At 63.7% G+C, this 115,343-nt stretch carries 100 protein-coding genes, 1 tRNA gene, 1 pseudogene and 1 riboswitch (1 of these 103 running past the window's edge); of the genes and pseudogenes, 41 read left to right on the plus strand and 61 right to left on the minus strand.

Going from position 1 to position 115,343, the window contains the following annotated elements; all coding sequences use genetic code 11:
• The first annotated feature begins 165 nt into the window (after positions 1-165).
• From FFS13_RS07800 to FFS13_RS07860, 13 genes are all read left to right on the plus strand, one after another.
• Complete coding sequence (locus tag FFS13_RS07800; protein WP_137818537.1) at positions 166-1,950, plus strand: protein-disulfide reductase DsbD; 1,785 nt, start codon at positions 166-168, stop codon at positions 1,948-1,950.
• 113 nt (positions 1,951-2,063) lie between these two features.
• Entirely contained in the window at positions 2,064-2,507 is a 444-nt protein-coding gene (gene aroQ, locus FFS13_RS07805; protein ID WP_137818538.1) for a type II 3-dehydroquinate dehydratase, read from the plus strand.
• 24 nt (positions 2,508-2,531) lie between these two features.
• Positions 2,532-2,990 carry an acetyl-CoA carboxylase biotin carboxyl carrier protein gene (gene accB / locus FFS13_RS07810; protein ID WP_137818539.1) on the plus strand — a complete coding sequence of 153 codons (459 nt, stop codon included), beginning with the start codon at positions 2,532-2,534 and terminating at the stop codon, positions 2,988-2,990.
• A gap of 17 nt (positions 2,991-3,007) precedes the next feature.
• On the plus strand, positions 3,008-4,357 hold the full coding sequence (gene accC / locus FFS13_RS07815; protein WP_137818540.1) for an acetyl-CoA carboxylase biotin carboxylase subunit: 1,350 nt from the start codon (positions 3,008-3,010) through the stop codon (positions 4,355-4,357).
• 173 nt (positions 4,358-4,530) lie between these two features.
• Positions 4,531-5,409, plus strand: a complete 879-nt coding sequence (gene prmA / locus FFS13_RS07820; protein ID WP_137818541.1) for a 50S ribosomal protein L11 methyltransferase — start codon at positions 4,531-4,533, stop codon at positions 5,407-5,409.
• Between the two features lie 121 nt (positions 5,410-5,530).
• Positions 5,531-6,751, plus strand: a complete 1,221-nt coding sequence (locus FFS13_RS07825; RefSeq protein WP_137818542.1) for a DUF3426 domain-containing protein — start codon at positions 5,531-5,533, stop codon at positions 6,749-6,751.
• 167 nt (positions 6,752-6,918) lie between these two features.
• Positions 6,919-7,917: a tRNA dihydrouridine synthase DusB gene (gene dusB / locus FFS13_RS07830; RefSeq protein WP_137818543.1), complete on the plus strand. Its 999-nt coding sequence runs from the start codon at positions 6,919-6,921 to the stop codon at positions 7,915-7,917.
• The gene (gene fis, locus FFS13_RS07835) at positions 7,914-8,234 is read left to right on the plus strand and encodes a DNA-binding transcriptional regulator Fis (RefSeq protein WP_137818544.1); all 321 of its coding nucleotides are present in this window, start codon (positions 7,914-7,916) and stop codon (positions 8,232-8,234) included. The genes dusB and fis overlap by 4 nt, the downstream gene beginning before the upstream one ends.
• A gap of 87 nt (positions 8,235-8,321) precedes the next feature.
• Positions 8,322-9,929 carry a bifunctional phosphoribosylaminoimidazolecarboxamide formyltransferase/IMP cyclohydrolase gene (gene purH / locus FFS13_RS07840; protein ID WP_137818545.1) on the plus strand — a complete coding sequence of 536 codons (1,608 nt, stop codon included), beginning with the start codon at positions 8,322-8,324 and terminating at the stop codon, positions 9,927-9,929.
• A gap of 169 nt (positions 9,930-10,098) precedes the next feature.
• A complete protein-coding gene (gene purD, locus FFS13_RS07845; RefSeq protein ID WP_137818546.1) occupies positions 10,099-11,388 on the plus strand; it encodes a phosphoribosylamine--glycine ligase in 1,290 nt (429 codons plus the stop codon).
• 113 nt (positions 11,389-11,501) lie between these two features.
• Positions 11,502-14,312, plus strand: coding sequence for a hybrid sensor histidine kinase/response regulator (locus FFS13_RS07850; protein WP_137818547.1), 2,811 nt, complete (start codon positions 11,502-11,504; stop codon positions 14,310-14,312).
• Positions 14,313-14,367: 55 nt separating this feature from the next.
• A complete protein-coding gene (locus FFS13_RS07855) occupies positions 14,368-14,964 on the plus strand; it encodes a MarC family protein (protein ID WP_137818548.1) in 597 nt (198 codons plus the stop codon).
• A 154-nt stretch (positions 14,965-15,118) separates the two neighbouring features.
• Positions 15,119-16,384 carry an Hsp70 family protein gene (locus tag FFS13_RS07860; RefSeq protein WP_137818549.1) on the plus strand — a complete coding sequence of 422 codons (1,266 nt, stop codon included), beginning with the start codon at positions 15,119-15,121 and terminating at the stop codon, positions 16,382-16,384.
• Positions 16,385-16,407: 23 nt separating this feature from the next.
• Here the strand turns inward: FFS13_RS07860 and FFS13_RS07865 are convergent, their stop codons facing one another.
• A complete protein-coding gene (locus FFS13_RS07865) occupies positions 16,408-16,890 on the minus strand; it encodes a GreA/GreB family elongation factor (protein WP_137818550.1) in 483 nt (160 codons plus the stop codon).
• Positions 16,891-17,087: 197 nt separating this feature from the next.
• Between FFS13_RS07865 and FFS13_RS19720 the strand changes: the two genes are divergently transcribed.
• The 3 genes from FFS13_RS19720 (at position 17,088) to FFS13_RS07875 (ending at position 18,567) form a co-directional block, all read left to right on the plus strand.
• Positions 17,088-17,234, plus strand: a complete 147-nt coding sequence (locus tag FFS13_RS19720) for a hypothetical protein (RefSeq protein ID WP_171006443.1) — start codon at positions 17,088-17,090, stop codon at positions 17,232-17,234.
• Between the two features lie 128 nt (positions 17,235-17,362).
• Complete coding sequence (osmE, locus tag FFS13_RS07870; RefSeq protein WP_137818551.1) at positions 17,363-17,725, plus strand: osmotically-inducible lipoprotein OsmE; 363 nt, start codon at positions 17,363-17,365, stop codon at positions 17,723-17,725.
• Between the two features lie 98 nt (positions 17,726-17,823).
• On the plus strand, positions 17,824-18,567 hold the full coding sequence (locus FFS13_RS07875; protein WP_137818552.1) for a Mut7-C RNAse domain-containing protein: 744 nt from the start codon (positions 17,824-17,826) through the stop codon (positions 18,565-18,567).
• On the opposite strand, the gene FFS13_RS07880 is transcribed toward FFS13_RS07875, so the two are convergent.
• Entirely contained in the window at positions 18,564-19,538 is a 975-nt protein-coding gene (locus FFS13_RS07880; RefSeq protein ID WP_137818553.1) for a cysteine synthase A, read from the minus strand. The two genes, FFS13_RS07875 and FFS13_RS07880, sit on opposite strands and share 4 nt — an antisense overlap.
• Positions 19,539-19,875: 337 nt before the next feature.
• Here FFS13_RS07880 and FFS13_RS07885 point away from each other — a divergent pair, with 337 nt between their 5' ends.
• Entirely contained in the window at positions 19,876-20,247 is a 372-nt protein-coding gene (locus FFS13_RS07885) for a hypothetical protein (protein ID WP_137818554.1), read from the plus strand.
• A 64-nt stretch (positions 20,248-20,311) separates the two neighbouring features.
• Here the strand turns inward: FFS13_RS07885 and FFS13_RS07890 are convergent, their stop codons facing one another.
• Together FFS13_RS07890 and FFS13_RS07895 are read right to left on the minus strand one after the other, a co-directional pair.
• Positions 20,312-21,415: a fatty acid desaturase gene (locus tag FFS13_RS07890; protein ID WP_137818555.1), complete on the minus strand. Its 1,104-nt coding sequence runs from the start codon at positions 21,413-21,415 to the stop codon at positions 20,312-20,314.
• 20 nt (positions 21,416-21,435) lie between these two features.
• Positions 21,436-22,551, minus strand: a complete 1,116-nt coding sequence (locus FFS13_RS07895) for a flavin reductase family protein (protein WP_137818556.1) — start codon at positions 22,549-22,551, stop codon at positions 21,436-21,438.
• Between the two features lie 141 nt (positions 22,552-22,692).
• Between FFS13_RS07895 and FFS13_RS07900 the strand changes: the two genes are divergently transcribed.
• Together FFS13_RS07900 and FFS13_RS07905 are read left to right on the plus strand one after the other, a co-directional pair.
• Positions 22,693-23,328 (plus strand): TetR family transcriptional regulator, encoded by a 636-nt coding sequence (locus tag FFS13_RS07900; protein ID WP_137818557.1) that lies wholly within the window; start codon positions 22,693-22,695, stop codon positions 23,326-23,328.
• Positions 23,329-23,521: 193 nt separating this feature from the next.
• Positions 23,522-24,436, plus strand: coding sequence for a glycerophosphodiester phosphodiesterase (locus FFS13_RS07905; RefSeq protein ID WP_137818558.1), 915 nt, complete (start codon positions 23,522-23,524; stop codon positions 24,434-24,436).
• Here the strand turns inward: FFS13_RS07905 and FFS13_RS07910 are convergent.
• The 10 genes from FFS13_RS07910 to FFS13_RS07955 all read right to left on the minus strand — a co-directional run bounded on the left by FFS13_RS07910 (position 24,414) and on the right by FFS13_RS07955 (position 35,681).
• Entirely contained in the window at positions 24,414-25,178 is a 765-nt protein-coding gene (locus FFS13_RS07910; RefSeq protein ID WP_137818559.1) for an SDR family oxidoreductase, read from the minus strand. The genes FFS13_RS07905 and FFS13_RS07910 overlap by 23 nt on opposite strands.
• Before the next feature lie 707 nt (positions 25,179-25,885).
• Positions 25,886-26,824: an ornithine cyclodeaminase family protein gene (locus FFS13_RS07915; RefSeq protein ID WP_137818560.1), complete on the minus strand. Its 939-nt coding sequence runs from the start codon at positions 26,822-26,824 to the stop codon at positions 25,886-25,888.
• Between the two features lie 164 nt (positions 26,825-26,988).
• The gene (locus FFS13_RS07920; protein ID WP_137818561.1) at positions 26,989-27,705 is read right to left on the minus strand and encodes an ABC transporter ATP-binding protein; all 717 of its coding nucleotides are present in this window, start codon (positions 27,703-27,705) and stop codon (positions 26,989-26,991) included.
• On the minus strand, positions 27,702-27,857 hold the full coding sequence (locus FFS13_RS07925) for a hypothetical protein (RefSeq protein ID WP_371922941.1): 156 nt from the start codon (positions 27,855-27,857) through the stop codon (positions 27,702-27,704). Before FFS13_RS07925 ends, FFS13_RS07920 begins: the two co-directional genes overlap by 4 nt.
• Entirely contained in the window at positions 27,854-28,729 is an 876-nt protein-coding gene (locus tag FFS13_RS07930; protein WP_137818562.1) for an ABC transporter ATP-binding protein, read from the minus strand. The genes FFS13_RS07925 and FFS13_RS07930 overlap by 4 nt, the downstream gene beginning before the upstream one ends.
• Positions 28,726-30,012 carry a high-affinity branched-chain amino acid ABC transporter permease LivM gene (gene livM, locus FFS13_RS07935; protein WP_137818563.1) on the minus strand — a complete coding sequence of 429 codons (1,287 nt, stop codon included), beginning with the start codon at positions 30,010-30,012 and terminating at the stop codon, positions 28,726-28,728. Before livM ends, FFS13_RS07930 begins: the two co-directional genes overlap by 4 nt.
• A gap of 2 nt (positions 30,013-30,014) precedes the next feature.
• A complete protein-coding gene (locus FFS13_RS07940) occupies positions 30,015-30,929 on the minus strand; it encodes a branched-chain amino acid ABC transporter permease LivH (RefSeq protein WP_137818564.1) in 915 nt (304 codons plus the stop codon).
• A 354-nt stretch (positions 30,930-31,283) separates the two neighbouring features.
• Positions 31,284-32,405, minus strand: a complete 1,122-nt coding sequence (locus FFS13_RS07945) for a branched-chain amino acid ABC transporter substrate-binding protein (protein ID WP_137818565.1) — start codon at positions 32,403-32,405, stop codon at positions 31,284-31,286.
• 422 nt (positions 32,406-32,827) lie between these two features.
• Entirely contained in the window at positions 32,828-34,111 is a 1,284-nt protein-coding gene (locus FFS13_RS07950) for an FAD-binding oxidoreductase (protein ID WP_137818566.1), read from the minus strand.
• A gap of 79 nt (positions 34,112-34,190) precedes the next feature.
• Positions 34,191-35,681 (minus strand): aldehyde dehydrogenase family protein, encoded by a 1,491-nt coding sequence (locus FFS13_RS07955; RefSeq protein WP_137818567.1) that lies wholly within the window; start codon positions 35,679-35,681, stop codon positions 34,191-34,193.
• A 144-nt stretch (positions 35,682-35,825) separates the two neighbouring features.
• Here FFS13_RS07955 and FFS13_RS07960 point away from each other — a divergent pair, with 144 nt between their 5' ends.
• The 3 genes from FFS13_RS07960 (at position 35,826) to FFS13_RS07970 (ending at position 39,173) form a co-directional block, all read left to right on the plus strand.
• Positions 35,826-36,728: a LysR family transcriptional regulator gene (locus tag FFS13_RS07960; protein WP_137818568.1), complete on the plus strand. Its 903-nt coding sequence runs from the start codon at positions 35,826-35,828 to the stop codon at positions 36,726-36,728.
• 163 nt (positions 36,729-36,891) lie between these two features.
• Complete coding sequence (locus FFS13_RS07965; RefSeq protein ID WP_137818569.1) at positions 36,892-37,920, plus strand: 2-oxoadipate dioxygenase/decarboxylase family protein; 1,029 nt, start codon at positions 36,892-36,894, stop codon at positions 37,918-37,920.
• 386 nt (positions 37,921-38,306) lie between these two features.
• Positions 38,307-39,173: a hypothetical protein gene (locus FFS13_RS07970; RefSeq protein WP_137818570.1), complete on the plus strand. Its 867-nt coding sequence runs from the start codon at positions 38,307-38,309 to the stop codon at positions 39,171-39,173.
• An 85-nt stretch (positions 39,174-39,258) separates the two neighbouring features.
• Here FFS13_RS07970 and FFS13_RS07975 read toward each other — a convergent pair whose 3' ends face one another.
• A complete protein-coding gene (locus tag FFS13_RS07975; protein WP_137818571.1) occupies positions 39,259-40,107 on the minus strand; it encodes a mechanosensitive ion channel family protein in 849 nt (282 codons plus the stop codon).
• A 315-nt stretch (positions 40,108-40,422) separates the two neighbouring features.
• On the opposite strand from FFS13_RS07975, the gene FFS13_RS07980 reads away from it, so the two are divergent.
• Positions 40,423-40,605 (plus strand): hypothetical protein, encoded by a 183-nt coding sequence (locus FFS13_RS07980; RefSeq protein WP_137818572.1) that lies wholly within the window; start codon positions 40,423-40,425, stop codon positions 40,603-40,605.
• Between the two features lie 150 nt (positions 40,606-40,755).
• Here FFS13_RS07980 and FFS13_RS07985 read toward each other — a convergent pair whose 3' ends face one another.
• Positions 40,756-43,053: a YgiQ family radical SAM protein gene (locus FFS13_RS07985; RefSeq protein ID WP_137818573.1), complete on the minus strand. Its 2,298-nt coding sequence runs from the start codon at positions 43,051-43,053 to the stop codon at positions 40,756-40,758.
• Positions 43,054-43,267: 214 nt separating this feature from the next.
• Between FFS13_RS07985 and FFS13_RS07990 the strand changes: the two genes are divergently transcribed.
• Entirely contained in the window at positions 43,268-45,175 is a 1,908-nt protein-coding gene (locus FFS13_RS07990; RefSeq protein WP_371922942.1) for a diguanylate cyclase domain-containing protein, read from the plus strand.
• Positions 45,176-45,236: 61 nt separating this feature from the next.
• On the opposite strand, the gene alr is transcribed toward FFS13_RS07990, so the two are convergent.
• The 8 genes from alr to rnr all read right to left on the minus strand — a co-directional run bounded on the left by alr (position 45,237) and on the right by rnr (position 53,597).
• A complete protein-coding gene (alr, locus tag FFS13_RS07995) occupies positions 45,237-46,310 on the minus strand; it encodes an alanine racemase (protein ID WP_137818574.1) in 1,074 nt (357 codons plus the stop codon).
• A 137-nt stretch (positions 46,311-46,447) separates the two neighbouring features.
• Positions 46,448-47,845 (minus strand): replicative DNA helicase, encoded by a 1,398-nt coding sequence (gene dnaB / locus FFS13_RS08000; RefSeq protein WP_137818575.1) that lies wholly within the window; start codon positions 47,843-47,845, stop codon positions 46,448-46,450.
• Positions 47,846-47,955: 110 nt separating this feature from the next.
• Positions 47,956-48,402 carry a 50S ribosomal protein L9 gene (gene rplI, locus FFS13_RS08005; RefSeq protein WP_137818576.1) on the minus strand — a complete coding sequence of 149 codons (447 nt, stop codon included), beginning with the start codon at positions 48,400-48,402 and terminating at the stop codon, positions 47,956-47,958.
• Positions 48,403-48,423: 21 nt separating this feature from the next.
• A complete protein-coding gene (locus FFS13_RS08010) occupies positions 48,424-49,317 on the minus strand; it encodes a hypothetical protein (RefSeq protein WP_137818577.1) in 894 nt (297 codons plus the stop codon).
• Positions 49,318-49,353: 36 nt separating this feature from the next.
• Positions 49,354-49,584 (minus strand): 30S ribosomal protein S18, encoded by a 231-nt coding sequence (gene rpsR / locus FFS13_RS08015; protein ID WP_002551829.1) that lies wholly within the window; start codon positions 49,582-49,584, stop codon positions 49,354-49,356.
• A 28-nt stretch (positions 49,585-49,612) separates the two neighbouring features.
• The gene (gene rpsF, locus FFS13_RS08020) at positions 49,613-50,035 is read right to left on the minus strand and encodes a 30S ribosomal protein S6 (RefSeq protein ID WP_137818578.1); all 423 of its coding nucleotides are present in this window, start codon (positions 50,033-50,035) and stop codon (positions 49,613-49,615) included.
• A gap of 227 nt (positions 50,036-50,262) precedes the next feature.
• Positions 50,263-51,015, minus strand: coding sequence for a 23S rRNA (guanosine(2251)-2'-O)-methyltransferase RlmB (gene rlmB, locus FFS13_RS08025; RefSeq protein WP_137818579.1), 753 nt, complete (start codon positions 51,013-51,015; stop codon positions 50,263-50,265).
• Positions 51,012-53,597, minus strand: coding sequence for a ribonuclease R (gene rnr / locus FFS13_RS08030; protein ID WP_137818580.1), 2,586 nt, complete (start codon positions 53,595-53,597; stop codon positions 51,012-51,014). The genes rlmB and rnr overlap by 4 nt, the downstream gene beginning before the upstream one ends.
• A 209-nt stretch (positions 53,598-53,806) precedes the next feature.
• On the opposite strand from rnr, the gene FFS13_RS08035 reads away from it, so the two are divergent.
• Positions 53,807-53,893, plus strand: a tRNA-Leu gene (locus FFS13_RS08035).
• Between the two features lie 340 nt (positions 53,894-54,233).
• On the opposite strand, the gene FFS13_RS08040 is transcribed toward FFS13_RS08035, so the two are convergent.
• From FFS13_RS08040 to FFS13_RS08095, 12 genes are all read right to left on the minus strand, one after another.
• The gene (locus FFS13_RS08040; protein ID WP_137818581.1) at positions 54,234-55,526 is read right to left on the minus strand and encodes an adenylosuccinate synthase; all 1,293 of its coding nucleotides are present in this window, start codon (positions 55,524-55,526) and stop codon (positions 54,234-54,236) included.
• Between the two features lie 53 nt (positions 55,527-55,579).
• The gene (locus FFS13_RS08045) at positions 55,580-56,767 is read right to left on the minus strand and encodes an ATP phosphoribosyltransferase regulatory subunit (protein WP_137818582.1); all 1,188 of its coding nucleotides are present in this window, start codon (positions 56,765-56,767) and stop codon (positions 55,580-55,582) included.
• A 42-nt stretch (positions 56,768-56,809) separates the two neighbouring features.
• Positions 56,810-56,995 carry a DUF2065 domain-containing protein gene (locus FFS13_RS08050; RefSeq protein WP_137818583.1) on the minus strand — a complete coding sequence of 62 codons (186 nt, stop codon included), beginning with the start codon at positions 56,993-56,995 and terminating at the stop codon, positions 56,810-56,812.
• A gap of 106 nt (positions 56,996-57,101) precedes the next feature.
• Positions 57,102-57,971: a protease modulator HflC gene (gene hflC, locus FFS13_RS08055; RefSeq protein ID WP_137818584.1), complete on the minus strand. Its 870-nt coding sequence runs from the start codon at positions 57,969-57,971 to the stop codon at positions 57,102-57,104.
• On the minus strand, positions 57,971-59,125 hold the full coding sequence (gene hflK, locus FFS13_RS08060) for an FtsH protease activity modulator HflK (protein ID WP_137818585.1): 1,155 nt from the start codon (positions 59,123-59,125) through the stop codon (positions 57,971-57,973). The genes hflC and hflK overlap by 1 nt, the downstream gene beginning before the upstream one ends.
• A gap of 96 nt (positions 59,126-59,221) precedes the next feature.
• On the minus strand, positions 59,222-60,523 hold the full coding sequence (hflX, locus tag FFS13_RS08065) for a ribosome rescue GTPase HflX (RefSeq protein WP_137818586.1): 1,302 nt from the start codon (positions 60,521-60,523) through the stop codon (positions 59,222-59,224).
• A gap of 12 nt (positions 60,524-60,535) precedes the next feature.
• Entirely contained in the window at positions 60,536-60,796 is a 261-nt protein-coding gene (hfq, locus tag FFS13_RS08070; protein ID WP_137818587.1) for an RNA chaperone Hfq, read from the minus strand.
• Positions 60,797-60,890: 94 nt separating this feature from the next.
• Positions 60,891-61,865: a tRNA (adenosine(37)-N6)-dimethylallyltransferase MiaA gene (gene miaA / locus FFS13_RS08075; RefSeq protein WP_137818588.1), complete on the minus strand. Its 975-nt coding sequence runs from the start codon at positions 61,863-61,865 to the stop codon at positions 60,891-60,893.
• Between the two features lie 11 nt (positions 61,866-61,876).
• Positions 61,877-63,751 carry a DNA mismatch repair endonuclease MutL gene (mutL, locus tag FFS13_RS08080; protein WP_137818729.1) on the minus strand — a complete coding sequence of 625 codons (1,875 nt, stop codon included), beginning with the start codon at positions 63,749-63,751 and terminating at the stop codon, positions 61,877-61,879.
• A gap of 17 nt (positions 63,752-63,768) precedes the next feature.
• Positions 63,769-65,196, minus strand: a complete 1,428-nt coding sequence (locus FFS13_RS08085) for an N-acetylmuramoyl-L-alanine amidase (protein ID WP_171006452.1) — start codon at positions 65,194-65,196, stop codon at positions 63,769-63,771.
• A 4-nt stretch (positions 65,197-65,200) separates the two neighbouring features.
• Positions 65,201-65,671, minus strand: a complete 471-nt coding sequence (gene tsaE / locus FFS13_RS08090) for a tRNA (adenosine(37)-N6)-threonylcarbamoyltransferase complex ATPase subunit type 1 TsaE (RefSeq protein ID WP_137818589.1) — start codon at positions 65,669-65,671, stop codon at positions 65,201-65,203.
• A complete protein-coding gene (locus tag FFS13_RS08095; RefSeq protein WP_137818590.1) occupies positions 65,659-67,158 on the minus strand; it encodes an NAD(P)H-hydrate dehydratase in 1,500 nt (499 codons plus the stop codon). The genes tsaE and FFS13_RS08095 overlap by 13 nt, the downstream gene beginning before the upstream one ends.
• A 62-nt stretch (positions 67,159-67,220) precedes the next feature.
• Here FFS13_RS08095 and queG point away from each other — a divergent pair, with 62 nt between their 5' ends.
• Complete coding sequence (queG, locus tag FFS13_RS08100; RefSeq protein ID WP_137818591.1) at positions 67,221-68,282, plus strand: tRNA epoxyqueuosine(34) reductase QueG; 1,062 nt, start codon at positions 67,221-67,223, stop codon at positions 68,280-68,282.
• Positions 68,283-68,288: 6 nt separating this feature from the next.
• On the opposite strand, the gene orn is transcribed toward queG, so the two are convergent.
• Entirely contained in the window at positions 68,289-68,831 is a 543-nt protein-coding gene (gene orn, locus FFS13_RS08105; RefSeq protein ID WP_137818592.1) for an oligoribonuclease, read from the minus strand.
• Between the two features lie 181 nt (positions 68,832-69,012).
• Here orn and rsgA point away from each other — a divergent pair, with 181 nt between their 5' ends.
• The 6 genes and pseudogenes from rsgA to FFS13_RS08135 all read left to right on the plus strand — a co-directional run bounded on the left by rsgA (position 69,013) and on the right by FFS13_RS08135 (position 76,307).
• Positions 69,013-70,044, plus strand: coding sequence for a small ribosomal subunit biogenesis GTPase RsgA (rsgA, locus tag FFS13_RS08110; protein ID WP_137818593.1), 1,032 nt, complete (start codon positions 69,013-69,015; stop codon positions 70,042-70,044).
• 87 nt (positions 70,045-70,131) lie between these two features.
• Positions 70,132-70,230, plus strand: a pseudogene (locus FFS13_RS08115) (IS481 family transposase); the annotation flags it as partial.
• 126 nt (positions 70,231-70,356) lie between these two features.
• Complete coding sequence (rhdA, locus tag FFS13_RS08120) at positions 70,357-71,172, plus strand: thiosulfate sulfurtransferase (protein ID WP_137818594.1); 816 nt, start codon at positions 70,357-70,359, stop codon at positions 71,170-71,172.
• A 41-nt stretch (positions 71,173-71,213) separates the two neighbouring features.
• On the plus strand, positions 71,214-72,071 hold the full coding sequence (gene asd, locus FFS13_RS08125; protein WP_137818595.1) for an archaetidylserine decarboxylase: 858 nt from the start codon (positions 71,214-71,216) through the stop codon (positions 72,069-72,071).
• A gap of 285 nt (positions 72,072-72,356) precedes the next feature.
• Positions 72,357-74,174 (plus strand): molecular chaperone, encoded by a 1,818-nt coding sequence (locus FFS13_RS08130; protein WP_137818596.1) that lies wholly within the window; start codon positions 72,357-72,359, stop codon positions 74,172-74,174.
• A gap of 63 nt (positions 74,175-74,237) precedes the next feature.
• Complete coding sequence (locus FFS13_RS08135) at positions 74,238-76,307, plus strand: EAL domain-containing protein (RefSeq protein WP_137818597.1); 2,070 nt, start codon at positions 74,238-74,240, stop codon at positions 76,305-76,307.
• A 69-nt stretch (positions 76,308-76,376) separates the two neighbouring features.
• Here FFS13_RS08135 and serB read toward each other — a convergent pair whose 3' ends face one another.
• Positions 76,377-77,591 (minus strand): phosphoserine phosphatase SerB, encoded by a 1,215-nt coding sequence (serB, locus tag FFS13_RS08140; RefSeq protein ID WP_137818598.1) that lies wholly within the window; start codon positions 77,589-77,591, stop codon positions 76,377-76,379.
• A 142-nt stretch (positions 77,592-77,733) separates the two neighbouring features.
• Between serB and FFS13_RS08145 the strand changes: the two genes are divergently transcribed.
• The gene (locus tag FFS13_RS08145; RefSeq protein WP_137818599.1) at positions 77,734-79,293 is read left to right on the plus strand and encodes an AhpA/YtjB family protein; all 1,560 of its coding nucleotides are present in this window, start codon (positions 77,734-77,736) and stop codon (positions 79,291-79,293) included.
• Between the two features lie 99 nt (positions 79,294-79,392).
• Here FFS13_RS08145 and FFS13_RS08150 read toward each other — a convergent pair whose 3' ends face one another.
• The 9 genes from FFS13_RS08150 to FFS13_RS08190 form a co-directional block, all read right to left on the minus strand.
• Positions 79,393-80,094 carry a membrane integrity-associated transporter subunit PqiC gene (locus FFS13_RS08150; protein ID WP_137818600.1) on the minus strand — a complete coding sequence of 234 codons (702 nt, stop codon included), beginning with the start codon at positions 80,092-80,094 and terminating at the stop codon, positions 79,393-79,395.
• A gap of 138 nt (positions 80,095-80,232) precedes the next feature.
• On the minus strand, positions 80,233-82,485 hold the full coding sequence (parC, locus tag FFS13_RS08155; protein WP_137818601.1) for a DNA topoisomerase IV subunit A: 2,253 nt from the start codon (positions 82,483-82,485) through the stop codon (positions 80,233-80,235).
• Positions 82,486-82,492: 7 nt separating this feature from the next.
• Positions 82,493-83,017, minus strand: coding sequence for a TIGR02281 family clan AA aspartic protease (locus FFS13_RS08160; protein WP_137818602.1), 525 nt, complete (start codon positions 83,015-83,017; stop codon positions 82,493-82,495).
• A complete protein-coding gene (locus FFS13_RS08165; protein WP_137818603.1) occupies positions 83,014-84,009 on the minus strand; it encodes an esterase-like activity of phytase family protein in 996 nt (331 codons plus the stop codon). Before FFS13_RS08165 ends, FFS13_RS08160 begins: the two co-directional genes overlap by 4 nt.
• A complete protein-coding gene (gene parE / locus FFS13_RS08170; RefSeq protein ID WP_171006445.1) occupies positions 84,009-85,898 on the minus strand; it encodes a DNA topoisomerase IV subunit B in 1,890 nt (629 codons plus the stop codon). Before parE ends, FFS13_RS08165 begins: the two co-directional genes overlap by 1 nt.
• Before the next feature lie 21 nt (positions 85,899-85,919).
• Positions 85,920-86,537 (minus strand): YqiA/YcfP family alpha/beta fold hydrolase, encoded by a 618-nt coding sequence (locus tag FFS13_RS08175; RefSeq protein ID WP_137818605.1) that lies wholly within the window; start codon positions 86,535-86,537, stop codon positions 85,920-85,922.
• Between the two features lie 101 nt (positions 86,538-86,638).
• Entirely contained in the window at positions 86,639-87,454 is an 816-nt protein-coding gene (gene cpdA, locus FFS13_RS08180; RefSeq protein ID WP_137818606.1) for a 3',5'-cyclic-AMP phosphodiesterase, read from the minus strand.
• Positions 87,455-87,575: 121 nt separating this feature from the next.
• Positions 87,576-88,028 (minus strand): DUF1249 domain-containing protein, encoded by a 453-nt coding sequence (locus FFS13_RS08185; protein ID WP_137818607.1) that lies wholly within the window; start codon positions 88,026-88,028, stop codon positions 87,576-87,578.
• Positions 88,019-88,636 (minus strand): NUDIX domain-containing protein, encoded by a 618-nt coding sequence (locus tag FFS13_RS08190; protein WP_137818608.1) that lies wholly within the window; start codon positions 88,634-88,636, stop codon positions 88,019-88,021. Before FFS13_RS08190 ends, FFS13_RS08185 begins: the two co-directional genes overlap by 10 nt.
• Before the next feature lie 210 nt (positions 88,637-88,846).
• Here FFS13_RS08190 and FFS13_RS08195 point away from each other — a divergent pair, with 210 nt between their 5' ends.
• On the plus strand, positions 88,847-89,593 hold the full coding sequence (locus tag FFS13_RS08195; protein ID WP_137818609.1) for an RsiV family protein: 747 nt from the start codon (positions 88,847-88,849) through the stop codon (positions 89,591-89,593).
• A 47-nt stretch (positions 89,594-89,640) separates the two neighbouring features.
• Here the strand turns inward: FFS13_RS08195 and cytX are convergent, their stop codons facing one another.
• Positions 89,641-90,933 carry a putative hydroxymethylpyrimidine transporter CytX gene (gene cytX, locus FFS13_RS08200; RefSeq protein WP_137818610.1) on the minus strand — a complete coding sequence of 431 codons (1,293 nt, stop codon included), beginning with the start codon at positions 90,931-90,933 and terminating at the stop codon, positions 89,641-89,643.
• Positions 90,934-91,046: 113 nt separating this feature from the next.
• Positions 91,047-92,942 carry a phosphomethylpyrimidine synthase ThiC gene (thiC, locus tag FFS13_RS08205; protein ID WP_137818611.1) on the minus strand — a complete coding sequence of 632 codons (1,896 nt, stop codon included), beginning with the start codon at positions 92,940-92,942 and terminating at the stop codon, positions 91,047-91,049.
• 101 nt (positions 92,943-93,043) lie between these two features.
• Positions 93,044-93,150, minus strand: a riboswitch (TPP riboswitch).
• A 242-nt stretch (positions 93,151-93,392) separates the two neighbouring features.
• Here thiC and FFS13_RS08210 point away from each other — a divergent pair.
• Complete coding sequence (locus tag FFS13_RS08210; RefSeq protein WP_137818612.1) at positions 93,393-94,835, plus strand: TolC family outer membrane protein; 1,443 nt, start codon at positions 93,393-93,395, stop codon at positions 94,833-94,835.
• A 127-nt stretch (positions 94,836-94,962) separates the two neighbouring features.
• Here the strand turns inward: FFS13_RS08210 and waaA are convergent, their stop codons facing one another.
• Positions 94,963-96,246 carry a lipid IV(A) 3-deoxy-D-manno-octulosonic acid transferase gene (waaA, locus tag FFS13_RS08215; protein ID WP_137818613.1) on the minus strand — a complete coding sequence of 428 codons (1,284 nt, stop codon included), beginning with the start codon at positions 96,244-96,246 and terminating at the stop codon, positions 94,963-94,965.
• 69 nt (positions 96,247-96,315) lie between these two features.
• On the minus strand, positions 96,316-97,200 hold the full coding sequence (locus tag FFS13_RS08220) for a LysR family transcriptional regulator (RefSeq protein ID WP_137818614.1): 885 nt from the start codon (positions 97,198-97,200) through the stop codon (positions 96,316-96,318).
• Positions 97,201-97,295: 95 nt separating this feature from the next.
• Here FFS13_RS08220 and FFS13_RS08225 point away from each other — a divergent pair, with 95 nt between their 5' ends.
• From FFS13_RS08225 to FFS13_RS08240, 4 genes are all read left to right on the plus strand, one after another.
• On the plus strand, positions 97,296-97,628 hold the full coding sequence (locus tag FFS13_RS08225; RefSeq protein WP_137818615.1) for a multidrug efflux SMR transporter: 333 nt from the start codon (positions 97,296-97,298) through the stop codon (positions 97,626-97,628).
• A gap of 126 nt (positions 97,629-97,754) precedes the next feature.
• Positions 97,755-98,930, plus strand: coding sequence for an FAD-dependent oxidoreductase (locus tag FFS13_RS08230; protein ID WP_137818616.1), 1,176 nt, complete (start codon positions 97,755-97,757; stop codon positions 98,928-98,930).
• Positions 98,927-99,736, plus strand: coding sequence for an aldo/keto reductase (locus FFS13_RS08235; protein WP_137818617.1), 810 nt, complete (start codon positions 98,927-98,929; stop codon positions 99,734-99,736). The genes FFS13_RS08230 and FFS13_RS08235 overlap by 4 nt, the downstream gene beginning before the upstream one ends.
• A gap of 34 nt (positions 99,737-99,770) precedes the next feature.
• Positions 99,771-100,709, plus strand: coding sequence for a metal ABC transporter ATPase (locus tag FFS13_RS08240; protein ID WP_137818618.1), 939 nt, complete (start codon positions 99,771-99,773; stop codon positions 100,707-100,709).
• Between the two features lie 9 nt (positions 100,710-100,718).
• Here the strand turns inward: FFS13_RS08240 and FFS13_RS08245 are convergent, their stop codons facing one another.
• The 4 genes from FFS13_RS08245 to msbA all read right to left on the minus strand — a co-directional run bounded on the left by FFS13_RS08245 (position 100,719) and on the right by msbA (position 106,754).
• Positions 100,719-101,927 (minus strand): acyl-CoA dehydrogenase family protein, encoded by a 1,209-nt coding sequence (locus tag FFS13_RS08245; RefSeq protein WP_137818619.1) that lies wholly within the window; start codon positions 101,925-101,927, stop codon positions 100,719-100,721.
• Positions 101,928-101,940: 13 nt separating this feature from the next.
• The gene (locus tag FFS13_RS08250) at positions 101,941-103,230 is read right to left on the minus strand and encodes an acyl-CoA dehydrogenase family protein (protein WP_137818620.1); all 1,290 of its coding nucleotides are present in this window, start codon (positions 103,228-103,230) and stop codon (positions 101,941-101,943) included.
• Between the two features lie 251 nt (positions 103,231-103,481).
• A complete protein-coding gene (hldE, locus tag FFS13_RS08255; protein ID WP_137818621.1) occupies positions 103,482-104,906 on the minus strand; it encodes a bifunctional D-glycero-beta-D-manno-heptose-7-phosphate kinase/D-glycero-beta-D-manno-heptose 1-phosphate adenylyltransferase HldE in 1,425 nt (474 codons plus the stop codon).
• Between the two features lie 39 nt (positions 104,907-104,945).
• Positions 104,946-106,754 (minus strand): lipid A export permease/ATP-binding protein MsbA, encoded by a 1,809-nt coding sequence (gene msbA / locus FFS13_RS08260; RefSeq protein ID WP_171006453.1) that lies wholly within the window; start codon positions 106,752-106,754, stop codon positions 104,946-104,948.
• Between the two features lie 136 nt (positions 106,755-106,890).
• Between msbA and FFS13_RS19725 the strand changes: the two genes are divergently transcribed.
• The gene (locus tag FFS13_RS19725) at positions 106,891-108,057 is read left to right on the plus strand and encodes an O-antigen ligase (protein WP_171006446.1); all 1,167 of its coding nucleotides are present in this window, start codon (positions 106,891-106,893) and stop codon (positions 108,055-108,057) included.
• Complete coding sequence (locus FFS13_RS19730) at positions 108,054-108,728, plus strand: lipopolysaccharide kinase InaA family protein (RefSeq protein ID WP_171006447.1); 675 nt, start codon at positions 108,054-108,056, stop codon at positions 108,726-108,728. The genes FFS13_RS19725 and FFS13_RS19730 overlap by 4 nt, the downstream gene beginning before the upstream one ends.
• 6 nt (positions 108,729-108,734) lie before the next feature.
• On the opposite strand, the gene FFS13_RS08270 is transcribed toward FFS13_RS19730, so the two are convergent.
• From FFS13_RS08270 to FFS13_RS08295, 6 genes are all read right to left on the minus strand, one after another.
• A complete protein-coding gene (locus FFS13_RS08270; protein WP_137818623.1) occupies positions 108,735-109,595 on the minus strand; it encodes a glycosyltransferase in 861 nt (286 codons plus the stop codon).
• Between the two features lies 1 nt (position 109,596).
• Positions 109,597-110,742, minus strand: a complete 1,146-nt coding sequence (locus FFS13_RS08275; protein ID WP_137818624.1) for a glycosyltransferase — start codon at positions 110,740-110,742, stop codon at positions 109,597-109,599.
• Positions 110,739-111,668 (minus strand): glycosyltransferase family A protein, encoded by a 930-nt coding sequence (locus FFS13_RS08280; RefSeq protein WP_137818625.1) that lies wholly within the window; start codon positions 111,666-111,668, stop codon positions 110,739-110,741. The genes FFS13_RS08275 and FFS13_RS08280 overlap by 4 nt, the downstream gene beginning before the upstream one ends.
• Positions 111,668-112,732 (minus strand): glycosyltransferase family 9 protein, encoded by a 1,065-nt coding sequence (locus FFS13_RS08285; RefSeq protein ID WP_137818626.1) that lies wholly within the window; start codon positions 112,730-112,732, stop codon positions 111,668-111,670. The genes FFS13_RS08280 and FFS13_RS08285 overlap by 1 nt, the downstream gene beginning before the upstream one ends.
• Before the next feature lie 7 nt (positions 112,733-112,739).
• Complete coding sequence (locus FFS13_RS08290; protein ID WP_137818627.1) at positions 112,740-114,470, minus strand: carbamoyltransferase; 1,731 nt, start codon at positions 114,468-114,470, stop codon at positions 112,740-112,742.
• A 101-nt stretch (positions 114,471-114,571) separates the two neighbouring features.
• On the minus strand, positions 114,572-115,343 hold the 3' portion of the coding sequence (locus FFS13_RS08295; protein ID WP_137818628.1) for a lipopolysaccharide kinase InaA family protein. Its footprint extends 683 nt past the window's final position; the window shows 772 of its 1,455 coding nt (coding positions 684-1,455); the start codon falls outside the window, past its right edge; it ends in the stop codon at positions 114,572-114,574.

Here is a 115,343-nt window from a genome sequence, read left to right on the forward strand (position 1 = left end):
GTTCTTAGACTGCGCCCCCAGGTCACACCCGGCAGCCGGAACCCGCCCGCGCTGATGCCACTCTCAGCAACGCTCGCTCCAGCGTCCCGACCCTCCCGGCAGTGTCCCGGTCGCAGCGGGCGGCTTTCCGTTATCATTGCGCCATCTTCGACTTGCGAGACCTCCATGCGCCGCCTGCTCAGCCTAATCCTGCTGTTGCTCGCCCTGCCTGCCAGCGCGGGCCTGTTCGACAACCGCCCAAGCCCGGTGCTCGGTGCGCCGCTGAACAACAGCGCGGACTTCCTGCCGGTGCGCGAAGCCTTCCGCCTGAGCCTGGTGGACAGCAGCGCGCAGTCGATCAAGCTGCGCTTCGTCGCCGCCGAGGGCTATTACCTCTACCGCCACCGCTTCCAGTTCCGGATCGAACCCGCGGATATCGCCAACGGCGCGGCTCAGTTGCCCGCCGGCCAGCAGAAGACCGACGCCTACTTTGGCGAGGTCGAGGTGTATTACGGGGTACTCGATGTCGAGCTGCCGCTGAAAAACCCGGACCAACGGCCCTTTAGCCTGCAGGTGACCTATCAGGGCTGCGCCGATAAGGGCCTGTGCTACCCACCGGAAACCGAACGCCTGGAAATCGGGGATAACAGCCCGGCCAGCGCCCCCGTCGCTATCGGTGCCGCCACGCCCCCTGTGCCGCCGGCCGGCTGGAATTGGCACGAACTGGCGCTGTTCTTTCTCGCCGGCCTCGGCCTGACCTTCACCCCCTGCGTGCTGCCGATGCTGCCGATCCTGTCCGGGGTGGTGCTGCGCGGGCAGGTCGGCGGCCTGCGCGGCTTGAGCCTGTCGCTCGCCTATGTGCTGTCGATGGCCGCCTGCTTCGCCCTGCTCGGCGCGCTGATGGGCATATTCGGCGCCGAACTGAATCTGCAGGCGCGCCTGCAATCGGCCTGGGTACTGGTGCCCTTCGCGCTGTTCTTCGGCCTGTTCGCCCTGGCCATGTTCGGGGTCTTCGAGCTGCGCCTGCCGCGCGTGCTCAGCGAACCCTTGGACCGCCTGGCGGGCAACGCCCGCGGCGGTTCGCTGTGGGGCGCGGCGCTGCTCGGGGTGGTTTCCAGCCTGCTGGTTTCGCCCTGTGTTTCCGCGCCATTGGCCGGTGCGCTGCTGTATATCAGCGCCAGCGGCGATGCCCTCGGCGGCGGCCTCAAGCTGTTCGCCCTCGGCCTCGGCATGGGTGCACCGCTGGTGCTCTTCGCTGCCGGTGGCGGCGCCCTGCTGCCGAAGAGCGGCTCCTGGATGGTCATAGTGCGCAATGCCTTCGGCGTGTTGCTGCTAGCGGTGGCGGTCTGGTTGCTCGAACGCGTGCTGCCCGGCACTTGGTCGCTGGCACTCTGGGGCCTGCTGGCCGGCGGCGTCGCCTTGTTCCTCGGCGCCTTGGAGTTCAACTATAAGTCACCCCGCCAGCGCTTGGCGCAATTGGCCGGCCTGGCTCTGCTGGCTTACGCCCTGAGCGCCTGGGTCGGCGCGCTGCGCGGTGAATCCGACCCGTTGCGCCCGCTCGGCCGCCCATCGTTGGCCGGCAGCGCAACCAGCACGGCAGTCAGTGGCAGCTGGCAAACCCTGAAAACCGCAAGCGAACTGGACACCGCCCTCGCCGCCGCCAAAGCCGCCAAGCAACCGCTGCTGCTCGACTGGTATGCCGACTGGTGCATCAGTTGCAAGGTGATCGAACGCGAAGTGCTGAGCGCCCCGGAAGTCGTCCAGCAACTGGCCGGCTACCGGCTGATTCGCTTCGACATGACCGCCAGCACCCCCGAACAACGCGCCCTGCTCGATCGCTACCAGCTGTTCGGCCCACCGGCGCTGCTGTTTTTCTCGCCCCTGGGTGACGAGTGGGCGGATTTGCGTGTCGTAGGTGAGATCGATGCGGGCAACTTTGTCGAACGACTCAACCAAGCCGCCGCACGCTAGTCATACATTTGCCGCAAACAGCGGGCATCGTGTGGGCTATTGCCGACAACTAGACAGTCTTTACCGCTCTGCGGCATAGTCCTGCGCAGCGTGACAATAAGGAAGACAAGCACATGGCCACCTTACTGGTGTTGCACGGCCCCAATCTGAACTTGCTGGGCACTCGCGAACCCGGCGTCTATGGCGCCGTCACCCTCGAACAGATCAACCTCGATCTGGAGCGCCGCGCCCGTGAGGCCGGCCACCACCTGCTCTATCTGCAGAGCAATGCCGAATACGAACTGATCGAGCGCATCCACGCCGCACCGGGCGAAGGGGTGGACTTCATCCTGATCAATCCGGCGGCATTTACACATACCAGCGTCGCATTACGTGACGCGCTGCTGGCGGTGAGCATCCCATTCATCGAAGTGCACCTGTCCAACGTGCACAAACGCGAAGCTTTCCGCCATCACTCCTACTTTTCCGACGTTGCCGTGGGAGTGATCTGCGGCCTTGGCGCCAGCGGTTATCGGCTGGCCCTGGAGGCTGCCCTGGAACAACTTGAACGCCCCTGACCTTACCTTTGGGAGTTGCTGCTTATGGATATTCGTAAAGTTAAGAAACTGATCGAGCTGCTGGAAGAGTCCGGTATCGACGAACTGGAGATCCGCGAGGGCGAAGAGTCCGTACGGATCAGCCGCCACGGCAAGCAACCGCAATTTGCCGCGCCGCAAATGTACGCCGCCCCGGCACCGGTGCCAGTCGCCGCGGCCGCCCCCGCGCCAGCCGCCGAAGCCGCCGCTCCGGCCGCCGCCAAGCTGAATGGCAACGTGGTGCGCTCGCCGATGGTCGGCACCTTCTACCGCACCCCAGCACCGACCTCGCCGGCCTTCGTCGAGATCGGTCAGAGCGTGAAGAAAGGCGACATCCTCTGCATCGTCGAAGCGATGAAGATGATGAACCACATCGAAGCGGAAACCAGCGGCGTTATCGAATCCATCTTGGTGGAGAACGGCCAGCCGGTGGAATACGACCAGCCGCTGTTCACCATCGTTTGAACCGCGGAGAGCCTGCGATGTTGGAAAAAGTTCTGATCGCCAACCGCGGCGAAATTGCCCTGCGCATCCTGCGCGCCTGCAAGGAGCTGGGCATCAAGACCGTGGCGGTGTACTCCACGGCCGACCGCGAGTTGATGCACCTGGGCCTGGCCGACGAAACGGTGTGCATTGGCCCGGCCTCTGCCGCCCAGTCCTACCTGCATATCCCGGCCATCATCGCGGCGGCGGAAGTCACCGGCGCCACGGCGATCCACCCGGGCTATGGCTTCCTCGCGGAAAACGCCGACTTCGCCGAACAGGTCGAGAAATCCGGCTTCGCCTTCATCGGCCCGAAAGCCGACACCATTCGCCTGATGGGCGACAAGGTCTCGGCCAAGCACGCCATGAAGAAAGCCGGCGTGCCGACCGTCCCGGGCTCCGATGGCCCGCTGCCGGAAGACGAAGAAACCGCCCTGGCGATCGGCCGCGAAGTCGGTTACCCGGTGATCATCAAGGCCGCTGGCGGCGGCGGTGGCCGCGGCATGCGCGTGGTGCATGACGAGGAAGAGCTGATCAAGTCGGCCAAGCTGACTCGCACCGAAGCCGGCGCAGCCTTCGGCAACCCGATGGTCTATCTGGAAAAGTTCCTCACCAACCCACGCCACGTGGAAGTGCAGGTGCTGTCTGACGGCCAGGGCAACGCCATCCACCTCGGTGACCGCGACTGCTCGCTGCAGCGCCGCCATCAGAAGGTTCTGGAAGAAGCGCCAGCCCCGGGCATCGACGAGAAGGCCCGTGCCGAAGTGCTGGATCGTTGCGTGCGTGCCTGCATCGAGATCGGCTACCGCGGCGCCGGCACCTTCGAGTTTCTCTACGAGAACGGCCATTTCTACTTCATCGAGATGAACACCCGCGTGCAGGTGGAGCATCCGGTGTCGGAGATGGTCACCGGCATCGACATCGTCAAGGAAATGCTCAGCATCGCCGCCGGCAACAAGCTGTCGATCAAGCAGGAAGACGTCGTGATCCGTGGCCACGCGCTGGAATGCCGGATCAACGCGGAAGACCCTTCGTCCTTTATGCCGAGCCCCGGCAAGGTCAAGCACTTCCATGCGCCGGGCGGTAATGGCGTGCGCGTCGACTCGCACCTGTACAGCGGTTACACCGTGCCGCCGAACTACGACTCGTTGATCGGCAAGCTGATCACCTACGGCGCCACCCGTGACGAAGCCCTGGCGCGCATGCGCAATGCGCTGGACGAGATCGTCGTCGACGGGATCAAGACCAACATCCCGCTGCACCGCGACCTGGTTCGTGACAAAGGCTTCTGCAAAGGTGGAGTCAATATCCATTACCTGGAAAAGAAACTAGGTATGGATAAGCACTGAGTAACCTGTCGCTGAAATGATAAGGGCTGCCCACGGGCGGCCCTTGTCATTTCAGCCCGTCGCAAGCTTGCCCCATAGCAGTGGAAGCCCGTTCGCCCCTCAAGTAAGCTTGCCCGCCAATTGCGCCAGCCCACGCCATCGGCTAGCCACGTCATCGTTCAAGAGGTTTGCCCATGCCCTGGTTACAAGTCCGTCTCGCCATCAGCCCGGAACAGGCGGAAACCTACGAAGACGCCCTGCTCGGCGTCGGCGCCGTGTCGGTGACCTTCATGGACGCCGAAGACCAGCCGATCTACGAACCGGACCTCGGCACCACGCCGCTCTGGTCGCACACGCACCTGCTCGCCCTGTTCGAAGCCGACACCGATGAAACCAACCTGCTCGCGCACCTCGAACTGCTGACCGGCACGCCGTTGCCGCTGCACCAGTTCGAACGCATCGAAGACCAGGACTGGGAACGCAGCTGGATGGACAACTTCCAGCCTATGCGCTTCGGCCGCCGCCTGTGGATAGTGCCGAGCTGGCATGCCGCGCCGGAGCCGGACGCCGTCAACCTGCTGCTCGATCCAGGCCTGGCCTTCGGCACCGGCACCCACCCGACCACCGCGCTGTGCCTGGAGTGGCTGGACGGCCAGGACCTGCAAGGGTGCAACGTGCTGGACTTCGGCTGTGGCTCCGGCATCCTCGCCATCGCCGCCCTGCTCTTGGGCGCCAAGCAGGCGGTCGGCACCGATATCGACCCGCAAGCGCTGGAAGCGTCGCGCGACAACGCCGGGCGCAACGGCATCGATCCGGCATCGTTCCCGCTTTACCTGCCGGCCGAGCTGCCGCCACAACCGGCCGAAGTGGTGGTCGCCAACATTCTGGCCGGCCCGCTGGTGCAATTGGCCGCGCAAATCACCTCACTGGTGCAGACCCATGGGCGCCTGGCACTCTCGGGCATCCTCGCCGAACAGGCGGAAGAAGTGCGGGCGGCCTACCGCGATGCCTTCGAACTGGATCCCACGGCAGAAAAAGACGGCTGGGTACGCATCACCGGGCGCCGCCGCTGAGAGCCTGTTCAAGATCGTCGCGAGCGCAGCAGATCATCAACAGGCTCCGAGGCGCCATCCGCAGTAGCCTTGAGTTAGACTAACCGCCCCGATTGACTCGCGTACAACGCCGGATCGCCGCATGACCGCCAGCTTCGTCACCCAGTGCCCCCATTGCCGCACCAGCTTTCGCGTGAGTCGCGCGCAGTTGGGCGCAGCCCATGGCGCGGTGCGGTGCGGTGCCTGTTTGCATGTATTCAATGCCGCGGTCCAGCTCGTTGGCGCACAACCGGCCGCCAAAGCGGCCGTTAGCCCGCCACCGACTGCTATGGCCAGTCAGCCCGCCACGCCGCCGGGCAAAGCCGCCGGCGACACGCTGTGGATCCATGACGACCTCGACCTCGACAGCCTCGATGAAGAGCTGGCCAAGCAGGAGCAGCAGGAGCTGCACCTCTCGCAGGAGTTTCTCGCCCTGGAACCCGGCCCGAAATCGGCCGAGGACCTCCTCAAGGCGCCGGAACAAGCGCGCGAGCAGGACGACGAAGACTGGGCCGAGGCACTCCTGCAGGACCACCCCGCGCCGCCAGCCGAAGCGCCGCCGCCCAGCCTGGCGAGCGATGAGTCCGCGCAGCCCTGCGGCATCGCGGATGCCGCGGATGCCGCGGATGAGGAACCGGAGCACGACTTCAAGCTCAGCGCCGAGCGCGACGAACCGGAGGCCGGCTTGTCCGCCACCGACGAGCCTGAGGATCCGGACAACAGCTTTGCCGCCGTCCGCACCCTGCAGAACCCCGGCCGCAGCGAGCCTGGGTCGCGTGACGAAGGGCTGTTCAATCTGACCGAAGAGCCCCTGCACCTCGACTGGCAAGAGCAGCGCAAACCCTGGGGCCGCTGGCTGGGCTGGGGCCTGTTGAACCTGATCGGCGCGCTCGCCCTGACCAGCCAATACATCGCCTACCATTTCGACGAACTGGCGCGTCAGGATCAGTACCGCCCCTGGTTCGAGCAGTTCTGCCCAAACCTCGGCTGCAGCCTGCCATCCAAGGTCGAGATCAGCCTGATCAAGAGCAGCAACCTGGTGGTGCGCAGCCACCCGGAGTTCACCGGCGCCCTGGTGGTGGACGCGATCCTCTACAACCGTGCGCCTTTCGCCCAACCCTTCCCCTTGCTGGAAATGCGCTTCGCCGACCTCAACGGCCAGCTGCTTGCCAGTCGTCGTTTCAAGCCCAGCGAATATCTGGCGGGCGAGCTGGCCGGTCAGGCCGAAATGCCACCGCAAACGCCGATCCACATTTCCTTGGACATTCTCGACCCGGGCACCAAGGCCGTGAATTACAGCCTAAGCTTCCACTCGCCCGAGTAACCGCCGCGCCCTGGTTTTTGGCATTTTCACGGCCATCGACAGGCACCCTGAGCGGCCAATAACTGTTCATAATTTATCCAGAACAACCTTTATCCAGCCCTCGAGAGCGGGTATTATGCCCACCCTTTTTCGCACTCCCAGATCCGCCTTTTCAGCAGGGAAGCCCCATGTCGGCGGTACGCATCGGTCCATACACACTGCCCAATCAGTTGATACTCGCGCCCATGGCGGGAGTCACTGATCGCCCGTTCCGTCAGCTCTGTCGCCGCCTTGGCGCGGGCCTGGTGGTGTCGGAGATGGTCACCAGCGATATGAGCTTGTGGAACACCCGCAAATCGAGCCTTCGGCTGATTCATGCCGGCGACCCGGAACCCCGTTCGGTGCAGATTGCCGGCGGCTATCCGCAGATGCTGGCCGATGCCGCGCGCGCGAACGTCGCACTGGGCGCGCAAATCATCGACATCAACATGGGCTGCCCGGCCAAGAAGGTCTGCAACAAGGCGGCAGGTTCGGCGCTGCTGAAGGATGAGCTGCTGGTCAGCGCGATTTTGCAGGCCGTGGTGGCCGCGGTGGATGTCCCTGTGACCCTGAAAATCCGCACCGGCTGGGATCGCGAGAACAAAAACGGCATCGCCGTGGCGAAGATCGCCGAACAATCGGGGATTCAGGCGCTGGCCGTGCATGGGCGGACGCGCGCGGATCTGTACAGCGGCGAGGCCGAGTACGAAACCATCGCCGCGATCAAGCAGGCGGTGTCGATTCCGGTGTTTGCCAATGGCGATATCGACTCGCCAGAGAAAGCCCGGCAAGTGCTCGCCGCCACCGGTGCCGATGCCCTGCTGATCGGGCGTGCCGCGCAAGGGCGGCCGTGGATTTTTCGTGAGATCGAGCACTACCTGCGCACCGGGGTAAAATTGCCGGTGCCAACGCTGCACGAGGTGGAACGCATTCTGCTAGAACATCTGGCCGAACTGCACAGTTTCTATGGCGACGTGATGGGCGTGCGTATCGCCCGCAAACATGTCGGCTGGTACCTCGCCACCCTGCCGGGCGCCAGGGAGTTTCGCGCCCAATTCAATCGTCTGGAGAACACGGACGTGCAATGCGCCAGCGTTCGGCAGTTTTTCGCCGAGCGTCATAACGACGGAGAAGGGGTCGCTGCATGACGATGATGACTGAGACATTAGTGAGTGGAACTGCACCCGTGACCGATAACGTCAATCTGAAACAGCACCTGAACACGCCGAGCGCAGAGGGCCAGACCCTGCGCGGCAATGTGGAAAAGGCGCTGCACAACTACTTTGCCCACCTGGATGGGCAGGATGTCTCTGACGTCTACAACCTGGTGCTCTCCGAAGTCGAGGCACCGCTGCTGGAGACCGTGATGAATTACGTCAAGGGTAACCAGACCAAGGCCTCCGAACTGCTCGGACTGAACCGCGGCACGCTGCGCAAGAAGCTCAAGCAATACGACTTGCTGTAAGCATGCACTCCAACGAAGAAGGGCGGCCCCCGTTGACGAAACGGCCGCCCTTTTTTGCTGATTTCTCTGCTTTAGATGGAAATTGAGATGACCGACCAAACCACCCGCCTGCCCATCCGCCGCGCCCTGATCAGCGTTTCCGACAAGACCGGAATTCTCGAATTCGCCCGTGAGCTCTCGGCCCTCGGGGTCGAAATTCTCTCCACCGGCGGCACCTTCAAGCTGCTCAAGGACAACGGCGTGGCCGCCGTGGAAGTCGCCGACTACACCGGCTTCGCGGAAATGATGGACGGCCGGGTGAAGACCCTGCACCCGAAAATCCATGGTGGCATCCTAGGTCGCCGCGGCATCGACGACGCCATCATGGCCGAGCACGGCATCAAGCCGATCGACCTGGTCGCGGTCAACCTCTACCCCTTCGAAGCAACCGTCGCCAAACCGGGTTGCGACCTGCCCACCGCCATCGAGAACATCGACATCGGCGGCCCGACCATGGTCCGCTCGGCGGCCAAGAACCACAAAGACGTCGCCATCGTGGTCAACGCCCGCGACTACAGCGCCGTGCTGGACAGCCTGAAAGCCGGCGGCCTGACCTACGCCCAGCGTTTCGACCTGATGCTCAAGGCCTTCGAACACACCGCCGCCTACGATGGCATGATCGCCAACTACTTCGGCACCGTGAACCAGGCCGCCGAGACCCTGGGCACCGAAGCGCGTGGCGCCTTCCCGCGGACCTTCAACAGCCAGTTCATCAAGGCCCAGGAAATGCGCTACGGCGAGAACCCGCACCAGAGCGCGGCGTTCTACGTGGAGGCCAAGCCGGTGGAAGCCAGCATCGCCACCGCGATCCAGCTGCAAGGCAAGGAGCTGTCGTTCAACAACGTGGCCGACACCGACGCCGCGCTGGAATGCGTGAAGAGCTTCGTCAAGCCCGCCTGCGTGATCGTCAAGCACGCCAACCCGTGCGGCGTGGCCGTGGCCCTCGACAGCGAAGGCGGCATCCGCCAGGCCTACGAGCTGGCCTACGCCACCGATACCGAGTCGGCTTTCGGCGGCATCATCGCCTTCAACCGCGAGCTGGATGCAGAAACCGCCAAGGCCATAGTCGAGCGTCAGTTCGTCGAAGTCATCATCGCGCCGAAAATCAGCGCCGAAGCCCGTGCCGTGGTCGCCGCCAAAGCCAATGTGCGCCTGCTCGAATGCGGTGAATGGGCCGCCGAGCGCACTGCCGCCTGGGACTTCAAGCGGGTCAACGGCGGCCTGCTGGTACAGAGCCGCGATATCGGCATGATCGGCGCCGATGATCTGAAGCTGGTGACCCAGCGCGCGCCGAGCGAGCAGGAAATCCACGACCTGATCTTCGCCTGGAAAGTCGCCAAATACGTCAAATCCAACGCCATCGTCTACGCCAAGAATCGCCAGACCATCGGCGTCGGCGCCGGCCAGATGAGCCGGGTCAACTCCGCCCGTATCGCCGCGATCAAGGCCGAGCATGCCGGTTTGCAGGTGCAGGGTGCGGTGATGGCGTCCGACGCCTTCTTCCCGTTCCGCGACGGCATCGACAACGCCGCCAAAGTTGGCATCACCGCGGTGATCCAGCCGGGTGGTTCGATGCGCGATAACGAAGTGATAGCCGCGGCCGACGAAGCGGGTATCGCCATGGTGTTCACCGGCATGCGCCACTTCCGTCACTGATTTTTGTCTGGGCGGCCGCGCTGAAGCAGGCATCTGCTGCGTTGGAGTCGGTCCCGCTGATGCTCATTGCCAAAAGGCAACTCCGCTCATCGAGACCGCCTCCGCCTTGCATCTACCCGCTTGATCGCGACCTCTATCAGGCGCGATCAACGAACAAAGGAATAGCGATATGAACGTACTGATCATCGGCAGCGGTGGCCGCGAACACGCCCTGGCTTGGAAGGTTGCGCAAGATCCGCGCGTGGAGAAAGTCTTCGTCGCCCCGGGCAACGCCGGCACCGCCACCGAAGCCAAGTGCGAGAACGTCGCCATCGACGTACTGGCCCTGGAGCAGCTGGCTGACTTCGCCGAGCAGAACGTCGGCCTGACCATAGTCGGCCCGGAAGCGCCACTGGTGGCGGGGGTGGTCGATCTGTTCCGCAGCCGCAACCTCAAGTGCTTTGGCCCCACCGCCGGCGCCGCCCAACTGGAAGGCTCCAAGGCCTTCACCAAGGACTTCCTCGCCCGCCACAAGATCCCCACCGCCGACTACCAGAACTTCACCGAAGTCGAGCCGGCGCTGGCCTACCTGCGCGAGAAAGGCGCACCGATCGTGATCAAGGCCGACGGCCTGGCCGCCGGCAAAGGTGTGATAGTCGCCATGAGCCTCAGCGAGGCCGAAGACGCCGTGCGCGACATGCTCGCCGGCAATGCCTTCGGTGACGCCGGCTCGCGCGTGGTGATCGAAGAGTTCCTCGACGGCGAAGAAGCCAGCTTTATCGTCATGGTCGATGGCCACAACGTGCTGCCGATGGCCACCAGCCAGGATCACAAACGCGTCGGCGACGGTGACAGCGGCCCGAATACCGGCGGCATGGGCGCCTACTCGCCGGCGCCGGTGGTCACCGCCGCGGTGCACCAGCGCGCCATGGACGAAGTGATCTGGCCGACCGTGCGCGGCATGGCCAGCGAAGGCAATGTCTACACCGGCTTCCTGTATGCCGGGCTGATGATAGACAAGGCCGGCCAACCGAAAGTCATCGAGTTCAACTGCCGCTTTGGCGATCCGGAAACCCAGCCGATCATGCTGCGCCTGCAATCGAGCCTGGTGCTGCTGATCGAAGCCGCCTTGGCCGAAGCCCTGGATAAAATCGAAGCCCAGTGGGACCCGCGCCCCAGCCTGGGCGTGGTGCTGGCTGCCGGTGGTTACCCCGGCGACTACGCCAAAGGCGCGCCGATTAAAGGCCTGGACGCCGCCGTCAGCGACCAGGGCAAGGTGTTCCACGCCGGCACGGCGCTGCAGGACGGCCAGGTGCTCACCTCTGGCGGCCGCGTACTCTGCGCCACCGCCCTGGGCGAGACCGTCTCGGCGGCCCAGCAACACGCCTATGCGCTGGCGGCGAAGATCGACTGGGACGGCTGCTTCTACCGTCACGACATCGGTTATCGGGCCATCGCCCGCGAGCGCGGCGAGGATTAACCGGGAATACGTTGTACGGCGTGCCAAGGCAGCCATTTGGCTGCCTTCCGCGTATTACCGCCAAGCAGGCGCTTGGCTATAATCGAGCCATTCACCTTCGAAGGGACTTCGCCGTGCGCGGGCTCAGGATCGCCATAGGACTCACCGTCAGTCTGCTGCTGACTGCGCTCAATCTATTCCCGGCGCAGGCGGCCGAGCCAGGGCAATGGTCCGCACTGATCGATAGCGAAGCCGCATTGCAACTGGACGATATCCGCTCCCCGCGCTATCTCCCGCAGTTCAGCCCGATCGATCTCCAGCAGCTCTACACCCCCGGTGGGCACACGGCGTTGTGGCTGCACTACCGTCTGCCGGCCAGTGAGCGGGAGCAACTGCTGCGGGTCTTCGCCCCGTACCTGGACTTCCTCGACCTGTACGTGCTGCAGGGCGATGAACTGGTCGCCAGCACCCGCACCGGCAGCCGCCTCCCCTTTGCCAGCCGCCCGCTGCCCAGCCGTGATTTCCTCCTGCCGCTGCCGGTGGCCAAGGAGCCGCTGGATCTCTACCTGCGCCTGGCCTCGGCCCATGCTCTGCGCCCGAGCATCAGCCTCGAGTCGGCCGCCGCGCTGGCCGCCAACGACACCCGCCCATTGCTCTATGGCCTGCTGCTCGGCGCCTTTGGCATGTTGCTGCTCTACAACCTGGTGCGTTTTGCCTACGCCCGCATCCGTAGCAGCCTGTGGCTAGCGGCCACCCAAGTCTGCTTGCTGGTAACCAGCCTGAGCCTGCTGGGAATCAGCAGCCCTTGGCTGGCCGACTGGCAGACCACCCAACCACAGATCGCCAATCTGGCGATGCTGCTGGCGATGCTCTGTGGCCTGGCCTTCACCGTCAGTTTCTTCCGCAGGGTCTGCCCGAGCACCGCGCTACGGCGCGTACTGATCGGCGAAGGCCTGCTGATCGGCCTGACCGGCATAGTGCTGCTGACCGCCAGTAACCTGCAGCTCAGCCAACTGGTGTATGTGCTTGCCGCCGTGACCAGCCTGAGCATCTTGGTCGTTGCCGCCTTTCACTGGCAGCACGGCTATCCGCCGGCACGGCTGTTCACCCTGGCCCTGCTGGTGTTTAGCCTGGCATTTATCGGTGCCCTGCCGGCGCTGTTCGGCTACTGGGCGGTGCCGTCCGACTGGCTGGCTTTCGGCCTGCTGAGCGTGGCCGCCCTCAGCGGCTTCATGCTGAGCATCGCACTCAGCGAGCGCCAGCGACGGATCATTCAAGACGACTTCAGCGTCAGCCGGGAGCTCGCCGCCAGCTCCGCCGAGCTGAAGGCCAAAGCCGAATTCCTCGCCAAGATCAGCCACGAAATCCGCACGCCGATGAACGGCGTGCTGGGCATGACCGAATTGCTCCTCGGCACTCCGCTCTCGGCCAAGCAACGCGACTATGTGCAGACCATTCACAGCGCCGGCAATGAGCTGCTGACGCTGATCAACGAGATCCTCGACATTTCCAAACTGGAGTCCGGGCAGATCGAACTGGATGACGTGCAGTTCGACCTGAATGCGCTGATCGATGATTGCCTGGACATCTTCCGCGCCAAAGCCGAACAGCAGAGAGTCGAGCTGATCGGCTTTATCCAGCCGCAAGTACCCCGGGTGATCAGCGGCGACCCGACGCGCCTGCGCCAGACCTTGCTCAGCCTGCTGGACAACGCCTTCAAGCAAACCGACGAAGGCGAGATTCTCTTGGTGGTCGCGCTGGACACCAGCGCCGCTGCCCCGCGTCTGCGAATTGCGGTACAGGACAGCGGCCGCCCACTGGAAAGCAGCGAACGCGACGCCTTGCTCAACGCCGAACTGCACAGCAAAGACTTCCTCGCCGCCACCAAGCTCGGCGGCCGTCTCGGCCTGATCATCGCCCGCCAGCTGGTGCGCCTGATGAGCGGCGCATTCGGCATCCAGAGTGGTGGCAACCAGGGCAACACCCTGTGGCTCACCCTGCCGCTGGATGCCGAGCGCCTGGAACAACCCACCGCCGACCTCGACGGCACCCTGCAAGGCGCGCGCTTGCTGGTGGTCGATGACAACGACACCTGCCGCAAGGTCCTGGTGCAGCAGTGCAGCGCCTGGGGCCTGACGGTCAGCGCGGTGCCTTCCGGCAAAGAGGCCCTGGCCCTGCTACGGACCAAGGCGCACATCCGCGAATACTTCGATGCGGTGCTGCTCGACCAGGACATGCCCGGCATGAGCGGTATGCAGTTGGCGGCGAAGATCAAGGAAGACCCCAGCCTCAACCACGACATCCTGTTGATCATGCTCACCGGCATCAGCAGCGCGCCGAGCAAAATCATCGCCCGCAACTCCGGGATCAAACGCATCCTGGCCAAGCCGGTGGCCGGCTACACGCTAAAGACCACCCTCGCCGACGAGCTGGCGCAGCGCAAACAGGGTGGAGCCATGCGCTGGGCGCCGCCCCTGGTGAGTGCGCCGCTGAATGTGCCCAGCGACTTCCGCATTCTGGTCGCCGAAGACAACAGCATCTCCACCAAGGTGATCCGCGGCATGCTCGGCAAACTCAACCTGCAACCGGACACCGCCAGCAACGGCGAGGAAGCACTGATTGCGATGAAAGCTCAACAGTACGATCTGGTGCTGATGGACTGCGAGATGCCGATCCTCGATGGTTTTTCCGCCACCCAGCAACTACGCGCCTGGGAAGCCGCAGAGCGGCGCAGCCGCACCCCGGTGGTGGCCCTCACCGCGCATATCCTCGCCGAACATAAAGAGCGCGCACGCCTGGTCGGCATGGACGGGCATATGGCCAAACCGGTGGAGCTGTCGCAATTGCGTGACCTGATCGAACACTGGGTCGCCGAACGCGAGCTGCGCCGCCTGCGCGAAGCCGATGACGCCCCTCCTGAGCCCTCTGCGAATGGCGTCGGTTGACGCTACGCGGCCCACGCCTTGGCGCGGGTCCCACCTCCAACGATGAGCCACGCCCATGCTCTCCGAGCTGTTCAGCCTGTACTTGAAGATGCTGGTGCTCTATGGGCCCTTCTTCGTCCTCTCCTGCTTTATCAGCCTGACCCGCGGCTACACGGTGAAGGAGCGCAAGAAGCTGGCCTGGAAGGTCGCCGCCGGCGTGGTGATCGCCAGCCTGTTGTTGTACCTGTTCGGCCAGAGCATCTTCACCGTGTTCGGTATCACCATCGACGCCTTCCGCATCGGCGCCGGCAGCGTGCTGTTCATTTCCGCGCTGGGCATGGCGCAGGGCAGCCCCGTGGTGCAGAGCGACAACCTGCAGCAGGACGTCACCATAGTGCCGCTGACCATCCCGCTGACAGTGGGCCCCGGCACCATCGGGGCGATGCTGGTGATGGGCGCCGGCCAACCGCATTGGGACGATAAGCTGGTGGCCGTGCTGGGGATTGTGCTGGCCAGCCTGACGGTCGGCGTCGTGCTCTACCTCTCCGACCGCTTCGAGCGCCTGCTCGGCGAGCAAGGCTTGCAGATTGTCAGCCGGCTGATGGGCTTGTTCGTCTGCGCCCTGGCGGCGCAAATCATCTTCACCGGGGTGAAGAACTACCTGGTGCCGTAGGCGCGCAGCTTGCGCCTCGAGTGCGTTGTGCCCGCCGACCCCGTCCGCTTAGTTAGCCGATTCGGCTCCCCTTCATCGCCAAGCCGTAACCTTCTACAGCATCGCCCTGCCCTCTCGCGCTAAACTGCGCGGCTGTCTTTAACCGGAACACATCATGAATAACGCGCTTCCCGCTCGTGCCTGTGGCATCGATTTCGGCACGTCCAACTCCACTGTCGGCTGGCTACGCCCGGGCCTGGAGTCGTTGATCGCGCTGGAAGACGACAAGATCACCCTGCCTTCGGTGGTGTTCTTCAACTTCGAGGAACGCCGCCCGGTGTATGGCCGGCTGGCCCTGCACGAGTATCTGGAAGGCTACGAAGGCCGCCTGATGCGCTCGCTGAAGAGCCTGCTGGGCTCGAAACTGCTGAAGAGCGAAACCGCCGTGCTCGGCAGTGCCTTGCCGTTCAAGGACATCCTCGGCTTCTTTATCGGTGAACTGAAAAACCGCGCCGAAGCGGTGGCCGAGCGCGCGTTCGAAGAAGTGGTGCTGGGACGCCCGGTGTTCTTCGTCGACGATGACGAAAAAGCCGACCAGGAAGCCGAAGACACCCTGGTGGCCGTGGCGAAAAAACTCGGTTTCAAGGACGTCTCCTTCCAGTACGAACCTATCGCCGCTGCCTTCGATTACGAGAGCACACTCGAGCGTGAGGAGCTGGTGCTGATCGTCGACATCGGCGGCGGCACCTCGGACTTCTCGTTGATCCGCCTGGCCCCCGAGCGGCACATGCTCGCCGAGCGCCACGAAGACATCCTGGCCACCGGCGGCGTGCATATCGGCGGCACCGATTTCGACAAACAGTTGAGCCTGAGCGGGGTCATGCCGCTGTTCGGCTATGGCAGCCGGATGAAGAATCAGGCCTACATGCCCACCAGTCACCATCTCAACCTGGTCACCTGGCACACCATCAACGCGGTCTACTCGCAGCAGGCGCAGACCGCGTTGCGCAACATGCGTTACGACGCGCTGGACACCCCCGGCTTTGACCGCTTCTTCAAGTTGATCGAGCAGCGCGCCGGGCATTGGCTGGCGATGCAGATCGAGCAAACCAAGATCGAGCTGACCGAGGTCGAGCGGCGCACCGTGCTGCTCGACCGGATCGAGCCAGGCCTGGCGGTCGAGCTGGACCGTGCCGGCTTCGACGAGTCCATCGCCAGCCTGCTGGAACGCATCAGCGGTAGCGTCACGCAGTTGCTCGGCGCTGCCAATGTCAGCGCCGAACAGATCGACACGGTGTTCTTCACCGGCGGCTCCAGCGGCATTCCGGCCCTGCGCCAGAGCATCAATATGCTGCTACCCAACGCCCGGCATGCCGAGGGCAATACCTTCGGCAGCATCGGCAGCGGGTTGGCCATCGAGGCGAAGAAGCGCTACGGCTGACGCTGGCTCGCGGTGACTGGGAATCAGACGACTTCCAGCACCTCGAATTCTTGCCGCTGCTTGGCCACGCGAATCTCCACCCGCGCGCCCTGCGCCTTACCCAGCAGGCCCTGGCCCATGGGTGAGCGCGGGGTGATGACCATCACCTCTCGGCCGGCATCCATGACCTTCAAACCGGCGGCATCCGGGCCGAGAAACAGCATCCGTTGCGCGCCACTTTCCAGTTCGAGCAGCACCAGCGCGGTCAGTTGAATACCGCGCGACGGTTCGAAGGCCCGCAGCAGCAACTGCCGATAGGCCATTAATGCCTGCTCTATTTCGGCCACCCGCCTCGCTTGGCCGTGCGCCAGATAGCCGGCCTCCAGGCCGAGGGTGTCATATTTGTTTTCGGCAATATTCTCCTCATGGGTTGCCGCCTCATAGGCGGTTTGCAACGCGCCCTGCGCGACCTGCAAGTCGGCTACGAGCTTGTCGATGATCAGCTGATGGATACGTGGTTTATTCATGGTTCCGGTCATTTGGCAGCGAGACATAAGCCCAGGCGGCAGCCGTTAGTCGACCCCAGGCACAGTGTGTCGGTAAGCGCTGGGGTTTATGAAGCGCTTTCGAGTTTTCTGCTCCGCACGCGACAGTTGCCGCAGCCCATCACCTGGCTAAGCATGGCCAACATCGCCCAGACCAACCCGACCGGCAGGAGCCATCCATGGAAACCTTTCAGGCCGCCGCTGCGCTGCTCGCCCTACTCGCGCTAACCGCGTGCGGGGCCGGGGAGACTGCCGCAACGGCGGCCCTGCAGGCCAACGCGTTGAATAACCAGCGCCTGCAGCAGGCCACTGAACACGCGCAATAGCGCGCAATTTGGGTTGAGCTCCGCGCCAGCCGACCTACACTCTCCAGAGTCCCTGCCGTGAACGCTCCGCGAGTGTCCGGGCACCAAGCCTTGTACGCCTCCCAACCCTCACCACGAGGAAGCATCCCATGTACAAGCAAACCCTCGCAGCTGTATCTGTGCTGACCGCGCTGGCGGGTTGTGCCAGCAAATACGAGAACCCGATCGATTACCTGACCTACCGCGACGAGCCGCTGGTCAAGAACGTCGAGAAGGACATGAGCAAGCAAGAGGTCCTCGGCATTGGCGGCCAACCCTCGGCGGAAAGGGCGCGCACGGTGAATCCGGGCTCCTGCAACGACTACATCCTCAACGTCGACGGCCACCAGCAGCCTTATCACGTGAGCTTCGATTCGGCGGGCCGGGTGGACCACAAAGGCTATATGTCCTGCCAGGACATGGAGAACAACGAGCGCGCAAGGGAGCGCCCCGTCCACGAAGGGGGCTATTAGCCGTCCCCGGCCCCTCGAAGCAGCAACCGGCAGACCTTAGCTCCGCCTGGCGGCGCAAACAGCGAGCACGTCTGCGCGGCGACTGCCATAGTGTTGAGATGGTCACCGCCACCTTCCGCTTCTACGAGGAACTCAACGACTTCCTCCCGGCCGAGCGCCGCCGCCAGGCGTTCGCCTGCGTCTGCGCGCGGGCGGCAAGCACCAAACACATGATCGAGGCGCTCGGCGTGCCGCACACCGAGGTCGAGTTGGTGCTGGTCAACGGCGAGTCGGTGGGCTTCGAGCGGCTGCTTGAGGACGGCGACCGGGTGGCGGTCTATCCGAAGTTCGAGGCGCTGGACATCAGCTCGCTGCTCAAGGTGCGCGAGCAGCCCTTGCGGGTGCTGCGCTTTGTCGCCGACGCCCATCTCGGCGGGCTCGCCCATCTACTGCGCATGGCCGGCTTCGACACGCTCTACGACAACCACTTCAACGACCCGGAAATCGCCGAGATCGGCGCCAGTCAGGTGCGCATCGTGTTGACCCGCGACCGCGAACTGCTCAAGCGCCGGATCATCAGCCACGGCTGCTATGTGCATGCGCTAAAGCCCGCACAGCAGCTGCGCGAGCTGTTCGAGCGCCTGGACCTAGCCTCCAGCGCCCGGCCCTTCACGCTCTGCATCCACTGCAACCTGCCGTTGCGCGAGGTGGACAAGTTCGAGGTGCTGGAGCGCCTGCCACCCAAGGTGCGCCAACTGTATCAACGCTTTCTCACCTGCGAGCGCTGCCAGCGGCTGTTCTGGGAAGGCTCGCACTGGCGCAGCATGCGCGCGCTGCTGCAGCCCTTGCTGGACCAAGCCTAGGCGGGCGACAGGCCCCGTTCACTCAGCCAAACGGGGTTGAACAGGCGCTGGAAGTAGAGCCCGCCGCGGTCACACAACAGGGTCACCACGGTATGCCCTGGGCCCAGCTCGCGCGCCACCCGCACCGCGGCGACCAGATTGATCCCGGATGAGCCGCCGAGGAACAAGCCTTCCTCGCGCAGCAGGCGGTAAACCATGCTCACGCAGCTCTGGTCGTCGACCCGCACGGCGCCGTCGATCGGCGTGCCCTCCAGATTGGCGGTGATCCGCGTGGTGCCTATGCCCTCGGTGATGGAGCTGCCCTCGGCCTGCAGTTCGCCGCTCAACACCCAGTGGTAGAGCGCACTGCCCATGGGGTCGGCGAGGACGATGCGGACCTTGGGGTTGCACTCCTTGAGGTAGCGGGCGACGCCGGCCAGGGTGCCGCCGGTGCCGGTGGCGCAGACGAAGGCGTCCACCTGGCCCTGGGTATCGCGCCAGATCTCCGGCCCGGTGGTCTCGTAGTGCGCCTGGCGGTTGGCCAGGTTGTCGAACTGGTTGGCCCAGATCGCATTGGGCAATTCGTGGGCCAGGCGGCCGGCGATCTTCTGGTAGTTGTCCGGGTCCTTGTAGGGCTTGGCCGGCACCGGGCGCACCTCGGCGCCGAGCACCCGCAGCAGTTCCAGCTTCTCCGGCGACTGGTTGTCGGGAATCACGATGATGCAGCGGTAGCCGCGCGCGGCGCCGATATGGGCGAGGCCGATGCCGGTGTTGCCGGCGGTGCCCTCGACTATGGTGCCGCCGGGGCGTAGCGCGCCGCGCCGTTCGGCGTCCCGCACTATGGCGAGCGCGGCGCGGTCCTTCACCGAGCCGCCGGGGTTGAGAAATTCGGCCTTGCCGAGAATCTCGCAGCCGGTCTCGGCGCTGAGCCGGCCGAGGCGGATCAGTGGGGTGTTGCCGATACTGCCGATAAAGCCTTCACGGATGTCCATGCTGCACCTCCACCTGGCGCACGGGAAAGGCCGTTTGCACTGTTTCAGTCTAGCGCCCGCGCGGCGAAGGGCACGCCGAGGTTGCGCCGGTTCGGCTGCACGCCCCGCGGGTCTGGCGCTGTTATTTCCCCGGCCCCGGGAGCTGTTGCAGCAACAGAGCGCACGGGTTTGCCCGCGCGCAGCTGGGGGCGACAAACGCCTGAAAGCCCCGTCATAGAGCCATCCACACCAGCATCGACAGTGTTGATAGGCACTATCGAGCGGCTCAACTTCTTATTCCCGGCGCAGAATTTAGTATTGCCTCCGAACCCATTACCCCCGTTTTCCGGAGATCAGCATGAAAACCAAATTACTGCTCAGCCTGACCCTCAGCGTCCTCGCAGCCAATGTCTTCGCCTTGCCACGAGACGCGCAACCGACCTTTGAAGAAGTCAAAGACAGCCAGCAAGAAACCCGCACGCTAGATCGCAACCTAGCCGAAGGGGGGGCTGATCGCCTTCTGGAGCGCGTTCGTGTCGCAGCAGATGGCACTGAGCGCACGCCGGGCCAACAGCGCTTTCGTGTAGCCGCCGACGGCGCTGACCGCACCCTGGGGCAAAAGCGCTTTCGCGTAGCCGCCGATGGTGCCGACCGCACCCCCGGCCGGCAGCACCTGCGAGTAGCGGAAGGTGGCTCCGAGCGTTTGCTGGAGCAACGCCATGCGGGCTAAAGCGACGCCTCGCCCGAATAAAAAGCCCGGCCTGATGGCCGGGCTTTTTATTCTGCAGGCTTAATCAATCCGCCAACGGCTCGCGATTCGGCAGACGATAGATCCAGATGCGCCGCAGCACCGTCGCGAACTGCGCACTCAGCCGACCGCTGTTGTAGGTCTGCCCGTAACGCGCGGCGATCTCGCGCACCTCCACCGCCATGGCGGCATAGCGACGGGCCGGCAGGTCGGGGAACAGGTGGTGTTCGATCTGGTGGCTGAGGTTGCCGGTGAGAATATGGAACAGCCTGCCACCCTGCAGATTGCTCGATCCGCGCAACTGGCGCAGATACCAGTGGCCACGGGTTTCGCCCTGCAGCACCTCGCGCGGGAAGACCGCGGCCTGCGCAGTGAAGTGGCCGCAGAAGATGATGCTGAAGGTCCACAGATTGCGCAGCAGGTTGGCGGCGATATTTCCCGCCAAGACCGCCAGCCCATTGGCGCCGAGCGGCAGGGCCAGCAGCGGGAAGAACAGGTAGTCCTTGGCCCACTGCCGCAGCAGTTTGGCCTTGAACTGTTGGAGCAGCGGCCTGACTTCCTCCTTGGAAATCTTGCCCTTGTAGAGCTTGTCCAGGCGCAGGTGCTGGATCCCTATCGAGTACTGGAACAACACGGCCTGGATCGTCACCCACAGCGGCTGCCAGCGGTAGAACGGCTTCCAGCGCTGCTCGGGGAACAGCCGCACCAGGCCATAGCCGACGTCGTCGTCCATGCCCAGCACGTTGGTGTAGGTATGGTGGATATGGTTATGGGTATGCCGCCAGAAGTCGCCGGGGCCGGCGATATCCCAATCGTAGCTGCGCCCGGCGAACTCCGGATCGTTCATCCAGTCGTACTGGCCGTGCATGACATTATGGGCCAGCTCCATGTTCTCGAGGATCTTCGCCAGGCCGAGCAGGACGGTGCCGAGCAGCCAGGTCGGCGGGAACCAGCCGAACAACAGCAGCGCCCGGCCACTCCAGGCACAGCCCCGGGTGACGGCGCGGATACGGCGGATATAGCGGGCATCCTGCTCGCCCAGCTCGGCCTGGGTCCGTTGCCGCAAGGCATCCAGCTCGGCGCCGAAGGCCTGCAGCTCGGCGGCGGAAAGGTCGCGGTCGATGCGCATGGCGATCTCCTTATCGGTCATAGGGTGCGGTGTAACGCCGGTTATACATCCACCGCCACATCGCCCTGGGGGGCGCTGACGCAGAGGCGGATCGGCTGATTGGGTTCGCTGAACAGGGCGCCGCTGCGCAGATCGCGCACCGCACCGCTGAGCAACAGACAGGTGCAACTGGCGCAAATGCCCTGGCGGCAGCCGTGGGCCGGCCGCAGGCCTTCGGCTTCGGCCTGCTCCAGCAGGCTGCGCCGGCTGTCGCCCTGAACCTCCCGTTGCGCGCGGGCGAAACGCAGGCGCACCGGACGCACGGGCTCGGCCTGGTTGAAGGCCGGCGGACTAAAGGTCTCGACCTGCAGCTGACCGTCGCGCGGCGCGCCGTGCCACCAGCCCTGCACCTGCTCGACGAAGCCCGCCGGGCCGCAGGCGAACACGCTGCGCCGCTCGACATCGCCCAGCTCGTGCAGGTGCTCGGCGGCAAAGCGCCCACTCAGCTCGCCGGCCTGCGCCGGGTCGCCGCTCAGGGCCCAGCGCACCCGCAGATTGGCGTGCTGCGCCTGCAGGGCCTGCAACTCGTGGACGAAGGCGCGCTGGCCGTGCCGGCGCACGTAATGCAGCAGGGTGACGGGGGCGCCGAAGCCCTGCGCCAGGGCGCCGCGCAGCAAGCCGAGCAGGGGCGTCAGGCCGCTGCCGGCGGCCAGCAGCAGCACGCCCGGGGCCTGTTCCACCCAGCACAACTCGCCGAACGGCTGACCGATCTCCAGCACCTGGCCGACCGCGACCCAATCCAGCAGACGATTGGACAGACGACCGCCGGGCTGGCGTTTGATGGCGATCTCCAGACTGCCGTCGGCATGCAGTGCGGTCAGGCTATAGCTGCGGCTCAGGCGCACCCCAGCGACCTCCAGATACAGCCGCACATGCTGGCCCGGCCGCGCCCCACGCCAGTTGCCGTTAGGTTGCAGAGTCAGCGCCAGCATGTCGTCGGCGACCCAGCGCCGCCCCTGGACGCGGGCGAACACCCGGTTCAAGCGCCAGGTCGGATTGAGCAAGGCCAGCAACCCATCGATTTCGGCTTCGCGCAGCCAACGGCGAGCGGCCAGGGCGCGCAGCGGGCGCAACCAGGGCGCGAGGTAACGCACGGCAGACAGCGGGACAAGAGGCATGGCATGGACTCTCAGTGAACAGTTGTTCACTAACCTGACAGAGACGAAGCACTCCAGTCAACACTTGTTCACTGAAACCGGTTCGACGCCCGCAAAGCCCATTTGTTAAAGTGCCCGCAACTCCTTGAAAATCAGCCCTGCATGTCGCCGCGCACCCTCCAAAAACAGCAAACCCGCCAGGCCTTGATGGATGCCGCGCGCAACCTGATGGACAGCGGCCGCGGGTTTGGCAGCTTGAGCCTGCGCGAGGTGACCCGCAGTGCCGGCATAGTGCCGACCGGCTTCTACCGGCACTTCAGCGACATGGATCAACTCGGCCTGGCGCTGGTGACCGAGGTCGGCGAAACCTTCCGCGAAACCATCCGCAGGGTGCGGCATAACGAATTCGAACTGGGTGGGTTGATCGACGCCTCGGTGCGCATCTTCCTCAGCGCCGTCAGCGCCAACCGCTCGCAGTTCCTGTTCCTCGCCCGCGAGCAGTTCGGCGGCTCGCTGCCGGTGCGCCAGGCACTCGCCACCCAGCGCGAAGGCATCACCGCCGATCTGGTCGCCGACCTGCAATTGATCGACAAACTGCAACACCTGGACACTCCGGCCCTGGCGGTGCTCGCCGACCTGGTGGTGAAAACCGTGTTCGCCACCCTGCCGGAGCTGATCGACCCGCCCGCCACGGAGCTGCCCGCACACCTGACCCCGCAAGCGAAGATGATCCAGCAGCTGCGTTTCATCTTTATCGGCACCAAGCACTGGCAAGGCCTGGGCAGCGCACAGGGCTAAAGCTCGACGCGCAAATCGCATAGCCGCAAACCCAGGCGGCGTGTGGATACCCTGCTGCGCGGATTGAGGGCGAATCCGACATTTCTCCGCCGTTGTCGGACGCCATGTCTTGTTGCCCTCGTTCTCTCGTCACACCTTTGTCATAGTCTGGGCGTTTGCTGTGCCACGCCCGCCACCTTGTCTGGAACACGCCATGCTGCGCTTCGCCCGCTTCCTGCTCGCTCCACTGCTACTGATAGTTGCCGCGCTCGGCGTACTGGCTCTGACCAGTACGCCTACCAGCACCCCGGCGGTGCTCGCGACCCTGGGTGACGAGCCGCTGGTGATCGCCCATCGCGGCGGCCGCGGGCTGTGGCCGGAAAACAGCCTGTTCGCCTTTGAGCGGGCCAACGCGTTGGGCGTCGACATGCTGGAAATGGACCTTCGGCGCAGCCGTGATGGCGAGTTGGTGGTGATCCACGACGCCAAGGTCAACCGCACCACCAATGGTTCGGGCCAGGTCGCCGAGCTCGACCTGGCCGAGCTGCAAGCGCTGGACGCCGGCTACCGCTGGAGCGCCGACGGCGGCGAAAGCCACCCGTACCGCGATCAGGGCATCCGCATCCCGACCTTCGCCGAGGTGCTCGCGCGCTTCCCGCAGAAGGCCAAAGTAGTCGAGATCAAGGTGCCGGATATCGGCATGGAAGCGCAGTTGTGCCAGTTGCTCGAAGCCAGCGGCCAGCGTGATCGGGTGCTAGTCGGCAGCTTTTACGAGCGCAGCCTGCAACAGTTTCGCGAAGTCTGCCCGGGCGTGGCCACCTCCGCCGGGCCGACCTCGGTGCGCCTGCTCGTCGCGTTGAATTGGGTCGGTCTCGGCACGCTGCTGTCGCCGTCTTACCAGGCCCTGCAGATCCCTTTACGCAGTGGCAGCCTGGAAGTCGCCAGCAACAGCCTGCTCGACACCGCACAGGCGCGCGGCCTCAATGTGCAGCTGTGGACCATCAACGAGCAGCCGGCGATGCGCCACCTGCTCGACATGGGCGCCCAAGGCCTGATCACCGATTACCCGGATCGCGCCCTGCAACTGCTCGGGCGCTCGACCCAAGTCAGCGCGCTGAGCGCTCAATAGCGAAGCCCGCCCACGACTGGCTCACCGGCATCAACTCCAGGCTGTTGATGTTGATGTGGGCCGGTTGGTTGAGCACCCAGAAAATTGTCTCGGCAATGTCTTCCGATTGAATCGCCTCGGCGCCCGCGTAGGTCGCATCGTACCTAGCCTGATCACCGCCGAAACGCACCAAGGAAAACTCGCTCTCGCACAGCCCCGGCTCGATATTGGTCACCCGCACGCCGGTGCCTTGCAGATCGCAGCGCAGGCTCAGCGAGAACTGCCGCACGAACGCCTTGGTCGCGCCATATACATGGCTGCCCGGATAGGGATAACTGCCGGCGATCGAGCCCAGGTTGAGGATGCTCGCGCCACGCCCATGGGCGATCAGCCGCGGTAGCAGCAGGCGGGTGCTGTACATCAGGCCCTTGATGTTGGTGTCGACCATGGTGTCCCAGTCATTCAGATCGCACTGCGGCGCCGGGTCCGTACCCAGCGCCAGCCCGGCGTTATTGATCAGCCCGCGCAGCTTGGCGAACTTCGCCGGCAAGGTGGCGATCGCCGCCTCCATCGCATGCCGGTCCCGCACATCGAGTTCCAGCGGGTACACATCGGTGAGTGCCGACAACTCATCACAGAGCGCCTGCAGGCGGCTCGCGCGGCGGCCACTGAGCACCAGCGACCAGCCGGCCTGGGCAAAGCGCCGAGCACAGGCTTCGCCGAAGCCGGACGTGGCGCCGGTAATAAACAGGGTCGAAGTCATAGCGTTCTCCTTGAGCGACTACTCGCCGCGAAACCCAGCCATCAACATGGCCAGGCACAACGCAGCCCTTGGGTAGCGCGCAACAGCGTCGGGCTGCGCGCTCAATCAGCCATAGGGTACGCCATCGTTTTCAGCTTGGCGCGGCGGCACGCAAGCTGATCCACTCCCGCCAGCGAACATATGGTCAAAAAACGTACAGTTTTGCCGAAGCCACGCCAGGCGAGGTTCAAGCCCAGCTTTACCCACCTTATCCACAGTTCGCTCCACAGGCTCCTGGGATAACTTTTCCACAGCGGCCTCAGGCTTGCGCTAAATCCTTGAAAAAGCAGCTTTATCCCTTGACTCCGAAGTGACAGACGTGCCGCCCATGGCAATTCAAGGCGCCTGATCAAATCCTAATCAATCGGCGCAAAGCCTTACCGGCTATGGGCTCGAGACATTGCTCCCGCACTTACCCACAGGCCTACCCACAGTAGTTGGGGGCAACTCTGCAAAGTGCATCAAACGACAGTGGATAAAGTGGATAAACCGCTGTTTTAACTCTAAAAACCCTATTGATCAAAAAATCACCAAAGCCCGCAAGAGCGCTACCGCTATGGCTGCCTGATAGCTCTACCCACCTTATCCACAGAACGCCCCACAGCTTTTGGGGACAACTTTGTGCTTTTACGCAAGCATGGGCGATGCGGCGATGGACAATCTTGCTCTCACAGCACCGGCGGCTGCTCGAGCAAGGCCCGGGCGGCGATCAGGTCTTCCAGGGCATAGCCCACCGACTTGAACAGGGTGATCTCCTCTGCGTTGTCGCGCTGCCCACGGCCGTGCAGCAGGTCGCTCAGCTCGAGATGGATGTCCGCCTCGGTAATCGCGCCCTCGCCGAGTGCAAACAGCAGGTCACCCGCCTCCTCCAGCGCACCTGCGCGGGTGTCCACGACAATCCGTGCGCGGGCGACCGCGGCCGAATCGGTCTCACGCATGCTCGGCAGAAAGGCCCCGACCAAATCCAGGTGCGTACCCGGCTTGAGCCAGGCGCCCAGCACCAGCGGGGTGCGAGAGTTGGTCACACAGGTGATGCTGTCGGCCTGCTCGACACTGCGTTGCAGGTCGGCTGCGGCGCTGACCGGATAACCTTCGCCAGCCAGCTGTTCGACCAGCGCCGCGACTTTTTCCGCACTGCGCCCCCAGATCTGCACCTGCTGGTAAGCGCGCACCGAGCAGTGCGCCCGCACCATATGCGCCGCCAGGGTGCCGCTGCCGACGATCAGCAAGCGCTGCGCATCGCGGCGCACCAGGTAGTCCGCGGCCAGTGCGGAGGTGCAGGCGGTGCGCCGTGCGGTCAGCTCCGAGGCTTCCAGCAGGGCCAGGGGCTGGCCGCTGACGTCGTCGAACAGGGCGAAGACCGCCGCTACCGAAGGCAGGCCGCGCGCGCCGTTGTGCGGAAACACCGTGACCAGTTTCACACCGATGCCCTGGCCGCTTTGCCAGACCGGCATGTGCAGCAAACTGGCCTCGTCAGGCAACGCCTGGCAGCCACGCACGGGCGCCTCGCAAGGCTCGGCCAGGCCTTTTCGCAAGGCTTCGATCAGTGCGGGATAAGCCAACGCCGCAGCGACGTCGGCATTGGTGAAAAAACGCAGGCTTTGCATCGAATGACTCCTTGGGCCGCCCCTCCTTCACCTCGCGCACCGGAAGAGGTCGACAAGATCGATGGGGAGGAAAACGGCAGCATTGCGGTTTGCGTTGAAGGTGGCGGCGGTGCATCCCTCACCGCCAGCCCTCTCCCCCCATCGGAGGGAGGGGGCGACCAGCACTAATGCCCGCCGAGGTAGGCGTTACGCACTTCCTGATTGACCAGCAGTTCCTGCCCCGTGCCGGTCAGGCGAATCTCGCCGTTGACCATCACGTAGCCTCGATCGGAAAGCCGCAGCGCATGGTTGGCGTTCTGCTCCACCAGGAAGATGGTCATGCCGGTCTTGGCCAGTTCGCGCAGGGTCTGGAAGATCTGCTTCACCACGATCGGCGCCAGGCCCAGGCTCGGCTCGTCGAGCAGCAGCAGCTTGGGCCGACTCATCAACGCCCGGGCGATGGCGAGCATCTGCTGTTCACCGCCGGACATGGTCATCGCCCGCTGATTGCGCCGCTCCTTGAGCACCGGGAACAGATCGAACATGCGTTGCATATCCTCATCCGCATGCTCGTCGCCGATTGGGATGGTGCCCATCAGCAGGTTTTCCTCGACGCTCATGTCGGGGAAAACCCGCCGCCCTTCCGGTGACTGCGCCACGCCGTTGGAGGCGACGTAGTGCGACGACTTGTGGGTGATGTCCGTGCCGCGATAGATGATCTGCCCGGCCGCCGCCCGCGGCTGGCCGAAGATCGACATCAGCAGGGTGGATTTACCCGCGCCGTTGGAGCCGATCAGGCTGACCGTCTCACCTTCGTTGATATGCAGCGACACCTGCTTCAACGCCTGGATCGGGCCGTAGAACACGTCTATGGCTTTTAGTTCGAGAATGGGTGCGCTCATGCCGCCGCCTCCTTGCCCACGCCGTTGGAGGAGTCCACCCAGCCCAGGCTGACCGTCTCACCTTCGTTGATATGCAGCGACACCTGCTTGAGCGCCTGGATCGGGCCGTAGTACACATCGATGGCTTTCAGTTCGAGAAGTGGCGCAGTCATACCAGCTCCTCCTCGTCCGCGCCCAGATAGGCGGCGATCACCTTGGGATCGTGGCGGATCGCCTGGGGCGGCCCTTCGGCAATCACCTCGCCATGGTCGAGCACCACTATGTGATCGGAAATGCTCATGACCATGCCCATGTCGTGCTCGATCAAGACCACGGTGAGATCGTGTTCGTCGCGCAGCAGCCGGATGATGCGGCTGAGCGCTTCGGTCTCGGCCGGGTTGAGGCCGGCCGCCGGTTCGTCCAGGCAGATGATCTGCGGCCGCGTGCACATGGCCCGGGCGATTTCCAGGCGGCGTTGCTGGCCGTAGGACAGTTCACCGGCCAGGCGGTTGGCGCAGTCCACCAGCTCGACCACTTCCAGCCAGTAGAAGGCGTGGTTCAGCGCCGCCTCTTCGGCCTTGCGAAACCCCTTGGTATTGAAGATCCCGGCGAGCATGTTGTGGTTGATCCACATGTGCTGCGCCACCAGCAGGTTCTCGATCACCGACATTTCCCGGAACAGGCGAATGTTCTGGAAGGTCCGTGCCAGCCCCGAGCGGTTGACCAGATGGGTGCCGCCGAACATCTTGTAGAAGAGCCGGCTGCCGAGGGTTTTCAGGGAGATGAAGTCCGTCGCCCGGAAGGGCTCACCGAGCACCTTGATCACGTCGGTGGTGGCGCCACGGGCCTGCATCTTGATGCTGCCGCCGGTGGCTTTGTAGAAGCCGGTCAGGCAGTTGAACACCGTGGTCTTGCCAGCGCCGTTGGGGCCGATCAGGGCCGAGATGCTGTTGCGCTTGATCTTCAGGCTGACATCGTTGAGCGCCTTGATCCCACCGAAGTGCATCATCAGGCGGTCCACGGACAGGACGATTTCGTCGCTCATGGCGCTACTCCCTTACGCGGAACGAAGCCACTGCGGCTGATCCGGATCAAGCCACGCGGACGCCAGATCATCATCAGCACCATCAGCAGGCCCAGCAGCAGCACCCGGTATTCGGCGAAGGTGCGCAGCAACTCCGGCGCCACCGTCAGCACGAAGGCGGCGATCACCACCCCCACGGTCGAGCCCATGCCGCCGAGTACGACGATGGCGAGCACCATCGCCGACTCGAAGAAGTTGAACGACGACGGGTTGACGAAGCCTTGATAGGTGGCGAAGAACACCCCGGCCAGGCCGGCAGTGGAGGCACCGAGCATGAAGGCCGAGAGCTTCACCAGCACATGGTTCAGGCCCATGGCGCGGCAGGCGATCTCATCCTCGCGCAGCGCTTCCCAGGCGCGGCCGACCGGCATCCGAGTGAGGCGGTGCTTGATGTAGAGCACCAGCATCACCACTAGGAACAGCACAACGTAGATGAACAGGAACTTGATGTTGGGGTTATAGGCGAGGCCGAAGAACTCATGGAACGGCACCCCGCCATCCTTGGCCCGACGGGCGAACTCCAGGCCGAAGAAGGTCGGCGACGGCGCCGGCATGCCATTCGGGCCGCCGGTGAAGGACAGCCAGTTGTTGAGGATCAGGCGGATGATTTCACCGAAGCCGAGCGTGACTATGGCCAGGTAGTCGCCGTGCATGCGCAGCACCGGAAACCCCAGTAACGCCCCGGCCAGCGCCGCCATCAGCGCCCCCAGCGGCAGCACCGTCCAGAAGCCCAGGCCGAGGTACTCATAGCCCAGCGCCAGCCCGTAAGCGCCGATGGCGTAGAACGCCACGTAACCGAGGTCGAGCAGCCCGGCCAGACCGACCACTATGTTCAGGCCGAGGCCGAGCAGCACGTAGATCAGGCCGAGGATCACCACCGTCAGCAGGTACTTGCTGGCGAAGAAGGGAAAGATCACCGCCAGGACTATGACCAGCGGGATGATCCAGCGCAGGCGGGTCTTGTAATCCGGCGCCAGCACATGCACACCCGAACCGGTGGTTTCGAAGGTCTCGGCGATGGCCAGGCCTTTGCTGGTTTGCATGAACAGGCTGATGGCGAAACGGCCGAGCACCACCGCCGCGATGATCCAGCCGACCCGCGCGAACTGCAGATTGAAGTTGTAGCCGTCGAGCACTACCCCGACGATCGGGCCGAATACGATCAGCGCGATCAACCCGGCGAGAATCGCATCGACCAGACTCTTCTTGAGGTCCAGAGACTTGCTATGAATGGCTGCGGACATGCTTACACCTTTGCCACGTGTGGGCGACCGAGTAGCCCTTGTGGTCGAAAAATCAGAATCAGCACCAACAAGGAGAAGGAGAACACGTCCTTGTAGTCGGTGTTGACCATGCCGGAGAACTGCGCCTCGGCCACGCCGAGAATGATGCCGCCGAGCATCGCGCCGGGCAGCGAGCCGATGCCGCCGAGCACGGCGGCGGTGAACGCCTTGATGCCGATGATGAAGCCGGCATAGAAGTCGAAGGTGCCGTAGTTCATGGTGATCAGCACGCCGGCCAACGCGGCCATGGCGGCGCCGATGACGAACACGTAGGAGATCACCCGGTCGGTATTGATGCCGAGGATCGAGGCCATCTTGCGGTCCTGTTGGGTCGCCCGGCACATCCGCCCGAGCTTGGTGTGCTGGATCACATAGGTCAGCACGCCCATGCCGAGGAAGGAGGCGATCAGGATGAAGACCTTGGTATAGGTCAGCTGCACATAGCCCTCACCGATGCTCAGCTTCAGCGCGCCGTCGAGCAGCGTGGGCACGCCTTGCTGGCGTGCGCCCTGGCTGATCTGCACGTAGTTCTGCAGGATCAGCGACATGCCGATGGCGCTGATCAGCGGGGCCAACCGGGTCGAGTTGCGCAGCGGTTTATAGGCGATGCGCTCGATCACCCAGCCGTACACGGCGGTCACCAGAATGGTGAACAGCAGTGTGCCGAGGATCAGCAGCGGAAAGGATTCCAGGCCGAAGTAGGCCAAGAGCGCCAGGGTGATGGCCGAGAGGTAGGCGGAGATCATGTACACCTCGCCATGGGCGAAGTTGATCATGCCGATGATGCCGTAAACCATGGTGTAGCCGATGGCGATCAGGCCGTAGACCGACCCGAGGGTCAGCCCGTTGATCATTTGCTGCAGGAAAATACCGTCCATTGACTCAGTCTCGTCTGTTGGGGCAACCGGCCTGGGGTTCGGCCGGTCTCCTCAAGTGAAATCAGACGGGTACTGCTGAACAACCTCGGCACTGAATGCGGCGGTGAGCGCGGTTGACGACTCAGCAGTTCCCGGAAGGCACCAACCGCTCAGGCGCGGGTAGCATCTGAGCGGTTAGCCGAGCCAGGAACCTGTCGGGCTTAGGCGTCCGTAGCGAGAAAGTCTGGGATTGAGACTGTTTTTTCACTCAGCCGAGGCGAATAGCCATTCTCTTTAACGAGGCTGAGTGAAAAAACGGGCCAATATCCAGGCTTTCGCAGTAGGACAGTCCTAAGTCCGACAGGCTCCTAGAGCTTACTGCTGGTGGTATTTGCCCTGCGCGTCCCACTCGTAGACCACGTAGTCGGAGACCTTCAGGTCGCCCTTCTGGTCCCATTCCTTCTTGCCCAGCACGGTCTGCACCGGATGGCCTTTCAGCCACTCGCCGGCCTTGGCCGCATCGTTAGCGCCGGCGCCATTGAAGCCCGCCGCCAATGCCTGCAACGTGGCGTAGGCATACAGGGTGTAGCCTTCCGGCTCGAAGCCGCCGGCACGGAACTTCTCGATCACCGGCTGGCCGTCCGGAATCTTCCGCGGGTCGGCGCCGAAGGTCATCAGCACGCCCTTGGTGTACTGCGGCCCGCCGGCGGTGGTGACCAGTTCGTCGGTGACTATGCCGTCGCCGGAGAGGAAGACGGCGGTCAGGCCCTGCTCGCGCATCTGCCGCACCAGCGGGCCGGCCTCCGGGTGTAGGCCGCCGAAGTAGACCACTTCGGCGCCGGAGGCGCGCAGCTTGGTGACCAGCGCGTTGAAGTCTTTCTCGCCGCGGGTCAGGCCCTCATAGAGCACTTCCTTCACGCCGCGCTTGGCCAGCTGGGCCTTGGTCGCATCGGCCAGCCCCTGTCCGTAGGTGTCCTTGTCGTGAAGGATGGCGACCTTCTTCGCCTTCAGCGTATCGACTATATAGTTGCCGGCGACTATGCCCTGCTGGTCGTCACGCCCGCACATGCGGAACATGCCGGACAGGCCACGCTCGGTGACCACCGGGTTGGTCGAGCCGGGAGTCATGGCGAGCACGCCCGCCTCGTCGTACACCTCGGAAGCCGGGATGGTCGAGGAGGAGCAGAAGTGGCCGACCACGGCCAGCACCTTGTCCTGATCCACCAGGCGGTTGGCCACGGCCACGGCCTGTTTCGGCTCACAGGCGTCATCGGCCTTGACCAGCTTGATCTTTTCCCCATTGATGCCACCGGCAGCGTTGATGTCTTCCGCCGCTTGGGAAGCACCGCGCCAATATTGTTCACCGAAGGATGCGTTGGCGCCTGTGTGAGGGCCAGCTACACCGATTGTTACGTCCGCCTGTGCGACGGCAGAGATTCCTAATGCAGTGGTAACTGCGAGAGCCAGAAAGCCTTTTCTGAAAATCTTCTGCGACATGGAGTTTTGCTCCTGAGGGGTTTGAGTTGCGCTCGTACTTCGGGGAATAACGAGAGCAAGTGGCGTGCCATTATTTTTTATATTTTGAGATCGCCCTTAACGTCTTTTTTGTGCGCTGCTTACCTCATATTAAGTGTTTTAAATCAGATACTTACTCAAATAAAACAGGAAGCCTAAAACATCTCTTGACGCAGCATCGGCGCAATCCGTCAATACGATAAGTAACAATAGACAGAGGGCTGATATTTGCACATGCCTGGTGCGCAATCCACTGTCCCGCGCACTGCGGCGAACCGCCCGAAAAACCGTGAAAATCCCGCCGTGGTTCGAGCCAAATCCGCGTAAACCCCAGCCCCCAAAACACCGGCCTCAGTGCCGCACAGATGCCCCGGAATGATCACCGCAAAAACGACCTCCAGCATTCAAATAACGACACGCAAACATTGCCCCGCGTGATACAGCGAGAAGCCCGCCTCATACAAACAACTGCGCAGGCCGGCCGCGGTAACGCTCCGCATGGGCTGTAACGGCATAGGTAACGCTTGCGCATCCCCACTCACCAGGTAATCGGCGAAGGCCTTGCCCACCACACTGCCGGTGGTGACCCCGCGACCGTTGTAACCGGTCACCGCGACCAGGCCCGGCGCCGGCTCGAACAGGCGCATCAGGTGATCGGGCGTGAAGGCGATGGTGCCGGTCCAGGTGCTTTCCCAGTCCACGCGTCCCAGCTCGGGAAAGTAATGCTGCTGGATCCGATCGGCCCAGGCCCGCAGGAACCAGGCCGGTTTACTCGTACCACTGCCGAGGCTGCCCAGCAGCAGACGGCCCGCGGCATCCCGGCGAATACTGCTGAGCACTTGCCGAGTATCCCAGGACCCTTGGCCGCCCGGCAGGATGCGCGCGGCCGCTTCGCTGTTGAGTGGCGCGGAGGCGACCTGATAGTAGAAACCGGGAAAGAAATTGCGCCGCAGTTCGCTCCACTCGCCTTCGGTGTAGGCATTCGAGGCGATCACCACCTGCTCGGCATTGACCGCGCCGCGCTCGGTGATCACGCACCAGGTCGAGCCTTGACGCTCCAGGCGGGTGACCGGCGAATGATGGAACAACTTGCCGCCCAGCTGGGTTACCGCCCTCGCCAGGCCGCTGGTGTACGCCATCGGATTGAGCGTGCCGGCGCGCCGATCGAGCAGGGCCGCCGCAATCCGCCGGGTACCTGTCGCTTCGCTGCACGCCGCGCCGGTCAACATCTCCACCGGCGCACCGCGACGCTGCCACTGCCCGCAACGGCTTTGCAGATCGGCCAGACCGCGCGCGTTATGCGCCATGTGCAGGGTGCCTTCGCGGCGTGCCTGGCAGTCGATGGCGTATTTGTCGATCAGCGAAAACACCAGTGCCGGTGCCGCCCCCATGGTCGCCACCAGCTTGCTGCCGACCGCCTGACCCAGCCCGGATTCGACCTCGTCCGGCGCGATCCACATGCCGGCGTTGACCAGCCCGACGTTGCGCCCCGAGCCGCCATGCCCGGTTTCGTGAGCCTCCAGCACGCACACGCTTTTACCTTGTTCGAGCAGGTGCAGCGCGGCGGACAGCCCGGTGATGCCGGCGCCAATCACGCAGACATCGACCTTCAGCTCGCCGCTCAGGGCGTTGGCTGTTGGCCGCTCGGGCGTCAGTTGTTCCCACAGGCATTCTTGGCGCAGCGTCATTCCCGAATCCTTATCGACATAGTTCCTGTAGGCGCGGCGTTAGCCACACTTACGCAGGCAACTCGAACAGCGTCGCAACTCAATCAAAGCTAATACCTTGGGCCAACGGCAGTTCGTGGGAGTAGTTGACCGTATTGGTCTGCCGGCGCATATAGGCGCGCCAGGCATCCGAGCCGGACTCACGACCGCCACCGGTTTCCTTCTCGCCGCCGAAGGCGCCGCCAATCTCCGCGCCGCTGGGGCCGATGTTGACGTTGGCGATGCCGCAATCGCTGCCGAGCGCCGACATAAACAGCTCCGCCTCACGCACGTCGGTGGTGAAGATGCAGGAGGACAGCCCCTGGGGTACGGCGTTGTTCAAGCGCAGCGCTTCGTTGAAATCGCGGTAGCCGATCACGTAGAGAATCGGCGCGAAGGTTTCAGTGCAGACCACTTCGCTCTGCTCCGGCATTTCGACTATGGCCGGCGCCACGTAATAGGCGTCGGGGAATTGCTCGGCCAATTGCCGGGTGCCGCCGAAGACCTTGCCGCCCTCGCTCGACGCCTGCTCCAGCGCGTCCTGCATGCTGTCGAAGCCGTGCTTGTCGATCAGCGGGCCGACCAGGTTGCCTTCCAGCGGGTGACCGATACGCACCTTGGCGTAAGCGGTCTGCAAGCGGCTGACGATCTCGTCTTTGACCGACTCATGGGCGATCAGGCGCCGCAGCGTGGTGCAACGCTGCCCGGCCGTGCCGATGGCGCTGAACAGGATGCCGCGTACCGCCAGATCGAGATCGGCGCTTGGCGCCAGGATCATCGCGTTGTTGCCGCCCAGCTCGAGAATCGAGCGGGCGAAACGGGCCGCCACTTTCGGCGCCACTTCACGGCCCATGCGGGTGCTACCGGTGGCACTGATCAGCGCCACGCGCGGATCGTCCACCAAGGCCGCGCCCGCCTCCCGCGCACCGATCATGACTTGGCTGAGATAAGCCGGCGCCTCACTGAATTGCTTGGCCACGCCATCGAACAGCGCCTGGCAGGCCAGTGCCGTCAGCGGCGTCTTTTCCGAGGGCTTCCACACCACCGAGTTGCCACAGACCAGCGCCAGCGTGGTATTCCAGGCCCATACCGCGACCGGGAAATTGAAGGCGCTGATCACTCCGACTACGCCAAGCGGGTGCCAGGTCTCGCGCATATGGTGGCCGGGGCGCTCGGAGGCGATGGTCAGACCGTAGAGCTGGCGCGACAAGCCGACGGCGAAGTCGCAGATGTCGATCATCTCCTGCACCTCGCCCAGACCTTCCTGGGTGATCTTGCCGGCCTCCCAGGACACCAGCTCGCCGAGTTCGGCCTTGTGCTGGCGCAGCGCTTCACCGAACAAGCGGATCAGCTCGCCGCGACGCGGTGCCGGCACCTTGCGCCAGGCCTGGAATGCCTGCTCGGCGCGGCCGATCTGCTGCTCGACTTCGGCGCCACTCTGCAGCTGCACCGTGCCGATCTGGCTGCCGTCTATGGGTGTGTGGACGGCATGACCGCCCTGTTGATAACGCTGCGGGTCGACGCCCAACTTATCGAGCAATGAGGCAACCATGAGTTCTGCACCTGAAGTGATTGAGGAATGGCAAGCAATGACAGCAGTAATAGCTGGACTGTTGCGCGCCAACAAACGACCTTTACTCCGTATATCATTCCGTTTAGTCATGCTTAAACCTTCCCCAATCCAATGAGGCTCGCCATGCTCAAGCGCCATATGCCCTCACTGACCGCCCTGCAATGCTTCGAAGCCGTGGCGCGGCACCTGAGTTTCACCCGCGCCGCGGAAGAACTGAGCCTGACCCAGAGCGCCGTGAGCAAGCAGGTCGCGCAACTCGAGGAACTGGTTCAGCATTTGCTGTTTCGCCGCGTGCGCCGCAGCCTGCAACTGACGCCCGCCGGCTCGCTGTACCTGGTCGAGGTGCGCAAGATCCTCACCCAGGTGGAGATGTCCACGCATTACCTGCGCTCCTACGGCGGCGAGACCGAGGTGCTGCGGGTTTCCACGCTGCCGACCTTCGGCTCGCGCTGGCTGATCCCGCGACTCAAGGGCTGGCGCCTGCGGCATCCGAATATCCATCTGGATGTGCGCAATGAGCTGGAACCCGACGATCTGGCGCAAGGCCGCAGCGACGTGGCCTTCTTCTACGGCCAGAGCGCGCGACCCGGGGCCGAGTGCATCAGATTGTTCGGCGAGGAAATGGTCCCGGTCTGCGCGCCCAGCGCCTTGCCGGCCGAACCTTTCAGCGATCCGACCCAGTTGACCGAACTGGTGCTGCTGCAAAACGCGACCCGCCCGGAGGCCTGGCACGAGTGGTTCCAGAGCCAGGATCGGCATACCGAACACAGCTATCATGGGCCACGCTTCGACACCTTCTACATGTGCATCCGCGCCGCCCAGGTCGGCTGCGGCGTCGCGCTGTTGCCGCGGTTCCTGGTGGAGGAAGAGCTGGCCGAAGGCAAGCTGGTGATCCCTTGGCAGCACAGCCTGGCGAGCAGCAATGCCTACTACCTGGCCTATGCCGAACAGGCCGCCGAGGTGCCGAAGGTGCGCGACTTTGTGCGCTGGATACTCGAACACCTCGAGGTGCCGCCAGAGCTGTAGGCGGCGTTACCCTGCCGACGGCTGCCGGCTGCTCGCTGGCGCACGAAGACCGCAGCGGCCAACAAGAATAAATGGAATGAACCCGGCATTTTTTTTCACTTGCGACCCGCGCCTGGGCCGGCTTTTATACAGGCTCGCCTTCACCGTCAGAGCCGCCGACACCATGCCCACCTCCACACGCCTGCTTAACCTAGTCGCCTCGGTCATTGGCCAACCTGCCGCCGACTGGGTCTTCGCCCACGTCGAAATCCCCGAAGGGTTGCAAGGCTTCGCCAACAGCGAGCAAAGCCTGCACCGCGCCTGGCTGGCCGAGGCGCTTAACCTCTGCCTGTTCCACAAACTGGTGGAGGCAGTGCCAGCCGGACGAATTTATGTAGAAGAACAGCTTATGCAAGGCCGCAAGGTGAGCTTCGACCACGGCGCTATCCGCACCGTCGACTGGCCGGAGAACGGGGACTTGCCACGCGGTCGCCAGGCCTTCACCCGCTTGCTGGAGCCGCTGGGCTTTACCGATGTGCGCACCTACCCGCTGACCAAGCTGAACATGACCGGCTATGCCTATCGCCAGCAGGACCTGCCGGCGGATATCGCCCAGTTCTTCGTCTCCGAGCTGCATCCGGGGCGCTTCGGCGAAGCCTTCCAGCAAGCGGTCAGCCGCGTCGTCGAGAGCAGCCGCGACCCGCTGCAAGCGGAGCATCTAAGCATACTCAAAGGCCTGCGGCTGACTCGCCACTGCAGCCAGGAACAAGCACAGACCCTGCTGCCGGCGCTGTATTTGGCCTTCGACTGCCAGCATGCCGTGGTGCGGGAAAGCGACTATCGACTGCTGCTCAGGGAAAGCGCGGAAATGGCCTGGATCGCCACCGAAGGCAATCGCTTCAACCACCTCACCGACCGGGTCGGCGATCTCGAACGGGTGGTCGCAGAGCAAAGGGCCAAAGGCCGACCGATGAAGGACAGCATCGAAGTCTCCAGCTCTCGCCGGGTCATGCAAACCGCCTACAAGGCGGTGCAGGTACAGCGGACTTTTCTCGACGCCGCCGGCCAACGCGTCCAGCGTGAAGTACCGGGCTCCTTCGTCGAATTCATTCAACGCGAGATCGACGACGAGACGGGGCAGCTCGACCTGCATTTCGACAGCAGCAATGCCCAGGGCATCTTCAAGATGACCGATTCGCGCAGCGCTCGCTGACTGTAGGGCGTACTCGCGAAGCAGTACGCCAGCCGCCCAATCAGCAATGGCGGGCTGTTCGCTGCGCTCCCGAGGCCGCCCTACGGAGCTATCGCCGCCATTGAGCCAATCAACAGGCGTTAAGCCCATCTGCAGCCTTAGCATGGCGGCAGCGCTACTATTTTGTAGAAGCCCACCTGTTTGGAGAAACCCACATGCCCCTCACCGACTTGATGCGCAGCCTGCTCGCCGCCTATGCCTGCGGCGCCAGTGGTGCCTGCCCGGATGAACGACACCCCGCCTAACGCTTGGTCGCCGACACCGCAGCCATTACTCTGTGGGCATTCCCAAGCCGAGCCGAGGCAGGCGCCTAGTCGAGGATGGACGGTTCAGAGGGGTTGCAGGCCATGAGTAAGAGGAACCTCCTGCTAGGCAGCGGCGTGCTGCTAGTCGCCCTGCTGGCCTGGCCTGCGGTGAAGCTCCTGTGGTCTGGCTATGGCGACTTCGCCTGCTCCGTCTACCCACCTGGCTGCCCTCTGGCCCCACGCTCGGCCAACCTCGAACGCGTGCACATCACACTCTCGACCGGCACGGCCAAGGGCCGTGAGTTCAGCGCGGCGCCTGAAGGCAGTGCGCGACGAATAGTCCAGCTGGACATACCGCGCGCCTACCTGAACTGGACTCCCTACATCCACGAGCAGCCGCAGCACGACATCGAGTTCGATGCCGGCGGCCCGGACCTGGCGCCGCTGAGCCTATGGATGCAGCAGCTCAATGCGGGCGGCGCGAGCCCGCGGGGAACGCAGGCTGCCAGACACCCGTTAAAACAACGGGTCAAAATCACACTGAGCCTAAGGCTCGACTCGAATCAGCCTGACTGCCTGGGCGGTTTCTGTGGCAACACGCCCGTGGAAAGAGGCCTGAACTACGAGACCGGCACTATCTTCACCGAAGAAGTAAGCAATGCCGCGAGTAGCTTTCGCATCTTCCGCAGCGCCCCGCCACCGGCACAAGGCTCGGCCTGGAGCGACCAACAGCTGCTGATTGCCAATCCTGGGCAGACTGCGGAGTTGCTCTACATGGTCTGCGACATCGACCCGCAAGCCGCGTTCAGATGGTGCCGGGCCAACAGCATGCTGGATAAGGATCTAGCCCTTACTTACGAGTTCGAAGCGTCTCGACTGGGTCAGTTTCAACAGTTGGATAAGCAGGTTAGAACCCTGGTCAAAGGCCTGATTATCTCGGATCAGAGCTTCCCCGAATCACCGCAATAACCCCTCGCCCGGCATACGGCGCAAGCTCCTCCGTTTAATTGCGCCGTACCCAATCCAGGCAGCGCCACTGCCGGCCCAGTCGCAGCTAGCTCGCTTGCTGCATGATCACCGTCTGCGCCGGCATTGGCGCCGGGAAGCCGCCTTCGCCGAGGGCATCTTTGATCGTTTTGTTGGTGTCGAAATACACCTGCCAGTACTGGTCGTTATGGCAATACGGACGTACCGCCAGCACCGGACCGAGCAGGTTGAACTCGAGGATCTCGACATCCACCGCAGGCTCGGCCAGGACGTTGGGGATCGCGGCGATACGGCCTTTCAGCAGCGCGATGGCCGCCGGATAGTCCGCCGCACCCGACAGCTGCGCCTTCAACTCCACCCGGCGGAAGGAGTTATGGGAGTAGTTCTGGATGTTGTCGGAGAAGATCTTGTTATTGCCGACCAGGGTCAACACGTTGTCCGGGGTGTTGATCGCGGTGACAAACAGGCCGATTTCGACCACGGTGCCGGTCACGCCGCCGGCGCTAATGAAATCGCCAACCTTGAACGGCCGCAGCACGATGATAAAACCGCCCGCCGCCAGGTTCGCCAACAGCCCAGACCAGGCCATACCGATGGCCAGCCCGACCGCCGCCAGCAACGCCGCGAAGGTCGTGGTCTGCACCCCGAAGAAACCGAGGATACCGATCACCAAGATGATGTTCAGCGTCACGGTGATAAAGGAGCCGACATAGCGCAGCACGGTCGGGTCGACCTTCTGCCGGCCCAATGACTTCTGCACCAGACCGACGGCGAAACCGATCAGCCAGCGGCCGATCACCCAAAATGCAACCGCCGAGAGAATCTTGATGGCAAACGCCGCGCCGTACTGCGAAGCCAGATTGACCAGCGAATTGATTTTTTCCGTACCCACATTAACGATCGTTGTTTCGTCCATGGTTATGCGCCTAGTGCTGGGGAATGACTCAAAAACGCTAGCACGCCAAACGCCGGCTGGCTGGAAACTTAGGCGCCGCGGATAAGGCCGCAGAGCGGTTGCTGGGCCGCTGGCCGGACTGCGCAAGGCTAAACCCTGGCAAATCCAGCGGCGCCGGAGCCCGGGTCTGGCTGCCGAGGTGCGCTAGCCGGAGCGTTCAGGGACTTTTGCGCGGATAATCGCGTTTAAATCGGGGCGAATCGTCGAGAACAACCCAAAGTCGAAGGACTCACTGGCATAATCCATCCAACATCGCCCCACGAGAGAGGATCACCAATGGCCAAACCTAATTATTCCTTCGCCAAGCGTCAGCGCGATCTCGCCAAAGAGCAGAAGAAAGAGGAAAAACTGCAGCGTAAAAACGCCGCTCAGGCCGAACAGGCACAACTGGAGCAAGCCGAGTCGTCCGCCGACGAAACTGCCGATCAAGCGCCGACAGACGAAGCCCCTAACGCCTAATCCCCGTGCCAGCCCCAGGCCCGATACCCTGCAATTCTCCCGCGCACGACCGTCAACAACCCTTCTGCGCCGCTCTCGCGCAACTCAAAATGCGAAGCGCTCAATGCAAAACGCCAGCCCTAAGGCTGGCGTTTTGCTGATCGCGGCGAATTAACGCGGCACTACGGGCCGCTTCACTGGCTTCTTGCCTTTACCCTTGCTCGCATCGGCACGGGCCTTGGCTTCTTCCTTGCCCTTGGCGAAAGCGGCAGCCTTGGCGGCCTCGCGCTTGTCCCAGGGGTTGCTGCCGTCACTGCCGCGCGGGGGTAAGCCGGTGTGCTGGGTCAACAGCGTCTGGGTCTTACCGACCTTGTGGCTGCCGGCCGGGGTGGAGTTCTTGCGCCGTGCGCTCTGGTAGCTGTCGGTGGCCGGCTGATGCAGCGGGATCAGCTGGTTCTTGCCCGGGCCGATCAGGTCGGCACGGCCCATGCGGGTCAGCGCCTCACGTAGCAGCGGCCAGCCCTTCGGGTCGTGGTAGCGCAGGAAGGCCTTATGCAGGCGGCGCTGCTGCTCACTCTTGACGATATTCACCGTGTCACTCTTATAGGTGACCTTACGCAGCGGGTTCTTGCCGGAGTGGTACATGGCGGTGGCGGTGGCCATCGGCGAGGGGTAAAAGGCCTGCACCTGATCGGCCCGGAAGCCGCTGCTCTTGAGCCACAGGGCGAGGTTCATCATGTCCTCGTCGGTGGTACCCGGGTGCGCGGCGATGAAATAGGGGATCAGGTACTGCTCCTTGCCCGCCTCTTTCGAGTACTTCTCGAACATCCGCTTGAACTTGTCATAGCTGCCGATGCCCGGCTTCATCATCTTGTTGAGCGGACCCTCCTCGGTGTGCTCCGGGGCGATCTTCAGGTAGCCACCGACGTGGTGGGTGACCAGCTCTTTGACATACTCCGGCGACTCGACCGCCAGGTCGTAACGCAGGCCCGAGGCGATCAGGATCTTCTTCACGCCCGGCAGTGCGCGGGCGCTGCGATACAGCTGGATCAACGACGAGTGGTCGGTATTCAGGTTCTCGCAGATGCCCGGGAACACGCACGAAGGCTTGCGGCAGGCGGACTCGATCTCCGGGCTCTTGCAGGCGATGCGGTACATGTTCGCGGTCGGTCCGCCGAGGTCGGAAATCACGCCGGTGAAGCCTGGGACCTTGTCGCGGATCTCCTCGATCTCGCGGATGATCGACTCTTGCGAACGGTTCTGGATGATTCGGCCTTCGTGCTCGGTGATCGAGCAGAAGGTACAGCCGCCGAAGCAGCCACGCATGATGTTCACCGAGAAACGGATCATGTCGTAGGCCGGAATTTTCTCCTTGCCGTACGCCGGGTGCGGAATGCGCGCATAGGGCATGCCGAACACGTAGTCCATCTCGTCGGTGGTCATCGGGATGGGTGGCGGATTGAACCAGACATCCACCTCGCCATGCTTCTGCACCAGCGCACGGGCGTTGCCCGGGTTGGTTTCCAGGTGCAACACGCGGTTGGCGTGGGCGTACAGCACCGAATCGCCGCGGACCTTCTCGAAGGACGGCAGGCGGATCACCGTCTTGTCGCGGGTCAGCCGGGGGTTCGGCAGCAGCTGCACGACCTTGGCTTCCTGCGGGTCATCCGCCGGGCCCTTGTCCTGCTCGATGGCGCAGGCCTGGGTGTCCTGGGTGTTGACGTAGGGGTTGATGATCTTGTCGACCTTGCCCGGCCGGTCGATGCGGGTGGAGTCGATCTCGAACCAGCCTTGCGGGGTATCCCGACGGATAAAGGCGGTGCCGCGGATATCGGTGATCTCTTCGATCTTCTGGCCGTAGGACAGGCGCTGGGCGACCTCGACTATGGCGCGCTCGGCGTTGCCGTACAGCAGAATGTCGGCGCAGGCGTCGATCAGGATCGAATGGCGAACCTTGTCCTGCCAGTAATCGTAATGGGCGATGCGCCGCAGCGAGGCCTCGATCCCACCCAATACGATGGGTACGTGCTTGTAGGCTTCCTTGCAGCGCTGGCTGTACACCAGGCTGGCGCGGTCCGGGCGCTTACCGGCCAGACCGCCCGGGGTGTAGGCGTCGTCCGAGCGGATCTTCTTGTCGGCGGTATAGCGGTTGATCATCGAATCCATGTTGCCGGCCGCGACGCCGAAGAACAGGTTCGGCTCGCCGAGCTTCATGAAGTCGTTTTTGCTGGTCCAATCGGGCTGCGCGATGATGCCGACCCGGAAGCCCTGGGCCTCCAGCAGACGGCCGATGATGGCCATGCCGAAGGACGGGTGATCGACGTAGGCATCGCCGGTGACGATGATGATGTCGCAGGAATCCCAGCCAAGCTGATCCATCTCTTCCCGGCTCATCGGCAGGAAGGGTGCGGGCCCGAAACATTCGGCCCAGTACTTGGGATAGTCGAATAACGGCTTGGCTGCGTGCATGTCGGTGACCGATGGCGTTCAAGAGGAAAATCGCGGGCGCGGAATATAGCACAAATTTTAACCAAATCCGACCGTGGCGCTGGGCCTTAGCCGCGCCCACAGAAGCGAAAGAGTTTGTCTGACACTTTACGATCATAGGCACGGCTTGTGGTTATACTCGGCCGGAAATAATACCGCCCGGCCCTATAGAAGCCGGGTATATGGAGCCTGAGCGGTGCGGTGTTTAATCTCCCTAAGCATCCTGTTGTGCCTGGCCGGCATCGGCGGCTGGGCCAGTGCCGCCCCCATAGTGTTGGAACGCGCCAGCAGCGGCTTGTCGCTGAATGCACAGATCGAGCTGCTGGAGGATAGCGGCGGCCAGCTGACGATCGACGACATGACCGACCCGGCGGTGCAGCAACGCTTCCAGCCGGCCGCCGGGCGCACCAGCGTCGGCCAGAGCCGCCACCCCTGGTGGATCAAGCTGCAGTTGGCGCGCGCCAGCGACGCGCCGCGCGACTGGTGGCTGGCGGTCGGCGCCGTCACCCTGCTCGATCTACGCGTTTATCTGCCGGACGACCGTAGCGGCTGGACCCAGCGCCAGGCCGGCGAGCGGGTCGCCCATGCCGCCGGCCGCGACCATGACTATCGGCGCATGCTGTTTCGCCTGCCCGAACTCGGCGAGCAGCCGCTGACGCTCTACCTGCGCAGCTACGACCCAGCCGGCAACTCCTTCCCGCTGAACATCTGGCAACTGAGCGACCTGGAACGGCAAGCGACTCACGAGAACCTCGCCCTCGGCCTGATCTACGGAGTGATCCTCGCACTCCTTCTGTACAACCTGTTCATCCTCCTAGCCCTGCGCGACCGCGCCTACCTCTGGTACGTGCTGGCCACGACCGGCGGCCTGGTGTTCATCCTCAGCATGACCGGGCATGGCTTCCAATACCTCTGGCCGGACGCCGCAGTGCCCGTCTGGCTCGACCGCATCACCCTACCCTCGCTGTGGGGCCTGTTCGTCACCCGTTTCACCCAGGAACTGCTCTACACCAAACGCGGCCTGCCCTGGGCTCATCGCCTCCTCGGCGCCGGCTGCGCCCTCTACCTGGTGGCCCTGCTGATCAACGCCCTCGGTCTGCGTGCCGAGGCCGCGTTGCTGATCGCCCTGATCCCCATCGCGACCGTACCCACCGCCCTGATCAGCGCCAGCATCCGCTGGTACCAGGGTTTCTTCCCGGCGCGCCTCTACCTGTTCGGCTACGGCTCCATCCTCACCAGCACCGTGATCCTGCTGCTGCGTGCCGCCGGCATCATCCAGCCGGGCAACTTCACCGCCTACCTGTTCCCCCTGGCGGTGGCCGCCGAGTCGATCCTGTTCTCCTTCGCCCTGGCCTACCGCATCCAGATGCTCAAGCAGGAAAAAGCCGCCGCGCTGGAGCTGGCCGACCGCGAGAAAACCGCACGCCTGACCCAGATGCAGACCAGCGCCGACGAGCTGCAGACGGCCGTGGCCCTGCGCACCGCCGAGCTGGCCGCGGCCAATCTGAACCTGTGCGAGCGTGAGCAGGCGTTGCAGCATGCGGCCTTCCACGACCCGCTGACCGATCTACCAAATCGCCGCTATCTGATCGAACGCGTCGAAGTGGCGCTGGCCGATGCACAACGGCGCGCGGAGACGGCGGCCCTGATGCTGATCGACCTGGATCATTTCAAACCGATCAACGACAACCATGGCCACGACGCCGGCGACCTGATGCTGCGCACCATCGCCCAGCGCCTGAGCCAGCATGTGCGCAGCAACGACATGGTGGCGCGCCTGGGCGGCGACGAGTTCGCCGTGCTGATCGGCGGGCCGGAGGCGGAACAGCATGCTCGCGAGATCGCCGAACGCCTGCTCGCCGAGCTGGCCCAACCGGTGCTCTACGGCGCGCTGCAACTGGTGGTGACCATCAGCATCGGGGTGGCGCTCTACCCGCGCCATGGTGAGCAGTTCACCAGTCTGTACAAGGCCGCCGACGGCGCACTGTACCGGGCCAAGGCGCGCGGCCGCTCGGGCTTCGCCCTGTGTGGCGCCGCTGGCGAGCCGAGCACTGACGCTTGCCTGCACCTGGATGTGCTGAAGGTGCCGAACGGGCTGCTTTGAGGACTTGCCATGCTCTGCCTACGACGCCGAGCGAGCTGCTGTCGGGTGCGATTTACACACCCTAGAAGTGGTAACGCCGCGGCACGCGGGCGGTGACCTTGGTCAGCAGCTCGTAGCCGATAGTGCCGCAGGCCTGGGCCAACTCATCGACCGGCAACTGCGCGCCCCACAACTCGACCGCATCGCCCAACTGCGCCTCGGGACAATCCGTCAGATCGACCGCCAACATATCCATCGACACCCGCCCTGCCAACGGCACACGCTGGCCGCGCAGCACCAGCGGCGTACCGGAAGGCGCATGCCGCGGATAACCGTCGGCATAACCGCAACTGACCGTGCCGATCCGCGAAGGCCGCCGCGCGACCCAGCCGGCACCGTAGCCGACACTCTCGCCAACCGCGACGTCGCGCAGGCCGATCAGTTGCGCGGTGAGACTCATGGCCGGGCGCAAACCCAGCTCCTTGGCCGTCAGTTCGGCAAAAGGCGTGGCGCCATAGAGCATGATGCCCGGCCGCAGCCAATCCATATGCGCCGCCGGGATGGTCAGGATGGCCGCCGAGTTCGCCAGCGAGCGCTGCTGGAAATCCAGGTCGAGTAGATCGAGGAAGGCCTCCACCTGTTGCTCGGTGAGCGGATGACCACGCTCATCGGCACAGGCGAAATGACTGAGCAGATTGAGCTCGGCGACCTGCGCCGCGCCAGCCAGACGCCCATGCCAATGCCGCAGCCGATCCGCCGTAAAACCCAGCCGGTGCATGCCGCTGTCGAGCTTGAGCCAGACACTCAGCGGCCCCGGCAACTGCGCGGCGAGCAAGGCCTCGGCCTGCTCCGCGCCCTGCACCACCACATCCAGAGCCAGCTGTGCAGCGGCCTGGTACTCCGCCGGCTCGAAGCAGCCCTCGAGCAACAGGACCCGCGCCTCGGCATTCACCCGCCGCACCTCGGCCGCCTCTTCCAGGCAGGCCACCGCAAAGCCATCGGCCTCCGGCAGGCTGCCGACCACCTCGCGCACGCCATGCCCATAGGCATTCGCCTTCACCACCGCAAACGCCTCACGCCCCGGTGCGCAGCGTTTGGCGAGCGCGTAGTTATGGCGAATGGCAGCCAGATCGATGGTGGCAACAAGCGGGCGCATGCGACGTCGTCCTAAAACAAAACGGGCGCCCAGTTTAACCGCTGGCGCCCGTTTTATTGAGGTAAACCGCCTGCCAAACCGCTCGACGCCGACTGTGCCGCGCGCAGTAGGTTTGGCGGGAGACCTACCCGGCCGGGTTATTCGTTGTCGTCGAAGTTGTAGCTACCTGGGGCGAGGTTCTCGAAGCGGGTGTACTTGCCGAGAAACGCCAGGCGGATAAAGCCGATCGGGCCGTTCCGCTGTTTGCCGATGATGATTTCGGCAATGCCCTTGTGCTCGGTCTCCGGGTGATACACCTCGTCGCGGTAGACGAACATGATCACGTCGGCGTCCTGCTCGATCGCACCGGACTCACGCAAGTCGGAGTTTATCGGACGCTTGTTCGGCCGCTGCTCCAGCGAGCGGTTGAGCTGCGACAGGGCCACTACCGGGCAGTTGAACTCTTTGGCCAGGGCCTTCAAGGAGCGCGAGATCTCGGAAATCTCGTTGGTGCGGTTGTCGCCACCGGAGCCCGGGATCTGCATCAGCTGCAGGTAGTCGATCATGATCAAACCCACCTCACCATGCTCGCGGACGAGCCGGCGGGTACGCGCGCGCATTTCCGAGGGGCTGATGCCGGCGGTGTCATCGATGAACAGCTTGCGGTCATTGAGCAGGTTGACGGCCGAGGTCAGGCGCGGCCAATCGTCGTCGTCCAGCTGGCCGGAACGCACCTTGGTCTGATCGATGCGGCCCAAGGAGGAGAGCATCCGCATCATCAGCGATTCGCCGGGCATCTCCAGGGAGTACACCAGCACCGCCTTGTCGCTACGCAGTACGGCATTCTCCACCAGGTTCATGGCAAAGGTGGTTTTACCCATCGACGGACGACCGGCGACTATGATCAAGTCGGCCGGCTGCAGGCCGCTGGTTTTGTCATCGAGATCGGTGTAACCGGTGGACAGGCCCGTGATGCCGGCGCCGGTATTGAACAGGGTATCGATACGATCGATGGCCTTGGTCAGCAGAGCGTTGACGCCGACCGGGCCGCCGGTTTTCGGGCGCGCTTCGGCGATCTGGAAGATCTGCCGCTCGGCCTCGTCGAGAATCTCAGCCGCCGCCCGGCCCTGCGGGTTGAAGGCGCTGTCGGCGATCTCGTTACTGATGCCGATCAACTGGCGCAGGGTGGCCCGCTCACGGACGATCTGCGCATAGGCCTTGATGTTGGCCACCGACGGGGTGTTCTTCGCCAATTCACCGAGGTACGCGAGGCCGCCGGTCTGGGCAGTCTGCCCTTCCTTGTCCAGTTGTTCGGACAAGGTCACGACGTCGAACGGCTGGTTATGGTCGGCCAGCTTGGCGATGGCGCGGAAGATCAAGCGGTGGTCATGCCGATAGAAGTCACCATCGGACACCTGGTCCAACACCCGCTCCCAGGCGTTGTTGTCGAGCATCAGACCACCGAGCACGGCCTGTTCGGCCTCGATGGAGTGCGGCGGCACCTTGAGGGCGGCGGTTTGCAGATCGTACTGCTCGGGGGCGGAGATATCGTTCATGGCCACACAGAATCAGGGGTACAGAAAGACAAAAGGCACGACTCCGCTCACGCGGGGCCGTGCCCGATGTTAACCGCCCGGCACTCGAGGTGCCAGGCGATTGGTGTTGCTTAGGCAGCCACCACGACAACGCGGACGGTTGCTTCGACGTCGGAGTGCAGGTGCACAGCAACGTCGAACTCGCCAACGTGACGGATAGTACCGTTCGGCAGACGAACTTCGCTCTTCGCCACTTCCACGCCAGAGGCGGTCAGGGCATCGGCGATGTCGTGAGTACCGATCGAACCGAACAGCTTGCCTTCGTCACCGGCGGTGGCGGTGATGGTCACCTCCAGCTCAGCCAGTTGGGCGGCGCGAGCTTCGGCAGAAGCTTTCTTGTCTGCAGCCAGCTTTTCCAGCTCGGCGCGACGCACTTCGAACGCAGCAACGTTCGCAGCGGTAGCGGCGGTGGCTTTGCCGAACGGCAGCAGGAAGTTACGACCGTAACCGGCCTTAACATTCACTTTATCGCCCAGGTTGCCCAGGTTGGCGATTTTTTCCAGCAGGATGACTTCCATTTGGGTCTTACCTCTTAACTTTTAACCTTCACCGTTCGCAGGGCCGGCGCCGTTCTTGCGCGCCAGGCGTCCGCGAAAATCAATCAGACTGTCGACAATGGCCAATACCACGAGTAACGGATAGATCAACTGCATAAACAGCAGCAGGGTTACGTACAACCCGACCAGCCAGAACTTGCCTAGTCGCCCTTCAGCCACCAGCCCATGCAGCAAGGCCAGCCCGGCGAACGCCAAGGGTACACTGCACAACGGTGTCAGCATCGCCAACTGCGAGCCCAGATTGGGCCCCAGCAACATGCTCACCAGCAGCAACATCGCCAGCGCTGACGGCAGTCGCAGCGCGCGGAATTCACGGCCAAAACCACCGGGGTTATACAACGCCGCCTGCCAATAACGCCCAAGCATCAGGCATAGCAGGCTGACGATCTGCAGCACAGCTGCCAAAAGTCCGATCAGTACAGGCGCCAGCAAGGCATCCAGATGCGCTCGCTCATCCACCGATAACTGCTGGTGGAGTTCACCGAGCGCTTGCGGCAAGAGTTTCTGCAACTCTCCCACCAGCGCCTCGATGAATTCGCGGAACACCGCACCCAAGACCAAGCCGTACACCAGGCCTAAAGCCACGCTGCAGAGCAACACCCGAGTCCAGGACTGGCCGGCGCGCAACATCAACGCCAGCCCCAGCGATCCGAGCAACACCAACAAGGTGCGCGGCTCGCCGAAATACCACCAGACCAAAGCCGGTAGCAGGGCCCAAACCAGGATGCCAGCAGCATCGCTCAGACCGCGCCGCAGCAGCACCAGGCAACCTGCGGCAGCACTTAACCAGAACAGCAGCGGCAACGCCGCAGAACCCACCACTACGAGAGTGGCCTGCATGCGACCGCGCATGATGAACTCAGCTAAGGCGCGCATGCGATCTATCCCTTACTTCTTGTCGACCGTCCGGTCTCAGCGGCCGTGGCTGTCGGTGTAGGCCAGCAGGGCCAGGAAGCGGGCGCGCTTGATAGCGGTGGCCAGCTGACGCTGATAACGAGCCTTGGTACCGGTGATACGGCTAGGAACGATTTTGCCGGTTTCGGACACATAGGCTTTCAGAGTGTTGAGATCTTTGTAATCGATCTCCTTCACGTCTTCAGCGGTGAAACGGCAGAACTTACGACGACGGAAGAAACGTGCCATGAGAGTGGCTCCTCAATAGATCCGTGGATTACTCGTCAGCGTTATCGCTGTCGCTGTTGTCACTGTCATCGCCATCGACGGAGTCAGCGCTTTCAGGACGATCACGACGCTCGCGGCGCTCGCTACGATTTTCCTCAGCCTTGAGCATCTCGGACTGGCCGGTTACGGCTTCGTCGCGACGGATGACCAGGTTACGGATCACGGCATCGTTGTAACGGAAGTTGTCTTCCAGCTCAGCCAGGGCCTTGCCGGTGCACTCAACGTTCAGCATCACGTAGTGAGCCTTGTGAACATTGTTGATTGCGTAGGCCAGCTGACGGCGGCCCCAATCTTCCAGGCGGTGAATTTTGCCGCCGTCTTCTTCGATCAGCTTGGTGTAACGCTCAACCATGCCGCCGACTTGCTCGCTCTGGTCCGGGTGAACCAGAAAGATGATTTCGTAATGACGCATAAATGCTCCTTACGGGTTGTAGCCTGCCGCCAAAAGCGGTCAGACAAGGAGTGAATGACACTGTGTGTCTTGCCGAACTGAAAGGCACATAAGCGCCTGCCGTCACGGCAAGGGGCGCCATTCTAGAGAAGGGCCCTGGGCCGCGCAAGGCAATTGGTGATTATTTGAACAGCAGGCTCAGGCTAGACCAGGGCTTTGGAGCCGCCCTGACCTAGCCTCGAACAGACTTACTTCGGTGCCTTGGCGCGACGCTGACGCATGGCCTCGAACAGGCAGACGCCCGTGGCGACAGACACGTTGAGGCTGCTGACGCTACCGGCCATCGGCAGACGCACCAGGTAATCGCAATGATCGCGAGTCAGCCGGCGCATGCCCTTGCCTTCGGCACCCATGATCAAGACGGTCGGGCCGGTCATATCCTGCTGATAGAGCTCCTGCTCCGCCTCGCCCGCCGTACCGACCACCCACAGACCGCGCTGTTGGAGTTTTTCCAGGCTGCGCGCCAGATTGGTCACGGCCACCAGCGGGATCACCTCCGCCGCACCACAAGCCACCTTGCGCACCGTGGGATTGAGGGTGGCCGACTTGTCTTTCGGCACTATAACCGCCAACGCCCCCGCCGCATCGGCCGTACGCAAGCAGGCACCGAGGTTGTGCGGGTCGGTCACGCCGTCCAGCACCAGCAACAACGGCGGGCCTTCGGCGCGATCCAGCAGCTCCTCGAGCATCGCCTCGCCCCACACCTGGCTGGGGCTGACCTCCGCCACCACGCCCTGATGCACACCCTCGACCCAGGCATCCAGCTCACGGCGCTCGGCCTGGCCTACCGACACACGCGATTGCGCCGCCAGCTCGATCAGCACCTGTACGCGCGGATCATTGCGACCCTCCGCCAGCCAGATCTGCTTGACCCGCTTGGGGTGATGGCGCAGCAGCGCCTCTACGGCATGCACGCCGTAGATTTTTTCCAACTGACTCATGACTTGGCCTTAGGTTTACGCGCCCCGCCGCTCTTCCCGGCGGGCGCAGAGCCGGACTTGGCCGGCCCTTTACGATGACTGCTTGGCTTGCCCGGCTTGGCTCCGTTTTTGGCTGGCGCGGCAGCACCCGCCTTAGCCTTGCCTGAGCGACCGCCGCCCTTGGCCTCGGCCAGCAGCGCCTGCTTCACCTCACGGCTTTTTCTCACATCGGTATTGGCCAGGAGCGCATCGCCCTGGGCCGAGGCGGTCTTCTCCGCCCGCTCGCGACCGCCTTTAGCGGCAGGCGCAGCGCCACGGCCCTTACGACCGATCGGCGCATCCATCACGCTTTGCGCCAGCTCGAAGTCGATCTTGCGCTCGTCCAAATCGACGCGCATCACCCGCACGTCGACGCTGTCGCCCAGACGGAAGCTGCGACCGGTGCGCTCGCCAGCCAGGCGATGATGGACCGGGTCGAAGTGGTAGTAGTCGCCCGGCAACGCCGTGACATGCACCAGCCCCTCGACGTAGATGTCTTTCAACTCAACGAACAGACCAAAACCGGTCACCGCGGTGATCACGCCCGGGAAGGTCTCGCCGACCCGATCTTTCATGAACTCGCATTTGAGCCAGTTCACCACATCACGCGTGGCCTCATCCGCGCGCCGCTCGGACAACGAGCACTGCTCGCCCAGTTGCTCCAGCGCCGGCTCGTCGTAGGGGTAGATCCGCGCCTTCGGAATCGTCATCGCGCCCGCACGTTTGACGTGCGGCGTATCAGCCTTGGAGCGAATCACGCTGCGAATCGCACGGTGGGTCAACAAATCCGGATAGCGGCGGATCGGCGAGGTGAAGTGGGTATAGGCCTCGTAATTCAAGCCAAAGTGGCCCTGGTTGTCGGCGCTGTACACCGCCTGACTCAGCGAACGCAGCATCACCGTCTGAATCAGGTGATAGTCCGCACGCTCGCGAATGCTCTCGAGCAAGGCCTGGTAGTCCTTGGGCGACGGGCCTTCTTTGGCCTTGCCGCGGTGCAAGGACAGGCCGAGCTCGGTCAGAAAGGCCTTCAACTTCTCCAGACGCTCTGGCGGCGGGCCGTCATGCACGCGATAGAGCGCTGGGATTTCGTGCTTCTTAAGGAACTCTGCGGTGGCCACGTTGGCGGCCAGCATGCACTCCTCGATCAGCTTGTGCGCATCGTTACGCGTGGTCGGGCGGATTTCCGCGATCTTGCGGCCCGAGCCGAAGATGATGCGGGTTTCCTGGGTTTCGAAATCGATGGCACCACGCTCGTGGCGCGCCGCCAACAACACCTGATAGAGCGAATAGAGCTGTTTGAGGTGCGGCACTACATCCGCGTACTCGCTACGCAGTTGCTTGGCTTCAGTGCTTTTCGGCTGTTCCAGGATCGCGCTGACCTTGTTGTAGGTCAGGCGCGCATGGGAATGGATCACCGCCTCGTAGAACTGGTAGTCGGTCATCTTGCCGGTTTTCGAGATGGTCATCTCGCAGACCATGGCCAGACGATCGACCTGCGGGTTCAGCGAGCACAAGCCATTTGACAGCTGCTCCGGCAACATCGGTACCACGCGCTCGGGGAAATACACCGAGTTACCGCGTACCTGGGCCTCGTCATCCAAGGCCGAGCCGATTTTGACGTAGTGGGAAACGTCGGCGATGGCTACATATAAGCGCCAGCCACCGGAGAACAGCCGCCAGTTGCTGCCGCTCTTCTCGCAGAACACCGCGTCATCGAAGTCGCGCGCATCTTCACCGTCGATGGTGACAAACGGCAGATGCCGCAGATCGACACGCTTCTCCTTGTCTTTCTCTTCGACCTCCGGCTTGAGCTTGGCGGCTTCCTTGAGCACGGCCTCCGGCCACACATGGGGGATATCGTAGCTACGCAGCGCGACGTCAATCTCCATCCCCGGCGCCATGTAGTTACCCACCACTTCGACCACATCACCCTGGGGCTGGAAGCGCGGGGTCGGCCAGTGGGTGATTTTCACCTCAACGAACTGACCCTGTTTGGCGTTGGCATTACGCCCCGGCGTGACCAGCACTTCCTGCTGGATCTTCGGATTGTCGGCAACCACGAAGCCGATGCCGCTTTCTTCGTAGTAGCGACCGACGATGCTTTCATGGGCCCGGGCAATCACTTCGACAATCGCCCCCTCGCGGCGGCCACGCCGATCGAGGCCGGAAACCCGCGCCAAGGCACGGTCACCGTCGAATACCAGGCGCATCTGCCCTGGACTCAGGAACAGGTCATCGCTGCCATCGTCGGGGATGAGGAAGCCGAAGCCATCGCGATGGCCGCTGATGCGACCGAGGATCAGATCGAGCTTGTCCACCGGCGCATAGGTGCCGCGACGGGTGTAAATCAACTGGCCATCGCGCTCCATCGCACGCAGCCGACGACGCAGGGCTTCCAACTGCTCTTCAGTGGAGAGGCCAAATTCTTCCACCAACTGCTCGCGGTTCGCCGGCGAGCCACGATCGGCGAGGTGCTGCAGAATCAGCTCGCGACTGGGGATGGGGTTTTCGTATTTTTCCGCTTCACGGGCGGCCTCGGGATCGAGGGATTGCCAATCGGCCATTAGAGAGAGTTCGCCTTATCTATATAAAGTATTTTTGCCATGCGCCTATTGAAGCGCGAAAACGCTATCTTGGTCTGCCCGATGGCATGAATAAAGTTTTTTTTCACATCAGGGGTTTACAACCTTTCAGCTGGTCCGTATATTTCGCGCCCACAACGACGGCAAACGTTGTTGTAGTTGAAAGTAGATGAGCAATCAACGAAATCAACGCCCAGGTGGCGGAATTGGTAGACGCACTAGGTTCAGGTCCTAGCGATGGCAACATCGTGGAAGTTCGAGTCTTCTCCTGGGCACCAATTACAGACCAAGGATCTACCAATCCTTGGAAACAGAGAAACCGGCCTAGCGCCGGTTTTTTTGTGCCCGCGAATCGATACACCGCTTGCGCACTTCCGTCGAAACGCCCTGCGACAATATCAGCCAATAAAAAGCCGAGCACCTGCTCGGCCTTTCGCTCTCCCGCACTGCGCTTCGCGCCTGATGAGCCGCCCCGCTCGCAGCAGGCACGTCATCGACCGTCGGCCGCAGGCGCGCACTATCGCGCAGCGTCTGCAAAGCTTCGCCAGCCTGCGCGACAGCTCCCCCCCTAAAACGACAAAGGGCCGCACATGGCGACCCTTTGTCAGATTACGGCACTCAGGCGAACGGATGACGCAGCACGATAGTCTCGTTGCGATCCGGGCCGGTGGAGATGATATCGATCGGCGCACCGACCAACTCCTCCACACGCTTGATATAGGCCCGCGCATTCGCCGGCAGCTCATCCAAGCTCTTCGCCCCCAGCGTCGACTCGCTCCAGCCCGGCACTTCCTCGTACACCGGCTGCAGGCCGATGTAGCTATCAGCATCGGTCGGCGCATCGATCACCGCACCGCGCTCATTCTTATAGCCGACACAGATGCGGATAGTCTCCAGACCATCGAGCACATCGAGCTTGGTCAGGCACAGGCCGGAAATGCTGTTGATTTCGATCGCGCGACGCAGGATGACCGCATCGAACCAGCCGCAGCGGCGTGCACGACCCGTGGTCGCGCCGAACTCATGACCACGCTTGGCCAGGAAAGCGCCCACCTCGTCGAACAGCTCGGTCGGGAACGGACCAGAACCAACACGCGTGGTGTAAGCCTTGGTGATGCCGAGAATGTAATCCAGGTACATCGGGCCAAAGCCAGAACCGGTGGCGATGCCGCCAGCGGTGGTGTTGGAGCTGGTGACGTAGGGGTAAGTACCGTGGTCAATATCCAGCAACGAACCCTGGGCACCTTCGAACATGATGTCCTTGCCGTCACGGCGCAGGTCGTGAAGAACAGCCGTCACGTCGGCCATCATCGGCTTCAGCAGCTCGGCGTATTCCATGCACTCGTCCAGAGTCTTCTGGAAGTCGATGGCCGGCTCTTTGTAATAATTGACCAGCACGAAGTTGTGGTAATCGAGCAACTCACCGAGCTTGGCAGCGAAACGCTCACGGTGGAACAGATCACCGATACGCAGACCGCGACGAGCCACCTTGTCCTCGTAAGCCGGGCCGATACCACGACCGGTGGTACCTATCTTGGCTTCGCCACGGGCCTTCTCGCGCGCCTGATCCAGCGCCACGTGGTAGGACAGAATCAGCGGGCAAGAAGGGCTGATACGCAGGCGCTCACGCACCGGCACACCTTTTTCTTCCAGCTTGATGATCTCGCGCATCAGCGCATCCGGCGCGACTACCACGCCGTTGCCGATCAGGCACTGCACGCCCTCGCGCAAAACGCCCGACGGAATCAGGTGCAACACGGTCTTCTCGCCGTCGATCACCAGGGTGTGGCCTGCGTTGTGACCACCCTGATAACGCACCACGGCAGCGGCATGCTCGGTCAGCAGATCGACGATCTTGCCTTTGCCCTCATCACCCCATTGGGTGCCCAGGACTACGACATTCTTACCCATAACACTTGTCCTCTTCGCGGAAGCTTGATGCCGGCCGCGGCCGGCGGAAAAACTTAAGATGCCAGCGGCACGACCTGCCAGCGCCCATCATTCAGCACCAACTGACGATCACAGCCCGCCTCGCGCGCAGCAGCCACATCCTGACCAGGCAGCGCTTGAACCACACGGGAATTCTCGCTACGCAGCCGCTGAACGGCCTTCCATAGATAGAGATCATGGTTGTCCGGCGCCCAAATACCCGCGGCCGGCTCATCCAGCTCCATTTGCCCCAGGCTCACCAGGGTTTTCAGGTCGGTGGAAAAGCCTGTCGCCGGGCGCGCCCGGCCGAAATCCGCACCGATATCATCGTAACGGCCACCCTGAGCGATCGACTGGCCGACCCCCGGCACGAATGCCGCGAACACCACACCGGTGTGGTAGTGATAGCCACGCAGCTCGCCGAGATCGAAATACAGCGGCACTTCCGGGTAACGGCGGCTCAGCGTATCGGCGATGGCGATCAGATCATCCAGCGCGGCATGCACCTCATCCGGCGCCTCGACCAGACAGGCCTGAGCCAGATCCAGCACATCGCGCTCACCGCAAAGCTCTGCCAGCGCACGCAACATCTTTCTCAGCTCGGGCGGTAACGTCTCGGTCAGCGTCGCCACCTCATCGACAGCCTTGCGCTGCAGCGCATCGAACAGCTGCTGCTCGACCTCGCCAGAAAGACCGGCAGCACGCGCCAGGCCGCGGTAGATACCGACATGCCCCAGATCCATATGCACATCCGGCACGGCAGCCTGCTCGAGCATTTCCAACAGCAGGCTGATGACCTCGACATCACTGGCCGGACTGGCATCCCCATACAGCTCGGCGCCCAACTGAATCGGGCTGCGCGAAGTGGTCAGGGCCCGCGGCTGAGCATGCAGCACGCTACCCGCATAGCAGAGGCGACTTGGCCCCTCGCGCCGCAAGGTATGCGCATCGATACGCGCAACCTGCGGCGTGATATCGGCACGAAAGCCCATCTGCCGACCGGTCTGCGGATCGATCACCTTGAAGGTGCGCAGATCCAGATCCTGACCGGCGCCAGTGAGCAGCGATTCGAGGTATTCGATATGCGGCGTAACGACGAACTCATAGCCCCAGCGCTGGAATAGATCCAGGACCTGGCGGCGCGCCGCTTCAATGCGCGCCGCTTCCGGCGGCAGTACTTCTTCGATGCCATCTGGCAGCAGCCAGCGGTCTACCGTTGCCATTTCGCCATTCCCCTCTTGATCCGGGCGGCGAGCCGTTAGGCTCTAGTGAAGCCAATATAGGAGGGCCGTTCCCAGCAGCATGCTGGCTAGCCCGATTAGGCGCAGGTGGCGATCAGGCAGCTGCAACAACTGCGTGAACGTCTCGCGCCAACCTCGTGGATAAAGGAAGGGCAGGATGCCTTCCAGCACCAGCAACAGACAAAACGCTATGCCGAGTTCCTGCCACATGATTCCCACAGACGCAAAAAAGCCGGGATTTTCCCGGCTGGCCTATGATAACACGTTTCCTTAATCGGTCACCCCGGCGGACGACTGGCGCCCGCCGGAGCACTGATTACGGTTTGGACTTTTCCAGGTAGCGGAAGAAGTCGCTACTCGGGTCCAGCACCAGTACATCACGCTTATCCGCAAAGCTTTCACGGTAGGCGCGCAGGCTGCGATAAAACGCATAGAACTCCTGATCCAGACCGTAAGCCTTGGCGTAGATGGCTGCCGCCTTAGCGTCACCGTCACCGCGCGTCTCTTCCGCCTCACGGTAGGCTTCAGCCAGGATCACGCGCTTCTGCCGATCGGCGTCAGCACGAATACCCTCAGCCAACTCCTTACCCTTGGCGCGATGCTCACGGGCTTCACGCTCACGCTCAGAGCCCATGCGATCGAATACGCTGCGGTTAACTTCTTTCGGCAGGTCGATGGCCTTAACCCGCACATCCACCACTTCGATACCCAGCTCGCGCTGCGCCGCTTTGTTAAGGGTCGCGGTCACGTCAGCCATCAACGCATCACGCTCACCCGACACCGACTCGTGCAGGGTGCGCTTACCAAACTGGTCACGCAGCGAGGCTTCAAGGCGGCGCGACAGCCGCTCATCCGCAATCTGCTTAAGACCAGAAGTCGCGGTATAGAAACGCTCGGCGTCCAGCACTCGCCATTTGGCGAAGGCATCGACCATCAACGCCTTCTTCTCCAGGGTCAGGAAGCGCGAAGTGGAGGAATCGAGCGTCATCAGCCGGGCATCGAACTTGCGCACCTGGTTGACGTACGGAACCTTCGCATGCAGGCCAGGCTGCACGTCCGCCTGGACGATACGACCAAACTGCAACAGCACCGCGCGCTCGGTCTGAGCGACGATATAGAAGCAATTCCAAGCGACCAGCGCGACTACCACGCCGACAATCAGGGCGATCAGCGATTTATTGCTCATCAGCGAGTCTCCCTCGAACGCAGATCACGCTGCTGCAACTCAGCACTCACGCGTGATCCCAGATCACCACTGGCGGCGCTCGCAGGAACACCCGGAGCGGCAGTGCCACGGCTGTCGATCATCTTATCCAGCGGTAGATAGAGCAGATTGTTCTGCCCCTGCTCGCCAGTCACTAACACTTTGCTGGTGTTGCTCATCAACTCTTGCATGGTGTCCAGATACAGACGCTCACGCGTCACCTCCGGCGCCTTGCGGTACTCGGCGACCAATTTGCTGAAGCGATCGGCCTCACCGGTGGCGCGGGACACCACTTCATCGCGGTAACCGCTGGCGTCTTCGATCAAGCGCTGAGCCTGACCGCGGGCCTCGGGCACCACGCCATTGGCGTAGGTTTCCGCCAGATTGCGCTCGCGCTGTTCGTCTTCACGGGCACGAATCACGTCATCGAAGGCTTCCTGCACTTCACGCGGCGCCGCGGCGCTCTGCAAGTTCACCTGGGTCACGGTGATACCGGTTTTATAGGTATCCATGAAACGCTGCAGGCGCTCTTTGACCTCGCTGGCCATCAGCTCACGACCTTCGGTCAGCACCTGATCCATCGCCGTGGAACCCACCACGTGGCGCACGGAGCTGTCCGTAGCCTGCTGCAGGCTAACTTCCGGCTGGTCAACGTTAAGCACGAAGTCCTGCAAGTTGCTGATCTTGTACTGCACAGTGAGCGGGACTTCGATGATGTTTTCATCTTCGGTGAGCATCTGCCCCTGCTTGCTGTAAGCACGCTCGCGGGTGACGTTCTCCTGATACTTACGATCGATCGGCGGGAAATAGAAATTCAGGCCCGGGCCGACCGTTTCGTAGTACTTGCCGAAGCGCAGCACAACGGCCTGCTCCTGCTCATCCACGACATAAACGGCGCTATACAGCCAAACAGCAGCCAGCAACCCCAGACCGATGGCGAGCAAGCCGAAGCCACCACCACTGCCCAAGCCGTCCCCGCCGCCACGTTTCTTACCGCTGCCGAACAGCCCATTCAGGCTTTCCTGCAACTTGCGGAAGGCTTCGTCGAGATCAGGCGGCCCCTTGCGGTCGCCGCCTTTGCGCCCACCCCAGGGATCCTGATTGTTCGAGTTGCCACCCGGCTCATTCCAAGCCATAGCGCTCTCCATACTGATAAAGCAAAGACGCACCCACGGCACGCCCGCCAATGCTACAGATGCCGGTCACTAGCAGCAAAGCCGCAGTCGCAGGCTTTATTGCAAAGTGTGTTGCTCGAGAAACTCTGACGGTTGCCAGCCTTCGCGACTGATTAACCGATGTAGCTCAACCCGCGGCACGCGAATCGCCAGCAGGCTACCGCCCTCCTCGTCATGCCCTTCGCTTTGCACAACACCCAAAGCAAAAAATTGTGCCCGCAGCCTACCAAGACGCTGCGGCAAACACAGGGTGCCGACAAACAAATCCTCACCCAGCAATTCGGCAATCGCCTGACGCAACAAATCCAGCCCCCGCCCATCACGGGCCGACAGCCAGACTCGCTGCGGTTTACCTTCGGCATCACGCTGAATCTGCGGCTCTACGCCTTCGAGCAGATCCAGCTTGTTGTAGACCTCGAGAATCGGCAGAGCTTCGGCGCCGATCTCGGAGAGCACCGCCATGACCTGCTCGATCTGCTGCATGCGCTCCGGCTCATGGGCGTCGATCACATGCAACAGCAGCTCGGAGTTGCTCGACTCTTCCAGGGTAGCGCGAAAGGCCTCGACCAGCTTGTGCGGCAGATGACGGATAAAGCCCACGGTATCGGCCAACACCACCGGCCCCAGATCATCTAGCTCCAGACGACGCAGAGTGGGATCAAGCGTCGCGAAGAGCTGGTCGGCGACGTAAACCTCGGACGCGGTCAGCGCATTGAACAGCGTGGACTTGCCGGCGTTGGTGTAGCCCACCAGAGAAACCGAAGGAATATCCGCACGCTTACGCCCGCGCCGCGCCTGCTCACGCTGGCTGCGAACCCGCTCGAGCTTTTGCTTGATCTGACGGATGCGCACACGCAGCAAACGGCGGTCGGTTTCCAGCTGAGTTTCACCTGGGCCGCGCAGACCAATACCGCCTTTCTGCCGCTCCAAGTGAGTCCAGCCGCGCACCAGCCGGGTACTCATGTGATCCAACTGGGCTAACTCAACTTGCAGCTTGCCCTCATGGGTACGTGCGCGCTGAGCAAAAATATCGAGAATCAGCCCGGTGCGATCAAGCACGCGACACTCGAACACGCGTTCGAGGTTGCGTTCCTGACTGGGCGTGAGGGTGTGATTGAAAATCACCAGATCGACCTGCTCAACCTTGATCAGGCCGCGTAACTCATCGACCTTGCCACTGCCGATCAGGTATTTAGCGGTCGGCCGATGACGCGGTACGCTAATAAACGCCACCGTGTCCGCACCCGCTGAAAGCGCTAGTTCCTGAAACTCCTGTGGATCTTCGCGCGCCTCGGGATCCTGGCCGTCCAGATGAACCAGGATCGCCCGCTCACCCCCTTCATGACGCTCGAAGAACAAGGCAGCCTCCTATCAGGCGTTACCTGGCTCGGCTTCGGCTTGCTCGCCTTCAGTCGCGCTAGGCAGACGAACCGGACGGCTCGGCACTACAGTGGAAATGGCGTGCTTGTAGACCATCTGGCTGACAGTGTTCTTCAGCAAAATCACAAACTGGTCGAAGGACTCGATCTGGCCTTGTAGCTTGATGCCGTTAACCAGATAGATCGAAACCGGTACGCGTTCCTTACGCAGGGTATTGAGGTAAGGGTCTTGTAGCGAATGCCCTTTTGACATGTGCCGCACTCCTTTGTGGGTCAATAGTTGTAGTAATAAAAAGTACATGACTTATGCCGTCTCCCCCCAAGGATAGACGGCTACAAGCAAGGTCTCAGTTCAATATGGAGACCGATGCCAAGTATTTCAAGGCGCGCGGCAGATTGTCGCAAGCCAGGCTATCCAACCAATGTAGATCAGACCAGCTACGCAGCCAGGTGAACTGCCGCTTGGCCAATTGCCGCGTGGCGATGATGCCACGCTCGACCATCTCCGCCCGATCTAGGTTGCCATCCAGATAATCCCAGACCTGGCGATAGCCCACCGCACGAATAGACGGCAATCCCGCATGCAAGTCGCCGCGCTTGCGCAGGGCTTCGACCTCTTCGATAAAGCCCTGTTCCAACATCAGCTGAAATCTTTCGGCGATACGCGCATGCAGCACCTGACGCTGCGCTGGCGCTATCGCCAAGCGCGCGACAGTATAAGGCAATTGCTCGTGGCCTGATGCGTCTAAACCGGAGTTTTGCCCAGCCTGACGCTGACGATGTGCGGTCATCGTCAAGCCGCTGACACGAAAGACTTCCAGCGCGCGGGTCAGTCGCTGCGGATCATTCGGATGGATACGTGCCGCCGACTCCGGGTCGACCGCCGCCAGCTCGCGATGCAGCGCCTCCCAACCCTCGACCGCAGCGCGCGCCTCCAGCTCGGCACGCACCTGCGGATCGGCCCCCGGCATATCCGCCAAGCCTTCCTGCAACGCCTTGTAATAAAGCATGGTGCCGCCGACCAGCAACGGAATCCGCCCCCTGGCCGTAATCTCGGCCATGGCCGCCAGGGCATCGGCGCGAAACTCGGCGGCCGAATAGCGCTCAGCCGGGTCGCGGATATCAATCAGGCGATGAGGAAACTCCGCCAGCAGTTCTTTCGACGGCTTGGCCGTACCTATATCCATCCCGCGGTAGATCAACGCCGAATCGACGCTGATCAGCTCGCAGGGCAATACCCGGGCTAGCTCGATGGCCAAATCGGTTTTGCCGGCCGCGGTCGGGCCCATCAGAAAGATCGCCGCAGGCAATCGGCTGGACATAAACAGTGCTCTTAGCGGCCGCGCAGGAAAAGTTTGTCGAGATCATCCATGCCCAGCTGCGTCCAGGTCGGCCGACCATGGTTGCACTGGCCACTGCGCTCGGTGTGCTCCATATCGCGCAGCAGAGCGTTCATCTCCGGCAAGGTCAAACGCCGATTGGCACGTACCGCGCCGTGACAGGCCATAGTGCCGAGCAGCTCATTGAGATGCGCCTGAATGCGGTCACTGGTGCCATATTCCAGCAGATCGGCCAGCACATCGTGGACCAGGCGATTGGCCTCCGCCTGCTTGAGCAATGCGGGGATCTGCCGAATCGCCAAGGTTTCCGGGCCAAGACGTTGCAACTCGAAGCCCAAACGCTGGAACCAGGCGCCGTGCTCTTCGGCGCAATCCGCCTCGCGCTGGCTGACCGCAATCGATTCGGGCACCAGCAAGGGCTGACCACTCAAACCTTCGCTGGCCATGGCGACCTTCAAGCGTTCGTAAGTGATGCGCTCATGGGCCGCGTGCATATCGACCAGCACCAGACCCTGGGTGTTTTCGGCGAGGATATACACGCCTTTCAGTTGGGCCAGGGCATAACCGAGCGGCGGCACATCGCCCTGGCTGTCCGGCAACACCGCCGCAGGTGTACCCGGCAGCGGCGAGAAAAACTCCCGGTAAGCGCCCTGCGCCTCAGCCGCCGGCAGGCTCTGACCAGGCCGCGGGGCCGAATAGCCGCCAATTGGCGCGCGCCAGCTCGACTCGGACACCGGTCGCTCCAGCACATTGGCCGCCAGGCTCATCTCGTTCTGCGGGCCGAACTCCCCCGCCGCCTGACCGGTCGGCCGCAACATGCCCGCCACGGCTGCCGGCGCCGCCAACTGATCTTCCGGGCGCACCTCGCCGAGGGCGCGATGCAAGGTGCCGTAGAGGAAGTCATGCACCATGCGCCCGTCGCGGAAGCGCACTTCATGCTTGGTCGGGTGCACGTTGACGTCGACGACCGCCGGATCGATCTCGAGAAACAGCACAAAGGTCGGATGGCGACCATTGAACAGCACATCGCGATAAGCCTGGCGCACCGCGTGGGCGACCAGCTTGTCGCGCACCATGCGGCCATTCACATAGAAATACTGTAGATCCGCCTGGCTGCGCGAAAAGGTCGGTAAGCCGACCCAGCCCCACAGGCGCAAGCCGTTACGCTCGATCTCGATCGGCAGCGCCTGCTCCAGAAAAGCCGGCCCACAGACGGCCGCCACCCGCCGCGCACGACCAGCCTCATCCGGCGCCTCGTGCAGCGCCAGCACGTTTTTACCGTTATGCCGCAGATGAAAGGCCACATCGAAGCGCGCCAGGGCCAGGCGCTTGATGACTTCCTGCAGGTGGTCGAATTCGGTTTTCTCGGCGCGCAGGAACTTGCGCCGCGCCGGGGTGTTGAAGAACAGATCGCGCACTTCCACCGAGGTGCCGACCGGGTGCGCCGCCGGCTGCACCCGTGGCGCCATGTCACGCCCTTCGGTTTCCACCTGCCAGGCCTGGTCCGCCCCGGCGGTACGCGAGGTCAGGGTCAGGCGCGCCACCGAGCTGATCGAGGCCAACGCCTCGCCCCGAAAGCCCATGCTCATCACCCGCTCGAGGTCTTCCAGCTCACGAATCTTGCTGGTGGCATGGCGCGCCAACGCCAGCGGCAGATCGTCGGCGGCAATGCCGCCACCGTCATCGCGCACCCGCAGCAACTTGCTGCCGCCCAGTTCGACATCCACCTCGATGCGCTTGGCGCCGGAATCCAGACTGTTCTCCAGCAACTCCTTGATCACCGAGGCGGGCCGTTCGACCACTTCACCGGCGGCAATCTGGTTCGCCAGCCGCGGGCTCAGCAGCTGGATACGCGCCTGCTCTTTCATCGAGGGCTCATGGCTGCTCATGGCTGCGCCGCCAATGCAGTCGCCGGGATCTGCAGATTCTGGCCGACCTTGATGCTGTCGGACTTCAGGCCATTGGCACTGCGCAACGCCGGCAGGCCGACCTGGTAGCGTTGCGCAATCAGCGCCAGGCTCTCGCCCGAGCTGACCACATGCTCGCGCGGCCCCGGGGCAATCTTGCCCTCATCACGCAACCAGGCGATGTAGGTCCCAGGTGGCGGATTTTGCTGGAAGAACTGGCGGATGCCGCTGTGAATCGAACGCGCCAAGGACTGCTGATGGCCGCCCGCCGCCAGCTTCAGAGCCTCGTTAGGGTTGGAGATAAAGCCGGTTTCCACCAGGATCGACGGAATGTCCGGCGACTTCAGCACCATAAACCCGGCCTGTTCCACCCGACGCTTGTGCAACGGGGTAACCCGGCCCAAGTTGCTCAGCACCTTTTGCCCAACGTTCAAGCTGGAGGACAACGAGGCGGTCATCGACAGATCGAGCAGCACGCCAGCCAGCATGCGGTCTTTGTCATCCAGGCTGACGTTGCCGGCGCCACCGATCAGGTCGGAGCGGTTTTCACTGTCGGCCAACCAGCGCGCGGTTTCTGACGTCGCCCCACGATCGGACAAGGCGAACACCGAGGCGCCGAACGCCGAGGCACGCGGCGCGGCGTCGGCATGGATGGAGACGAACAGATCGGCACCTTTCTTGCGCGCAATCTCGGTGCGCTTGCGCAGCGGGATGAAGTAGTCGCCGGTGCGCACCAGTTCGGCACGAAAGCCTTTGTCGGCATTGATCTGCCGCTGCAGTTCCTTGGCGATGGCCAGCACCACGTCCTTCTCACGCGCGCCTTTCGGGCCAAGCGCGCCGGGGTCTTCGCCGCCGTGCCCGGCGTCGATGGCGATGACGATCTCGCGCTTGCCGCTCGGCAATGGCGTCAGCTTGGGTGCCGCCTGGGTCGGCGAGACAGGAACCGCCGGCGCGCTGGCGGTCGTCGTCGAAGGCAGATTGGGCGCACTGTCGGCGCCCTGGTCGAACAGGTCGATCACCAGGCGGTCGCCGTATTGCTGATTGGGCGCCAGGCTGAAGCTTTTCGGTGTCACCGGTGCCGAGAGGTCGATGACGATGCGCAGGTCGGTCGGCGTGCGTTGCGCGGAGCGCACGCTGGTGATCGGGGTATTGGCGATAGATAGCTGTTCGAGCTTGGTTGCCAGCTGCGCGCCGTTGACATCGATGACAATGCGGTTCGGCGCGGTCAGGGTGAAGACGCTGTGCTGCACCGGGCCGGACAGGTCAAACACCAGCCGAGTGTTATCCGGTGCCCGCCACAGCCGCACACTACGGATATCCGCGGCGGCAAAAACGTCGACGGCCAACGCCATAAGCAGCACACCCACCCCGGTAAACAGCGCGCGCATGCGCATACCCAACCCCACTCTCTTATTCATGTCCTATGGCCAAGGCGGCACACCAGGCCTCGCCGCGCACGCTCTGCGGCGTCAAGCGCAGCAAACGGCCGTCTTCTTGCGGGGTAATGGTAATGGTCAGGTCGGCCTTTGGCAAAACGCCAGCCCCACGCTGCGGCCACTCGATCAGACAAAGAGCATCGCCCTCGAAGTAATCACGGATGCCGAGAAACTCCAACTCCTCTGGATCGGCCAGCCGGTACAGATCGAAGTGAAAGGCCCGTAGATCGCCGAGCTCGTAAGGCTCGACCAGGGTGAAGGTCGGACTCTTGACCGCGCCGACATGCCCCAGACCACGAATAATCCCGCGTGACAGGGTGGTTTTACCGGCCCCCAGATCGCCGTGCAGATAAATAATCCCGCGACCACCGGTCGCCTGGGCGATTCGCGCGCCCAGCACCAGCATCCTGGCTTCGTCCGCTGCATACAGGGTTAGTTCAGACAAGGCGACTGTTCCTCTAGTAACTGACGAATGACCGCGATCAGGTCGCTGGCGGCCAGCCCGCGGCCCTGCGCCCCGAGACGCTCACCGGCCGTGGCGTGCAGCCAGACCGCCAGGCTCGCAGCCTCGAACGCCGGCAAACCCTGGGCCATCAAGGCGCCAATCAACCCGGCCAAGACATCCCCCAGGCCGGCGCCGGCCATGGCCGGATGGCCGCGATCGCACAGCCCCAGCCGCCCGTCCGGCGCGGCGATCAGGCTGCCGGCGCCTTTGAGCACCGTGACTGCCGCGTATTTTTGCGCCAGCGCCCGCGCCGCGGCGGGGCGATCGGCCTGCACCTCGGCAGTCGAAATGCCCAACAAGCGCGCCGCCTCGCCCGGATGCGGAGTGATGACACTGTCCGCGGGCATCGGCAGCGCTCCCGCCGCCAACAGGTTAAGCCCATCCGCATCCCAGACCTGTGGCCGCGCACAATTCGCCGCCACCGATAACAGACTGCGCCCCCAGGCGCCCTGGCCCAAACCGGGGCCCACCACCAGCACCTGCGCGCGCGCGGCCAGGCCCAGCAATTGATTGGCCGAAGCCACCCCCAGGCTCATCAGCTCCGGCCGCCGCGCCAGCGCGGCGGGCACATGCTCCGCCCGCGTCGCCAGGGACACCAGCCCCGCACCACTGCGCAACGCGCTTTCTGCCGCCAGCAGGGCCGCGCCCCCCAGCCCGTGATCGCCACCGACCACCAGCAGATGGCCAAACTGGCCCTTGTGCGCAGCACGCCGACGCACCGGTAGCCGCGGCAGATTGCCGAGGGCCAAGCGCTGCGCCTGGGCTGGCATCTGCGCCACGAGCTGCGGGGCCGCCTGCAAATCATCGAACACCAGCTCGCCGACCAGCCCTGGCGCATCGCCGGTAAACAGGCCGATCTTCAAGCCGACAAAGCTCACCGTCAGCGCAGCGCGCACCGCCACCCCCAACTCGCGGCCGGTGTCGGCGCAGAGCCCCGAGGGCAGATCCAGCGCCAGCACCGGCAAACCACTGGCATTCAGCAGACGGATCGCCTGGGCATACGGTTCGCGCACCGCGCCGCGCAGACCGGTGCCGAGCAAGCCATCGACCAACACGCCGGCCAGCTCGGCGCATTCGCTCCACGGCTGAATCATCACCCCGGCTTGGCGCGCCGCATCGCGCGCCAAGCCGGCGTCGCCCGCCAGCTGCGCCGGGTCGCCAACCGCCAGCAGCTGTACGCGCCAGCCGGCACGCATGGCCAAGGCCGCCAGCAGATAAGCATCGCCGGCGTTATTGCCGCGCCCGGCCAATACCGTCACCACCTCGGCCGCCGGCCAGCGTCGGCGCAGCGCACGCCAGGCCGCATGGGCAGCACGCTGCATCAGCTCGAAGCCGGGCGTACCGGCGGCGATCAGGCGCGCATCGAGGTCGCGCACCTGGGCGGCGCTATATAAAGCAGTCGGAAAAGCGTCGTGAGAATGCGGCATGCGTCGGTCGGCTCAGATGTCTGGCAGAATTATACCCACCTCCGCCCCGGTTTCCTGTTCGAATGTCCACCTCCCCGCTCGATCTCGCCGCGCTCGCCCAGTCGATCAAAGACTGGGGTCGAGAGCTGGGCTTTCAACAGGTCGGCATTGCCGGGCTGGATCTGGCCGAGCACCAGGCGCATCTCGAACGCTGGCTGGCCGCCGGCTATCAGGGCGAGATGGACTACATGGCCGCCCACGGCAGTAAACGCTCGCACCCGGAGGAACTGGTGCCCGGCACCTTGCGGGTGATCTCGCTGCGGATGGATTACCTGCCCGGCGACACGCTGATGGCGCAGCGTCTGGGTCAGCCGGAGACCGCCTACGTGTCGCGCTACGCGCTGGGCCGCGACTACCACAAGCTGATTCGCAAGCGCCTGCAACAACTGGCCGAGCGCATTCAGCAGGCGATTGGCCCGTTCGGTTATCGGGCCTTCGTCGACAGCGCCCCGGTGCTGGAAAAAGCCATCGCCGAACAGGCCGGGCTCGGCTGGATCGGCAAGAACACCCTGGTGCTTAACCGCCAAGCCGGCAGCTATTTCTTTCTCGGCGAGCTGTTTGTCGACCTGCCGCTACCGGTTGATCCGGCACACGGCAGCGAACATTGCGGACGCTGCAGCGCCTGCCTGGACATCTGCCCGACTGCCGCCTTTGTCGGCCCTTATGTGCTGGATGCACGGCGCTGCATCTCCTACCTGACCATCGAGCTGAAGGGCCCGATCCCAGCGGAGCTGCGCCCACTGATCGGCAACCGGGTGTTCGGTTGCGACGACTGCCAGATCGTCTGCCCCTGGAACCGCTTCGCCCGCCCCACCAGCCAGGGCGACTTCCAGCCACGGCATAATCTGGATAACGCCGAGCTGGCCGAGCTGTTCCGCTGGAGCGAGGAGGAATTTCTCAGCCGCACCGAAGGCTCACCGCTGCGCCGCGCCGGCTATGAGCGCTGGCTGCGCAACCTGGCCGTCGGCCTGGGCAATGCGCCTTCGAGCATTCCGGTGCTGGAAGCCCTGGAGGCGCGCCGCGCACACCCCTCGGAGCTGGTGCGCGAGCATGTCGAGTGGGCCCTGAGCCGGCACGGCCGCTAATCTCGATCAGAACTTGATGAAGTGTTCGCGGTAGTGCTTGAGCTCGGCGATGGAGTCGCGAATATCGTCCAGAGCCAGGTGCGCGCCACTCTTCTTGAAGCCGTCGTGCACCTGCGGCGCCCACCGAGTGACCAGCTCCTTCAGGGTGGAGACGTCCAGGTTGCGGTAGTGGAAGTAGGCTTCCAGCGTGCCCATATGGCGATACAGGAAGCGTCGATCCTGACAGATGCTGTTGCCGCAGATCGGCGACTTGCCCTTGGGCACCCACTGCTCGAGGAAGGCGATGGTCTGCGCCTCCGCCTCCGCCGCGCCGATCGTGCTCTCGCGCACCCGTCGGGTCAGGCCAGAGCCGCCATGCTGCCGGGTGTTCCACTCGTCCATGCCGGCGAGAATTTCATCGCTCTGATGCACGGCGATCACCGGCCCTTCCGCCAGCACATTGAGGTTGCTGTCGGTGACTATGGTGGCCATTTCGATGATGACATCGGTGTCCGGATTCAGACCGGTCATTTCCAGATCGATCCAGATCAAATTTTGCGGGTTTTGCATAGCGGCGCTCCTCGGCTTAGCTGCGCAGTTTAGCCTAGGGCGCGACATCTCGTCCGCCGTGGCGAACCAGGCTATCGCCATGCCCGCTACGAACTTAAGCCAGCCGGCAGCGTGCTAAACTCGCCGCCGACCGACTTATCCGCCGCCTTATCTATTCGCTGTTTTATTTATCGGAAGCCCCATGGCCAAACGCCAGCTCAACCGTCGCCAAAACTGGCGCATCGAGAAGATTCAGGGTGAGCGCGCCGCGCGCGCCGCCAAGCGCGAGTCGCAGACGCTGGATGCGCTGGAAGGCGGCGACCTCGGCCCCGAGCAGATCGGCCTGGTGATCGCCCACTTCGGCGTGCAGGTCGAGGTCGAGGCCCAGGACGGCGAGCTGGCCGGGCAAGTCTTCCGCTGCCACCTGCGCGCCAACCTGCCCACCCTGGTCACCGGTGACCGGGTGGTCTGGCGCGCCGGCAATCAAGGCATCGGGGTGATCGTCGCGCAACTGCCGCGCAACACCGAACTGTGCCGCCCGGACAGCCGCGGCCAATTGAAGCCGGTAGCGGCCAACGTCGACCTGATCGTCATCGTCTTCGCCCCGCTGCCCGAGCCGCACGCCAATCTGATCGACCGCTACCTGGTCGCCGCCGAACATGCGGGCATTCGTCCACTGCTGCTGCTGAACAAAGCCGACCTGATCGACGAGAAAAACGCCGTGGCGCTGAATGCGCTACTCGGCGTCTATCGCCAACTGGGCTACCCACTGCTGGAGGTTTCCGCCCACCAGGGCGGCGGCATGGAACAGCTCCAGGCCCTGCTGGACGGGCATGTCAGTGTCTTTGTCGGCCAGTCCGGCGTCGGCAAATCCTCGCTGGTCAACAGCCTGCTGCCGGAGGTCGACACCCGCGTCGGCCCACTGTCGGAACTCACCGGCAAAGGCACGCATACCACCACCACCGCCCGCCTGTTCCACTTCCCCGGTGGCGGCGAGCTGATCGACTCACCCGGCATCCGCGAGTTCGGCCTGGTGCACGTCAGCCGGGATGATGTCGAAGCCGGCTTCATCGAGTTCCACGACCTGCTCGGCCACTGTCGTTTCCGCGACTGCAAGCATGATCGCGAGCCCGGCTGCGCGCTGCTGCAAGCCCTGCAAGAGGGCCGCATCCAGCCGCAGCGGATGGCCAGCTACCGGCATATCCTCGCCAGCCTGCCGGAAACGGAATACTGAGACTAACAGGCCGCGATCAACCGCGGCCTGTTAGGCGTGCGGCCCCAGGGAGTCGTGGTGCGCCCTTGAACTTTCAGCTAAGCGCGAATCCGAGCCGAGCTCCAAGCGTCGCAAGAGTCGACCCGCACGCTTGCCACCCGCTACGGGCTGAACGAGAAGACCGTCGCCAAATGGCGCACCCGCGCCGAGGCCAGCGGGCAGACCTTCAGCAAAACCGTGCAATCTATTGAGCGCGCCGCGGCCTGCTTTGCCGAACGCGGGCGCTAGCCTTTCCGCTACAATTCGCCCCTTTCCCTGATTCGGAGGCCTTCCATGTCCGCCTTCTCTACCTTGCCCCTGGTTATCGAACCCGCCGACCTGGCTGCGCGCCTGGCGGCTCCTGAGCTGATCCTGGTCGACCTGACCAGCGCCGCCCGCTACGCCGCCGGGCATATCCCCGGTGCGCACTTCGTCGACCCGAAACGCACCCAACTGGGTCAGCCGCCAGCGCCGGGCCTGCTACCGGCGCTGGCGCAACTGGAGGCCCTGTTCGGCGAACTGGGGCATAACCCGGAGGCGCTGTACGTGGTCTATGACGACGAAGGCGGTGGTTGGGCCGGACGCTTTATCTGGCTGCTGGACGTGATCGGCCATGGCCGCTACCACTACCTGAATGGCGGCCTGCAGGCCTGGCTGGCGGAGGCTCGCGAGCTGTCCCAAGTCACCCCGGCCAGCGCCGGCGGTCCGGTTGCACTGGCGTTGCATGACGAGCCGAGCGCGACCCGCGAATACCTGCAAAGTCGTCTAGGCGCAGCCGACCTGGCCATCTGGGATGCCCGCGCACCGAGCGAGTACCGCGGCGAGAAAGTCCTCGCCGCCAAAGCCGGGCACATTCCCGGCGCGATCAATTTCGAATGGACGGCCGGCATGGACCCGGCGCGCGCCCTGCGCATCCGTGAGGATATGCCGGCGATTCTCGAGAGCCTGGGCATCAGCAAAGACAAAGAAATCATCACCCACTGTCAGACTCACCACCGCTCGGGCTTCACCTATCTGATCGCCAAGGCCCTCGGCTATCCGCGGGTAAAAGGCTATGCCGGCTCCTGGGGCGAATGGGGCAATCACCCGGACACACCGGTCGAGCTGTAAGCCCTCGTCTTTCCGAGGCTCTCCACTTTTTAAGGACACCCATGAAACAGCGTTTGTTTATCCTCAGCCAGTACCTGCTGCCCCACCACCTGCTGTCGCGGCTGATCGGTTGCGCCGCCGAATGTCGGGCCGGCTGGCTCAAGAACCGCCTGATCACCTGGTTCGTCCAGCACTACCAGGTGAACATGAGCGAAGCCCAGGTCGAAGAGCCGACCGCCTACGAGCACTTCAACGCGTTCTTCACCCGCGCCCTGAAAGACGGCGCGCGCCCGCTGGATGACACCCCTGGGGCGATCCTCTGCCCGGCTGACGGCGCCGTCAGCCAGCTCGGGCCGATCGAACACGGGCGCTTGTTCCAGGCCAAAGGCCACGGCTTCAGCGCACTCGAACTGCTCGGCGGCGATGCCGAACGGGCCGCGCCCTTTATGGGCGGTGAGTTCGCCACTATTTACCTCTCGCCGAAGGACTACCACCGCGTGCACATGCCGCTGGCGGGCACCCTCAAGGAGATGGTTTACGTGCCGGGCCGGCTGTTCTCGGTCAACCAGAGCACCGCCGAAAATGTTCCCGAGCTGTTCGCCCGTAACGAGCGCCTGGTGTGCCTGTTCGACACCGAGCGCGGGCCGATGGCCGTCGTCTTGGTCGGCGCGATGATAGTCGCCGCGATCGAAACGGTCTGGGCCGGCCTGATCACACCGCCCAAGCGCGAACTGAAGACCACCCGCTACGATGCGGCGGCCCGCGCGCCAGTTGAGCTGGCGAAAGGCGCGGAACTCGGCCGCTTCAAGTTGGGCTCCACCGCTATCGTGCTGTTTGGCCCGGACCAGGTGAAATGGTCTGAAGAGTTGCTAGCCGGCAGCGCCGTCCGCATGGGCCAGCGCCTTGGCAACGGGCAGTAACCGCTCGACTGCGCGGGCGGCCTCGGCGGCCCGCCAACCCCACGCGCGTCGCACCGGGCAGCCGGCAAGTCGACCCAGGGCGTTAAATCCGCCGCGGGCTGGCACAGCCCGACAACCCTTGAGGTCACAGTATCGACTGGCCTCAATGTTACTGGCCGCCCCAGAGCAACGGCACACACCATCCCGATGGTGGGCTGCGAGCACCTCAAGATACTGCTAGAGTTCGGCAAAGCCCAATGCGTAGAACCACTCGTCGCGCCCTGCGGCGTTGGAGTATCCAAGCACATGGATCAACAGAGCCCCCACCTGCTCTTACGTGTCCCGACACCCGACCAGCAGAAGCTGTCCTTCTGCGACTCCAGCCCTGGCGACCTGAAACGCTGGATCGCCCGGCTGCCGAAGGCCAACCTGGGAGAAACCGCGCGTCAGCTCTATCAGGCCCTGGTGGAACTCAATCAGCTGGTGACCCCGGCGGAAAATCGCCTACAGCTGCTGGAGTTGCTGCGCACGGAAGTCTATTTCGTCTGCAAACACCTGGAACGGCACTTCCTCAACCAAGCGATAGTGCTCGATGAACGCCCGCGCAAAGTCGCCAACCTCTGTCAGGCGCTGCAGAACCATCTGGCCGCCGGCTACAAACTGATCATTGCGCAAGAGGCTCCGCGCGCGCCCCGCGAACGCGCCCAGCTGCAATTGCTGACGGTCGCCTTACAGCGCGCCGCGCACAGCCTCTGCGGCCCACTGATTCGTGCCAGCCAACTCTACTGTCCGGTGCCGGAGGGGCTGTGGCTGGAGCTGCATAAGCTGCATCAAATTGCCCACGAGCGCGACCTGCACGCGATCGTGGTGCGCGACCCCATGGCGCGCCACAGCAAAGGCTTGAGCGTTGAACAGACCTACCTGATCGCCTTGTTGCTTGGCTGCGCCCGCAGCAACCAGATGCGCCAGAGCGGCATTGCCCGCCTGGCGGAAATCCTCGAGTCCTGGAGTGCATTGGTGCACCTGCAAGCGGCCGGCGAGCCCAGCAGCCTGTTCGCCGTTGCCACGCAAATCGATGGCCCGCCGCGCTACAAATCGTTGTTTCAGCAAGGCGAACTGCACAACCTGCTGGGCATCGATCCGCAACCCCTGGTCGATGCGCTCAAGGAATACCTGCTGTTACCCGCAGAAAGCCGCAACGCCGCCCGCCTGCTGGTCCCTGAGGGCTTGAGCCTGGACTTGCTGCAACATCTGAGTTCGGCCTGGGGTGATATTGCCGAGCGCACGTTCCAACGCAGTGCTGGCCAGGGCAGCCTGACCCTGAGCCTTGGCATGAGCGCAGCGCATTACTTCCTGGCCGGGCAAAAGCCCTTCAACGAAGTACTCAAACGTCCAGAAGAAGCACAAGCGGCCATTTTCAAACCAATGACCACCGATATACCGGACATTTGGCGCAACGCCTTCGATGCTCAGCCGACCAGCCACTGGGAAAGTGGCGCGCCCCTCGAGGAGATCCAGTACCAGCGGCCGGTCGTCGAGGGGCAAGAACCGCCGCCCAGCGTCCCCGGCGAGAACTACCCCACCTTCGAACTGGCGATCGTCAACCACAGCCCCGGCGGCTATTGCCTGAGCTGGCCGAAAGAGGTCCCCAGCCAACTCCAGGCCGGCGAACTGCTGGGCGTCCAAGACGCTCCCGAGCAGAGTTGGAGCATCGCCCTGGTGCGCTGGATTCGCCAAGTGCGCGGCGGCGGCACCCAGATAGGCATTGAGCTGATCGCCCCGCACGCGCGGCCCTGCGGCCTGCAGCTGCTGCGTAAGGCCGAGCAAAATAGCCAGTACCTACGCGCCTTGTTGCTCCCGGAAATCAGCGCAATTTCTCGCCCGGCGACCCTGATCACGCCACGCCTGCCGTTCCAGGAGGGCCACAAAGTGCTGATCAACTTGAATGGTGAAGAACGGCGCGCGGTCTTGAGCCGCCGGCAGACCAGTACCGGCAGTTTCAACCAGTTCGAATACCGCATGGTCGAACAAACCCCGAATGACCACGGGAGGCCGGTCACAACCCCGACAAGCCAGAACAGCGGCGGCGAGGAAGACTTTGACTCACTCTGGAAGTCGCTGTAGATTGCCGGCACACCCACTTTTGTCGCCTTTTCGCGCCCGTTCGGCGCAGTTTAAGCACACACCATGGCCATCGAAAAAAAAACCATAAGGCTGCTGATTCTCGAGGACTCGCAGAACGAAGCCGAGCGTCTCGTCAGCCTATTTCGCAATGCCGGTCACGCCACTCGCGTGCACCGCCTGACGTCCAGCGACGACCTCGCCGCAGCTCTCCAGCAGAGCTGGGACCTGCTGATCGCCGCCCCCAGCAGCGAGCTGCTTGAGCCCAGCGAGGCGATCAGCGCGATCCGCCGCCAAGCTAAAGACATTCCCCTGATCCAGTTGATCGACGGCAATGACGCCGACGCCATTACCGAAGCCTTGGCACTTGGCGCCCAGGATGCCGTGCCACAAGGTGAGGACGAGCGCCTGATCCTGGTGGCGAACCGTGAGCTGGCCAACCTGGAAGAGCGGCGTGCCCGCCGCGCCGCCGAGGTCGCCCTGCGCGAGGCGGAAAAACGCTGCCAGCTCCTGCTCGACAGTTCGGTGGATGCCATTACCTACGTACATGACGGCATGCACATCTACGCCAACCGCGCCTACCTCGAACTCTTCGACTACGAAGATGCCGACGAACTGGAAGGCATGCCGATGATCGACCTGATCGCCAGCAGTGATCAGGGCAACTTCAAGGATTTCCTGAAAAACTATCAGAGTGCCGAGGGCGGCGCCGAGCTGCTCTGTGGTGGGGTCAAGGCCGACGGCCAGAGCTTCCAGGCGCGCATGAACTTCTCGCCGGCGACTTACGACGGCGAACCCTGCATTCAGGTGGTGATCCGCGCGGAAAGCGGCAACGCCGAGCTGGAAGAGAAACTGCGCGAAATCAGCAGCCTGGACCTGGTCACCGGCCTGCATAACCGTAACCACTTCCTCGAGCAGCTGGATTGCGCCGCAGAGCGCGCCGTGAATGCCGGGCAACCCGCCAGCCTGGCCTACATCCGCCTCGACCGCTACACCAGTCTGCTGGCCGAAACCGGCCTCGCCGGCATCGACCTGCTGTTGACCGACCTGGCCAACCTGCTCCGCGCTCACTTTGCCGGCGAAGCGCAGCTGGCACGCTTTGGCGACGACGTTTTCACCGTACTGCAACCCGGACAAACCCCCGAGCAAACTCAAGCGGGCCTGGCTGAATTACTGAAGAAAGTCGAAAGCCATATGTTCGATGTCAGCGGCCGAACCGTGCAGACCAGCCTGTCGATCGGCATTGCCGGGCTCAACGAAAAAACCCCGAAAGCCCAGGAAGTGGTCGAGCGCGCCCGCCGCTGTGCCGACGAACTCAGCGAGGGCAACGCCCTCAAACTGTTCAACCCGGCGCAGGAACTGGCCGCCGCCGCCAACCGCGGCAATATCGTCGCCATGCTGCAACAGGCGCTGGAGAGCAACAGCTTCCGCCTGCTGTTCCAGCCGATCATCAGCCTGCGCGGCGACAGCCACGAACACTATGAAGTGCTGTTGCGCCTGCTCAATGCCCAGGGCGAAGAAGTGCCGCCGCGTGAGTTCCTCGGTGCCGCCAAGGAAGCCGGCTTGGCCGAGAAGATCGACCGCTGGGTGATACTCAACGCCATCAAGCTGCTCGCCGAGCACCGTGCAAAAGGCCACAACACCCGCCTGTTCATCCACCTGTCCAGCGCCAGCCTGCAGGACCAAACGCTACTGCCTTGGCTCAGTGTGGCGCTGAAGGCCGCACGCCTGCCTTCCGATGCGCTGGCCTTGCAAATCAACGAGCCCGATGCCATTGCCTACCTGAAGCAGGCCAAGGCACTGACCCAGGGACTGGCCGAACTGCATTGCAAGGTCGTCCTCAGCCAGTTCGGTTGTTCGCTCAACCCGTTCAACACGCTGAAGCACCTGAGCATCGACTTCGTCAAAGTCGATGGCTCCTTCTCCCAGGATCTGTCCAAGGCGGAGAATCAGGACACGCTGAAAACCTTGCTGACCAGCCTGCACGCCCAGGCCAAGTTGACCATAGTGCCCTTAGTCGAGAGCACCAGCGTGTTGGCCACCCTCTGGCAAGCCGGGGTCAACTATATCCAAGGCTATTACCTACAACGGCCCAGCCAGTCGATGGATTACGACTTCTCCGCCGGCGACGAGTAACCCTCGACAGCACAGCCCTGCGCATGAAAAAAGCCGCCCGAGGGCGGCTTTTTTCATGCGCAGGAGCACTCAATCCTGACCATCGCGATCGCGGTAGCCCAACAAATAGAGAACCCCATCCAAACCCAGGGTCGAGATCGCCTGCTTGGCCGACTGCTTAACCAGCGGTTTGGCGCGGAACGCCACCCCCAGACCGGCAATCGCCAGCATCGGCAGATCGTTCGCTCCGTCGCCGACGGCAATGGTCTGCTCCAGACGCAAACCTTCCTGCTGCGCCAACTCCCGCAGCAAATCCGCCTTGCGCTGGGCATCGACGATCGGCTCGATCGCCACGCCGGTGAGCCGACCGGCGACGATCTGCAATTCATTGGCGAAGACGTAATCGATGCCCAGCTTGGCCTGCAACTGCCTGGCGAAGTAGCTGAAGCCGCCGGACAGGATGGCCGTTTTGTAACCCAGCCGCTTGAGCTCGGCGAACAGCGTTTCGGCGCCCTCGGTCAGCCGCAGAGACGCACCGATCGCCGCCAACTCGCTCTCGGGCAACCCCTTAAGCAGCGCCAGCCGCTCTTTGAAGCTGGCACGAAAATCCAACTCGCCGCGCATGGCTCTTTCGGTGATGTCCACGACCTGCTCACCGACGCCAGCCACCTTGGCCAGTTCGTCGATGACCTCGGCCTCGATCAGCGTGGAATCCATATCGAACACCGCCAGGCGGCGATTGCGGCGAAACACCGAGTCCTGCTGGAAGGCGATATCGACGTTGAGCTCCTGCGCCACGCTGAGGAACTCGGCACGCAGCGCCAGCGGATCAGCCGGCTCTCCGCGCACGGAAAACTCGATGCAGCCCTTACTCTGCTCGGCCGGCGTGTCCAACGGCATGCGTCCGGACAGACGATCGATATGGTCGATATTCAGGCCGTACTTCGCGGTGATCGAGCTGACCCGTTGCAACTGCTCGGCGGTCACCTTGCGCGTCAGCAGGGTGACTATATGCCGCGGCTTGCCTTGGCCGCCGACCCATTGCTGGTAATCACTCTCGGAGACCGGGGTGAAGCGCACCTGCTGATCCAGCTTATAAGCGGTGAACAGCACATCCTTGAGCACCATCGAGGCCTGCTCGGTGCCCGGAATCTCGACCAGAATGCCGAACGACAGGGTGTCGTGAATCACCGCTTGGCCGATGTCGAGGATGTTCACCCCGCCCTGCGCCAGCACCCCAGTAATGGCAGCGGTCAGGCCGGGACGATCTTCACCGGTGATGTTGATCAGGACGATTTCACGCAAGGCGCAGCTCCTGGGGTCTGTGGCCCATGAAAAGGCGCACATTCTAACCACTTTCGCAGCCATACGGGCACGCACGCGCTTTGCCCACCCCTGGCCGGTCGTTATACTGCGCGGCAACTCCATTCGAGAAGAGCCGAGCTCTGTGAACCGGCCCGCGCCCGTCAAACCCGATAATTTCTTCCTGCTGATCTTCCACGCCCTGCGTCAGCGGCGCGTGCCATTGGCCCTGCGCATTGCCAGCCACAGCCTGCTGCTGGTCGCGCTGGCACTGGTGATCTACGCCTTGGTCATGGGCATGCAGTTCAAGCAGGCCATGCAGCAGCAGGCCGACGCCCTGGGGCAGAGCCTGATCACCCAGACCGCCGCGTCGGCCACCGAGTTGCTGGTGTCGAATGACATCCTCAGCCTCAACGTGTTGCTCAACAACCTGGTGAAGAACCCGCTGGTAGCCCATGCGGCCATCTACAGCGTGGATAACCGCATCCTCGCCGAAGCCGGCTCGCGGCCGACCCAGGGCATGCTTGGGGAAGCCGAAGGCCTGTACTCGACGCCGATCACCTTTCAGGAAGTGATCGCCGGACACCTGCGCATCAGCCTGGATATGCAACAGTTCCAACAGCCAATGACCATCAGCTTGCAGAGCATGGGCTTGCTCAGCCTGATCCTGTTGGCGCTGACCCTGTCCTTGAGCCTGCGCCTGGGCCGGCATATCTCCACGCCCTTGCTGCAACTGCGCCTGTGGTTGCGCGATCCGGACGATCCAGCCCCTGGCGCCGGGCGTCAGGACGAGATTGGCGACTTGGCCCGCCAGCTCCAGGCCCGCCTGGTGCCGGAGAAGCCGCAGCCCGAACCGCCGGCGGCACCTGAATACAGCGCAGCCGACTACGCCGAAGACAGCTACGGCGAAGAAGAGTATGCCGAAGAGGACGCGGACTACCTCGACGCCGCCGGTACTGAACCGGCCTTCGAGATCCGCGACCTGCGCGATCCCAGCTTCGATACCGATGACGAATACGCCGAAGCGCCGCGCCGCTTGGCCGGCGCCGAGGAGGACGACCCCTTCGCCGACCTGCGCGCCCCGCAACATGACGCCACGCCGGGCCTCGCCCCCGTCAGCAGCGAGCCGCAGCAAACCGCGGTGCTGGCCATCCAACTGGGTGCCCAGGAGCAATTGCGCCGCCTGCCGCGCGCCCGCCTGATGGATCTGTTGCAACGCTACCGTGACTGCCTCGACCAGGCCGCCGCGCTCTACCAGGGCGTACTGCACACCCTGAACGACGGCAGCAGCCTGATGCTGTTCCACAGCCAGGACAGCGGCGAAGACTACCTGACCCACGCCATCTGCTGCGGCGAGCTGATGCGCGCCCTCGGCCATGCCCTGCAGATCGAAGTCGCCGACAGCGGCATCACCCTGCAGCTCCAACTCGGCCTGACCGCCGGCGAAGACTTGCTCGACCTGAGCCAGGGCGAGTTGCTGCTCAGCGATACCGCCCAGGATGCCCTGGCACTCTCCCAGCACAGCCGTAACCTGCTGCTGGTCGAGCGCAGCATTGGCGATGACCCGCTGCTGCGCCAACGCGTACGCATCCGCGCCATCGCCAGCCCGGAAGGCGCCTGCTGCGTCGAACGCCTGCTGGAGCCCTACCCCTCGCTGCTGGAGCGACAACTGGCGCGCATGCACGAGCAGCCGACACGCTCCTGACCCTCCTTATCACTCATCCGCTGCCGGTGCCGGCCTTGCGCCATGCTAGCCAGCGACACGCATAAAAAACCGCATTCCGCGGGCTTTTTTACTGAATCGCTAGAAGCGAAACACTTCCACATCGGTTCGTACCGGCGCCGCCTTGGGTATCTGTGGCCCGCTGGGCCGAGTACGCGCCGGGGCTGCGGGCGCCGCCTTGCGCGGCTCCTCGGCCTGCGGCTCGGACAACGGCTGGATAGCCGTCGCCAGCTGTTCCACCAAGCGGCGCAAGACCAGGCTTTGCGCACGCACCTGATCGGCGGCGGCCCCCTGATGGGGCTCCTCCAGATGGATTAAGCGGCTGTCGCGCAACTGACCGCGCTTATCCAGCAGGCGCCACTGCGCATCCAAGACCGCCGGCTGCTGCGGCCCGGAATCCAGACGGGTGATCGAGAGCACTACCTGCACATCCGGCACAAAGCCCGCTGCGCTCGGCGCCAGCACCAGACGCTGAGTGTCCAGACGCCACGCCAGTTGGCGCAACAGCAACTGATCGATATCGGCACCCAGGCTACCGGCCCAACGTGCCTCGGTGGCCGAGGTCAGGCTGCCGTCGGGCTGGCGCTGCAACAGCGTCTCGCGCTGCAGATAATCGGCAACCGAGACCGGCCCCAGCAACACGGCCAACCCCTTGCTCGACGCAGGCACGCCCGGATTGCCGCTATCCAGCTGATAGAGCGTCACCGGCGGCTGGCTGACGCAACCGACCAGGCCGAGCAAGCCGCTCAGCAACAGGACCAAGGGAAAACGCGACACCATCATTCATCTCACCCAAGCGGCAGCCCGATGGCCGCCGGCAGTCAAAACGCCGTACTGAAAGGTTCCAGGACGGCCTATCATCCGTTAATCCACCGCGCGACTCCAGCCTCTCGCGGTCCGACGCGACCGGCAGCCTCGGCTCTACGCCTCGACCAACAGCCCATCGACGCGCTGGAAGCCGCGTGGCAGCTTGTTTCCGCGCCGGCCACGCTCGCCCTTGTAGTGCTCCAGATCATCCGCCTTAAGCGACAAGGTGCGCTTGCCGGCTTGCAGCACCAAGGTTGCCCCGCTCGGCACTACGGCGAGATCGGTGAGGAACTCCTCACGGCTGGCCACCCGCTCGCCGGGAATGCCGATGATCTTATTGCCTTTACCCTTACCCAGCTGCGGCAGGTCGCCGACCTTGAACAGCAGCAGGCGGCCCTCGGTCGTCACCGCGGCCAGCCAATCCTCTTCACGATTGGCCACCGGCCGTGGCAGCAGCACTTTCGCGCCGTTCGGCAGGCTCAGGAGCGCCTTGCCGGCTTTGTTCTTGGCCTGCAGATCCTCGCCTTTGACGACGAAGCCGTAACCCGCATCCGAGGCGATCACATACAGCGCCTCGTCATCCGGCAACAGCACGCACTCGAAGCTGGCGCCCGGCGGCGGCGTCAGCCGGCCGGTCAGCGGCTCGCCCTGGCCACGCGCCGACGGCAACGAATGCGCCGCCAACGAGTAGCTGCGTCCGCTGGAATCGATAAACACCGCGTACTGGTTCGAGCGGCCCGGAGCGGCGGTCTTGAAGCCATCGCCGGCCTTGTAGGACAGGCCCGTGGCGTCAATGTCGTGACCCTTGGCGCAACGCACCCAACCTTTCTCCGAGATCACCACGGTGACCGGCTCGGTCGGCATCAGCTCGGTTTCCGACAACGCCTTGGCCTCGGCCCGCGCAACAATCGGCGAGCGACGGTCATCGCCGTAAGTCTGCGCATCGGCGAGCAACTCGGTACGCACCAGCTTGCGCAGCTTGTTTTCACTGCCGAGCAGAGCCTGCAGGCGCGCCTGCTCCTTGGCCAGCTCTTCCTGCTCGCCACGGATTTTCATCTCTTCCAGCCGCGCCAACTGGCGCAAGCGGGTGTCGAGGATATAGTCGGTCTGCTCTTCGGTCAGGCCAAAGCGCTCCATCAACACCGCTCGGGGCTGATCCTCGGTGCGGATGATGTGGATCACCTCATCCAGGTTGAGGAAGGCGATCAATAAACCTTCCAACAACCGCAGGCGCTTCTCGACCTTGTCCAGACGGAACTGCAGGCGCCGGCGCACGGTGCCGATGCGGAACACCAGCCATTCGTGGAGCAGTTCGCGCAGGTTCTTCACCTGCGGCTTGCCATCCAGGCCGATGATATTGATGTTGACCCGGTAGCTGGACTCCAGCTCGGTGGTGGCGAACAGGTGCTGCATCAGCTCGTCCGCATCGACGCGGTTGGAGCGCGGGATGATGACGATGCGGCACGGGTGCTCGTGATCCGACTCATCGCGCAGGTCGGCGACCATCGGCAGCTTCTTCGCCTGCATCTGCGCGGCGATCTGCTCCAGCACCTTGGCGCCGGAGACCTGATGCGGCAGCGCGGTGATGACGATATCGCCATCCTCGACGCGATACACCGCGCGCATGCGCACCGAGCCACGGCCGCTTTCATAGATTTTCAGCAGGTCGGCACGCGGGGTGATGACCTCGGCTTCGGTCGGATAATCCGGCCCCAGCACATGCTCGCAGAGCTGCTCGACCGTCGCATTCGGCTCATCGAGCAGGCGCACGCAGGCCGTCGCGACCTCGCGCAGGTTGTGCGGCGGCACGTCGGTGGCCATGCCCACGGCGATCCCGGTGGTGCCATTCAACAAGAGGTTGGGCAGCCGCGCCGGCAGCACGGCCGGCTCATCGAGGGTGCCGTCGAAGTTTGGCACCCAGTCCGCGGTGCCCTGGCCCAGCTCGCTGAGCAGCACCTCGGAATAACGCGACAGCCGCGCCTCGGTGTAACGCATGGCGGCGAAGGACTTCGGATCGTCCGGCGCCCCCCAGTTACCCTGGCCGTCGACCAGGGTGTAGCGGTAGCTGAACGGCTGCGCCATCAGCACCATGGCCTCGTAGCAGGCCGAATCGCCATGGGGGTGGAACTTGCCGAGCACGTCACCGACGGTACGCGCCGACTTCTTGTGCTTGGAGTCGGCGTCCAGGCCCAGCTCGCTCATGGCATAGACGATCCGCCGCTGCACGGGCTTCAAGCCGTCGCCGATATGCGGCAAGGCGCGGTCCATGATCACGTACATGGAATAGTTGAGGTAGGCCTGCTCGGTGAAATCGGCCAGGGAGCGTCGCTCCACGCCGTCCAGGCTCAGGTCCAGGGAGTCGCTCATGCGTGCCTCATTGAGTAATGGTCTGACGCAGCACCAAGGTGCCGTCGCGCTGGGTGAATTCGAGTTGTTTCAGCGCACTCATGCCAAGCAGCACTTCGTCGCCGTCCATGCCGGGGGCGACCAGCGCGCGCACATCCTGCAGGACGATATCGCCTAGCTGCAGGCGCTCGAGATGGGTGCGATAGCCGGTACTCCGGCCATTGGCGGTATTTAAGGTGACCGGCGCACCGCGTTTGAGGCCGAGACGCTTGGCCAGTTCGGCCGGGACCGCCACATCGGTGGCGCCGGTGTCGAGCAGGAACAGCACGGCTTGACCATTGATCTGCCCGCTGGAGAGGAAATGTCCCTGGCCATTGCCAGCCAACCGCACTTCGATATAACCCTCGCCGCGGGACGAGGCCGGCACCTGGTTGGGGTTGCGCTGCTCGTTCTCCCACCGACCAAAGAAATGCGTGGCCAACAGCAGGCCGGCGCCCCAGGCCAGCACCAGCATCACCCGTCCAGCCCGCCGACCGGCGGTTTGCGCCGTCATGGCGTAGCGCCCCAACCGCCGGCGGGGGCGGCGAAACGCCAGACGATCGGCCGCGTCTCGCCATCGCCACGGGCCTTGCCGCCGTTATCCACGCCGATCCAGGCACCTTGCGCATCGAGCCACAGCCCCTCGGCAGCCCCGAACGGTTGGCTATAACGACGCGCGTCGGTCAGCGCTTCCTTGGCGAACGACCAGCAGCGCTCGACCTCGCCACTCGCAAGCGTACGCCGGCAGATGCGCTGCGTCAGGCGCTCCAGGGTAAACAGCCGGTTCTGCAAGAGCGCGACATCGGAAAAATCGCGGGCGCGCGGCGGGCTGTCGAGCTGCGCTGGCGGCGCCTCGTTACCGCCCTCGCCGAACAACACGCAACCGCCGCTGCAGCGCCAGCTCGACTGCTGTTGGTGCAACACCAGCAAGCCACGGCGCTCGCGCTCGGCGGCCAGCCACAGACGCTCACCGGCCGGATCGACGGCCACACCTTCGAACTGCGCATTGAAATGCAACAACATGCCACTGGCGCGCGCCTGGCGCACCAGGTTGGGCGGCAGACTCAACCAGCTCGCCGTGCCCGCCAGCGGGATCTGCAGCACCCCGGCGTGGGCTTCGCTGAGCAGATAGCGATTGCCTTTGGCATCGCAGCTCAGGCCTTCGAAATCCATGGCTCCGCCACGTACCAGGCTCGCCACCCAGGTGCGCATGCGCAGCCCCCAGGGCAAGCCGTTGTCCGGCGGCGCGGGGGCCTGGAACAGTTCGGCTTCGGCATGCAAGGCATCAACGCCAGCCGTCAGCCGGTACAGTCGGTCATCTTCACGATCGGAAACCGCCCACAACGCATCGCCGCACCAGGCCAGCCCGGACAAGTTGCCGCCGCGCATGCCCTCGACCGGCTGCTCTGCCAGCAGCTGCAACTCTTCAGCGGATTGCAACGCGTCCAGCGCTTGCGCCAGTGCCGACGTGGCCATCAGCAGCAGCGCGGCGAACAGCCTCCGCATCAGGCCAGAACCTCGGCCAGGTCGCCCTTGGACTCCAGCCAGCTCTTGCGATCACCGGCGCGCTTTTTCGCCAGCAGCATGTCCATCAGCTCCTGGGTGGCGTCGAAATCTTCCAGGGTCAGCTGCACCAAACGGCGGGTGTTGGGGTCCATGGTGGTCTCGCGCAGCTGCGGCGGGTTCATCTCACCGAGGCCTTTGAAGCGCGTGACTTGTGGCTTGCCGCGCTTCTTCTCGGCCACCAGGCGGTCGAGAATGCCATCGCGCTCGCCTTCGTCGAGGGCGTAGAAGATCTCCTTGCCCAGATCGATGCGGTACAGCGGCGGCATCGCCACATAGACGTGGCCGGCATCCACCAGCGGCCGGAAGTGCCGCACGAACAGGGCGCAGAGCAAGGTGGCAATGTGCAGGCCGTCGGAGTCGGCGTCGGCGAGGATGCAGATCTTGCCGTAGCGCAGCTGAGTCAGGTCGGCCGCGCCCGGGTCGACGCCGATCGCCACGGCGATGTTGTGCACTTCCTGACTGGCCAGTACTTCGCCGCCATCGACTTCCCAGGTGTTCAGAATCTTCCCGCGCAACGGCAGGATCGCCTGAAACTCCTTATCGCGCGCCTGCTTGGCCGAGCCGCCGGCGGAATCGCCTTCGACCAGGAACAGCTCGGAACGTATTGGGTCCTGGCCGGCGCAATCGGCCAGCTTGCCGGGCAAGGCCGGGCCCTGGGTGACGCGCTTGCGCTCGACCTTCTTGCCGGCCTTGAGCCGACGGCCGGCGTTGTTGATCGCCAGCTCGGCCAGTTGCAAGCCCAGCTCCGGGTGCTGGTTGAGCCACAGGCTGAAGGAGTCCTTGACCACCCCGGAGACGAACGCCGCCGCCTCACGGGAGGACAGCCGCTCCTTGGTCTGCCCGGAGAATTGCGGCTCCTGCATCTTCATCGAGAGGACGAAGGCGATGCGCTCCCAGACGTCTTCCGGCGCCAGCTTGACCCCGCGCGGCAGCAGGCTGCGGAACTCGCAGAACTCGCGCATCGCGTCGAGCAGGCCCTGACGCAGGCCGTTGACGTGGGTGCCACCCTGGGCCGTGGGGATCAGGTTAACGTAGCTTTCCTGCACGCTCTCGCCACCTTCCGGCAGCCATAGCAGCGCCCAATCCACGGCCTCCTTGTTACCGGCGAGGCTGCCGCAGAATGGCTCATCGGGCAGCCGCTCGACTTCCGTGACCGCATCCACCAGATAGGAGCGCAGGCCGTCTTCGTAATACCAGTCGACGCGCTCGCCGCTGGCCTTGTCCTCGAAACTGACCGCCAGCCCCGGACAGAGCACGGCCTTGGCCTTGAGCACATGCTTGAGACGGCTGACGGAGAACTTCTGGGTGTCGAAATACTTGGGGTCCGGCCAGAAATGCACGCTGGTGCCGGTGTTGCGCTTGCCGACGCTGCCGATCACTTCCAGCTCGCTGGCCTTGAAGCCATCGCCGAAGGTCATGCGGTACTCGTTACCATCGCGCTTGACCCGCACCTCGACGCTGGTCGACAACGCGTTGACCACGGAGATGCCGACGCCGTGCAAGCCACCGGAAAACTGGTAGTTCTTGTTGGAGAACTTACCGCCGGCGTGCAGCTTGGTGAGGATCAGTTCGACTCCCGACACCCCCTCCTCCGGGTGAATGTCCACCGGCATGCCGCGCCCGTCGTCGCTGACTTCCAGCGAGTTGTCCTCATGCAGGATCACCTGCACCGATTTCGCATGGCCGGCCAGGGCTTCGTCGACGCTGTTGTCTATGACTTCCTGGGCCAGGTGGTTGGGCCGGCTGGTGTCGGTGTACATGCCCGGGCGCTTGCGCACCGGGTCGAGGCCGGAGAGGACTTCGATGGCGTCTGCGTTATAACTGGCCATGGGGTCTCGTATCGTCAGTCGTTAAAGGTCGGAAAAATCGAAATCGCGCCAGTTGGCGGAGGCAAAACCGGCGAAAGCCAGCAGCGCGGGCAAGCGGCGGGCAAAACCCTGAAAGCCATGCTCGCCACCGGCCTGGATACGCAGCGCACAACCGCGGTAGTAAGCCTCGGCCTGGCGGTAATCGAGAGTCTCGTCGGCGGTCTGCAGCCACACCTGATAACGTGCCGGATCATGTGGCGGCGGCACTTCCAGCTCGGCCAGAGCCGCCACGTGCTCGGTCGTCAGCTCCCAGGTCTCGCCGCTGTAATAATTCTGTTGCGTGCCGAGGTGGCCCTCGAACAAGCGGTGCGGGCAGACCGCCGGATTGATCAGTACGGCCTTCAGGCCATGCCGCTCGGCCAAGTGGGTCGCATAGTAGCCGCCAAGGGAGCTGCCGACCAGCACCGGCCGGCCTAGCTCGGCTATGGCCGCCTCAAGCTGCTGGATGGCTTGTCGCGGGTGATGGTGCAGGGCCGGCACGCGCAGCTGTCCGGCCCACCCCAAGCGCTCCATCACTTGCAGTAATTGGCGGGCCTTGAGCGACGCCGGCGAGCTGTTGAGGCCGTGGATATAGAGAAGGGAGGGGGATTCCGTGAGCACGCGGGCGATTCCTGGATCGTTTGCCGCGCACTTTAGCAAAGCCTCGCGAGCCTTGGTCAGCCAACTTTATGACGCGAGATGAGCAAACCCAGGCAATCGCCTCAATAACCTTTGACGCTGTAGTCCACGACGAAAGGGATACCGGTAACCCGTGACACGCCGGTTTCCAGCCGGCCATCGGCATGCAGGCGCAGCCAGCGATAGCCCGGCGCCTCCTGATCGACCTGAAACTCCTCGCTACCGGGGGCGAACTGCACGCAGGTCGACGGCGTGGCGAGCATGCGCACGCCGTTACGCAGTTGGTCGAACTCCTGATGGATATGCCCCCAGAGCAAAGCCCGCACCTGTGGGAAGCGATCCAGCACGGCGAACAATTCCTCGGGGTTGCGCAGCCCGATCGGCTCCATCCAGCGGCAGCCTATCGACACCGGATGGTGATGCAGGCAGATCAAATGGTGGCGTTCGGGGGCTTCGCTCAACGCCCGAGCGAGCAAGCGCAGTTGCTGCTCATCCAGATAACCGGGCACCGCGCCGGGGATGGAGGAGTCGAGGACAATGATCCGCCAGCCACCGAGATCCACCACCGGTTCCAACAGATCCGTGTCGACGCAGGCGCTGCGCATGGCCGGCAGCTCATCGTGATTCCCCGGAAACCAGCGCGCAGGTGCCGGAATCACCGAGGTCAGTTGGCGAAAGCGTACATAGGACTCAAGCGAACCGTCCTGCGAGAGATCCCCGCTGGCCAGCATCAGGTCAACCTGTGGTTGTTCTTCGAGCACTCGATCGATCACCCGCTGCAGGCTGTCCTGGGTGTCCATGCCGAGCAGTTTGCCGTGGGCGCCAGCAAACAGATGGCTATCGGATAACTGCACCAGCAGCACCGAGGAATCAGCAGCGAGAGTGGGCGAGCTCGGCAAGGGCCGTCTCCTTGAGCGGGATCGATGGAATTATGGTGGCTCCAGCGGGTAACGGTAAAGCCGCGTTGTGGGCATAGATCACAGTTAGCACGCGCCAAGCAATCGGCGCCGGCTGATTTTGCTAGCGCACCGGCTCCAGTTCGTGACCACAGGCCAGGCAATGGCTCAGCCACTCGCCGAGAAACAGGTTGAGCTGGGTCTTCTCATCCGGCTGATGCATCGCCGCATTCGGGTAGGGATAAATGCTACGAAAACGCCGCGCGTTCTCCGCACTGATCACCTCCGCCATGCGTGCATCGTGGTAGACCCGCACTTCCAACTGCGGCACCGGCAACCAGGGCAGGCTGTGTTCCTGGCGCACTTGCAGGGTGGTGGTGTAGGGGCAGGCCTCCAACACATCCAGCGCCAGCACCCCGAGCAGACGCTCGCCCTGACTCAAGGCCACCCGCCGCGAGCCTGGTTCGTCACGCATCGCCGGCAACAGGCGCATCAGCCGCGCGTAGTTGGCCTCACAAGCGGCTTGCAGCTCGATCAGGTCGACCCGGTAACGTTCACGCAGCAGGTTCACACCCACAGTCCCCTCACTTCGGCACGATTGAGTGCCAGCCATTGCAACGCAATGATGCTCGCCGCGTTGTCGATACGCCCATCGCGCACCGCCGCCAAGGCGTCCTCCAGCGGCAAGACATGCACGCGGATGTCCTCCCCCTCCTCGGCCAGCCCGTGCACGCCACCGGCGCCCGCACTGTCGCAGCGCCCGACAAACAGGTGAACCCGCTCGTCCGAACCGCCCGGCGACGGGTAATACTGGCTGATCGGCCACAACGCGCCGAGGGTCAAGTCGGCTTCCTCTACGGCTTCGCGGCGGGCCACCTCTTCCGGCTCTTCATCCTGGTCGATCAAGCCGGCCACCAACTCCAGCAGCCAGGGATTCGGACTCTTATCCAGGGCGCCGATGCGGAACTGCTCGATCAGCACCACGCAATCGCGCTGTGGGTCGTAGGGCAACACGCAGACCGCATCATGCCGCACGAACAGCTCGCGACTGATCTGCGGGCCCATGCCACCCGCGAACAGACGATGACGCAAATGCACACGATCGAGTTGGTAGAAACCGCGGAAACAATTTTCTCGTTCGACGATTTCGACCGCCTCTGGGCCTGGGATAAAAGTGCCGCTCATCGGTTCCCCACTCCTGACTGGTTCGAGCCTGAAAAGTCCTTGGCTTCACGTCATCCTAGCGCGCCTGTTCAACCACCGCAGCCCCTTTCAAGATTGCCCTTGGGCTGCCAGGATATCCGCCCCATTCACTTAGCCTAGCGGCGAACTCGGCTCGCCACCGACAGTCGAACCCCGACTTTCATTGAAAACCCGGAACCGCCAAGGAATGCCATGCACCTGCTTAAAATCACCCTATTCGTCACCCTGGCGCTCACTTTAGGCGGCTGCCAGAGCCTTTTTCAGGCAACCCCTAACGCGCCTATCAACGCCGAGCGCTCGGCCTGGGAACACAGCCAAGCCGGCTGCCAGGGTGACGACTGCCCACTGGTCAACATCGACACCCTGAGCTTCGCCGAGGAGCCTGCGCTCAACGGCCTGATCGAGCATGAGCTGCTGGACATGACCGGCAACGCCCCGGACGCCCAGCTGCCCGCCTCGCTAAAAGCCTATGAACAAGCCTTTCTCCACGCCGCGGCGCCCGGCTGGAGCAGCTATTTGCAGGCGAAAGTACGCGAGCAGCATGACGGCCTGGTGATCATCGAGCTGTCCAGCTACCTGTCCACCGGCGGCGCCCACGGCATGCCCGGGCGACGTTTTATCAATTACGACCGCAAGCTGCACAGGGCGCTAACCCTGCAGGATATGCTCTTGCCTGGCCAGGAGCAGGCCTTCTGGCAAGCCGCACAGCTAGCGCACCAGGGCTGGCTGGTGGCGAACCAGCTCGACCAGGACCCCGAATTCGTCAAGAGTTGGCCGTTTCAACCGACCGCGAACGTGGCCCTGACCTTCGGCGCAGTGACCCTCAAGTACGAGGTCTACAGCATCGGCCCCTACGCGTCCGGCCATCCCGAGCTGAAGATCCCCTACCCGCGCCTCAACGGCATTCTCAAGCCGCAGTATTTCCCCGGTCGGGGCTGAAAGATCACCGGAAGAACAGTACCCCCAAGTCAACTGCGGCTATTTGCTCACGACGAATAAACCGCCTTGCGCGCGCTCATGCTCCCCAGACCGAATTGCAATACGCCGGCCAGCACCAGGGCCGGCAAGGTCGCACCGACGTCCGGATAAAAATGCGCCAGCAGGTGGTAAGTCACCACGCCGCCGGCCCAGGCCGAGAGCGCCGCCCAGCGTAACCCTGCAGGCGCCGAACTGCTGGCGCGGCGGCGCAGGATGAAGTGGTCGACCAGCACCACACCAAACAGCGGCGCGAACACCGAGCCGATCAACAGCAGGAAGTTCTGGTATTGCGCCAGCGGCGCGAACCAGGCGATCAAGGTGCAGACCGCACCGATGATCAGCGCCAGGCGCTCCACCGACAGCGGCAACAGGATAGCGGTGGAGACCGCCGCCGAATGGATATCGGCGAAGGCTTTTTCCGACTCATCGAGCAGAATCAGCAGCAGCGGGATTCCCATCCCCGCCCCGGCCAGGGCCAGCAGCAAGGTATTGACGTCGCCGCTCGCGGCGAATGCCAGGGTGTAGGCCACGCCCAGGCACATCAACCAGAAGTTGCCGAGGAAGAAACCCAGCACTGTGCCACCAAACACGCCGCCGGCGCGTTTGCCAAAGCGCGAGTAATCGGCGATCAACGGCAGCCAGGACAGCGGCATGGCGATCGCGATATCGAAGCCCAGGGCGAACGGCAGCGAAGCATCGCCAGTCCGAGCCCATAGCGCCGGCAGATCGGCCTTGGCCAACAGATTCCAGGTCAGCCAGACGCAGGCGGCGAGCAGCAACCAGATACCCCAGCGGCGCAGCACCCGACGAACGAAGGCCAAGGGCCCGCTGACCGCCAGCAAGGTCGCCAGCGCGCCGAAGGCCAAGGTCCACAGCGTCGGGTTGGCCCACTGGCTCTCGGCGCCAAAGTTGCGCGAGCCGAGCAAACTGGCGGCATCGCGCATGACGATGATTTCGAAGGCACCCCAGCCGATCAGCTGCAACAGGTTCAGCAAGGCCGGCAAGGCCGCACCGCGACGGCCCAGGCTGAGTTTGAGCGCCGCCATCGAGGCCAGGCCGGTATCGCTGCCGATCACCCCGACTGCGGCAAGCAACAGCACACCGACGGCGCTGCCGAGCAGAATCGCCAGCAGCGCGCCGGCCATGCCCAGCCCCGGCGCCAGCAGTGCGCCGGTCTGCAGCACCATCAGGCCGATGCCGAGGGAGAACCACAGGGAAAACAGATCACGCAGGCCAAAGACCCGCTGCGTGAGCGGAACCGCGATGGAGGGTGCGTAAGTACTGAGAGGAGCTGTATTCACGATGGCAACTGCCTGGAAGTGATAAATAGAACAGCCCCTCACTGGCGTGAAGGGCTGATGCTCAGCAGATTTGTGATCGTTCCCACGCTCCGGCGTGGGAACTATCTTATCGGTCAAACCTTCTTGTACAACTGGCTACCTTCCTGGCGGAACCGTTCGGCCTGCTCGCGCAAGCCATCCTCGACCGCCACATCGACGGCTTCGATACGCTGGTTGGCGGCGTATTCGCGCACTTCCTGGGTGATCTTCATCGAACAGAACTTCGGCCCGCACATGGAGCAGAAGTGCGCGACCTTGGCCGAGTCCTTCGGCAGCGTTTCATCGTGATAAGCGCGCGCGGTGTCCGGGTCGAGGCCGAGGTTGAACTGGTCTTCCCAGCGGAACTCGAAGCGCGCCTTGGACAGCGCATTGTCACGGATCTGCGCGCCCGGGTGGCCCTTGGCGAGGTCGGCGGCATGGGCGGCGATCTTGTAGGTGATGATCCCGGTCTTCACGTCATCCTTATTCGGCAGGCCGAGGTGCTCCTTGGGCGTCACGTAGCAAAGCATGGCGCAGCCGAACCAGCCGATCATCGCCGCGCCAATGCCGGAGGTGATGTGGTCATAACCGGGCGCGATATCGGTGGTCAGCGGGCCGAGGGTGTAGAACGGCGCCTCGTCGCAGCACTCCAGCTGTTTGTCCATGTTCTCCTTGATCAACTGCATCGGCACGTGGCCGGGGCCTTCGATCATGGTTTGCACGTCGTGTTTCCAGGCGATCTTGGTCAGCTCGCCGAGGGTTTCCAGCTCGCCGAATTGCGCCGCGTCGTTGGCGTCGGCAATCGAGCCCGGACGCAGGCCATCGCCCAGCGAGAAGCTGACGTCGTAGGCCTTCATGATTTCGCAGATGTCTTCGAAGTGGGTGTAGAGGAAGTTCTCTTTATGGTGCGCCAGGCACCACTTGGCCATGATCGAACCGCCCCGGGAGACGATGCCGGTGACGCGCTTGGCGGTCAGCGGCACATAGCGCAGCAACACCCCGGCATGGATGGTGAAGTAGTCCACGCCCTGCTCGGCCTGCTCGATCAGGGTGTCGCGGAACAGCTCCCAGGTCAGGTCCTCGGCGGCGCCACCGACCTTTTCCAGTGCCTGATAGATAGGCACTGTGCCGATCGGCACCGGCGAGTTGCGGATGATCCACTCGCGGGTCTCGTGGATGTGTTTGCCGGTCGACAGGTCCATCACCGTGTCCGAGCCCCAGCGGATGCCCCAGGTCAGCTTGGCCACTTCTTCCTCGATCGAGGAGCCGAGGGCGCTGTTGCCGATGTTGCCGTTGATCTTCACCAGGAAGTTGCGGCCGATGATCATCGGCTCCAGCTCCACGTGGTTGATGTTGGCCGGGATGATGGCGCGGCCGCGGGCGATCTCCTCGCGGACGAACTCGGCGGTGATCTCCTTCGGAATGCTGGCGCCGAAGCTATGGCCGGCATGCTGCTGATCGAGCAGACCGGCGGCGCGGGCTTCCTGCAGCTTCATGTTTTCGCGGATCGCGACGAACTCCATCTCCGGCGTGATGATGCCCTGGCGGGCATAGTGCATCTGGCTGACGTTGGCGCCGGCGCGGGCCTTGCGCGGGTTGCGCACATGGGCGAAGCGCATGGCGGTCAGCTCGGGATTGCTCAGACGCTCCTGGCCGAAGTGCGAACTCAGGCCGGCAAGCCGCTCGGTATCGCCACGCGCCTCGATCCACGCTGAACGGATATCCGCCAGGCCCTTGCGCACATCGATCTGCACGGCCGGGTCGGTGTAGGGGCCGGAAGTGTCGTAGACCAGCACCGGGGCATTGATCTCGCCGCCCCCCTCTACAGAAAAACCGGTCGGCGTGACGTCCAGGCTGATCTCGCGCATCGGCACCAGAATGTCCGGGCGCGAGCCTTCGACGTAGATCTTCTGCGAGCGCGTGAAGGGTTGTACCGATTGCAGGTCGACCTGAGCGCTTTCACTCAAGTTCTTTTGTTGTTGTACCGTCATCATGGCTCTCCAAACATCATCCAGGGCGTGGATTGTCGGAGCGAGCCTGATCGGGCGGGGGCGTTGGCGCACCAGGGCTGGTGCTAGAGGACTCGCCGGGGGAGACGAGAAATCTTGTTCCCTACGCAGGCGCTAACCTGATCAGGTTCAACGGGATCCGGATTTATCCGATCTCAGCCTTCAACTCAAGGCACCCCGACAAGAACCTGGCCAGTCTAATCAAGCCGCGCCGAGAAAACCAACCCGCAAGTCAAAAAAACCTGACCAGCCCGTCGGAAAGTGACGCGCGATAACGGTGCAGCCAATTGTTCCCGCGGCGCAACATAGCTTGTTGCAAACTACACTCACGCCGCTATCTGCGCGCTTGACCCCCTTGACCGCGCCCCTTAGCCTTGCCTATCACCGCCCCCATCACCCTCCAACAGGGGCCAAACAATTAGGATGATTAGCATGCTGCGCAGACTCTCACTGGCACTCGCCGTGGCCTCCGCTTCCAGCGGACTGGCCTGGGCAGAGGAAGCCCCCCTGTCAGCCAAGACCGACCTGGTCAGCGTCTACCAGGAGGCCGTGAACAATAACGCCGATCTGGCCGCCGCCCGGGCCGATTACCAGGCGCGCAAGGAAGTCGTACCGCAAGCCCGCTCCGGCCTGCTGCCGAACCTGTCTGCCGGCGCCGACCTGAGCGACACCCGCACCCAGCTGGATCAGCCGTCCAGCACGGCCAACCGCAGCGGCACTGTGTATCAAGCCACCCTGAGCCAGCCGATTTTCCGTGCCGATCGCTGGTTCCAGCTGCAAGCCGCCGAGGCCACCAACGAGCAGGCGGCTCTGGAGCTGTCGGCCACCGAACAGAACCTGATTCTGCAGAGCGCCGAAACCTACTTCTCCGTACTCCGCGCCCAAGACACCCTGGCCTCGACCAAGGCCGAGGAAGCGGCCTTCAAGCGCCAACTGGATCAAGCCAACGAGCGCTTCGATGTCGGCCTGTCGGACAAGACCGACGTCCTCGAAGCCCAGGCCAGTTACGACACCGCACGGGCCAACCGCATCCTCGCGCAACGCGCGGTGGATGATGCCTTCGAAGCCTTGGTCACCCTGACCAACCGCGACTACAACGCCGTCGAAGGGATCAAACACACCCTGCCGGTGCTGGCGCCGACGCCGAATGATGCCAAGGCCTGGGTCGATACCGCCGCGCAGCAGAACCTCAACCTGCAGGCCAGCAACTACGCGGTCGATGCCGCCGAAGAGACCCTGCGCCAGCGCAAGGCCGGCCATGCGCCGACCCTGGATGCGGTCGCGCAATACCAGCGCGGCGACAACGACAGCCTCGGCTTCAGCAACAACAGCGCGTCGGGCACCACAGGGTTCGGCAGCGACGTAGAGCAACGCAGCATCGGCCTGCAGCTGAACATCCCGATCTACAGCGGCGGGCTGACCAGCTCCCAGGTGCGCGAGTCCTATCAGCGCCTGAACCAGGCCGAGCAACTGCGCGAAAGCCTGCGCCGGCAGGTGGTCGAGAGCACCCGCAACCTGCACCGCGCCGTCAATAGCGACGTGGAAACCGTCCAGGCCCGTAAGCAGTCGATCATCTCCAACCAGAGCGCCCTGGAAGCCACGGAAATTGGCTATCAGGTCGGTACGCGGAACATCGTCGACGTGCTCGACGCCCAGCGTCAGCTCTACAGCTCGGTGCGCAACTACAACGACGCGCGTTACGACTACATCCTCGACAACCTGCGCCTGAAACAAGCCGCCGGTACTCTCAGCCCGGCAGACCTGGAAGCCCTGGCGCGCTTCCTCAAGGCCGATTACAACCCGGACCAGGACTTCCTGCCGCCGGACCTGGCCAAAGCCGCCGAAACCAACCTGCGCTCCAACCCGGAATATTGAGTTAGCACCACGCGCAAGCCGGCGCAGGGCGGACTCAGGAGCGCAGCGAACAGTCCGCCGCCTGCAATGGCGTACTGCTGCGCGAGTACGCCCTACCGCTGCAGGGCTTCGCTGAGCTCAGCCCAACCTACGGCGCAGCAGCGCTGGCCAGCAGACGCGCCAAGCCCTCGAGCAGACGCGCCAGCGCACCCTGGTTACGCTCCAACACCGCCAGCCCAGCAGCGCGCATCCGTTCGGCCGTCTGCGGCTCGTGCCACAGCGCGGCAACCTGTTGCGCCAGCTGCGCGGCGTCCATCACTTCCAGCAGCGCGCCGGCCTCACGCAGTTGCGCGGCGATCTCGAGGAAGTTGAACAGATGCGGCCCAGCCAGCACCGGCTTACCCAGGGCCGCCGGCTCCAGCAGGTTATGCCCGCCATTGGGCACCAGGCTGCCGCCGACCAGGGCCACATCGGCCAAGGCATAGAGAAACAGCAACTCGCCCATGCTGTCGCCCAGCAGCACGGCCGTCTCGGCCGTCGGCGCCACCGCACTGGAGCGGCGCACGGTGGTCATGCCGGATTTTTTACACAGTTCGAACACGCTGTCGAAGCGCTCGGGATGGCGCGGCACCAGGATCAGCAGCGCGTCGGGATCACGCTGGCGCAGCTGTCGATGCGCGGCGAGGACCAGCTCATCTTCGCCGGCATGGGTGCTGGCGGCGATCCACACCGGCCGCGCAGTGGCCTGCCAGTCCGCGCGCAAAGCCGCCGCGCGCAGCAACAGTTCGGGGTCGATGCTCAGGTCGAACTTGATCGAACCGGTCACCGTCACGCACTCCGCGCGCGCGCCCAGCGCCCGGAAGCGCTTGGCCTCGGCTTCGGTCTGCACCGCCAGCCAGCTCATCTGCGCCAGCATCGGTGCCGTCAGCCCGGCGAAGCGTGCATAACCGCGGGCCGAACGCTCGGACAGACGCGCATTGGCCAACACCACGGGAATCTTGCGCAGCGCGCATTGGTGAATGTGATTGGGCCACAACTCGGTTTCCATGATCACCGCCAGCTTCGGCCGAGTCCGCTCGAGGAAACGCGCGGCCGCCCACGGCAAGTCATAGGGCAGATAGCAATGCTGCACACGGTCGCCGAACAGCGCCCAGATACGCTCGGAGCCGGTCGGCGTCATGCAGGTCACGGTGATCGGCAAGTCCGGGTAACGCAGCAGCAGCTCGCGGATCAGCGGCGCGGCGGCAATGCTCTCGCCCACCGACACCGCATGCACCCAGATCCCGCCCGCTTTGAGTGGCGGCAGATTGCAGGCAAAGCGCTCGCCGATGCGTTTGGCATAGGCCGGCGCGCTGCGCGCACGCAACGCCAGACGCAAGCCGATCAGTGGAAGGCCGAGATGAAACAGGGTGGTATAGAGGCTTCGATTCATGGTCGCGGAGTTTACTTGGTTAGCCGGGTAGATGAAGACTCTAGTGCGCGCAGGCCGAGCGCATTCGGTTCAACCAATCGCCTGCAGGTGCTCGGCAAAACACTCGGCCAGCCAGCGCGCCGCCGGGCCCAGCGCTTCATCCCGACGACAGACCAGCTCCACCACCAGGGGCGGCGGCGTCCAATCGCTGCGCAACTCGACCAGTTGATTCTGGTAGGTCGGGTACTGCACCACATGGCGCGGTAGCCAGGCCCAGCCGAGGTTGCGCATCAGCAGTTCGGCCATGGCGTAGAAGCTGTCGGTCCGCCAGACCGCCGGGCTGATCTGTTCACCGCCGGGGTAGTGGCTATCTTGCGGCGCCATCAGCAACTGCCGATGGCGCGCCAGTTCGCGGCGATCGGCATAGCTTGAGCCCGCCAGCGGATGACCTGCGCCACAAACGGTGACCATCTCGATGGTACCGAGCCGCTGCCGTTCCAACGCCTCCGGCATGCGCTCATGGTGGAACAGCAGGCCGAGGTCGGCACGCCGTTCCAGCAGCTTGCGCGCCACATCGCCCTGGGCGCCGCTGGCCAGTTGCACCTCCAGCAGCGGGAATTGCCGGGCCAGCGCCTCCAGGCTGTCGAGCACCGGCTGGTAAGGCATGGCTTCGTCCTGTGCCAGCCGCAAGCGCGCCTCTTCGCCGCGCACCAGGCCCAGCGCGCGACCTTCGAGCCGCTCGCACTGCCGCAGAATTTCCCGTGCGTCCTCGAGCAATGCCACACCAGCCTCGGTCAAGCGCGGTTGGCGGCCGCTGCTGCGCTCGAACAACAGCATCCCCAGATCCGCCTCCAGTAGCGCAATCGCGCTACTGACCGCCGACTGCGCGCGATTCAGTTGGCGCGCCGCGGCGGAGAACGACTGCCGCTCGGCGACGCTGACAAACAAACGGAGCTGATCCAGATTCCACTGCATAGCCACTCAACCCATCTTTAAAGCAGATAGGTAATGACTTTATCCCATCAGCCAAAAGTTTAGAATCCCCGCCATAACCCACAGGAGCACTCCCCATGTCCGGCTATCTCTACTTAGGCATTGCCATCGCCGCCGAAGTGGTGGCGACCACCTCGATGAAAGCCATCGACGGCGTGAGCAAACCGCTGCCCTTGCTGCTGGTCATCGCCGGCTATGCCATCGCGTTCTGGATGCTGACGATAGTGGTGCGCACGATTCCGGTGGGCGTGGCCTACGCCGTCTGGGCGGGGCTGGGCATCGTCTTGGTGAGCATCGCCGCGGTGTTTATCTACGGGCAAAAACTCGACCTGCCCGCCGTACTCGGCATGGCCCTGATCGTCGTCGGCGTGGTGGTGATCCAGCTGTTCTCCGCCAGCACCGGGCACTAGCATTTGTAGGCTGGGCTTCGGCCCACCACGCACCTTGGAGCGGTGGGCTGAAGCCCAGCCTACATGGCTAGCCCCCGGCCTCGGGTTATACTGCCCGCCAGTTTTCCGACCAAGGCAGTTCGCTCCATGTCCCAGGCCCTTTCCACTGACGTGTTGATTGTCGGCGGCGGCATCGCCGGCCTCTGGCTGAATGCCCGTCTGCGCCGTCAAGGCTTCGCCACCCTGCTGGTGGAAACTGCCAGCCTCGGCGGCGGGCAGAGCGTGAAGTCGCAAGGGATCATCCATGGCGGCGCCAAATACGCCCTGCATGGCGCCCTGACCGGCGCCTCGGAAGCCATCGCCGACATGCCGCGGCGCTGGCGCGAGGCGCTGGCCGGCGGCGGCGAAGTGGATCTGAGCGGCGTGCGCCTGCTCTCCGCTGCGCATTACCTGTGGTCGCCCGGCACCCTGGCCGGCAACCTGACCAGCTTCTTCGCCAGCAAGGCGGTGCGCACCCGCGTCGACCAGGTCAAAGGCGCCGACCTGCCGCCCGCCCTGCAACACCCGCAATTCAAGGGCAAGGTCTATCGCTTGAGCGAACTGGTGCTCGACGTTCCGAGCCTGATCGAGCGGCTGGCCGAGCTGGCCGGTGACAGCCTGCTGGCCGCCGAACGCCTTGAACCCTTGCACGAGAACGGCGAACTGGTCGGCCTGCAGGTCGACGGCCGCGAGATCCGCGCGCAACGCATCGTCCTCAGCGCCGGCGCCGGCAATGCTGCCTTGCTCAGTGCCCTCGGCCTGGCGCAACCGGCCATGCAGCGTCGTCCCTTGCATATGGTGCTGGTCAAGGCGCCGAGCCTGAAACCCCTGTACGCCCACTGCCTCGGCGGCGGACCGAAGCCGCGCGTCACCGTCACCAGCCACCCGGCGGCCGATGGCCAATGGGTCTGGTATCTCGGCGGCGACCTGGCCGAAGCCGACGGCGTGGCCCGCGATGAGACGGGGCAAATCGCCGCCGCGCAAAAAGAGTTGGGCAACCTGCTGCCCTGGGTCGACCTCAGCCAGGCGCGCTGGGCCACCCTGCGGGTCGACCGCGCCGAGCCGGCACAATCCGGGCTGGTGCGCCCGGACAACGCCTTCCTCGCCGAGCAGAACAACGTACTGGTCGGCTGGCCGACCAAGCTGGCGCTGGCGCCGGACTTCGCCGACCGGGTGCTGACGGCGCTGGCGCGCGACGGCATCCAACCCCGCACGCACCCTGCGCTGCCGGCCCTGCCGCGCCCGCCCGTCGCACCGGCGGTCTGGGAGGCGCTACTGCCATGAACACCTTGCACGACCTGCACCGCCCGCTGGGCAGCACTGGACTGTTGGTCTCGCCGCTCGGCCTCGGCACGGTCAAGCTCGGCCGCGACCAGGGGGTGAAATACCCCAACGGCTTCAGCATTCCCGATGACTCCGCCGCGCGGCAACTGCTCAAGCTCGCGCGCGAACTCGGCATCAACCTGATCGACACCGCGCCAGCCTACGGCAACAGCGAAGAGCGCCTCGGCCCGCTGCTGCGCGGGCAACGCGAGGATTGGGTGATCGTCAGCAAGGTCGGCGAAGAGTTTGAAAACGGCCAGTCACGCTTCGACTTCTCTGCCGCGCACACGCGTTTCTCTGTCGAACGCAGCCTGAAGCGCCTGCACACCGAGGTTATCGACCTGGTGCTGGTGCACTCGGATGGCAACGATCTGGCGATCCTGCGGGACGGCGGCGTTTATCAGACCCTGGCGGAGTTGAAACGCGAAGGGAAAATCCGTGGCTTCGGCCTCTCCGGCAAGACCGTCGAGGGCGGTTTGCTGGCGCTGGAGCAGGGTGACTGCGCGATGGTCACCTACAACCTCAATGAACAACATGAGCGCCCCGTGCTGGATTACGCCGCCAGCCACGGCAAAGGCATCCTGCTGAAAAAGGCCCTGGCCAGCGGCCACGTCTGCCTGGAGCCGGGCGTCGACCCGGTGCGCGCCAGCTTCGAGCTGATCTTCGCCCACCCCGCGGTGACCAGCGCGATAGTCGGCACCATCAACCCGCTGCATCTGTCCCATAATGTTTCGACCGCCGCCAGCGTGATCCGCGAACTGTCCTAGCCTGCGGCCGACCCCGACGCAAGAAGGAGCCGAGATGCCGCGCACCCTCGTCCGCAAGGACCCCAGCAGCTTTCAGACCCAAGCACTGCTCGTCGAGGCCACTCCTACCGGGCTGAGCTACCAGGGCCTCGGCCGGCCGCTGAACTTCGGCCAGATGCTCGAACGCCGCCAGCCGATTGCTATCGCCAGTAGTGAGTGTTTTGCCGTGGAGCTGGCCAACCTCGGGGTCTCGGTGCGCCTGACCCTCAGTTGGCAAGGCCACGACTACTGGGTGCTGGTGCGGCAGCGGCGCCAGGATCGCGGCGACGTGGTGCTGAAGTTGATCTCCGGTTACGTGCCGGCCCAGGAGCTGAATTTGCCCTTGCTCGCGGCGATTCAGGAAGTCGCCGAGGAGTGCCTACTGGAAACGCCGCAAGGCTGGCTCGGCGGGCGCTTCGGCGACACCTGGCTGCCGACCCCCTATCGAGGCACCCTGCACTATCGCGAGGCCATCAGCTTCAGCCTGAGCCCGCTGTCCGGCGCCGCCCGGCCGGTACGCTGCGGCAACCTGACCTTGCTCGAGCGGCCACGGGCCTATGTCCATCTACCCACCGCCTCGCTGCAACTGGTCTACGACCTGCGCCTGGAACTGCCGAAAGAAGCCAAACGACTCAGTTTGTTTCATGTCGATGAGCGCCTGGAAAACGGCCAACTGGTCGCCCGCCTCGATCGCCGCCGCCCGAATCTGTACCTGATCCCGCTGGAGCATGGCCGGCCCTGCGCCGAGCTACTGACCCTGAAACAGGGCAACCTGCAACCCGCCAGCAGCCGCGGCATCTGGCTGGCGGAAAGCTTCGCGCCGCAAGACGGCTGGCTGGTACGCGATGAGCGGATTCGCTGGAAGGACTGGCTGGCGCAACAGCATCTCACTCAGCCGGCCGCAAAAAAGCCCCAGCGGCAGGTTGCCGCTGGGGCCAAATCGGCTTGCCGGTAAGCGAAGCGGCTATTTGAGCTCGCTGGAGTTCTTACCCAGCAGGCGCCGGGCGACGATCAACAACTGGATCTGCTGGGTGCCCTCGAAGATGTCGAGGATCTTCGAGTCCCGTGCCCACTTCTCCAGCAGTTCGTCCTCGGCATAACCCAAGGCGCCCACCAGCTCCACGCATTTGAGCGTGACTTCGTTGGCCACCCGTCCGGCTTTGGCCTTGGCGATCGAAGCCTCTTTCGAGTTGGGCAGTTGGTTGTCGGCCATCCAGGCCGCCTTCAGGGTCAGCAGGCGCGCGGCTTCCCACTCGGCTTCCAGGCGGTACAAGGTCGCCTCGGCATGGCTGACCGCCAGCAAGGGCCTGGCATAGTCGAGCCGGCAGACTTTCTGCAACAGTTCACGGGTGCGATCCAGCGCCGCCTTGGCCACCCCGATCGCCATCCCCGCCACCAGCGGGCGGGTGTTGTCGAAGGTTTCCATGACCCCGGCAAAGCCTTTCTGCACATCGATCTGCGGGTTGCCGAGCAAGTTGCTGGCCGGCACCCGGCAGTCGCTGAAGCTGATCGAGGCGGTGTCGGAGGCCTTGATCCCGAGCTTCTTCTCCAGCCGGGTCACCACCATCCCGGGCGTGCCGTGCTCGACCACGAAGGACTTGATCGCCGCACGGCCGAGGCCTTTATCCAGGGTCGCCCAGACCACCACCGCATCGGCGCGCTCGCCCGAGGTGACGAAAATCTTCTCGCCGTTGAGGACGTAGTGCTCGCCATCCTTGCGCGCCGTGGTGCGGATCGCCGCAGAATCGGAGCCACAGCCTGGCTCGGTGATCGCCATCGCCGCCCAGGTTCCGCCGAAGCGTTCAAGCTGCTCATCATTGGCCACCGCCGCGATCGCCGCATTGCCCAGCCCCTGCCGAGGCATGGCCAGCAGCAGGCCGACGTCGCCCCAGCACAACTCGATCACGCCCAGGCAGGCCGACAGGTTGCCGCCGTTCTTGATCCCGCTTTCCACCGACGTCGCGGCGCGGCGCTTGCTGGCCGAGGTCGCGCCGATGGCTTCCGGCGAGCCGGCGTTCATGCCATCGAGCAGCGCCGCGAGCAGATCCAGCTCTTTCGGGTAGGCATGCTCGGCCTTGTCATACTTGCGCGAGATCGGCCGAAAATAATTGGCCGCCACCTGGTGCGCCTGCTTGACCAGACCGGTGAGTTTCTTCGGGGTTTCCAGGTTCATCCGTATCGTCCCCTTAAAGCTGTAGGCCGCCGGCCATGACGGCCACGGCGCGCAGATCCCGGTACCAGCGTTCGGCTGGATGCTCTTGGGTAAAACCGTGGCCGCCGAGCAGCTGCACGGCATCGGTACCGATCTTCATCGCCTTCTCGGCGCACAGCAACCGCGCCAGGTACGCCTCGCGATGGAATGGCAGACCCTGCTCGGAGCGGGCACAGGCGCGCCAGACCATCAGCCGCATGGCGTCCAGTTCGACGGCGATATCCGCGACCATAAAGGCCACACCCTGGCGGTGGCTGATCGGCTCACCGAAGGCCAGCCGCTCGTTGCAGTAGCCGACCACATAATCCAGGGCCGTCTGCGCCGTACCTACGGCCAACGCACACCAGGCCAGCGCGGCGTGGTCGAGGAAGCTCTGGTAATCGAAATGCTCCGCCGCCAGCCGCTGCTCGACCGCGACTTTGACGTTCTTCAACTTGAGCCGTGCGGTCGCGCCAGCCTTCAGCCCCATGGCCGGCTCCGGATGCCGCTCAAGCCCCTTGGCGCCGGCTTCGACAATGAACAAGGCGGGGCCGTCCTCGGCCTGCGCCGCGACTATCAACTGGCTGGCATCCAGCCCGCGCAGCACCAGGCACTTCTCCCCGGACAGGCGATAGTGTCTGCCCTTGCGCTTGGCCCGCGTGCTCAGCTGCAGCGGGTCGAACAGCACTGTCGGCTCATTCACCGCAAGCGCCATGAGCGGCGCCGAATCCTCACCGACGAACGCCGGCAACCAGCGCGCCTGCTGCTCGGACGAACCCCAGCGGCGAATACAGTTAGCTGCGGAGAGCGGCACCAGCAGAGCCGCCGCCAGGGACAGGTCGCCCTTGGCCAGCGCCTCGGCGATCAGTGCGTTGCTGACCGTGGTGCGCTCACCGGCCATGCCACCATGCACTTCGCCAACGCCATAGTGGCTCAGGCCCAACTCCTGCGCCTGCTTGAGCAACTCGGCGGGCAGCGCCGCATTGGCGTCGGCCTCATGGGCCGCCGGGCGCAGCACTTCGCTGGCGAAACTTTCCAGCATCGCCACCAGCATCTGCTGCTCGGCGGACAACGACAGGTCGAACAGCGCATCCGGATCGACCTTGCGCGGGCCGCGACTGTGCTTCAGCGCGCGCTCGGCGGCCAGGCGGAAGCTGGCGCGAGTACCGCTGTAGATCAGCTTTTCGAAGGGTTTGCGCAGCTTCAGGCGATCCGGCCAATCGGCCTGGGCCAGACGGCTCAATAGGGCCAGGGCGCGGCCTTGTACATCGGCATTCATGGGCATCTTGTTCCACAGCGAATGAAGATGCCCGGAGCATGCGCGCGGGAACTACCAGCGACTATGACCGCCCCGCCGCCAGCGACTGGCAGGTCAGCCAGTCGTTACCGGCGTCACAACTGCCGCGTCCGGCCAGCGCGAGCCACCCGCAGCGCACTATCGGCCACAAACGACAACGCCTCGGGGAACGAGTCCACGAGGCGTTGTTCTATCAGACCATGTTGGTGTTTAGCCGACCGGCATTATCCGATTTGAGTTCAGGAGCGCTCGCGGATCTTGTTGACTATGGCCGTGGTCGAGCTGTTTTCCACCAGGCCCAGCACCTTGACCGTGCCGCCGTAGGCCCGGACTATCTCGGCGCCGACCACCTGGTCGATGCCATAGTCGCCACCCTTGACCAGCACGTCCGGCTTGAGCAGGCCGAGCAACCGCTCGGGGGTGTCTTCACCGAAGCTCACCACCCAGTCCACCGCGCCCAGCCCGGCGAGCACGGCCATGCGCCGGTCAACGCTGTTGATCGGCCGGCCCGGGCCTTTCAGCCGGGCTACCGAAGCATCATCGTTGATCGCCAGCACCAGCCGGTCGCCCTGGGCCCGGGCCTGCTCCAGATAGGTCACATGGCCGGCATGCAGAATGTCGAAGCAGCCATTGGTGAAGACGATTTTCTCGCCGTGGGCGCGGGCATCCTCGATGCTGGTCAGCAGTTGCTCGAGGCTCAGTACGCCGCGCTCGGAACCCTGCTCGCGCTGCACCGCCCGACGCAGTTCGGGGGCGCTGATGGCCGCCGTGCCGAGCTTACCGACCACTATGCCGGCGGCCAGGTTGGCCAGGGCCACCGCCTGCGGCAGCTCTTCGCCGGCGGCAATGGACGCCGCCAGGGTGGAAATCACCGTATCGCCCGCGCCGGTGACATCGAACACTTCCCGCGCCCGCGCCGGCAGATGCAGCGCCGGATGCCCAGGGCGCAGCAGGGTCATGCCATGCTCGCCACGGGTCACCAGCAACGCGCCGAGCTCCAGCTCGCGCATCAGTTCGGCGCCTTTGGCCACCAGCTCGGCCTCATCGGCGCAGCCGCCGACTATGGTCTCGAATTCGTTCAGGTTGGGGGTAATCAGGCTGGCGCCACGGTAGATGGCGAAGTCCTTGCCCTTGGGATCGGCCAGCACCGGAATGCCGCGAGTACGGGCGGCCTGGATCAACACCTGATGGTTCTGCAGTGCGCCTTTGCCGTAGTCCGACAGCACCAGCACCTTGACCCCGGCCAGCAGGCTTTCGACCGAGGCCGTCAGGGCGGCGGCGTCGGTGGCGAACGGCTCTTCGAAATCCATGCGCAACAGCTGCTGATGGCGACTCATGACCCGCAGCTTGACGATGGTCGGCTGCGTGGCGATGCGCTGAAAGTGCGCATCCACCCCGGCGGCAGTCAGCCGCTCGGTCAGGCTGTCGGCCGCTTCGTCCTGCCCCGTCACACCGACCAGGCGCGCCGGCGCACCGAGCGCGGCGATGTTCAGCGCGACGTTGGCGGCACCGCCCGGCCTATCCTCGATCTGCTCGACCTTGACCACCGGCACCGGCGCCTCCGGGGAGATCCGCGAGGTACCACCATGCCAATAACGGTCGAGCATGACATCACCGACCACTAAAACAGCGGCCTGATCGAAACGGGGCATGGACAGCTTCATGGGATCTCCGGGGGCCTCAAGTGGCGGGCACGTAGTCTATCAGGCGATACCTACCGGCGCGCCTTCATCCAGGCCCATCGCATGCAAGCGCGCATAGAAACCGTTCTGCGCCAGCAGCGCGGCATGGGTGCCACGCTCGACGATCTGCCCCTGATCCATCACCAGAATCAGGTCGGCTTTTTCGATGGTCGACAAGCGGTGCGCGATAACCAGCGTGGTACGCCCCGTCATCACCCGATCCAAGGCGGCCTGGATATGCCGCTCGGACTCGGTGTCCAGGGCCGAAGTCGCCTCATCCAGCACCAGGATCGGCGCATCTTTCAACAAGGCCCGGGCAATCGCCAGACGCTGGCGCTGCCCGCCGGAAAGCAGCACGCCATTCTCGCCGACCTGGGTATCCAGGCCGAGCGGCAACTTGTCGATGAACTCCTTGGCGTAGGCCGCCTCGGCGGCCCTTTCGATATCCGCGCGCGGCGCGCCGGCCAGATCACCGTAAGCGATGTTGTTGGCCACGCTGTCGTTGAACAGGGTGACTTGCTGGGTGACCAGGGCGATATGCCGGCGCAGGTTGCGCAGCTTGTAGTCCTCGACGTCGACACCGTCGAGCAGAATTTGCCCGTGCTCATGGTGATAGAAGCGCGGAATCAGGTTGGCCAGGGTCGACTTGCCGCTGCCGGAGCGACCGACCAGGGCGATCATCTGCCCGGGTTCGGCGCTGAAACTGATGTCATTGAGCACCGGCTTCTCACTGCCCGGGTACTGGAAGCTCAGGTTGCGCACCTCCAGGTGCCCGCTGACCCGCTCACGCTCGACACTGCCATGATCGACTTCGGGGGCTTCGTCGAGTTGCTCGAAGATGCTTTCGGCGCCCGCCAGACCTTTCTGGATGGTCGAGCTGACTTCGGACAGCTGACGGATCGGCTTGGGCAACAGACCGGCAGCCGTGATGTAAGCCACCAGATCGCCCGCCGTAGCATCGCCACGCAAGAACAGCACCAGGAACATCAACACCGCCATGGCGCTGTAAATCACCAACTGCAGCATGGGCGTATAGACCGCGCCGGTTTTGGTCATGCGCAATTGCTTTTCAGTATTATCTTCACTGGCTACAGTAAAACGCTTGGACTCATAGGGCTCGCCACCGAAGCTGCGCACCACCCGGTAGCCCTGGATGGTTTCAGAAGCGACATGGGTGACGTCGCCCATGGCCACCTGGATCTTCTTGCTTTGCTTACGAAACTTCTTGCTGGCGCTACCCACCATCAGCGCAATCAACGGCAGAATGGCCAGCATTACCAGGGTCAGTTTCCAGTTCATCCATAGCAGGTAAGCGAACAGGAAAACGACTGTCAGTCCCTCGCGAATCACCACTTTGATCGCATCGGTTGCGGCACCGGTCACCATGGTGACGTTGAAGGTGATGCGGGAAATCAGATGCCCGGAATTGTGATTGTCGAAATAGCGGTTGGGCAGCACCAGCAGGCTGTTGAACAGTGCGATGCGCAGATCGTGTACCAGGCCGAGCGAGACTTTGGCCAGGAAGTAGTTGCCCAGATAGGAACCTATCCCTTGCCAGGCCGCGATCAACACGATGAGCAGCGGCACCATCTGCAACATCTGCAAATCGCGTAATACCGGCACATTCGGGAACAGCACCGCACTGGGATTAGACAAGCCATCGACGAAGTACTTGAGGATTCCCGCCAGCATCGGTTGGGTCGAGGCAAAGATGATGTAGCCAAGGATGCTAATCAGGAACATGCCGGCATAGGGCCTGACATAACCCAGCAGGCGGAGGTAGATCTTCAGGCTTGAGGTCTGGGAAGCACTTGGGTGCTGGTCGGTCATGCGTTCACGCTTCGACTGTGCCAAAAAGGTCACCGAGCTTAGCACAGCGGCGGCTGCCTCTTCCCGGCGGATGCATTAAGATGGCAGGCCTCATGAACCGATCACGGCTGTTCAAGTGCAGATATCGCAATCCCCGATGAGCTCCGCTCAATCGTTTCTGGATAACTTCATAGCTCCTCGCTGGCTGGTGCTTGGTTACCTGGTGCTCCTGACGGGGCTGTTCTGGGTCGCCACCGGCAGTCTGTATACCAAGCTCTACTACGGCCTGATGGCCACACCTGCGCTTATCGGTCTGATCATCGCGCCGCGCAACCTGGCCATGATCCTCCGCGAACCCATGGTGCTGACCTTTCTGGCCTTCTCGGCCTGGCTGCTGCTGAGCCTCACCTGGACTCGGACAGATAACGACCTTATCGGGCTGGCCAAACGCCCTCTGTACGTTTTCATGATGTTCGCGGCCTGCGCATTGATCGCCTGCAAGGACGAGCAACTGCTGCTCAAGGCATTGCGCATCGGCGCCGCACTGGCGGCTCTGGCCTCCCTGGTCAATCTGGCTCTCTACTTCGCCACCCCCCCGGCAGAGGGGCGCATGATCGGTACCGGCGGGTTGCGCAACCCCCTGCTCACCTCCCATGTATTCGGTTTTTTCTGCGCCTACTGGATCGCCGCCTGGCTGACCCGCAGCGAACGCCATGAGTGGCTGCCCGTGCTGCTCTCACTGCCCCTCCTGGCGGCCCTGCTGGCCACCGGATCGCGGACCCCGCTGCTGGCGCTGGGCTTGACCAGCGTCTGGATGCTGGTCATGACGGGGCGGCGCGCGCTTTATCTGGTCGCGGCGCTGGTGCTTGTCACCGGCATCGGCATCGTATTGATGCCCGAGGCCTTGCTGCAACGCGGCGCCTCCTCCCGCCCCCAGCTCTGGAGCGAAGCCATTCGCCAGGCCGGCGACCACCTTTGGTTCGGGCATGGGTACGACAGCAAGTTTACGTTCGAGGTGGGAGGAGTCATAGAAGTCCTAAGCGACCCGCACAACGTCGAGCTAGCCGTCCTCCTCGAACTCGGCCTGGTAGGCCTGGTTCTGTGGCTGCTGATGTATAGCCTGGCCTTTCTACGCTGCCTGCAACTGAGGTACGACAGCAAGTTTCAGCTGGCCTCGGCCCTGGTTGTCTACGGCCTGTCCGCAGGACTGACCGAAGGCAGCAGCTTCCTCTCCAGGCCCAACGAAAACTGGTTCATCATCTGGATACCACTTTCCCTGGTAGCCGCCCTGTCCATCAGTCAGCGCCTGCAGAGCAAGCCATGAAAACCCTGAGCGTAGCGGAACTCGAAACCCTTCTGGAGGGTGCCCAGACCATCGAGGAGGATGGCCTGGGGCTGAAGGTGGCCCGCCTGCAGGGCGGCGACTTCCTCAAGCTGTATCGACGCAAGCGCCTGCTGTCGTCGGCCCTTTGGTCACCACCCGCGCGCCGCTTCGCCAGAAACGCCGAGCAGCTGCAGCAGCTCGGTATAGCGGCCCCGGCCATTGAGGAGCTCCTGCTGATCCCAGGCCGCCGGCTGAACGGCGTGCGCTACCGGCCACTGCCAGGGGAAACCCTGCGCAATCGCTGGAGGGACCTGACAGATGAAGCACGGGAAGCCGAGGTCCAACGCTTTGGCACCTTTCTCGGGAGACTGCACCAACTGGGCGTGTATTTTCGCTCGCTGCATTTGGGGAATGTGCTGCGGCTACCCGAGGGAGACTTTGGCCTGATCGATCTGTCAGACATGAAAATCGAGAATCGCCCGCTGGCTTCCTGGAAGCGTCGCCGCAACTTCCAGCACATCCTCCGCTACCAGGAAGACATTGCCTGGCTTACCAGACAGCACCGCCAGGCCTGGATCCGGGGATATGCACAGAGTTGCGGCAACACCGCGGCCATCCAGTTCGCCCGTAACCTGCAGCGAATCCACCCCCTCACTGCCCCTGCCAGTTAGGCGCGCCTAGCCAAACAACAACCGCCCCAAGGCCCGCAGCGTCTTACCGTTCCAGTAACGCATCGGCAGTTGCCCAAGGAGTTCGCGCACGAGCGCCTTATCATCGCGAGCGCACTTGAGCAGCATCGAGTTGATGAAGCGCGCGCAGACCTGGGGATAGGCCGGGTGATCGTCGAACCGCGCATAGGTGCTGAGCACGGTTTCGATCATGAAACGCCGATTCTTGTAGGTGTTCGCGCCGTGCACACGGTATTTCGCCAAGACCTCGGGCAACACATCGATGAAGTAGCCGGCGCGGGTGATCTTCAACTCGACCAACAGATCCTCCAGGCGGATGCTCGGATCGAACCCGCCGACCTCTTCCAGCGCTTCGCGCCGGAACAACAAGGTCGGCGCAGGAGCACCGGCCTTATCGGAATTGAACACATCCTCGAAGTTCAGGCGCCGGAACGGCCGCTCCCGGTCGCGCTTGGCCAGGGCATTCCCCTCGGCATCGATGTGCTGGATATTGCCAGCACAGATGCCGACCTCAGGCTTGCCCTGCATATGGGTCACTTGGGTAGCGATCCGCTCGGGCAGCATGATGTCGTCGGAGCCGAAGGGCGCTATCAGGCTCCCGCGTGAGCGCGCGACACAGTCATTCAGAGTCCGCGCGAGCCCCTGGTTGGCCTGGGCCCGGAAGTCGAAACCATGCCGCGCCTGCAAAGCCCGGATGCGCTCGACGCTGTCGTCACTCGACCCATCATCAACGACCAGCAGCTCGATATTGGGATAGGTCTGAGCCAGGACACTGTTGATACTGGCTTCGATATAGGCGGCATGGTTGTACGAGGAAATGATCACACTGACCAAGGGACGATCGTTCATCTCAGGCATTCTTGGAAACCTCGCCAGCAAGCATCTCGACCAGCAGTTCACGGTATTGCCGGCGGAAATCCTGAATGGCGTGGGCACTGCAGAGGTAGGCGTAGCAACGCGCCCCTTCTGCGGCACGGGCTTCTGGGCTCATGGCGAGAGTCTCGCGTAACCTCTCGGCCAGCACCTTGAATTGCCCGACAGGAAAGACCCGGCCGCCACAATCTTCGAGAATCGACTTCAGACTGTCGATATCCGAACCGATCACCGGCAGATGGCCACTCATGCCCTCCAGCAGCGCCAAGGGCAGGCCTTCGCTCAGCGAGGGCATGACGAAGGCATCGAAGGCGCGCACGTACTGCAGGGCGTCATCCCTTGCCCCCAACAGCAGGGCTCGCCCCTGCAAGCCGAGTTCGGCTATCGCAGCCTCGAGCTCCGGGCGCGCACGACCTTCGCCGATGATCACCAGCAGTGCCCTCGGGTTCGCCTCCTTCACTTCGGCGAATGCCCGCAGCAGGTGGATATGCCCTTTGACCGGCACCAGCCGGCCGATGGCCCCGAAAATGAATGACTCCCCCGGCAGACCCAGCAGTTCACGCGCCTTATCCCGAGCATACTGAAGGCCTTCGGCCCTGGCGATATCGATGGCGTTGTTGATCTGCTTGGTGTTGGCCAGGGTGAATCCCGCCCCTGAGCGAATCAGATAATCACGCACTGCCCGCGAGACCCCGACAAGTCGCCAGGCAGGGCTCAGCAGACGACGAGCCTCCCAGCGACGATAGGGGCGGTCATATTCACCAAAGCCATGGGCAACGCCGATACAGGCTTTAATCCGCAGCCAGCGGTTGAGCAACATGATCATGTTGACGGGTTTGAAACGATGGGCGATGACCGCGTCATAGCCCTCGGCCCGGCAATGCCGGTAGAGCCGCCAGAGGGCCAGCAGGCGCAAACCGCTGACCGCCTTCTTGCTGAAACCGAAGTAAAGCGAGTGTTCAGCTTTGCTCACGGGTTCCCCGGCACCAGGGCGGCCACGCAGAAATGCCGTAGTGACTTCATATTGATCAGCAGGCAGGGCCTGGATGATCTGCTCCGCCAGGTCAGAGGCGTTGACGTTGTAGTAGTTCTGCAGTTGCAGGACCTTGATACGGCGACTCATAGACGCCCCCCTAACCACAGGCGCAGGGCTTTGCGCGCATAGGAGCCCTTGAACAGCACTCGCCAATCCCGCTTGAACGCGGCGCGGAAGTATTCCTTGGCGGCAGCAGCATCACCGGCTAGATAGGCGCTGCGGAACAGCGACAGGCTGCGCTGCACATAGAACTCGGACTTCAACACCTGGAACTGGGCGCCCAGCCGCTGCGGGGAAAACACTTCATCGACCAATGCCAGGCCGCCTGCCTTGGCATGGCTGAACTGGTGGCGCAGGCTGTCATCATGCTTGTGGACCAGCGCCAGAGGCTGCTCCAGCACAGTGCACGGGTAATTGGCCAGTGCCTGGGCGAACACCGGAATATCCTCGGCGCTGCGGAAAGTCTCCGGGTAGTCACCGCGGCTGAAGACCTCGCGATGCATGGCGCAGGCGCCGTTGGAGAGCGCGAGGCGCTTGCCCAGCAGATAAGCCCGCAGCCGCTCCAGCGGCGCCTCCGGCAGTGCTCGGGGCAAGTGCTCACGACGCTTGCCGTCGGGCCAAACACCGACATGCCCGCCGATCACCAGACGCGTCTGCGGCTGCGCCGCCAGATGCGCCCCCAAGGCCAGCAGAGCGCCGGCTGCCAACTCATCGTCGGCATCGAGAAAGACCAGATAGTCGCCAGCCGACTCGCGGATACCGACATTACGCGCCGAAGATGCGCCTCCATTGGCCTTGTGGATGGCCCTGAAACGCCCCGGATAAAGCCCCAGGAGTCGCTCCAGGACCAGCCGCGTGCCATCGGTCGAGCCATCGTCGACGACCAGCAACTCGACATCCTCGCAGGCCTGCACCAGCACCGATTCGACCGCGCGCGACAGCACGCTCGCATAGTTGTAGGCGGGGATGACGATTGAAATAAGAGGATCGGTGGCATCGCGAGTAGCGCCCATCAGACAACTACCTCGAGCTTGGCAACCAGCCGCTTAAAGGCCCTCTGCGCGCGTGACACGCTGAGAAAGGCCATCCAGGCGTGCTTGATTGCACCCAATGAGATGCTCGGCCGCACGACTTCGTTGCGGCCCCAGCCCGGTCGCCAGCAGAAGCCATCCCGCCGTTTGCGATAGATGGTCAGCACCGGCACCCCCAGGGCCGAGGCCAAATGCCCAACCCCGGAGTCATTGCCGATCACATAGCCCGACTCATAGAGATAGGCGGCCAACTCCTGGGTATCGGCGAATTGCGGAACGGCGAATTCCGCCTCGAAGCGCGGCGCCCACTCCGCCCTTTCCTTCGGCGACAACACGAACTGCGGGTCGAACCCCTGCTGCCTCAGGCGACGGGCCAGGCGTAGGTACTTTCCATAGGGCCAGTTCTTCTTCGCATTGTATGAGACCGGATGCAACATGACGCGACGCTGGTGCCGTCGCGCGACAAATTCGCCGGGCACCGCGAAGCCGACCTCCGGCGAGGCATTCTGGATGGCCAACTTGGTTCGGCAAAACTCGACTGCTTGCTCGACCATAGTGACGCTGTCGTCATTGATGGTACGAATGGGGCCGGCGCAGGCGGCCAGCGCCCGCATCAGGCTCGCCTTGTCAGCCCCCAGGCGGGCGGATAAGCGCTCGCCGTGATCCTGTATATAGTCCTGTTTGACCCGCAGAGTGCCGACGAAGACACAGCGCTGAGCTAACCAGGCCGGATCTTGCTTGAGACTGGTGACTATGCTGCCGCAGTCCGAAAGCACTAGATCATAGGCCTCACAAAGAGCCTGCGTCTGCTCGGGCGCGGGAAAAGGCAGGACTCGAATACTCGGCAACCAGCCCGCTAAATGCGCCAGATGATTGCTCAGCAGCGTGACTCTATATCCGGCGCGCGCCAGGTTATTCGCGACTATCAGGTAGATCAGGCTATCGCCCAGGCCCAGAGACGGCACGACACCGATATGACAGTCGGCCTTGCTAATCGGCGACCCCACGATCGCCGGCAATGCGCCCTCATTCGCTCCGACAGTCATACCGGCCCTACTCCTTAACCACCAGGATGTCTTCCATGATCAGATACTGCAGGTCCGAGCCGAAGAACATGTTCAGCGCGTCGGTTGGCGAGCAGATCATCGGCTCACCGCGGCGGTTCAGCGAGGTGTTCAGCGACACGCCGTTGCCGGTCAGTTTCTCCAGTTCGAGCATCATGTCGTAGTAGCGCGGGTTGTACTCGCGCTTGAGCACCTGGGCCCGCGAGGTGCCGTCCTCGTGCACCACTTCGCTGACGCGGCTCTTCCACTCCTCATTGACTTCGAAGGTGAAGGTCATAAACGGGCTCGGGTGATCGACCTTGAGCATCTGCGGGCCGACGGTGTCGAGCATCGACGGGCAGAATGGCCGCCAGCGCTCACGGAACTTGATCTGCTCGTTGATCCGGTTGGCCACCCCGGGGATGCTCGGGCAACCGATGATCGAACGGCCACCGAGCGCACGCGGGCCGAACTCCATGCGGCCCTGGAACCAGGCCACCGGGTTGCCGGCGACCATGATCTCGGCGATGCGCTGCGGCATATTGTCGATACGGTTGAACACCGGTTTGCTCGGGTGGCGGGCGCAGGCGGCGATCACTTCTTCGTTGGAATAGGACGGGCCGAGGTAGACGTGCTCCATCTTCTCCACCGGCACGCCGCGCTGGTGCGAGATGTAGGCGGCAGCGCCGACTGCGGTGCCGGCATCGCCGGACGCGGGCTGGACAAACAGCTCTTTAACATCGTCCCTGGCGATGATCTTCTGGTTGAGCTTGACGTTCAGCGCACAGCCGCCGGCGAAGGCGATCTTGCCGGTCTCGCGGATGATGTCGCCCAGGTAGTGCTCCATCATCTGCAGCGCCAGCGTCTCGAACAGCGCCTGCATGCTGGCGGCGTAGTGGATGTAGGGGTCGTCGGCGATGTCGCCCTGACGCTTGGGCCCCAGCCACTCGATCAGCTTCTTGGAGAAGTAGAAGCCCTTGCCGTTTTCTTTATAGCGGCGCAGGCCGATGACGTTGGCGTACTCGGTGTTGATGATCAGCTCGCCGTTCTCGAACGTGGCCAACCGGGAGAAATCGTACTTGCTGGCATCGCCGTAAGGGGCCATGCCCATCACCTTGAACTCGCCGTCGAGCATCTCGAAGCCGAGGAATTCGGTGATCGCGCCGTACAGACCGCCGAGCGAGTCCGGGTCGTAGAATTCCTTGATCTTGTGGATCTTGCCGTTCTCACCGTAGCCGAAGAAGGTGGTGGCGTACTCACCCTTGCCGTCGATGCCCATGATCGCGGTCTTCTCGCTGAAACCGGAGCAGTGGTAGGCGCTGGCGGCGTGGGCCAGGTGGTGCTCGACCGGCTCGATCTTGATCTTCTTCAGGTCGAAACCGAGCTGCTGCAGGCACCACTGGATGTGCTTGTAGTAGCGCTTGTAGCGCCGATTGCCCATCAGGATCGCGTCGAGGGCGCGATCCGGCGCGTACCAGTAGCGCTTGGCGTACTGCCAGCGGGCCTTCTCGAAGATGCTGATCGGCGCGAACGGGATGGCCACGACATCGACATCGCTCGGCTTGATCCCGGCCTGTTCCAGGCAGAACTTGGCCGACTCGTAGGGCATGCGGTTCTTCGCGTGCTTGTCGCGCACGAAGCGCTCTTCTTCGACGGCCGCGATCAGCTTGCCGTCGATGTACAGGGCGGCGGAAGGATCATGGCTGAGAGCGCCGGAAAGGCCGAGAATCGTCAGTGCCACAGAAAAAGCCTCTTTAAAGCAGCTGTCTACTTGCAGCAGAACGCGTGCAGCGACAGCAGTCGTTTATATACGCAGCCCGGAGCGGGCTCTTGCTTGCAGCTTCAAGCCTCGGGCTTCAAGCCGGCCTTGGGTAAACGTTGATCGAGCAGCTTGAAGAGCCTTGAATCCGCCGGCCAGTTGCGCAAGAAGCGCGCACGGTCACGGCCATAGGCCGGCGCAAAACTGTCGGCGCTGCGGTGTTGCTGCATGGCATCCAGATCGATCAAGGCCCAGCGACCGGCCTGCCACAGCAGGTTGGTCCCCTTGAGATCGCCATGACTGATGCGCTCACGCAACAAAGCCGCGAATAACTCATCCAGCGCCTTGAGTTCGGCCTCTGGCGGCAAACCAGCCTCGTCCGGATTGTCCAGACAGGGCTTAAAGCGCGCGATTATATCCTCACCGGCCGAGTGTTCGGTAACCAGATAGGCACGCCGGCGCAGCCAGAATGTGCGCAGCTCCAACACGGCCAGGGGTTTGGGTGTGGCGATACCGAGAAAGTCCAGGCGATTGCCCTCGCACCAACTGTGCCAGGCTCGGCTCGGCCGCCAGAAGCGTTTCAGCCAGTGCACGACGCCTTTGATGTTATAGCGCTTGAGCACCAGCCTGCGGCCGTCCACCTCGACCCGCGCCACGGTGGAGGAGCCACCCAGCTTGAGCGGCTGAGCGGCGGCGATGGCGGCATCGGGGTCGGCCAGCAGCGGCGCCAGCGCGCTTTCGTCCTGACGCCGGACTACCCGCAGGGCAGACGCACCGCGCCGCACACTGAACAGGCTGCAGTCGCGCCCGAGCTTGCGCAGGTAATCGCGCAACCGCCAGCGCCGGACGTTGCCG

This window comes from Pseudomonas sp. 2FG (assembly GCF_005502935.1).
Lineage (GTDB): Bacteria > Pseudomonadota > Gammaproteobacteria > Pseudomonadales > Pseudomonadaceae > Aquipseudomonas.

Excerpts from the sequence above, each read along its gene's own strand:
- FFS13_RS19720 (WP_171006443.1), top strand. The coding sequence starts at position 17,088 with ATGGAAACCTTTCAGGCCGCCGCTGCGCTGCTCGCCCTACTCGCGCTA.
- FFS13_RS07955 (WP_137818567.1), bottom strand. The coding sequence starts at position 35,681 with ATGGTTGCCTCATTGCTCGATAAGTTGGGCGTCGACCCGCAGCGTTAT.
- FFS13_RS07855 (WP_137818548.1), top strand. The coding sequence starts at position 14,368 with ATGCTCTCCGAGCTGTTCAGCCTGTACTTGAAGATGCTGGTGCTCTAT.
- FFS13_RS07940 (WP_137818564.1), bottom strand. The coding sequence starts at position 30,929 with ATGGACGGTATTTTCCTGCAGCAAATGATCAACGGGCTGACCCTCGGG.
- FFS13_RS07975 (WP_137818571.1), bottom strand. The coding sequence starts at position 40,107 with ATGGACGAAACAACGATCGTTAATGTGGGTACGGAAAAAATCAATTCG.
- FFS13_RS19730 (WP_171006447.1), top strand. The coding sequence starts at position 108,054 with ATGAAAACCCTGAGCGTAGCGGAACTCGAAACCCTTCTGGAGGGTGCC.
- rpsR (WP_002551829.1), bottom strand. The coding sequence starts at position 49,584 with ATGGCACGTTTCTTCCGTCGTCGTAAGTTCTGCCGTTTCACCGCTGAA.
- FFS13_RS08045 (WP_137818582.1), bottom strand. The coding sequence starts at position 56,767 with ATGGCAACGGTAGACCGCTGGCTGCTGCCAGATGGCATCGAAGAAGTA.
- FFS13_RS08250 (WP_137818620.1), bottom strand. The coding sequence starts at position 103,230 with ATGCCCATGAATGCCGATGTACAAGGCCGCGCCCTGGCCCTATTGAGC.
- alr (WP_137818574.1), bottom strand. The coding sequence starts at position 46,310 with ATGCGCCCGCTTGTTGCCACCATCGATCTGGCTGCCATTCGCCATAAC.
- FFS13_RS07915 (WP_137818560.1), bottom strand. The coding sequence starts at position 26,824 with ATGCAAAGCCTGCGTTTTTTCACCAATGCCGACGTCGCTGCGGCGTTG.
- FFS13_RS08275 (WP_137818624.1), bottom strand. The coding sequence starts at position 110,742 with ATGAGTCGCCGTATCAAGGTCCTGCAACTGCAGAACTACTACAACGTC.
- FFS13_RS07980 (WP_137818572.1), top strand. The coding sequence starts at position 40,423 with ATGGCCAAACCTAATTATTCCTTCGCCAAGCGTCAGCGCGATCTCGCC.
- parC (WP_137818601.1), bottom strand. The coding sequence starts at position 82,485 with ATGAGCGACTCCCTGGACCTGAGCCTGGACGGCGTGGAGCGACGCTCC.
- FFS13_RS07925 (WP_371922941.1), bottom strand. The coding sequence starts at position 27,857 with ATGACTGCGCCACTTCTCGAACTGAAAGCCATCGATGTGTACTACGGC.
- FFS13_RS07945 (WP_137818565.1), bottom strand. The coding sequence starts at position 32,405 with ATGTCGCAGAAGATTTTCAGAAAAGGCTTTCTGGCTCTCGCAGTTACC.
- dusB (WP_137818543.1), top strand. The coding sequence starts at position 6,919 with ATGTCGGCGGTACGCATCGGTCCATACACACTGCCCAATCAGTTGATA.
- hflC (WP_137818584.1), bottom strand. The coding sequence starts at position 57,971 with ATGAGCAATAAATCGCTGATCGCCCTGATTGTCGGCGTGGTAGTCGCG.
- FFS13_RS07875 (WP_137818552.1), top strand. The coding sequence starts at position 17,824 with ATGGTCACCGCCACCTTCCGCTTCTACGAGGAACTCAACGACTTCCTC.
- miaA (WP_137818588.1), bottom strand. The coding sequence starts at position 61,865 with ATGTCCAGCCGATTGCCTGCGGCGATCTTTCTGATGGGCCCGACCGCG.
- FFS13_RS07800 (WP_137818537.1), top strand. The coding sequence starts at position 166 with ATGCGCCGCCTGCTCAGCCTAATCCTGCTGTTGCTCGCCCTGCCTGCC.
- hfq (WP_137818587.1), bottom strand. The coding sequence starts at position 60,796 with ATGTCAAAAGGGCATTCGCTACAAGACCCTTACCTCAATACCCTGCGT.
- parE (WP_171006445.1), bottom strand. The coding sequence starts at position 85,898 with ATGGCCAGTTATAACGCAGACGCCATCGAAGTCCTCTCCGGCCTCGAC.
- livM (WP_137818563.1), bottom strand. The coding sequence starts at position 30,012 with ATGTCCGCAGCCATTCATAGCAAGTCTCTGGACCTCAAGAAGAGTCTG.
- FFS13_RS08135 (WP_137818597.1), top strand. The coding sequence starts at position 74,238 with ATGGCCATCGAAAAAAAAACCATAAGGCTGCTGATTCTCGAGGACTCG.
- FFS13_RS07885 (WP_137818554.1), top strand. The coding sequence starts at position 19,876 with ATGAAAACCAAATTACTGCTCAGCCTGACCCTCAGCGTCCTCGCAGCC.
- rnr (WP_137818580.1), bottom strand. The coding sequence starts at position 53,597 with ATGGCCGATTGGCAATCCCTCGATCCCGAGGCCGCCCGTGAAGCGGAA.
- thiC (WP_137818611.1), bottom strand. The coding sequence starts at position 92,942 with ATGACGGTACAACAACAAAAGAACTTGAGTGAAAGCGCTCAGGTCGAC.
- rlmB (WP_137818579.1), bottom strand. The coding sequence starts at position 51,015 with ATGAGTCAGTTGGAAAAAATCTACGGCGTGCATGCCGTAGAGGCGCTG.
- FFS13_RS08270 (WP_137818623.1), bottom strand. The coding sequence starts at position 109,595 with ATGAACGATCGTCCCTTGGTCAGTGTGATCATTTCCTCGTACAACCAT.
- FFS13_RS07880 (WP_137818553.1), bottom strand. The coding sequence starts at position 19,538 with ATGGACATCCGTGAAGGCTTTATCGGCAGTATCGGCAACACCCCACTG.
- FFS13_RS08280 (WP_137818625.1), bottom strand. The coding sequence starts at position 111,668 with ATGGGCGCTACTCGCGATGCCACCGATCCTCTTATTTCAATCGTCATC.
- hldE (WP_137818621.1), bottom strand. The coding sequence starts at position 104,906 with ATGAAGCTGTCCATGCCCCGTTTCGATCAGGCCGCTGTTTTAGTGGTC.
- FFS13_RS07900 (WP_137818557.1), top strand. The coding sequence starts at position 22,693 with ATGTCGCCGCGCACCCTCCAAAAACAGCAAACCCGCCAGGCCTTGATG.
- FFS13_RS07905 (WP_137818558.1), top strand. The coding sequence starts at position 23,522 with ATGCTGCGCTTCGCCCGCTTCCTGCTCGCTCCACTGCTACTGATAGTT.
- FFS13_RS08240 (WP_137818618.1), top strand. The coding sequence starts at position 99,771 with ATGCCGCGCACCCTCGTCCGCAAGGACCCCAGCAGCTTTCAGACCCAA.
- orn (WP_137818592.1), bottom strand. The coding sequence starts at position 68,831 with ATGCAAAACCCGCAAAATTTGATCTGGATCGATCTGGAAATGACCGGT.
- FFS13_RS07910 (WP_137818559.1), bottom strand. The coding sequence starts at position 25,178 with ATGACTTCGACCCTGTTTATTACCGGCGCCACGTCCGGCTTCGGCGAA.
- FFS13_RS08245 (WP_137818619.1), bottom strand. The coding sequence starts at position 101,927 with ATGAACCTGGAAACCCCGAAGAAACTCACCGGTCTGGTCAAGCAGGCG.
- aroQ (WP_137818538.1), top strand. The coding sequence starts at position 2,064 with ATGGCCACCTTACTGGTGTTGCACGGCCCCAATCTGAACTTGCTGGGC.
- mutL (WP_137818729.1), bottom strand. The coding sequence starts at position 63,751 with ATGAAAGAGCAGGCGCGTATCCAGCTGCTGAGCCCGCGGCTGGCGAAC.
- FFS13_RS07890 (WP_137818555.1), bottom strand. The coding sequence starts at position 21,415 with ATGACCGATAAGGAGATCGCCATGCGCATCGACCGCGACCTTTCCGCC.
- FFS13_RS08150 (WP_137818600.1), bottom strand. The coding sequence starts at position 80,094 with ATGATGGTGTCGCGTTTTCCCTTGGTCCTGTTGCTGAGCGGCTTGCTC.
- prmA (WP_137818541.1), top strand. The coding sequence starts at position 4,531 with ATGCCCTGGTTACAAGTCCGTCTCGCCATCAGCCCGGAACAGGCGGAA.
- FFS13_RS08040 (WP_137818581.1), bottom strand. The coding sequence starts at position 55,526 with ATGGGTAAGAATGTCGTAGTCCTGGGCACCCAATGGGGTGATGAGGGC.
- FFS13_RS08285 (WP_137818626.1), bottom strand. The coding sequence starts at position 112,732 with ATGACTGTCGGAGCGAATGAGGGCGCATTGCCGGCGATCGTGGGGTCG.
- rpsF (WP_137818578.1), bottom strand. The coding sequence starts at position 50,035 with ATGCGTCATTACGAAATCATCTTTCTGGTTCACCCGGACCAGAGCGAG.
- FFS13_RS08235 (WP_137818617.1), top strand. The coding sequence starts at position 98,927 with ATGAACACCTTGCACGACCTGCACCGCCCGCTGGGCAGCACTGGACTG.
- FFS13_RS07930 (WP_137818562.1), bottom strand. The coding sequence starts at position 28,729 with ATGAGCGACGAAATCGTCCTGTCCGTGGACCGCCTGATGATGCACTTC.
- asd (WP_137818595.1), top strand. The coding sequence starts at position 71,214 with ATGAAACAGCGTTTGTTTATCCTCAGCCAGTACCTGCTGCCCCACCAC.
- FFS13_RS07960 (WP_137818568.1), top strand. The coding sequence starts at position 35,826 with ATGCTCAAGCGCCATATGCCCTCACTGACCGCCCTGCAATGCTTCGAA.
- FFS13_RS08210 (WP_137818612.1), top strand. The coding sequence starts at position 93,393 with ATGCTGCGCAGACTCTCACTGGCACTCGCCGTGGCCTCCGCTTCCAGC.
- osmE (WP_137818551.1), top strand. The coding sequence starts at position 17,363 with ATGTACAAGCAAACCCTCGCAGCTGTATCTGTGCTGACCGCGCTGGCG.
- FFS13_RS08050 (WP_137818583.1), bottom strand. The coding sequence starts at position 56,995 with ATGTGGCAGGAACTCGGCATAGCGTTTTGTCTGTTGCTGGTGCTGGAA.
- FFS13_RS19725 (WP_171006446.1), top strand. The coding sequence starts at position 106,891 with ATGAGCTCCGCTCAATCGTTTCTGGATAACTTCATAGCTCCTCGCTGG.
- purD (WP_137818546.1), top strand. The coding sequence starts at position 10,099 with ATGAACGTACTGATCATCGGCAGCGGTGGCCGCGAACACGCCCTGGCT.
- msbA (WP_171006453.1), bottom strand. The coding sequence starts at position 106,754 with ATGACCGACCAGCACCCAAGTGCTTCCCAGACCTCAAGCCTGAAGATC.
- FFS13_RS07950 (WP_137818566.1), bottom strand. The coding sequence starts at position 34,111 with ATGACGCTGCGCCAAGAATGCCTGTGGGAACAACTGACGCCCGAGCGG.
- fis (WP_137818544.1), top strand. The coding sequence starts at position 7,914 with ATGACGATGATGACTGAGACATTAGTGAGTGGAACTGCACCCGTGACC.
- accC (WP_137818540.1), top strand. The coding sequence starts at position 3,008 with ATGTTGGAAAAAGTTCTGATCGCCAACCGCGGCGAAATTGCCCTGCGC.
- waaA (WP_137818613.1), bottom strand. The coding sequence starts at position 96,246 with ATGAATCGAAGCCTCTATACCACCCTGTTTCATCTCGGCCTTCCACTG.
- FFS13_RS07860 (WP_137818549.1), top strand. The coding sequence starts at position 15,119 with ATGAATAACGCGCTTCCCGCTCGTGCCTGTGGCATCGATTTCGGCACG.
- FFS13_RS08130 (WP_137818596.1), top strand. The coding sequence starts at position 72,357 with ATGGATCAACAGAGCCCCCACCTGCTCTTACGTGTCCCGACACCCGAC.
- purH (WP_137818545.1), top strand. The coding sequence starts at position 8,322 with ATGACCGACCAAACCACCCGCCTGCCCATCCGCCGCGCCCTGATCAGC.
- FFS13_RS07965 (WP_137818569.1), top strand. The coding sequence starts at position 36,892 with ATGCCCACCTCCACACGCCTGCTTAACCTAGTCGCCTCGGTCATTGGC.
- FFS13_RS07865 (WP_137818550.1), bottom strand. The coding sequence starts at position 16,890 with ATGAATAAACCACGTATCCATCAGCTGATCATCGACAAGCTCGTAGCC.
- FFS13_RS07985 (WP_137818573.1), bottom strand. The coding sequence starts at position 43,053 with ATGCACGCAGCCAAGCCGTTATTCGACTATCCCAAGTACTGGGCCGAA.
- rhdA (WP_137818594.1), top strand. The coding sequence starts at position 70,357 with ATGTCCGCCTTCTCTACCTTGCCCCTGGTTATCGAACCCGCCGACCTG.
- rplI (WP_137818576.1), bottom strand. The coding sequence starts at position 48,402 with ATGGAAGTCATCCTGCTGGAAAAAATCGCCAACCTGGGCAACCTGGGC.
- FFS13_RS07895 (WP_137818556.1), bottom strand. The coding sequence starts at position 22,551 with ATGCCTCTTGTCCCGCTGTCTGCCGTGCGTTACCTCGCGCCCTGGTTG.
- accB (WP_137818539.1), top strand. The coding sequence starts at position 2,532 with ATGGATATTCGTAAAGTTAAGAAACTGATCGAGCTGCTGGAAGAGTCC.
- FFS13_RS08010 (WP_137818577.1), bottom strand. The coding sequence starts at position 49,317 with ATGCGCGCCTTAGCTGAGTTCATCATGCGCGGTCGCATGCAGGCCACT.
- hflK (WP_137818585.1), bottom strand. The coding sequence starts at position 59,125 with ATGGCTTGGAATGAGCCGGGTGGCAACTCGAACAATCAGGATCCCTGG.
- FFS13_RS08190 (WP_137818608.1), bottom strand. The coding sequence starts at position 88,636 with ATGAGCGGCACTTTTATCCCAGGCCCAGAGGCGGTCGAAATCGTCGAA.
- FFS13_RS08225 (WP_137818615.1), top strand. The coding sequence starts at position 97,296 with ATGTCCGGCTATCTCTACTTAGGCATTGCCATCGCCGCCGAAGTGGTG.
- FFS13_RS08160 (WP_137818602.1), bottom strand. The coding sequence starts at position 83,017 with ATGACGGCGCAAACCGCCGGTCGGCGGGCTGGACGGGTGATGCTGGTG.
- FFS13_RS08230 (WP_137818616.1), top strand. The coding sequence starts at position 97,755 with ATGTCCCAGGCCCTTTCCACTGACGTGTTGATTGTCGGCGGCGGCATC.
- FFS13_RS07920 (WP_137818561.1), bottom strand. The coding sequence starts at position 27,705 with ATGAGCGCACCCATTCTCGAACTAAAAGCCATAGACGTGTTCTACGGC.
- FFS13_RS07970 (WP_137818570.1), top strand. The coding sequence starts at position 38,307 with ATGAGTAAGAGGAACCTCCTGCTAGGCAGCGGCGTGCTGCTAGTCGCC.
- FFS13_RS08165 (WP_137818603.1), bottom strand. The coding sequence starts at position 84,009 with ATGCGGAGGCTGTTCGCCGCGCTGCTGCTGATGGCCACGTCGGCACTG.
- FFS13_RS08195 (WP_137818609.1), top strand. The coding sequence starts at position 88,847 with ATGCACCTGCTTAAAATCACCCTATTCGTCACCCTGGCGCTCACTTTA.
- queG (WP_137818591.1), top strand. The coding sequence starts at position 67,221 with ATGTCCACCTCCCCGCTCGATCTCGCCGCGCTCGCCCAGTCGATCAAA.
- FFS13_RS08095 (WP_137818590.1), bottom strand. The coding sequence starts at position 67,158 with ATGCCGCATTCTCACGACGCTTTTCCGACTGCTTTATATAGCGCCGCC.
- FFS13_RS07825 (WP_137818542.1), top strand. The coding sequence starts at position 5,531 with ATGACCGCCAGCTTCGTCACCCAGTGCCCCCATTGCCGCACCAGCTTT.
- rsgA (WP_137818593.1), top strand. The coding sequence starts at position 69,013 with ATGGCCAAACGCCAGCTCAACCGTCGCCAAAACTGGCGCATCGAGAAG.
- dnaB (WP_137818575.1), bottom strand. The coding sequence starts at position 47,845 with ATGAACGATATCTCCGCCCCCGAGCAGTACGATCTGCAAACCGCCGCC.
- FFS13_RS08220 (WP_137818614.1), bottom strand. The coding sequence starts at position 97,200 with ATGCAGTGGAATCTGGATCAGCTCCGTTTGTTTGTCAGCGTCGCCGAG.